The sequence below is a fragment of the Mariniluteicoccus flavus genome, from assembly GCF_054776655.1.
This window is the reverse complement of sequence record NZ_BAAHBN010000001.1, coordinates 55,247-167,299: the sequence shown is the minus strand read 5'-3', so window position 1 is coordinate 167,299 and position 112,053 is coordinate 55,247. Positions and strand designations below refer to the sequence as shown.

At 70.7% G+C, this 112,053-nt stretch carries 109 protein-coding genes, 1 tRNA gene, 2 pseudogenes and 1 riboswitch (2 of these 113 only partly in view); of the genes and pseudogenes, 72 read left to right on the top strand and 40 right to left on the bottom strand.

Annotated features, from left to right (window positions below; translation table 11 throughout):
- From murG to ACYVAG_RS00740, 19 genes are all read left to right on the top strand, one after another.
- Positions 1-134, top strand: partial view of an undecaprenyldiphospho-muramoylpentapeptide beta-N-acetylglucosaminyltransferase gene (murG, locus tag ACYVAG_RS00830; protein WP_460765288.1) — the 3' end only. 985 nt of this gene lie to the left of the window's left edge; the window shows 134 of its 1,119 coding nt (coding positions 986-1,119); its start codon lies off the left edge, out of view; its stop codon occupies positions 132-134.
- An 8-nt stretch (positions 135-142) separates the two neighbouring features.
- Entirely contained in the window at positions 143-1,567 is a 1,425-nt protein-coding gene (gene murC / locus ACYVAG_RS00825; RefSeq protein ID WP_460765286.1) for a UDP-N-acetylmuramate--L-alanine ligase, read from the top strand.
- A complete protein-coding gene (locus ACYVAG_RS00820) occupies positions 1,564-2,280 on the top strand; it encodes a cell division protein FtsQ/DivIB (protein WP_460765284.1) in 717 nt (238 codons plus the stop codon). The genes murC and ACYVAG_RS00820 overlap by 4 nt, the downstream gene beginning before the upstream one ends.
- A gap of 227 nt (positions 2,281-2,507) precedes the next feature.
- A complete protein-coding gene (gene ftsZ, locus ACYVAG_RS00815) occupies positions 2,508-3,839 on the top strand; it encodes a cell division protein FtsZ (protein WP_460765282.1) in 1,332 nt (443 codons plus the stop codon).
- 710 nt (positions 3,840-4,549) lie between these two features.
- Positions 4,550-5,320, top strand: coding sequence for a polyphenol oxidase family protein (locus ACYVAG_RS00810; protein WP_460765280.1), 771 nt, complete (start codon positions 4,550-4,552; stop codon positions 5,318-5,320).
- 156 nt (positions 5,321-5,476) lie between these two features.
- Complete coding sequence (locus ACYVAG_RS00805) at positions 5,477-6,013, top strand: cell division protein SepF (RefSeq protein ID WP_460765278.1); 537 nt, start codon at positions 5,477-5,479, stop codon at positions 6,011-6,013.
- Between the two features lie 28 nt (positions 6,014-6,041).
- Positions 6,042-6,338: a YggT family protein gene (locus ACYVAG_RS00800; RefSeq protein WP_460765276.1), complete on the top strand. Its 297-nt coding sequence runs from the start codon at positions 6,042-6,044 to the stop codon at positions 6,336-6,338.
- Positions 6,339-6,459: 121 nt separating this feature from the next.
- On the top strand, positions 6,460-7,386 hold the full coding sequence (locus ACYVAG_RS00795; RefSeq protein WP_460765274.1) for a DivIVA domain-containing protein: 927 nt from the start codon (positions 6,460-6,462) through the stop codon (positions 7,384-7,386).
- A gap of 110 nt (positions 7,387-7,496) precedes the next feature.
- Positions 7,497-7,997, top strand: coding sequence for a TraR/DksA family transcriptional regulator (locus ACYVAG_RS00790; protein ID WP_460765272.1), 501 nt, complete (start codon positions 7,497-7,499; stop codon positions 7,995-7,997).
- Entirely contained in the window at positions 7,994-8,605 is a 612-nt protein-coding gene (gene lspA, locus ACYVAG_RS00785; RefSeq protein WP_460765270.1) for a signal peptidase II, read from the top strand. Before ACYVAG_RS00790 ends, lspA begins: the two co-directional genes overlap by 4 nt.
- The gene (locus ACYVAG_RS00780; RefSeq protein WP_460765268.1) at positions 8,602-9,531 is read left to right on the top strand and encodes an RluA family pseudouridine synthase; all 930 of its coding nucleotides are present in this window, start codon (positions 8,602-8,604) and stop codon (positions 9,529-9,531) included. Before lspA ends, ACYVAG_RS00780 begins: the two co-directional genes overlap by 4 nt.
- A 59-nt stretch (positions 9,532-9,590) precedes the next feature.
- Positions 9,591-11,006 (top strand): pyruvate kinase, encoded by a 1,416-nt coding sequence (gene pyk / locus ACYVAG_RS00775; protein ID WP_460765266.1) that lies wholly within the window; start codon positions 9,591-9,593, stop codon positions 11,004-11,006.
- A 107-nt stretch (positions 11,007-11,113) separates the two neighbouring features.
- Positions 11,114-11,196: transfer RNA gene (locus ACYVAG_RS00770), tRNA-Leu, on the top strand.
- Positions 11,197-11,352: 156 nt separating this feature from the next.
- Positions 11,353-12,015, top strand: a complete 663-nt coding sequence (locus tag ACYVAG_RS00765; protein WP_460765264.1) for an ANTAR domain-containing response regulator — start codon at positions 11,353-11,355, stop codon at positions 12,013-12,015.
- A gap of 216 nt (positions 12,016-12,231) precedes the next feature.
- A complete protein-coding gene (locus ACYVAG_RS00760) occupies positions 12,232-13,452 on the top strand; it encodes a branched-chain amino acid ABC transporter substrate-binding protein (RefSeq protein WP_460765262.1) in 1,221 nt (406 codons plus the stop codon).
- A 95-nt stretch (positions 13,453-13,547) separates the two neighbouring features.
- Positions 13,548-14,504 (top strand): branched-chain amino acid ABC transporter permease, encoded by a 957-nt coding sequence (locus ACYVAG_RS00755; protein ID WP_460765260.1) that lies wholly within the window; start codon positions 13,548-13,550, stop codon positions 14,502-14,504.
- A complete protein-coding gene (locus ACYVAG_RS00750) occupies positions 14,501-16,237 on the top strand; it encodes a branched-chain amino acid ABC transporter permease (protein ID WP_460765258.1) in 1,737 nt (578 codons plus the stop codon). The genes ACYVAG_RS00755 and ACYVAG_RS00750 overlap by 4 nt, the downstream gene beginning before the upstream one ends.
- The gene (locus tag ACYVAG_RS00745) at positions 16,234-17,319 is read left to right on the top strand and encodes an ABC transporter ATP-binding protein (protein ID WP_460765256.1); all 1,086 of its coding nucleotides are present in this window, start codon (positions 16,234-16,236) and stop codon (positions 17,317-17,319) included. The genes ACYVAG_RS00750 and ACYVAG_RS00745 overlap by 4 nt, the downstream gene beginning before the upstream one ends.
- Positions 17,312-18,019, top strand: a complete 708-nt coding sequence (locus tag ACYVAG_RS00740; RefSeq protein ID WP_460765254.1) for an ABC transporter ATP-binding protein — start codon at positions 17,312-17,314, stop codon at positions 18,017-18,019. The genes ACYVAG_RS00745 and ACYVAG_RS00740 overlap by 8 nt, the downstream gene beginning before the upstream one ends.
- Before the next feature lie 156 nt (positions 18,020-18,175).
- On the opposite strand, the gene ACYVAG_RS00735 is transcribed toward ACYVAG_RS00740, so the two are convergent.
- Both ACYVAG_RS00735 and ACYVAG_RS00730 read right to left on the bottom strand, forming a co-directional pair.
- The gene (locus tag ACYVAG_RS00735; protein ID WP_460765252.1) at positions 18,176-19,930 is read right to left on the bottom strand and encodes an NAD-binding protein; all 1,755 of its coding nucleotides are present in this window, start codon (positions 19,928-19,930) and stop codon (positions 18,176-18,178) included.
- A gap of 20 nt (positions 19,931-19,950) precedes the next feature.
- Positions 19,951-20,334, bottom strand: coding sequence for a DUF6394 family protein (locus tag ACYVAG_RS00730; RefSeq protein WP_460765251.1), 384 nt, complete (start codon positions 20,332-20,334; stop codon positions 19,951-19,953).
- A 99-nt stretch (positions 20,335-20,433) separates the two neighbouring features.
- Here ACYVAG_RS00730 and ACYVAG_RS00725 point away from each other — a divergent pair, with 99 nt between their 5' ends.
- The gene (locus ACYVAG_RS00725; RefSeq protein WP_460765249.1) at positions 20,434-21,882 is read left to right on the top strand and encodes a S1C family serine protease; all 1,449 of its coding nucleotides are present in this window, start codon (positions 20,434-20,436) and stop codon (positions 21,880-21,882) included.
- A gap of 22 nt (positions 21,883-21,904) precedes the next feature.
- Here ACYVAG_RS00725 and ACYVAG_RS00720 read toward each other — a convergent pair whose 3' ends face one another.
- Positions 21,905-22,816 carry an NAD(P)-dependent oxidoreductase gene (locus ACYVAG_RS00720; protein ID WP_460765247.1) on the bottom strand — a complete coding sequence of 304 codons (912 nt, stop codon included), beginning with the start codon at positions 22,814-22,816 and terminating at the stop codon, positions 21,905-21,907.
- A 157-nt stretch (positions 22,817-22,973) separates the two neighbouring features.
- On the opposite strand from ACYVAG_RS00720, the gene ACYVAG_RS00715 reads away from it, so the two are divergent.
- The 3 genes and pseudogenes from ACYVAG_RS00715 to ACYVAG_RS00705 all read left to right on the top strand — a co-directional run.
- The gene (locus ACYVAG_RS00715) at positions 22,974-23,990 is read left to right on the top strand and encodes a zinc-binding dehydrogenase (RefSeq protein WP_460765245.1); all 1,017 of its coding nucleotides are present in this window, start codon (positions 22,974-22,976) and stop codon (positions 23,988-23,990) included.
- The gene (locus ACYVAG_RS00710) at positions 23,987-24,739 is read left to right on the top strand and encodes a fumarylacetoacetate hydrolase family protein (RefSeq protein WP_460765243.1); all 753 of its coding nucleotides are present in this window, start codon (positions 23,987-23,989) and stop codon (positions 24,737-24,739) included. The genes ACYVAG_RS00715 and ACYVAG_RS00710 overlap by 4 nt, the downstream gene beginning before the upstream one ends.
- A pseudogene (locus ACYVAG_RS00705) lies at positions 24,637-24,900 on the top strand (nuclear transport factor 2 family protein); the annotation flags it as partial. The gene ACYVAG_RS00710 and the pseudogene ACYVAG_RS00705, both read left to right, overlap by 103 nt.
- A 102-nt stretch (positions 24,901-25,002) precedes the next feature.
- On the opposite strand, the gene ACYVAG_RS00700 reads toward ACYVAG_RS00705, so the two are convergent.
- The gene (locus ACYVAG_RS00700) at positions 25,003-25,914 is read right to left on the bottom strand and encodes an NAD(P)-dependent oxidoreductase (RefSeq protein WP_460765241.1); all 912 of its coding nucleotides are present in this window, start codon (positions 25,912-25,914) and stop codon (positions 25,003-25,005) included.
- A 44-nt stretch (positions 25,915-25,958) separates the two neighbouring features.
- Between ACYVAG_RS00700 and ACYVAG_RS00695 the strand changes: the two genes are divergently transcribed.
- The 3 genes from ACYVAG_RS00695 (at position 25,959) to polA (ending at position 30,656) form a co-directional block, all read left to right on the top strand.
- A complete protein-coding gene (locus ACYVAG_RS00695) occupies positions 25,959-27,029 on the top strand; it encodes a D-2-hydroxyacid dehydrogenase (protein WP_460765239.1) in 1,071 nt (356 codons plus the stop codon).
- Complete coding sequence (locus ACYVAG_RS00690; protein ID WP_460765237.1) at positions 27,029-27,853, top strand: IclR family transcriptional regulator; 825 nt, start codon at positions 27,029-27,031, stop codon at positions 27,851-27,853. Before ACYVAG_RS00695 ends, ACYVAG_RS00690 begins: the two co-directional genes overlap by 1 nt.
- Before the next feature lie 73 nt (positions 27,854-27,926).
- Positions 27,927-30,656, top strand: a complete 2,730-nt coding sequence (polA, locus tag ACYVAG_RS00685) for a DNA polymerase I (RefSeq protein ID WP_460765235.1) — start codon at positions 27,927-27,929, stop codon at positions 30,654-30,656.
- A gap of 44 nt (positions 30,657-30,700) precedes the next feature.
- Here polA and ACYVAG_RS00680 read toward each other — a convergent pair whose 3' ends face one another.
- The 5 genes from ACYVAG_RS00680 to ACYVAG_RS00660 form a co-directional block, all read right to left on the bottom strand.
- Positions 30,701-31,249: a DinB family protein gene (locus ACYVAG_RS00680; RefSeq protein ID WP_460765233.1), complete on the bottom strand. Its 549-nt coding sequence runs from the start codon at positions 31,247-31,249 to the stop codon at positions 30,701-30,703.
- Positions 31,250-31,361: 112 nt separating this feature from the next.
- The gene (locus tag ACYVAG_RS00675; protein WP_460765231.1) at positions 31,362-31,574 is read right to left on the bottom strand and encodes a hypothetical protein; all 213 of its coding nucleotides are present in this window, start codon (positions 31,572-31,574) and stop codon (positions 31,362-31,364) included.
- A gap of 230 nt (positions 31,575-31,804) precedes the next feature.
- The gene (locus tag ACYVAG_RS00670) at positions 31,805-32,725 is read right to left on the bottom strand and encodes a MaoC family dehydratase (protein WP_460765229.1); all 921 of its coding nucleotides are present in this window, start codon (positions 32,723-32,725) and stop codon (positions 31,805-31,807) included.
- Positions 32,726-32,728: 3 nt separating this feature from the next.
- The gene (locus ACYVAG_RS00665; RefSeq protein WP_460765227.1) at positions 32,729-34,069 is read right to left on the bottom strand and encodes a 3-oxoacyl-ACP reductase; all 1,341 of its coding nucleotides are present in this window, start codon (positions 34,067-34,069) and stop codon (positions 32,729-32,731) included.
- A 2-nt stretch (positions 34,070-34,071) separates the two neighbouring features.
- Positions 34,072-35,343 (bottom strand): acetyl-CoA C-acetyltransferase, encoded by a 1,272-nt coding sequence (locus ACYVAG_RS00660; RefSeq protein WP_460765225.1) that lies wholly within the window; start codon positions 35,341-35,343, stop codon positions 34,072-34,074.
- A 113-nt stretch (positions 35,344-35,456) separates the two neighbouring features.
- On the opposite strand from ACYVAG_RS00660, the gene ACYVAG_RS00655 reads away from it, so the two are divergent.
- The gene (locus ACYVAG_RS00655) at positions 35,457-36,182 is read left to right on the top strand and encodes a TetR/AcrR family transcriptional regulator (protein WP_460765223.1); all 726 of its coding nucleotides are present in this window, start codon (positions 35,457-35,459) and stop codon (positions 36,180-36,182) included.
- Positions 36,179-38,170 (top strand): acyl-CoA dehydrogenase family protein, encoded by a 1,992-nt coding sequence (locus tag ACYVAG_RS00650; RefSeq protein WP_460765221.1) that lies wholly within the window; start codon positions 36,179-36,181, stop codon positions 38,168-38,170. Before ACYVAG_RS00655 ends, ACYVAG_RS00650 begins: the two co-directional genes overlap by 4 nt.
- A 45-nt stretch (positions 38,171-38,215) precedes the next feature.
- Here ACYVAG_RS00650 and ACYVAG_RS00645 read toward each other — a convergent pair whose 3' ends face one another.
- From ACYVAG_RS00645 to ACYVAG_RS00630, 4 genes are all read right to left on the bottom strand, one after another.
- The gene (locus ACYVAG_RS00645) at positions 38,216-40,237 is read right to left on the bottom strand and encodes a lamin tail domain-containing protein (RefSeq protein ID WP_460765219.1); all 2,022 of its coding nucleotides are present in this window, start codon (positions 40,235-40,237) and stop codon (positions 38,216-38,218) included.
- 113 nt (positions 40,238-40,350) lie between these two features.
- Entirely contained in the window at positions 40,351-41,169 is an 819-nt protein-coding gene (locus ACYVAG_RS00640) for a WXG100-like domain-containing protein (RefSeq protein ID WP_460765217.1), read from the bottom strand.
- The gene (locus ACYVAG_RS00635; protein ID WP_460765215.1) at positions 41,166-42,209 is read right to left on the bottom strand and encodes a hypothetical protein; all 1,044 of its coding nucleotides are present in this window, start codon (positions 42,207-42,209) and stop codon (positions 41,166-41,168) included. The genes ACYVAG_RS00640 and ACYVAG_RS00635 overlap by 4 nt, the downstream gene beginning before the upstream one ends.
- Positions 42,206-42,619 carry a hypothetical protein gene (locus tag ACYVAG_RS00630; RefSeq protein ID WP_460765213.1) on the bottom strand — a complete coding sequence of 138 codons (414 nt, stop codon included), beginning with the start codon at positions 42,617-42,619 and terminating at the stop codon, positions 42,206-42,208. Before ACYVAG_RS00630 ends, ACYVAG_RS00635 begins: the two co-directional genes overlap by 4 nt.
- Before the next feature lie 297 nt (positions 42,620-42,916).
- On the opposite strand from ACYVAG_RS00630, the gene rpsA reads away from it, so the two are divergent.
- From rpsA to ACYVAG_RS00590, 8 genes are all read left to right on the top strand, one after another.
- Entirely contained in the window at positions 42,917-44,383 is a 1,467-nt protein-coding gene (gene rpsA / locus ACYVAG_RS00625) for a 30S ribosomal protein S1 (protein ID WP_460766775.1), read from the top strand.
- 112 nt (positions 44,384-44,495) lie between these two features.
- Positions 44,496-45,104 carry a dephospho-CoA kinase gene (gene coaE, locus ACYVAG_RS00620; RefSeq protein ID WP_460765211.1) on the top strand — a complete coding sequence of 203 codons (609 nt, stop codon included), beginning with the start codon at positions 44,496-44,498 and terminating at the stop codon, positions 45,102-45,104.
- Between the two features lie 133 nt (positions 45,105-45,237).
- On the top strand, positions 45,238-46,407 hold the full coding sequence (locus tag ACYVAG_RS00615; RefSeq protein WP_460765209.1) for a PrsW family intramembrane metalloprotease: 1,170 nt from the start codon (positions 45,238-45,240) through the stop codon (positions 46,405-46,407).
- Entirely contained in the window at positions 46,404-47,435 is a 1,032-nt protein-coding gene (locus ACYVAG_RS00610) for a hypothetical protein (protein ID WP_460765207.1), read from the top strand. Before ACYVAG_RS00615 ends, ACYVAG_RS00610 begins: the two co-directional genes overlap by 4 nt.
- A gap of 570 nt (positions 47,436-48,005) precedes the next feature.
- Positions 48,006-50,099 carry an excinuclease ABC subunit UvrB gene (gene uvrB / locus ACYVAG_RS00605; RefSeq protein WP_460765205.1) on the top strand — a complete coding sequence of 698 codons (2,094 nt, stop codon included), beginning with the start codon at positions 48,006-48,008 and terminating at the stop codon, positions 50,097-50,099.
- 266 nt (positions 50,100-50,365) lie between these two features.
- Positions 50,366-51,448, top strand: a complete 1,083-nt coding sequence (locus ACYVAG_RS00600; RefSeq protein WP_460765203.1) for a TerC family protein — start codon at positions 50,366-50,368, stop codon at positions 51,446-51,448.
- A gap of 115 nt (positions 51,449-51,563) precedes the next feature.
- Positions 51,564-52,331 (top strand): MerR family transcriptional regulator, encoded by a 768-nt coding sequence (locus tag ACYVAG_RS00595; protein WP_460765201.1) that lies wholly within the window; start codon positions 51,564-51,566, stop codon positions 52,329-52,331.
- 116 nt (positions 52,332-52,447) lie between these two features.
- Positions 52,448-52,813, top strand: a complete 366-nt coding sequence (locus ACYVAG_RS00590; protein ID WP_460765199.1) for a VOC family protein — start codon at positions 52,448-52,450, stop codon at positions 52,811-52,813.
- A gap of 21 nt (positions 52,814-52,834) precedes the next feature.
- On the opposite strand, the gene ACYVAG_RS00585 is transcribed toward ACYVAG_RS00590, so the two are convergent.
- Positions 52,835-53,365, bottom strand: a complete 531-nt coding sequence (locus tag ACYVAG_RS00585) for a TetR-like C-terminal domain-containing protein (protein ID WP_460765197.1) — start codon at positions 53,363-53,365, stop codon at positions 52,835-52,837.
- A gap of 181 nt (positions 53,366-53,546) precedes the next feature.
- Here ACYVAG_RS00585 and ACYVAG_RS00580 point away from each other — a divergent pair, with 181 nt between their 5' ends.
- Positions 53,547-53,870 (top strand): DUF2306 domain-containing protein, encoded by a 324-nt coding sequence (locus ACYVAG_RS00580; RefSeq protein WP_460765195.1) that lies wholly within the window; start codon positions 53,547-53,549, stop codon positions 53,868-53,870.
- Positions 53,871-54,047, top strand: a complete 177-nt coding sequence (locus ACYVAG_RS00575) for a hypothetical protein (protein ID WP_460765193.1) — start codon at positions 53,871-53,873, stop codon at positions 54,045-54,047.
- A 36-nt stretch (positions 54,048-54,083) separates the two neighbouring features.
- Here the strand turns inward: ACYVAG_RS00575 and ACYVAG_RS00570 are convergent, their stop codons facing one another.
- Together ACYVAG_RS00570 and ACYVAG_RS00565 are read right to left on the bottom strand one after the other, a co-directional pair.
- Positions 54,084-54,740 carry an MBL fold metallo-hydrolase gene (locus tag ACYVAG_RS00570; protein ID WP_460765191.1) on the bottom strand — a complete coding sequence of 219 codons (657 nt, stop codon included), beginning with the start codon at positions 54,738-54,740 and terminating at the stop codon, positions 54,084-54,086.
- Between the two features lie 31 nt (positions 54,741-54,771).
- Positions 54,772-55,740, bottom strand: a complete 969-nt coding sequence (locus ACYVAG_RS00565; RefSeq protein WP_460765189.1) for a hypothetical protein — start codon at positions 55,738-55,740, stop codon at positions 54,772-54,774.
- Positions 55,741-55,914: 174 nt separating this feature from the next.
- Between ACYVAG_RS00565 and uvrA the strand changes: the two genes are divergently transcribed.
- Positions 55,915-58,980 carry an excinuclease ABC subunit UvrA gene (gene uvrA / locus ACYVAG_RS00560; RefSeq protein ID WP_460766773.1) on the top strand — a complete coding sequence of 1,022 codons (3,066 nt, stop codon included), beginning with the start codon at positions 55,915-55,917 and terminating at the stop codon, positions 58,978-58,980.
- Here the strand turns inward: uvrA and ACYVAG_RS00555 are convergent.
- Complete coding sequence (locus tag ACYVAG_RS00555) at positions 58,977-59,591, bottom strand: isocitrate lyase/phosphoenolpyruvate mutase family protein (RefSeq protein ID WP_460766770.1); 615 nt, start codon at positions 59,589-59,591, stop codon at positions 58,977-58,979. The genes uvrA and ACYVAG_RS00555 overlap by 4 nt on opposite strands.
- Here ACYVAG_RS00555 and ACYVAG_RS00550 point away from each other — a divergent pair.
- Positions 59,592-60,095: pseudogene (locus ACYVAG_RS00550) on the top strand (DUF5937 family protein); the annotation flags it as partial. It lies immediately after the preceding gene.
- A gap of 116 nt (positions 60,096-60,211) precedes the next feature.
- Here ACYVAG_RS00550 and ACYVAG_RS00545 read toward each other — a convergent pair.
- Entirely contained in the window at positions 60,212-61,099 is an 888-nt protein-coding gene (locus ACYVAG_RS00545; RefSeq protein ID WP_460765187.1) for a diacylglycerol/lipid kinase family protein, read from the bottom strand.
- A gap of 16 nt (positions 61,100-61,115) precedes the next feature.
- Entirely contained in the window at positions 61,116-61,529 is a 414-nt protein-coding gene (locus tag ACYVAG_RS00540; protein WP_460765185.1) for a QcrA and Rieske domain-containing protein, read from the bottom strand.
- Positions 61,530-61,605: 76 nt separating this feature from the next.
- On the opposite strand from ACYVAG_RS00540, the gene ACYVAG_RS00535 reads away from it, so the two are divergent.
- The 11 genes from ACYVAG_RS00535 (at position 61,606) to ACYVAG_RS00485 (ending at position 72,116) form a co-directional block, all read left to right on the top strand.
- Positions 61,606-62,031: a pyrimidine dimer DNA glycosylase/endonuclease V gene (locus ACYVAG_RS00535; protein ID WP_460765183.1), complete on the top strand. Its 426-nt coding sequence runs from the start codon at positions 61,606-61,608 to the stop codon at positions 62,029-62,031.
- A 57-nt stretch (positions 62,032-62,088) separates the two neighbouring features.
- The gene (gene uvrC, locus ACYVAG_RS00530; RefSeq protein ID WP_460765181.1) at positions 62,089-64,086 is read left to right on the top strand and encodes an excinuclease ABC subunit UvrC; all 1,998 of its coding nucleotides are present in this window, start codon (positions 62,089-62,091) and stop codon (positions 64,084-64,086) included.
- Positions 64,087-64,198: 112 nt separating this feature from the next.
- On the top strand, positions 64,199-65,074 hold the full coding sequence (rapZ, locus tag ACYVAG_RS00525; RefSeq protein ID WP_460766768.1) for an RNase adapter RapZ: 876 nt from the start codon (positions 64,199-64,201) through the stop codon (positions 65,072-65,074).
- Entirely contained in the window at positions 65,074-66,039 is a 966-nt protein-coding gene (locus ACYVAG_RS00520) for a gluconeogenesis factor YvcK family protein (RefSeq protein WP_460765179.1), read from the top strand. The genes rapZ and ACYVAG_RS00520 overlap by 1 nt, the downstream gene beginning before the upstream one ends.
- 78 nt (positions 66,040-66,117) lie before the next feature.
- Positions 66,118-67,101 carry a DNA-binding protein WhiA gene (whiA, locus tag ACYVAG_RS00515; protein ID WP_460765177.1) on the top strand — a complete coding sequence of 328 codons (984 nt, stop codon included), beginning with the start codon at positions 66,118-66,120 and terminating at the stop codon, positions 67,099-67,101.
- Between the two features lie 368 nt (positions 67,102-67,469).
- A complete protein-coding gene (gap, locus tag ACYVAG_RS00510; RefSeq protein ID WP_460765175.1) occupies positions 67,470-68,474 on the top strand; it encodes a type I glyceraldehyde-3-phosphate dehydrogenase in 1,005 nt (334 codons plus the stop codon).
- An 84-nt stretch (positions 68,475-68,558) separates the two neighbouring features.
- Positions 68,559-69,761 carry a phosphoglycerate kinase gene (locus tag ACYVAG_RS00505; protein WP_460765173.1) on the top strand — a complete coding sequence of 401 codons (1,203 nt, stop codon included), beginning with the start codon at positions 68,559-68,561 and terminating at the stop codon, positions 69,759-69,761.
- A 4-nt stretch (positions 69,762-69,765) separates the two neighbouring features.
- Positions 69,766-70,578: a triose-phosphate isomerase gene (gene tpiA / locus ACYVAG_RS00500; protein WP_460765171.1), complete on the top strand. Its 813-nt coding sequence runs from the start codon at positions 69,766-69,768 to the stop codon at positions 70,576-70,578.
- 68 nt (positions 70,579-70,646) lie between these two features.
- The gene (locus ACYVAG_RS00495) at positions 70,647-71,375 is read left to right on the top strand and encodes a maleylpyruvate isomerase family mycothiol-dependent enzyme (RefSeq protein ID WP_460765169.1); all 729 of its coding nucleotides are present in this window, start codon (positions 70,647-70,649) and stop codon (positions 71,373-71,375) included.
- 64 nt (positions 71,376-71,439) lie between these two features.
- Entirely contained in the window at positions 71,440-71,685 is a 246-nt protein-coding gene (gene secG, locus ACYVAG_RS00490) for a preprotein translocase subunit SecG (protein WP_460766766.1), read from the top strand.
- Between the two features lie 74 nt (positions 71,686-71,759).
- A complete protein-coding gene (locus ACYVAG_RS00485; RefSeq protein ID WP_460765167.1) occupies positions 71,760-72,116 on the top strand; it encodes an RNA polymerase-binding protein RbpA in 357 nt (118 codons plus the stop codon).
- 38 nt (positions 72,117-72,154) lie between these two features.
- Here the strand turns inward: ACYVAG_RS00485 and pgl are convergent, their stop codons facing one another.
- The 5 genes from pgl to tkt all read right to left on the bottom strand — a co-directional run bounded on the left by pgl (position 72,155) and on the right by tkt (position 78,983).
- A complete protein-coding gene (pgl, locus tag ACYVAG_RS00480; RefSeq protein ID WP_460765165.1) occupies positions 72,155-72,865 on the bottom strand; it encodes a 6-phosphogluconolactonase in 711 nt (236 codons plus the stop codon).
- Positions 72,862-73,983 (bottom strand): glucose-6-phosphate dehydrogenase assembly protein OpcA, encoded by a 1,122-nt coding sequence (locus tag ACYVAG_RS00475; protein ID WP_460765163.1) that lies wholly within the window; start codon positions 73,981-73,983, stop codon positions 72,862-72,864. Before ACYVAG_RS00475 ends, pgl begins: the two co-directional genes overlap by 4 nt.
- A 22-nt stretch (positions 73,984-74,005) precedes the next feature.
- Positions 74,006-75,547 (bottom strand): glucose-6-phosphate dehydrogenase, encoded by a 1,542-nt coding sequence (gene zwf, locus ACYVAG_RS00470; protein ID WP_460765161.1) that lies wholly within the window; start codon positions 75,545-75,547, stop codon positions 74,006-74,008.
- Between the two features lie 79 nt (positions 75,548-75,626).
- Positions 75,627-76,730, bottom strand: a complete 1,104-nt coding sequence (gene tal / locus ACYVAG_RS00465; RefSeq protein ID WP_460765159.1) for a transaldolase — start codon at positions 76,728-76,730, stop codon at positions 75,627-75,629.
- Between the two features lie 36 nt (positions 76,731-76,766).
- Positions 76,767-78,983, bottom strand: coding sequence for a transketolase (gene tkt, locus ACYVAG_RS00460; protein ID WP_460765157.1), 2,217 nt, complete (start codon positions 78,981-78,983; stop codon positions 76,767-76,769).
- Between the two features lie 158 nt (positions 78,984-79,141).
- On the opposite strand from tkt, the gene ACYVAG_RS00455 reads away from it, so the two are divergent.
- Entirely contained in the window at positions 79,142-80,557 is a 1,416-nt protein-coding gene (locus ACYVAG_RS00455) for a hypothetical protein (RefSeq protein ID WP_460765155.1), read from the top strand.
- 10 nt (positions 80,558-80,567) lie between these two features.
- Positions 80,568-80,945 (top strand): hypothetical protein, encoded by a 378-nt coding sequence (locus ACYVAG_RS00450; protein ID WP_460765153.1) that lies wholly within the window; start codon positions 80,568-80,570, stop codon positions 80,943-80,945.
- 111 nt (positions 80,946-81,056) lie between these two features.
- On the opposite strand, the gene ACYVAG_RS00445 is transcribed toward ACYVAG_RS00450, so the two are convergent.
- Entirely contained in the window at positions 81,057-81,365 is a 309-nt protein-coding gene (locus ACYVAG_RS00445; protein WP_460765151.1) for a hypothetical protein, read from the bottom strand.
- Complete coding sequence (locus tag ACYVAG_RS00440) at positions 81,362-82,195, bottom strand: hypothetical protein (protein WP_460765149.1); 834 nt, start codon at positions 82,193-82,195, stop codon at positions 81,362-81,364. The genes ACYVAG_RS00445 and ACYVAG_RS00440 overlap by 4 nt, the downstream gene beginning before the upstream one ends.
- A 186-nt stretch (positions 82,196-82,381) precedes the next feature.
- On the opposite strand from ACYVAG_RS00440, the gene ACYVAG_RS00435 reads away from it, so the two are divergent.
- The gene (locus tag ACYVAG_RS00435; protein WP_460766763.1) at positions 82,382-83,281 is read left to right on the top strand and encodes a heme o synthase; all 900 of its coding nucleotides are present in this window, start codon (positions 82,382-82,384) and stop codon (positions 83,279-83,281) included.
- A 6-nt stretch (positions 83,282-83,287) separates the two neighbouring features.
- Here the strand turns inward: ACYVAG_RS00435 and ACYVAG_RS00430 are convergent, their stop codons facing one another.
- The 9 genes from ACYVAG_RS00430 to ACYVAG_RS00390 form a co-directional block, all read right to left on the bottom strand.
- Positions 83,288-84,202 carry a COX15/CtaA family protein gene (locus ACYVAG_RS00430; RefSeq protein WP_460765147.1) on the bottom strand — a complete coding sequence of 305 codons (915 nt, stop codon included), beginning with the start codon at positions 84,200-84,202 and terminating at the stop codon, positions 83,288-83,290.
- Positions 84,190-84,951, bottom strand: a complete 762-nt coding sequence (locus ACYVAG_RS00425; protein WP_460765145.1) for an ABC transporter permease — start codon at positions 84,949-84,951, stop codon at positions 84,190-84,192. The genes ACYVAG_RS00430 and ACYVAG_RS00425 overlap by 13 nt, the downstream gene beginning before the upstream one ends.
- Positions 84,948-85,685 (bottom strand): ABC transporter ATP-binding protein, encoded by a 738-nt coding sequence (locus ACYVAG_RS00420; protein ID WP_460765143.1) that lies wholly within the window; start codon positions 85,683-85,685, stop codon positions 84,948-84,950. The genes ACYVAG_RS00425 and ACYVAG_RS00420 overlap by 4 nt, the downstream gene beginning before the upstream one ends.
- A gap of 81 nt (positions 85,686-85,766) precedes the next feature.
- Positions 85,767-86,417 carry a bifunctional 4-hydroxy-2-oxoglutarate aldolase/2-dehydro-3-deoxy-phosphogluconate aldolase gene (locus ACYVAG_RS00415; protein ID WP_460765141.1) on the bottom strand — a complete coding sequence of 217 codons (651 nt, stop codon included), beginning with the start codon at positions 86,415-86,417 and terminating at the stop codon, positions 85,767-85,769.
- A 59-nt stretch (positions 86,418-86,476) separates the two neighbouring features.
- A complete protein-coding gene (locus tag ACYVAG_RS00410; protein WP_460765139.1) occupies positions 86,477-87,394 on the bottom strand; it encodes a sugar kinase in 918 nt (305 codons plus the stop codon).
- A gap of 18 nt (positions 87,395-87,412) precedes the next feature.
- Positions 87,413-88,558 (bottom strand): galactonate dehydratase, encoded by a 1,146-nt coding sequence (gene dgoD, locus ACYVAG_RS00405; RefSeq protein ID WP_460765137.1) that lies wholly within the window; start codon positions 88,556-88,558, stop codon positions 87,413-87,415.
- A 6-nt stretch (positions 88,559-88,564) separates the two neighbouring features.
- Positions 88,565-89,404: a carbohydrate ABC transporter permease gene (locus ACYVAG_RS00400; RefSeq protein WP_460765135.1), complete on the bottom strand. Its 840-nt coding sequence runs from the start codon at positions 89,402-89,404 to the stop codon at positions 88,565-88,567.
- Entirely contained in the window at positions 89,401-90,333 is a 933-nt protein-coding gene (locus tag ACYVAG_RS00395; RefSeq protein WP_460765133.1) for a carbohydrate ABC transporter permease, read from the bottom strand. Before ACYVAG_RS00395 ends, ACYVAG_RS00400 begins: the two co-directional genes overlap by 4 nt.
- 146 nt (positions 90,334-90,479) lie before the next feature.
- A complete protein-coding gene (locus ACYVAG_RS00390; RefSeq protein ID WP_460765131.1) occupies positions 90,480-91,772 on the bottom strand; it encodes an ABC transporter substrate-binding protein in 1,293 nt (430 codons plus the stop codon).
- 117 nt (positions 91,773-91,889) lie between these two features.
- Between ACYVAG_RS00390 and ACYVAG_RS00385 the strand changes: the two genes are divergently transcribed.
- The 9 genes from ACYVAG_RS00385 (at position 91,890) to ACYVAG_RS00345 (ending at position 100,045) form a co-directional block, all read left to right on the top strand.
- Positions 91,890-92,618, top strand: coding sequence for a FadR/GntR family transcriptional regulator (locus ACYVAG_RS00385; protein WP_460765129.1), 729 nt, complete (start codon positions 91,890-91,892; stop codon positions 92,616-92,618).
- Between the two features lie 86 nt (positions 92,619-92,704).
- Positions 92,705-93,448, top strand: a complete 744-nt coding sequence (locus ACYVAG_RS00380; RefSeq protein WP_460766761.1) for a helix-turn-helix transcriptional regulator — start codon at positions 92,705-92,707, stop codon at positions 93,446-93,448.
- A 1-nt stretch (position 93,449) separates the two neighbouring features.
- The gene (sufB, locus tag ACYVAG_RS00375; protein WP_460765127.1) at positions 93,450-94,886 is read left to right on the top strand and encodes a Fe-S cluster assembly protein SufB; all 1,437 of its coding nucleotides are present in this window, start codon (positions 93,450-93,452) and stop codon (positions 94,884-94,886) included.
- 85 nt (positions 94,887-94,971) lie between these two features.
- Positions 94,972-96,198, top strand: a complete 1,227-nt coding sequence (sufD, locus tag ACYVAG_RS00370) for a Fe-S cluster assembly protein SufD (RefSeq protein WP_460766759.1) — start codon at positions 94,972-94,974, stop codon at positions 96,196-96,198.
- A gap of 5 nt (positions 96,199-96,203) precedes the next feature.
- Positions 96,204-96,971 carry a Fe-S cluster assembly ATPase SufC gene (gene sufC / locus ACYVAG_RS00365; protein ID WP_460765125.1) on the top strand — a complete coding sequence of 256 codons (768 nt, stop codon included), beginning with the start codon at positions 96,204-96,206 and terminating at the stop codon, positions 96,969-96,971.
- Positions 96,964-98,298, top strand: coding sequence for a cysteine desulfurase (locus tag ACYVAG_RS00360; protein ID WP_460765123.1), 1,335 nt, complete (start codon positions 96,964-96,966; stop codon positions 98,296-98,298). The genes sufC and ACYVAG_RS00360 overlap by 8 nt, the downstream gene beginning before the upstream one ends.
- Before the next feature lie 7 nt (positions 98,299-98,305).
- On the top strand, positions 98,306-98,770 hold the full coding sequence (gene sufU / locus ACYVAG_RS00355) for a Fe-S cluster assembly sulfur transfer protein SufU (RefSeq protein WP_460765121.1): 465 nt from the start codon (positions 98,306-98,308) through the stop codon (positions 98,768-98,770).
- Position 98,771: 1 nt separating this feature from the next.
- A complete protein-coding gene (locus tag ACYVAG_RS00350) occupies positions 98,772-99,254 on the top strand; it encodes a metal-sulfur cluster assembly factor (RefSeq protein WP_460765119.1) in 483 nt (160 codons plus the stop codon).
- 191 nt (positions 99,255-99,445) lie between these two features.
- Entirely contained in the window at positions 99,446-100,045 is a 600-nt protein-coding gene (locus ACYVAG_RS00345) for an SRPBCC family protein (RefSeq protein WP_460765117.1), read from the top strand.
- A 15-nt stretch (positions 100,046-100,060) separates the two neighbouring features.
- Here the strand turns inward: ACYVAG_RS00345 and ACYVAG_RS00340 are convergent, their stop codons facing one another.
- Entirely contained in the window at positions 100,061-100,930 is an 870-nt protein-coding gene (locus ACYVAG_RS00340) for a LysR family transcriptional regulator ArgP (protein WP_460765115.1), read from the bottom strand.
- A 70-nt stretch (positions 100,931-101,000) separates the two neighbouring features.
- Here ACYVAG_RS00340 and ACYVAG_RS00335 point away from each other — a divergent pair, with 70 nt between their 5' ends.
- The 3 genes from ACYVAG_RS00335 (at position 101,001) to ACYVAG_RS00325 (ending at position 103,777) form a co-directional block, all read left to right on the top strand.
- Positions 101,001-101,615 (top strand): LysE/ArgO family amino acid transporter, encoded by a 615-nt coding sequence (locus ACYVAG_RS00335; protein ID WP_460765113.1) that lies wholly within the window; start codon positions 101,001-101,003, stop codon positions 101,613-101,615.
- Between the two features lie 122 nt (positions 101,616-101,737).
- Positions 101,738-103,144 carry an MFS transporter gene (locus ACYVAG_RS00330; RefSeq protein ID WP_460765111.1) on the top strand — a complete coding sequence of 469 codons (1,407 nt, stop codon included), beginning with the start codon at positions 101,738-101,740 and terminating at the stop codon, positions 103,142-103,144.
- Positions 103,145-103,189: 45 nt separating this feature from the next.
- Positions 103,190-103,777, top strand: coding sequence for a flavin reductase family protein (locus tag ACYVAG_RS00325; protein WP_460765109.1), 588 nt, complete (start codon positions 103,190-103,192; stop codon positions 103,775-103,777).
- Here the strand turns inward: ACYVAG_RS00325 and ACYVAG_RS00320 are convergent.
- A complete protein-coding gene (locus ACYVAG_RS00320; RefSeq protein ID WP_460765107.1) occupies positions 103,761-104,339 on the bottom strand; it encodes a mycothiol transferase in 579 nt (192 codons plus the stop codon). The genes ACYVAG_RS00325 and ACYVAG_RS00320 overlap by 17 nt on opposite strands.
- A gap of 48 nt (positions 104,340-104,387) precedes the next feature.
- Entirely contained in the window at positions 104,388-104,951 is a 564-nt protein-coding gene (locus ACYVAG_RS00315) for a DinB family protein (protein ID WP_460765105.1), read from the bottom strand.
- A 61-nt stretch (positions 104,952-105,012) separates the two neighbouring features.
- Here ACYVAG_RS00315 and ACYVAG_RS00310 point away from each other — a divergent pair, with 61 nt between their 5' ends.
- Complete coding sequence (locus ACYVAG_RS00310) at positions 105,013-105,984, top strand: helix-turn-helix transcriptional regulator (protein ID WP_460765103.1); 972 nt, start codon at positions 105,013-105,015, stop codon at positions 105,982-105,984.
- A 28-nt stretch (positions 105,985-106,012) separates the two neighbouring features.
- Here ACYVAG_RS00310 and ACYVAG_RS00305 read toward each other — a convergent pair whose 3' ends face one another.
- On the bottom strand, positions 106,013-106,408 hold the full coding sequence (locus ACYVAG_RS00305; protein WP_460765101.1) for a RidA family protein: 396 nt from the start codon (positions 106,406-106,408) through the stop codon (positions 106,013-106,015).
- A 90-nt stretch (positions 106,409-106,498) separates the two neighbouring features.
- Between ACYVAG_RS00305 and ACYVAG_RS00300 the strand changes: the two genes are divergently transcribed.
- Positions 106,499-107,479 (top strand): helix-turn-helix transcriptional regulator, encoded by a 981-nt coding sequence (locus tag ACYVAG_RS00300; RefSeq protein ID WP_460765099.1) that lies wholly within the window; start codon positions 106,499-106,501, stop codon positions 107,477-107,479.
- Here ACYVAG_RS00300 and ACYVAG_RS00295 read toward each other — a convergent pair.
- Positions 107,463-107,777, bottom strand: a complete 315-nt coding sequence (locus tag ACYVAG_RS00295; protein ID WP_460765097.1) for a DMT family transporter — start codon at positions 107,775-107,777, stop codon at positions 107,463-107,465. The two genes, ACYVAG_RS00300 and ACYVAG_RS00295, sit on opposite strands and share 17 nt — an antisense overlap.
- 11 nt (positions 107,778-107,788) lie before the next feature.
- Positions 107,789-107,854: riboswitch (guanidine-III (ykkC-III) riboswitch) on the bottom strand.
- A 493-nt stretch (positions 107,855-108,347) separates the two neighbouring features.
- Here ACYVAG_RS00295 and ACYVAG_RS00290 point away from each other — a divergent pair.
- The 4 genes from ACYVAG_RS00290 to ACYVAG_RS00275 all read left to right on the top strand — a co-directional run.
- Complete coding sequence (locus ACYVAG_RS00290) at positions 108,348-109,946, top strand: ABC-F family ATP-binding cassette domain-containing protein (RefSeq protein WP_460765095.1); 1,599 nt, start codon at positions 108,348-108,350, stop codon at positions 109,944-109,946.
- A 16-nt stretch (positions 109,947-109,962) separates the two neighbouring features.
- Positions 109,963-111,228: a GNAT family N-acetyltransferase gene (locus ACYVAG_RS00285; RefSeq protein ID WP_460765093.1), complete on the top strand. Its 1,266-nt coding sequence runs from the start codon at positions 109,963-109,965 to the stop codon at positions 111,226-111,228.
- An 86-nt stretch (positions 111,229-111,314) separates the two neighbouring features.
- A complete protein-coding gene (locus tag ACYVAG_RS00280) occupies positions 111,315-111,887 on the top strand; it encodes a helix-turn-helix domain-containing protein (RefSeq protein WP_460765091.1) in 573 nt (190 codons plus the stop codon).
- 14 nt (positions 111,888-111,901) lie between these two features.
- Positions 111,902-112,053: the start of an ABC transporter ATP-binding protein gene (locus ACYVAG_RS00275; RefSeq protein WP_460765089.1), read on the top strand. The gene runs 1,720 nt beyond the window's last position; only the first 152 of its 1,872 coding nucleotides appear in the window; its start codon is at positions 111,902-111,904; its stop codon lies off the right edge, out of view.

The following is a 112,053-nucleotide window of genomic DNA, read 5'->3' as shown; positions in this document are numbered from 1 at the left end:
TCGGTGACCGCGACGAGCTCGACCGCATGTCGCGCGCCGCGCGCGACCTCGTGCCCGCCAACGCCGCCGAGGTGCTCGCCGAGCGCGTGCTGGCCGTGGCCGGCCGCGCCGCCGGTTCCGCGCGCCGCGCCTGAGGGGTCACGTGAGCAGCGTCTTCGGTTCCCTCGTCCCGCCGGTCGACCTCGTCGCGCCCGGTGACCTCGGGGCGGTCCACTTCATCGCCATCGGCGGGGCCGGCATGTCGGGCATCGCCCGCGCGTACGCCGGCCTCGGCATCGAGGTCTCCGGGTCCGACCAGGCGCCGTCCGAGGCCCTCGACGCGCTGGCGGCCCGGGGCGTACGCACCCACGTGGGCCACGCGGCCGACCAGCTGGGGCGCGCCGAGACCGTGGTCGTGTCGTCGGCGATCCGCGAGGACAACCCCGAGCTGGTCGAGGCGCGCCGCCGCGGACTGCGCGTGTGGCACCGCTCGGCGGCGCTCGGCGCCCTGATGCTCGGACGCAGCGGCATCGCCGTCGGCGGGACCCACGGCAAGACCACGACCACCGGCATGATCGCCCACATCCTGCTCGACCTGGGTCGCGACCCCGGGTTCGTCGTGGGCGCGCCGCTCGCGACGACGGGGGAGTCGGCGGCGCTCGGCGCGCCCGACGCGCCGTTCGTCGTCGAGGCCGACGAGTCGGACGGGTCGTTCCTGCAATACCCGGCGGCGGTCGCCGTCGTCACCAACATCGAGGCCGACCACCTCGACAACTGGGAGACGCCGCAGGCGTACGCGGAGGGCTTCCGCGCGTTCGTCGACGGCGCCGACACGGCGTGGGTGAACCTCGACGACTCCGGGATCGCGGCGCTGCTCGCGGGCCGCGAGGGCGTGCAGGGGTTCGGGTCCGACCCGGCCGCCGCACTCCCCATCGCGGACGTGGTCGCCGAGGGGTTCGGCACGCGCGCCCGGGTCGGTGGGGCAGAACTCGCGCTCCGCGTGCCCGGACGGCACAACGTGTTCAACGCCGCCGCCGCGATCGGGGCCGTGGTCGCGGCCGACCCGACGGTGACGGTGGCCGACGCCTGTGGCGCGCTCGCGACGTTCCGCGGCACGCACCGCCGGTTCACGCCGGTCGGCGCGGTCGACGCGGTCGAGGTGTTCGACGACTACGCCCACCACCCGACGGAGCTGTCCGCCACGCTGGGGGCGGCGCGGGCCGGGGTCGCGGGGCGCGGCGGGCGCGTCATCGCGGTGTTCCAGCCCCACCTGTTCTCGCGTACGCGCGACTTCGCCGCCGAGTTCGGCGAGGCGCTGGCGCTGGCCGACGAGGTCGTGCTGATGGACATCTACGGCGCGCGCGAGGAGCCGATGGCCGGGGTGACCAGCGCGCTGATCGCCGAGCCGTGCCGGGCGGCCGGGGGAGCGGTCCACGAGGTGCACGACCGCGGCGCGGTGGCCCCGCTCGCGGCGTCGCTGGCGGGCCCGGGCGACGTGGTGCTGACCCTCGGTGCGGGCGACGTGACCCGACTGGCGCCCGACATCGTGGCGGCGCTGCGCCGCGTACGCCCAGCAGATCCCGCATGAGCTCGGTCCACGACGCGACCGCCGTCATCGCCGACCGCCGGAAGCGGGGCCGGCGGCGACGCTGGATCGTGATCGGCGTCGCTGCGGCGCTGGTCGCCCTGGTCGCCGGGGGAATCTGGGCGGTGTTCTTCTCGAGCCTGCTGGCGCTGCGCACCGTCGCCGTCACCGGCACCACCATCGTCTCGGACGAGGAGGTCCAACGCGTCGCCGCCGCCCCGGTGGGCCGGCCGCTGGCCCGCGTGGCCGAACGGCCGGTGGCCGAACGGGTCGCGACCCTGCCGCAGGTGCAGTCGGTGACCGTGCGGCGCCACTGGCCCCACACCCTCGACGTCGCGGTGAAGGAGCGGACGCCCGCGTTCGCCCTGGCCCGCGGTGACCGCTGGCTGCTGGTGGACGCGACGGGAGTGGCGTTCCTCGAGGTGGCGCAGCGGCCCGAGGGGTTCCTCCCGGCGACGGCGCCCGACAACGACCCCTCGCTGCTGCGGGGGCTCGCGGCGGTCACGGCCGGACTGCCGCCTGAGCTGCGTACGCAGGTGGAGACCGTGGAGGCGAAGTCGGCCGACACGATCACGCTGAAGCTGAAGGGGCGGGAGGTCGTGTTCGGTTCCGCCGACCAGGTCGAGGTGAAGGCGAAGGTCGCGCTGGCCCTGCTGGCGAGCACGAAGGCCGCGTGGATCGACGTCTCCGCGCCGGGCCATCCGGCGACGCGCTGAGGCCGGCGTACGGGGGTGGGGTCGAGAGCGCCGGCGCACCCTCGATCGACACCCTCAAGTAGGGGTCTAGACCAATCGACCCCCTCCGGTCACATTTGTTGCCACGCGTCTCAGCGGTCTCATAGCCTTGCGAATGCCCTGGTCGACGCCGTTCCCTTCCCCGGTACGCAGCGGACATAGGCTGGGCGATTCAGTGTCCGTACGCAGGAGAAAGAGGCGGAACCCTCGTGGTCAATCCTTCCCAGAACTACCTCGCTGTCATCAAGGTCGTCGGTGTCGGCGGTGGTGGCGTCAACGCCGTCAACCGCATGATCGAGTCGGGCCTCCGCGGGGTGGAGTTCATCGCGGTCAACACGGACGCCCAGGCCCTGTTGATGTCGGATGCCGACGTGAAGCTCGACATCGGGCGTGACCTGACCCGCGGTCTCGGCGCAGGCGCCGATCCCGACAAGGGTCGCCAGGCCGCCGAGGACCACTCGGAGGAGATCGAAGAGGTCATCAAGGGCGCCGACATGGTGTTCGTGACCGCCGGTGAGGGCGGCGGCACCGGCACGGGCGGCGCCCCGGTCGTGGCGCGCATCGCCCGATCGCTCGGCGCACTGACCATCGGCGTCGTGACCCGGCCGTTCGGGTTCGAGGGCCGTCGCCGCTCGACCCAGGCGGAGGCCGGCATCGCCCAGCTCCGCGACGAGGTCGACACGCTCATCGTCATCCCCAACGACAAGCTGCTCGAGATGACTGACCACCAGGTCGCCATCCTCGACGCGTTCAAGCAGGCCGACCAGGTGCTGATGCAGGGCGTGTCCGGCATCACCGACCTGATCACCACGCCCGGCCTCATCAACCTCGACTTCGCCGACGTGAAGTCGGTCATGTCGAACGCCGGCTCCGCGCTCATGGGCATCGGCATGGCCCGCGGCGAGGACCGCGCCCGCGCCGCCGCCGAAATGGCCGTCAGCTCGCCGCTGCTGGAGGCGTCGATCGACGGCGCCCAGGGCGTGCTGCTGTCGATCGCGGGCGGCTCCGACCTGGGCCTGTTCGAGGTGTCCGCCGCGGCGAACCTCATCGAGGCCGCGGCGCACGACGACGCCAACATCATCTTCGGCACGATCATCGACGACTCGCTCGGCGACGAGGTGCGCGTGACCGTCATCGCGGCGGGGTTCTCGGGCGGCGAGCCGCCGAAGCGCCAGCCGGGGGTGTCGCGCCAGGCGTCGGCGCCGTCGGTGGTGGCCAGGCAGGCGCAGCAGGTGGCGCGGTCGCAGGGGGAGTCGGGTCAGCAGGGTCAGCAGGGTCAGCAGCAGCATGTGGGCGGGGGCCAGTGGGCGCCCGCACAGTCGTCGAACGAGCCGACCAACCCGGTGCAGCGCGAAGGCGAGCGGGGTCAGGAGCAGGGTCGTCACCAGGAGCAGGGTCGCCAGCAGGAGCAGGGTCGACCCGAGCAGCAGGGTCGACCCGAGCAGCAGCGCTACGAGCAGCGACCGCAGGCCCCGCGCCCCCAGTCGCAGCGCCCGCCAATCGACGACGACGAGCTGGACATCCCTGATTTCCTGAAGTGAGCGCGGTCGATACACATGGCGTCCCTCCGGGGCGCGTACGGCCTCGCGCGCCTCATCCGGTGTCTTCGGACGCTCTTCGCAACGCGGCCCCTGGCTGGTTGGATCGATTCCGGTCTGATCGTCGGGGGTCGCGTTGCTCATCGGTCCTCCAGACACCGGGCGAGAACGTTCTCCGAGCGAGCGCCAGCGAGACGAGGAGCAGCCCTTTCCCGCGTTCGAGTCCCGAAAAGTCGTTCGAGTCGGTTCGAACAGCCTCAAACCACCTTTCGGGACTCAAACGGCCTGAGCGGGGTGCGTTGGCGAACGCTCCTGCAGTTCGCGGGTCGGAATTGCGCTGGAGAACGGTGCACCACTCGCGAGGACGATTTCGGCACGCCAACGTGAGCAGTCTCGCGGGGGGCGTACCCGAGGGTGCGGCCCCCAGGCGTACGGCTGAGCAGCCGACCCTGCGTACGGCCGAGCGGCCGACCCTGCGTACGGCTGAGCAGCCGACCCTGCGTACGGCTGACCCTGCGTACGGCCGAGCCTGCGTACCTCGAACGGGGCCCCGAGCCGCGTACGTCTGGTGTGCACGAGTTGGGTTGGGGCCTCGGCGTGTCGACCCAACTCGTGCAGCGGTGTGCACAAGTTGGGTCATGAGGGCCGAGGTCAGGAGGGCCGGGGCCGCGTCGTCAGGGAGGGGCGCCGAGCCTGGTGACACACTGGGGTCCGTGTTCAGCTTCATCCAGCGGCCCCAGCCCGGCGAGCGCGGGTTCGGCGTCGCCTTCTCCGACCGCGAGGGCGGGGTGTCCCAGGGGTCACTCGGCTCGCTCAACCTCGGCCGCACCGACGTCGACGACCTTGACCACGTCCGCGAGAACCACGAGCGCGTACGCCGGGCCCTCGACGTCGACCGCACCATCACCGTCGCCCAGGTCCACGGGGCCGACGTCCTCGTCGCCGACGCCGACCTCGTCGCCGGCTGGGGGCCGGACCAGCACCTCGGCTCCCGGGCCACCGGGGTCACCCTGACCGAGGCCGATGCCGTCGTCACCGACCAGCGCCGCACCGCCATCAGCGTCCGCGTCGCCGACTGCCTCCCCGCGGTCCTCGTCGACGAGCACGCCGGCGTCGTCGGCGTCGCCCACGCCGGCCGCGTCGGGCTCGCCGCCGGCGTCCTCCCCGCCACCCTCGACGCCATGCGCTCCCTCGGCGCCCGCACCGTCCGGGCGTGGATCGGCCCGCACATCTGTGGCGCCTGCTACGAGGTGCCCGAAGACATGCGCGCCGAGATCGCCGCGGGCCTCCCCGGCGCCCACGCCACCACGAGCTGGGGGACACCGGCGCTCGACCTGGGCGAGGCCGCCCACCGCCAGCTGACCGCCCTGGGCTGCGACGTCCGGCGGGTCGACCCGTGCACCCGCGAGGACCTCGCGCTCCATTCCCACCGCCGCGACGGCGCCGGCTCGGGGCGCGCCGCCGCGTACGCCTGGTTGGCCTGAGGATCGGGCCACCGGCTCGCCTGACCCGGACCGGCCCCCGCGCCGCGTGTCGCCCCCGGTGGGCGCGCGTCCCGCAGGTACGCTCAACGCTGTAGATCCGCGTTCGGCCACGTCCAGGCCGGACACCTGGGCGGGTGGACACTCTGGGAGGAAGACATGTCGAAGTTGCGCAGCGCCGCCGAATGGCTGGGGCTCACCACGAGCGACCGTTACGACTCCCGCTATGACTACGAGTCGGACAACGAGCTGACCGAGGGCGTGGCCGTGAAGGGCGCCAGGGGTGGCCACGAGGACACGGCCTCGGTCCACGAGCTCGAGCCCCGCCGCCAGCCGCGTACGCCGGAGCGTCCCCGCGTGGTCGAGGTCGACCCCGAGCCCAGCGAGCCCATCCAGACCTCCAACCCCAGGACGGCCGACATGTCCCGCATCATCACCGTCCACCCCCGCACGTACAACGAGGCCCGCACCATCGGGGAGCACTTCCGCGACGGCGTGCCCGTGATCATGAACCTGTCGGAGATGGAGGACGCCGACGCCAAGCGCCTCGTCGACTTCGCCGCGGGCCTGATCTTTGGCCTGCATGGCACCATTGAGCGCATCACCAGCAAGGTCTTCCTGCTCTCGCCCCAGAACGTCAACGTGACGGCCGAGGACAAGGAGCGCATCGCGGGCGGCTTCTTCAACCAGAGCTGACGCCCGCACCGACGAAGGAGCACACGGCGTGCAGCTGATCGGGGCCATCATCGACTTCGCCCTCCTGTTCTACATGTTCGTGCTCATCGCGCGGATGGTGTTGAGCTGGGTCCCCATGTTCAGTCCCGGCTGGGAGCCGCGGGGGCCGATGCTCATCGTCGCCGAGGCCGTCTATTCGCTCACCGACCCGCCGCTGCGGGCCCTGCGGAAGGTCATCCCGCCCGTACGCATCGGTCAGGCCATGCTCGATGTCGGCTTCATGGTGCTCTGGGTCGCGATCCTGGTGCTGCGTACGATCAACCGGCGCATCTTCTTCTCCTCCTGAGGAACGGACTGAGCCCAACCACGTGGTTCCTGATACGCTCGGGAGTCGAGGTGCGGGTGTGACCTGCAGCCGTGTCGCGATACGTTGGAGTGCAACCGCTCCCGAGCAACCGAGGTGAACGATGACCCTGACCCTGGACGAAGTCCGCAAGACCAAGTTCCACATGGCACGGCGGACCGGCTACGAGGTCTCCGAGGTGGACCTGTTCGTCGATCGCGTTGAGGCGTCGTTCGCCCAGCTGACCGAAGAGAACTCCATGCTCAAGCAGCAGGTGGAGACGCTCAAGCAGGCCCAGCAGAACGCGTCGCAGCGCGAGGAGCGCCGCGAGCCGTCGAACGAGGAACTCGCGAAGCAGCGCCAGGCCCAGCCCGTCGTCCAGCAGCAGGCGCCCCAGCCGGTCGCCCAGGCGTCCGGTGGTTCGTCCGACAAGGTGGTCGTCACGACCAGCGCCGAGGCCTCCCCGGCCGTCGTCCGCCTGGTCCAGATGGCCACCGAGCAGGCCGAGCAGCTCGGGGTCGAGGCCCATGCCGACGCCAAGCGCAAGGTCGAAGAGGCCAACCAGCGCGCCCACCAGATCACCACCGACGCCCGCACCAAGGCCGACCGCGTCGAGTCCGAGGCCCGGGTCAACGCCGAGAAGATGACCTCGGACGCCCGCACCACGGCCGAGAAGCTCACCTCCGAGGCCAAGAGCAAGTCCGAGAACCTCGACCGCGAGACCGCGTCCCGGCGTACGCAGCTGTTCGCCGACCTCGAGGGCGAGCGCGACCGCCTGCGTGAGGCCGTGAACCAGCTGCGCGGGTTCGAGTCGAGCTATCGCCAGAACCTCACGTCCCACCTCAAGCAGCAGGTGCAGGCGATCGAGTCGGGCCGCTTCGAGCCCGACAACAAGCCGGCCCTGCTGAACCGCGGCGCCGACAAGAACGAGCGCTCCGACAACAAGACCGATGAGCCGAGCGGCCGTCGCAGCTTCGGTCACGACAACAAGGACGCGTCGTCCAGCACCCCGCGCCTCGACGCACTGCTGGGTGACAACAACACCCACTGATCGACCCGCACGACCACCACGCAGAGGGCCCCGCGATCGCGGGGCCCTTTCGTGTACGCTTCCCGTCACCCACGCACCGCACGGCGCAGATCCGCTCGAAGGAGCCCGCAATGCCCACCGCCAAGAAGTCGGCTCCGGCCACCACCAAGGCTGCCCCGCTGACCCAGTCGGCCTCCAAGGTCTCGGCCACCCCGGCGAAGGGTACGCGCGCGGCCTCGGCCGACCTGGCCGTGCGCGTCGGCGAGGACGCCTGGACCGAGGAGGAGCTCGCCGAGGTCCGCACCGACCTCGAGGCCGAGCTCGCCCGTCACCAGCGCACCATCGCGCAGGCCGAGGCCGACCTGCAGGCCATGCTCCTCGACGGCTCCGACGGCGCCGGGCGCGATCCTGCCGACGTGGGCTCGGCCAACTTCGAGCGCGACCAGGAGATGTCGCTGGCCGCCAACGCGCGCGGCATGCTCGCGCAGACCCAGCAGGCACTGAAGTCCATCGACCAGGGCACCTACGGCCGTTGCGAGAGCTGCGGCGAGCCCATCGGCAAGGGACGCCTGCAGGTCTATCCGCGCGCCTCCATGTGCGTGGAGTGCAAGCAGCGGCACGAAAGGCGATGACCGCCGCCCAGCCCGAGACCCCGACCCCGCCCGCCCGCGGGGTCGTGCCCCGGCGTACCGCGGTGGTCACCTTCGCCGCAGTCGCCGCCGTCGGCCTGGCTCTGGACGTCATCACCAAGGTGTGGGCCGTCGCGGCCCTCGAGCCTGCGACCCCCGTGCCGCTCGTCGGGGACCTGTTACGGCTCTATCTGATTCGCAACCCCGGGGCCGCGTTCTCGATCGGTGACGGCTACACGTGGGTCTTCACCCTGCTCGCGGCCGCCGTGCTGACCGGGCTGCTGGCGTACGTCGTGCCTCGCCTGCGCCATCGCGGCTGGGCAGTGGGCCTCGGACTCGTGGGCGCCGGCATCGCGGGCAACCTGATCGACCGGCTGACGCGACCCCCGGGGTTCGCGGTCGGCCACGTCGTCGACTTCCTCCAGCTGCCCCACTGGCCGATCTTCAACGTGGCCGACATGTGCGTCACCGGCGGTGCGGTGCTGACGATGATCGTGTGGTTCCGGTCGGGCGTCGGCTACGACGGGGTGCCCGACCCGGAGCGGAAGCCGAAGGCGACAGCGCGGGTCACGGAGACGCCGGAGGAGCCGGGGGAGGGCCGGGCCCGATGAGCTCGCAGTCGCGCGTACTCCCTGTGCCCGACGGCCTCGACGGCGAGCGCGTCGACGCCGCGGCCGCCCGCATGCTCGGCCTGTCACGCTCGCGGGTCGCCGAGCTGGCCGAGGCCGGCCACGTCACCGTCGACTTCGCGCCCGCCCGCAAGTCCGACCGCGTACGCGCGGGCGCGATGCTCGAGGTGCAGCTGCCCGAGAACGACGGCGGCGTGCAGGTCACGCCGCAACTGGCCGACGGCGTACGCATCGTCCACGACGACGACCACATCGTGGTCGTCGACAAGCCCGTCGGCGTCGCTGCCCACCCGAGCGTGGGCTGGGAGGGCCCGTCGGTCGTGGAGCACCTCGCGGGGGCCGGCTACCGCATCTCCACCTCGGGCGCGCCGGAGCGCCAGGGCGTCGTGCAGCGGCTCGACGTCGGCACGTCGGGGCTCATGGTCGTGGCCAAGAGCGAGGTGGCCTACACGATCCTGAAGCAGGCGTTCCGCGACCGCACGGTGTCGAAGACCTACCACGCGGTGGTCCAGGGCCACCCCGACCCGTTCTCCGGCACCATCGAGGCGCCGATCGCGCGCCACCCCGGCCACGACTGGAAGATGGCGATCGTCGACGGCGGGCGCCACTCGGTGACCCACTACGAGACGCTCGACGCCATGGTCGGCGCGACGCTGCTGGAGATCCACCTCGAGACCGGGCGCACGCACCAGATCCGCGTCCACATGGCCGCCATCAAGCACCCCTGCGTCGGCGACCCCCTCTACGGCGGCGACCCCCGCCTGGCCGAGCGCCTCGGGCTGGTGCGCCAGTGGCTGCACGCCGTACGCCTGGGCTTCACCCATCCGGGAACGGGGGAGTGGGTCGAGTTCACCAGCGACTATCCCGACGACCTCGCCCACGCCCTCGCGGTGTTGCGCGAAACCTGACGTCCACGCCGAGGGGGTGGCCGACCGGGAGGTCAGCCGTCCGGGGTAGGGTCGGGTCTGTGCGTAGAGCCAAAATTGTGTGCACGCTCGGCCCCGCGGTCGCAAGCGTGGAGAAACTGACCGAACTCATCGAAGCCGGAATGGATGTCGCGCGCTTCAACATGTCGCACGGCGACTATTCCGAGCACCAGAAGCGCCTCGACAACCTGCGCGAGGCGGCCGAGCGGGCCGGGCGTACGGTCGGGACGCTGGCCGATCTCCAGGGCCCGAAGATCCGGCTCGGCCGGTTCGCGAACGGCAAGGAGACCCTGGCGTACGGAGCCAAGTTCATCATCACCACCGACGACATCGAGGGTGACGCCCAGCGTTGCTCGACGACCTACAAGGGCCTCCCCGGCGACGTGAACCCGGGCGACCTCATCCTCATCGACGACGGCCGCATCATGCTGGAGGCCGAGCAGGTCGACGGCAACGACGTGATCACCCGCGTCAAGGTCGGCGGCCCGGTGTCGAACAACAAGGGCATCAACCTGCCCGGCGTCGCCGTCTCGGTGCCGGCGATGAGCGAGAAGGACATCGCCGACCTCCGCTGGGCGCTCGGCAAGGGCTTCGACATGGTCGCCCTGTCGTTCGTCCGCGACGCGAAGGACGCCCAGCAGGTGCGCGACATCATGGCCGAGGAGGGTCGCCGCGTGCCGGTGATCGCCAAGGTCGAGAAGCCGCAGGCCGTCGACAAGATCGACGAGGTCGTCGACGCGTTCGACGCAATCATGGTCGCCCGCGGCGACCTCGGCGTCGAGCTCCCGCTCGAAGAGGTCCCGCTGGTCCAGAAGCGCATCGTCGCCTCGGCCCGCCGCTGGGCCAAGCCCGTCATCGTGGCCACCCAGATGCTCGAGTCGATGATCTCGGCGCCGCGCCCGACGCGCGCCGAGGCGGGCGACGTCGCCAACGCCGTCCTCGACGGCGCCGACGCGGTCATGCTGTCGGGCGAGACCTCAGTGGGCTCCTATCCCGTCGAGACGGTCCGCACCATGGCCCGCATCGTCGACAACACCGAGTCCCACGGCCTCGAGGGCATCGCGGCCATCGACTGGGACCCCCACACCACCGGCGGCGTCATCGCCAAGGCGGCGGCCGAGGTGGCCGAGCGGCTCGAGGCCAAGTTCCTCGTGGCGTTCACCAAGTCGGGCGACACGGCCCGGCGCCTGGCGCGCCTCCGCTCGGAGATCCCCGTCCTAGTGTTCACCCCCGAGGAGTCGACCCGCAAGACCCTGACGCTCGTCTGGGGCGTCGAGTCGTTCACCATCCCCGAGGTTGCCACGACCGACGAGATGGTCGCGCTCGTCGACAAGGCCCTCGTCGAATCGGGCCGCGTGGAGGTCGGCGACAAGGTCGTCATCGTCGCGGGATCGCCCGTGGGCGTCCCCGGCAAGACCAACGCGCTGCGGGTCCACAAGATCCAGCCGCCGGCCTGACAGGCAATCGGCCGGGCAGACATTCGGCCGCACAGCAACACCCACAGTCCACGCGGCCCGCGCACACACGTGCACGGGCCGCGTTCGGCTATGCTTGATCGGCACCTGCCGGGGTGGCGGAATGGTATACGCGGACGGCTCAAACCCGTCTGGCTTCACGGCCTTAGGGGTTCGAATCCCCTCCTCGGTACTCGTTCTTTGTGGCGTGCGTGGCGGGGCTTCGTTGGTGGGTCGGCGTGGGGTGGTTCGGGAACGTGCCTCGCGACTGGGACGCCGAGCCGTACGCGGTGGGTCACCCCTGTTCGCGGCGTCTTTACGTCGCTTCGGGGCGCGGTAGGATGCCCGCGTGAGTGAACCCCGCGCCGACGATGTCGTCGAGAACACGTCCGAGTTCGTCCCCGAGGCGAAGGAGGACGCGAACCCGCGTACGCGTCCGCGCGTGCTCGTCGCCGAGGACGAGGCCCTGATCCGGCTGGATCTCGTGGAGCTGCTGGGTGAAGAGGGCTATGACGTGATCGGGGAGGCCGCCGACGGCGAGCAGGCCATCGAGCTGGCCCGCGAGCACCGGCCCGACCTGGTCGTCATGGACGTGAAGATGCCGAAGCGTGACGGCATCTCCGCCGCGCAGGTCATCGCCGAGGAGCGCATCGCCCCCGTTGTCATGTTGACCGCGTTCAGCCAGCGCGAGCTCGTCGAGCAGGCGCGCGAGGCCGGGGCCATGGCCTACGTCGTCAAGCCGTTCGACGCCTCCGACGTGGTGCCGGCGATCGAGATCGCGATGGCGCGGTACGCGGAGATCCGTGCGGTGGAGGAGGAGGTCTCCGACCTCACCGAGCGGCTCGAGTCGCGCAAGGCCGTCGACCAGGCCAAGGGCATCCTGCAGAAGCAGTTCAAGATGACCGAGCCCGAGGCCTTCCGGTGGATCCAGAAGAGCGCGATGGACATGCGCAAGTCGATGCGTGAGGTCGCCGACGGCGTGATCGACCACGCCAGGAAGGGCAAGAAGTAGGCGATCGCGCTCGTCACCCCGGCGGATTTCTCCGCCTGGGGAGCCATTCTGTGGGTCAAGTGATACAGCACTGTAACGAACCGGTCACAGGTGTGTGTCAGGCCTCACACCCCACCCGGTCGCAGGGCCTACTGTTCAGCATGCTCACTCGTCGGGGAGAGCAGACCCGCACTGCAGCGGGCCGATGACCAGGAGGACTCAGTGAACCGTCGATTCATGATCGCAGGGGCGTCCCTGCTCGCCACGTCCATGGCGTTCACCGCGTGCGGCTCGCGCGCCGAGGGCGGCGGCAACACCACCGGTGGCGGCAACACCGGGGGCGGTGCCGCAGCCACGAAGACGGTGAAGATCGGCGTCGTGGCCCCCCTCTCGGGCGACCTGTCGGCGCTCGGTGTCGGCATCCGCAACGGCGTCGACCTCGCCGTCAAGCAGGCCAACGAGGCCAACACCGTGCCCGGCTGGAAGTTCGAGGTCGTGGCCGCGGACGACGAGGCCAAGCCCGACTCCGGCAAGAACGCCGCGACCAAGCTGACCGGTGACGAGGACGTCATCGGCGTCGTCGGCCCGCTCAACTCGTCGGTGGGCCAGGCCGTCCAGCCCATCTTCCAGCAGGCGAACGTCGCCCTGATCTCGCCGGCCAACACGAACCCCACGCTGACCAAGGGCGCCGACCTCAAGGCCCCGAAGCGCACCTACGACAACTACTTCCGCACGTGCACCACGGACGCCGTCCAGGGTCCGTTCGCCGCGAAGTACCTCCTCGACAAGGGCATCAAGGAGGTCGCGACCGTCCACGACAAGAAGTCGTACGGCCAGGGCCTCGTCTCGGCCTTCACCGAGGCGTTCAAGGCCGGCGGCGGCACGATCACCGCGGCCGAGACGATCAACCCCGAGGACAAGGACTTCGCGGCCGTCATCTCGAAGGTCAAGGGCACCAACCCCAAGGCCCTCTACTACGGTGGCGAGTTCCCGCAGGCCGGCCCCATGTCGCAGCAGATGAAGAACGCGGGCCTGAACGTCCCGCTCATGGGCGGTGACGGCCTCTACGACCCGGGCTACATCCAGCTCGCCGGCAAGCAGTCCGACAACGACTTGTCGACCTCGGTCGGCGCCCCGCCGGACAAGCTGCCCGCCGGTGCGAAGTTCGTCGAGGCCTACCAGAAGGCCGGCTACAAGGATGCGTACGGCGCGTACGGTGCCTACGCGTACGACGCCGCCCAGGCCATCATCGAGGGCACCAAGACCTCGCTGAAGTCGGCCAAGGACGTCAAGTCGGCCCGCAAGGACACGATCAAGGCGATCGGTTCGGTCAACCTCGACGGCGCGACCGGCAAGGTCGCCTTCGACGAGTGGGGCGACTCCAAGTCGCGCGTCCTCACCGTCTACAAGGTCACCGGCGGCAAGTGGGTCGCCGACAAGACCGAGGACTTCAAGTGACCGTTGGGAGCTTCCGCTCCTGACCTACCGTCCGTGACGCGATGCGGGGCGGGGGATCACCCCTCGCCCCGCATTGCCATGGCAGGAGGCAACCTGTGGACCTTTTCTTCCAGCAGCTGATCAACGGCCTGTCGCTGGGGGCGCTCTATGCGCTCATCGCCGTCGGCTACACGGTGGTGTACGGCATCGTTCAGCTGATCAACTTCGCCCACGGCGAGATCTTCATGATCGGCGCGTTCGGTGCCTTCACGACGTGGTTCGTGATGGGCAAGCCCCAGCGGATGTCGATCCCCGTGGCCATCCTCGTGCTCCTGGCGATGATCATCGGTGGCATGCTCGCGGCGATCGCGACCGCGCTGATCACCGAACGCTTCGCCTATCGCCCGCTGCGCAACGCCCCGCGGCTGGCCCCCCTCATCTCGGCCATCGGCATCTCGATCTTCCTCCAGGAGATCGTCCGCCTCGGCTATGGCATGATCCCCGGCTTCCCCGACGCCAAGCGGGCCATCCCGTTCCCGGCGATCGACGGCATCTCGGGCCGCGCGGTCACTATGGGCAACGTGCACATCGAGCACTCGGCGATCTTCACGCTCGCCGCCCTGGCGGTCTGCACCGCGTTCCTGTGGTGGTTCGTCAACCGCACCAAGATGGGCCGTGCGATGCAGGCGACCTCGCAGGACCCCGACACGGCGCGCCTGATGGGCATCAACGTCGACAAGGTCATCATGGTCGCGTTCGCCGTCGGCGCCGCGCTGGCCGCGGTCGCGGGCGTCGCCCACGGCCTGCGCTACAGCAACATCGACTTCAAGATGGGCTTCATCTCGGGTCTGAAGGCGTTCTCGGCGGCCGTCCTCGGCGGCATCGGCAACATCAACGGCGCCGTCGTCGGCGGCCTGGTCCTGGGCGTGGTCGAGGTCTTCGCCACGACCTTCATCCCCGGCCAGTTCGGCTCGTCCGCCTGGAAGGACGTCTGGGCCTTCATCATCCTGATCCTCGTGCTGGTGTTCCGCCCGCAGGGTCTTCTCGGCGCAAGGGTGGTCGATCGCGCATGAACCTCCACATCTTCAACGACGCGCAGCAGACCAAGCTGCAGGGTCCCGGCCGCATCGTCGCCATGCTCGGCGCGATCGGCATGATCGTCGCCCCCTACCTGCCGTGGGCCTATTCGTCGAAGGCACTCGACGACATGACCTACCTGTTCGGTCCGTCGCCGCTGCAGTTCCTGCTCCTCGCCCTCGGCGTGGCGCTCCTGCTGCTGCTCCTCGCCACGATCGTGCTTCGCAAGCAGCTCGCCACCAAGCGCGGCAAGCGGTTCAACGCGAACCGCGGCGCCAAGGCCGCGGCCTCGTTCGGCCTCGCGTACGCGGTGATCTGCGCGGTCTCGATCGCGTTCGAACTCGGCGGTCTCATCAACGTGGAACCGGGCGGCTGGGTGGCCGTCGCGTCCGCGCTCGTCGCGTGGCTCGGCACCCGCATGCTCCCGCGCGGCACCGACCCCGCGCTCGGGGTGGTGCGTACGCGGTCCTGGATCCAGATCCTCGTGATCGTGGCCGTGATGGCGGCGGTGCTGTTCGCCGCGGCCTTCGGCCTCGCCCAGGACGAGGGCGGCGCGTTCCTCGCCTTCTGCGTCTTCGTCGCGGGCGTCGTCGCCCTCGCCGTACGCACGGGCGCGGCCAACTGGCTGCGCGTCGCCGCGAACGAGAACAAGAAGGTGCTGATCCTGGCCGCGTTCGTGGCCGCGTACGCCTTCCCGCTCACCCAGGACGGCTCCGACGCCAACATGTCGATCGCGTCGCAGGTGCTGATCTTCGCCGCGACCGCCATGGGCCTGAACATCGTGGTCGGCCTCGCGGGCCTGCTGGACCTCGGCTACATCGCCTTCCTCGGGGCGGGCGCGTTCACCGCGGCCGTGCTGTCGAAGTCGGCGTTCGCGACGTTCCTGCCGGGCTTCAAGCCGCCGTTCCTCGTGATCGTGCTGATCGCCGGCATCGTCTCGGCGCTGCTCGGTCTCCTCATCGGCTCGCCGACGCTGCGCGTGTCGGGTGACTACCTCGCCATCGTGACCCTGGCGTTCGGCGAGATCTTCCGCATCGCGATGAACAACCTGGACGGCTCCGACGGCCCCGACATCACCCACGGCTCGAACGGCATCCCGAACATCCCCGACCTGAAGGTGGGCTCGTTCGACTTCGGCGAGGCCCACACGATCCTCGGGGTGGAGGTCGGCAAGTTCGGCAACTACTACTGGCTGATGCTGCTGGTCATGGGCCTGATCATCCTGGTGTTCGCGAACCTCAACAACTCCCGCATCGGGCGTGGCTGGGTCGCGATCCGCGAGGACGAGAAGGCCGCCGAGGCCATGGGCGTCAACGTGTTCGGCCTGAAGCTGCTGGCGTTCGCCGGCGGCGCCTTCCTCGCCGGCATCGCCGGCACGGTGAAGGCCCACCAGGACGTCTCGGTGACCCCTGACCAATACCTGTTCCTCGAGTCGGCGTTCCTGCTCGCGGCCATCGTGCTGGGCGGCATGGGCACGATCCTCGGCGTCCTCGCGGGCGCGACGATCCTGAAGCTCCTGCCGGAGAAGCTGCGCTTCTTCCAGGACTACCGCCTCCTGCTGTTCGGCCTGCTGCTCGTCGTGATGATGCGCTTCCGGCCCGAGGGCATTGTCGCCGACGAGCGCCGCCAGCTGGAGTTCCACGACGACGACGAGCTGGCCGACAAGGTCGACGACGACCTGTCGACCTATCACAACCACCTCAACGAGGACGCGAGGAGGCACGCATGAGCACGGCTGCGCACAGCGACGAGCACGGGGTCGACCACGTGGGGGCCGGGCACCCCGGGGGAGAATCGTCGGGCGGCGGCGTCGCCGTCGTCCCCGAGTTCGACACCGTCCCCAAGGGCGAGCGCCTGCTCGAGGCCCGCGACGTGACGATGCAGTTCGGCGGCCTCACGGCCGTCAACAAGGTCAACCTGCACGTCAACGGCGGCGAGATCATGGGGCTCATCGGCCCCAACGGCGCCGGCAAGACGACGTTCTTCAACTGCCTGACCGGGCTCTATCAGCCCACGTCGGGCGAGGTCGTCTTCAACGGATCGACGCTGCCGCCCAAGCCGCGGCGCGTCGTGCTGGCCGGAATGGCCCGCACGTTCCAGAACATCCGCCTGTTCCAGAACATGACGGCCCTCGAGAACGTGATGGTCGGCACCTACTCGCGGACGAAGACCAACGCGTTCGACGCGGTCTTCCGCCTGCCGCGCCACCGGCGCGAGGAGCGCGAGTCGCGGGCGCGCGCCCAGGAGCTGCTCGAGTTCGTGGGCCTCGGCCACACGACCGACCACCTGGCCCGCAACCTGCCGTACGGCGACCAGCGCCGACTCGAGATCGCTCGCGCCCTCGCGACCGACCCGAAGCTGCTGCTGCTCGACGAGCCCACCGCCGGCATGAACCCCCAGGAGACGAAGCAGGCCGAGGAGCTGATCTTCCGCATCCGCGACCTCGGCCTCGCCGTGCTCGTCATCGAGCACGACATGCGCTTCATCTTCAACCTCTGCGACCGGGTGTGCTGCCTGGTGCGCGGCGAGGTGCTGGTCGAGGGCACGGCCCATGAGGTCCAGTCCGACCCGCGCGTCATCGAGGCCTACATCGGCGCGCCTCCGGAGCATCTCGAGGGGGCGACGGGGACGGGCGGCCGCGTGGCGGGCGCGGCGACGGGAGCCACGGGCGTACGCGAGGAGGCCGAGCCGACCGGCTCGGGCGACGACCTCGCGCCCGTCGACCCGACGAACAAGCGCATCGAGCCCGACGCCCAGCGCCAGGACGACCACGTCGACAGCCTCGACCCCCGGAAGGACAACCATGCTTGAGGTCAAGGACCTGGTCGTCGCGTACGGCCGGGTGAAGGCGGTCAAGGGCATCTCGTTCACCGTCAAGGAGGGGCAGGTCGTCTCATTGCTCGGCACCAACGGCGCCGGCAAGACGACGACCCTGCGGACGATCTCGGGGTTGATCACCCCGGTCGAGGGCGAGATCTGGTTCGACGGCGAGCGGATCGACGGGCGACCGGCCCACGAGGTCGTCACCCGCGGGCTGGCCCACTCGCCCGAGGGGCGACGCATCTTCCCCCGCATGTCGGTGGAGGACAACCTGAGGCTCGGCGCGTTCGCGCGGAAGGACCAGGGCGGCATCAAGAAGGACCTCGAGCGGGTGTTCGGCCTGTTCGACATCCTGCGGGAACGGCGTACGCAGCCCGCGGGCCTGTTCTCCGGTGGTGAGCAGCAGATGCTGGCCATCGGGCGGGCGATGATGAGCCGCCCGAAGCTGTTGATGCTCGACGAGCCGTCGATGGGTCTGTCGCCGCTGATGACGACGAAGATCATGGACACGATCACCGAGCTGCAGAAGGAGGGCGTGACGATCCTGCTCGTGGAGCAGAACGCCCAGGCCGCGCTGTCGCTCGCCGACGAGGGCCACGTGCTCGAGGTCGGGTCGATCATGTTCTCCGACACCGGGAGGGCTCTGCTGGGCGACGACCGCGTGAAGCGGGCGTACCTCGGCGCGGACTAGGTGTGGGCTGAGCTGTGAAAAAAGTGCGCACGTGTGCGCAGAGTGAGGCGTTTCGGGCGATCCGCTCGGCGTGTCGCGCGCAGTTGTGCACTTTGCGTGGCCTGGGCAGCGATCGGCCCGGCGTGTTGAGCGCAGTTGTGCACTTTTCACGCGCGATCAGCGACGAAGGGCCCCCACTCGCCGGCGACGCAGCGTACGCCACAGCCACGTCGCGGGGACGTCCTCGCCGGTGACCAGGTGTTCGGTGGTCGTGTCGTTGTCGAGCACGCCCACGAGGTCCTGCAGTGCCTCCGGGGTGCCAGCCACGATCAGGGCGTCGCCCTGGGCGAGCTCGGTGTCCTCGTCGGGCGCATACTCGGCCTGGCCGTCCCGCAGCAGGGACAGGCAGAACGCCGGCAACATCGAGTCGCGGTCGGAGGGGTCCCGCAGCAGGTCGCCGATCGTGATCGTTCCGCCCCGCGTGATCCACCGCACCACGGCCGGAGCCCCGGAGGCGTCGATCGTCACCCGCGCGCCGGACGGAGACAGGTCGCCCACACGTGAGCGCAGCGCGGCCAGCGTCGCCTCGGCCCACGTCTCGTCGTCGGTCGTGAGGACGTGGTCGATGAAGTCCCAGTACGCGGGAGCCATCACCCGCGCCACCACCTCGCGCGCCACGAGGTCGCTCGGCACCAGCAGCGAGTCGGCGTCGAACGCCTTCAGCGCCGCCGCCCGCAGGTCGGAGCGCTGGCGCACCGACAGGAACAGGTCGGGGTCGGCGATCCGCGCGTGAGCGGCCAGCGAGAGGTTCACCACGTCGTTGGCGGACCCCGCGACCAGGCCCGCGGCGCCCGTCACGTCGGGGTCGCCATCGGCCGGATCGACCTCGCGCACCTCCAGGCCGGCGGCACGCAGGTCGGCCGCCACCTCGTGGCCGAACGCGTCGTCGGCCGCGACGATCCAGTGGCCGGCGTCGAGGCCCTCGGCGCGCTCGCGCAGCTCGTCGCCGTCGGTGCTCATCAGCCACTGGGCCAGCTGGAACGCTCCCGGCCGCTGCAGCCGGAGCGCCAGATAGGCGCCATAGCGGTCATACGGGTTGATGATCGCGTCGGGGGCGAAGTCCTCCATGCGCCGCGCCGTGGCCCGGTCGTCGCAGCTCGCGATCACCGCGACGTCGGGGCGCAGCAGGTTGACCGTCATCACCACCGCGAGGTTGGCCTCGTCGCTGGCCAGCGCCAGCACGCCCTCGCAGTGGGGCTGGTCGAGCCCCGCCAGGCCGAGGAGGGCGGGGTTGCTGACGTCACCGTCGATGCCCGGCACGTCGACGTTGTGCTGGTCGATCTCCAGCCGCTCGACGCGGGCCGGGTCGTCGTCGACCACCACGAAGCGGCGGCCCAGCTCGTCGAGCCGGTTGGCTACGGCGCGGCCCGTCTGCCCATAGCCCGCGACGATCCAGAACGGCTCCTTGATCGTCGCCACGCGCCGCCTGAACCGCTGCGTCGCGATCGCCTCGCGGAAGCCGGTCTCCTGCAGCAGGCCGAACAGCGCCGACACCGCGTACGCCCAGCCGGTCACCGTCAGGTAGATCGACAGGGTCACCCACAGGCGCTGGGGGTAGGAGAACGCGTACGGGATCTCGCCGAAGCCGATCGTCGTCGCCGTGTAGCTCATCACATAGAAGGCGTCGAACAGCGTCAGCCGGTGGGGGTTCCCGTTCCCGTCCGTCCCCGGCATCAGGCTCAGCCCCACGACGCAGAACGCGAAGATCGCGACGATGGCGATCAGCGGCGTCCGCATGCGGCGCAGCACCAGGAAGATCGCGTCGGTCCCCGGCACCTGGGTGGGCACGGCCACGTCGACGCGGCGCAGGCTGTGGGGCGGCCGTCGGCGTACGCGGACCCGGTGGGCCAGCAGCTGCAGGGGGTTGACCATGGTCGGGTCGGGAGCCGGGATCAGCGGCGCCGGTAGGACACGGTCTCGATGACCATCAGCACCACCGAGACGATGTTGGCGAGGCACGCGCCGGCGGCGAGCGAGACCACGCTCGACATGTGGCCCGGGGTGATGCCGGCGGCGGCCTGGTCGGCCCACACCCACACCACCGCCGCGAGGATCAGCTGGATCGACGCGACGAGGCTCGTGGCCAGGTGGACGGCGCCGATCTGGGTCCGGTCACCGAACTTGAGGATCGTGGCGATGATGTTGACCACGACGGCCGCGTACAGCTCGTAGACGTTGTGGTGGTGCACGTCGGCGATGTCGCCGATGACGTAGCCGAAGTTCAACGTCGCGGCGAGCAGCACGAAGAAGCCGAAGACCACCTTCTCGAGGTTCACAAGGCGACCTTAGCGGTCGCACAGCCGCGACACAGGGAGGCGGCGTGGACTGGTCCCCTCAGCGACGGAATCGCCCCACTGGAACTCACGGAGGATGCCATGACCCACCCCGACCCCCACGACATGCACGGCTCCGGCTTCGGCCAGGCCGGTACGCAGCAGCCGGGCTTCCAGCCGCCGGAGCCGGTGTGGCGTCCGGTCGCCCAGCAGCCGTTGGCCGAGCCAGCGCCAGCCCCCACGTTGGCGGAGCGAGCGCCCGCCCCCACGTTGGCTGAGCGAGCGCCGGCCCCCACGTTGGCGGAGCGAGCGCCGGCCCCCACGTTGGCTGAGCGAGCGCCGGCCCCCACGTTGGCTGAGCGAGCGCCAGCGAGTCGAAGCCAGATCTCCGGCCCCGCGTACGGCCAGGCGTACCCGACCGCCCCGCACGTCGCACCGAAGCCTGGCAGGCGCGGGGCCGGCGTACGCCTGGCCGCGGTCGCGCTGGTGGGCGCCCTCGCGGGCGGCGGGGTCTCCGCCGCGGCGGTGACCGCCATGCACCCGGCCACCGCCGGCGTGACGACCACGACGACCCGGGTCGTGCAGGGTGCGACCTCGGCGCCCGACTGGACGGTGACGGCCGAGGCGGCCGGGCCGTCGGTGGTGTCGATCCAGGTCGCCTCGCGCTCCGGCCAGGCCGAGGGCTCGGGCGTGGTGCTCGACGCGCAGGGGCGCGTCGTGACGAACAACCACGTGGTGGCGGGCGTGGGTGCGGGCGCGCAGATCAGGGTCACGCTGGCGGATCGCCGCGTCTATGCGGCCACCGTGGTCGGCACCGATCCCGCCACCGACCTCGCGGTCATCCAGCTGGAGGACGCGCCGAAGGACCTGCAGCCGATCGTCATGGGCGACGTCGCCGCGCTCAGGGTGGGGCAGCCCGTGATGGCGCTCGGCAACCCGCTCGGGCTCTCGCAGACCGTGACGACCGGCATCATCTCGGCCCTCGATCGCCCGGTGATCACCCAGCAGGCGAGCTCGGGGGCGCGCTCGACGAGCACGCAGGCCCAGCAGGCGGTCTCGAATGCGATCCAGACCAACGCGGCCATCAACCCGGGCAACTCCGGCGGCGCGCTGCTCGACGCGGACGGCCGCCTGGTCGGCATCACGTCGTCGATCGCGACGCTCGGCTCGGGCGACGCGTCGGGCAACATCGGCATCGGCTTCGCGATCCCGGTCAACGAGGTCACCCGGGTGGCGCAGGAGCTGATCGCGACCGGGCGGGCGACGCACGCGTACCTCGGGGTGGCGACCGGTGACGGCACCGGCACCGCCGGCGGGTCCACGGTGCTCGGCGCGGTGGTGAAGACGGTCTCACCCGGCACTCCCGCGGCCCAGGCCGGGCTGCGGGCGGGCGACGTCATCACCGCTGTCGACGGCGAGGCCGTGTCCAGCTCGGAGGCTCTGATGGCGCAGGTCCGCGACCACGCGGTGGGCCAGGCGGTCGCGGTGGCGTACGTCCGGGACGGCCAGCGCGCCGAGGCGCGGGTAACGCTGGCGAACCAGCCGGAGTGAGCCGGGCCCCGGGTTCCCTGGCTCAGGCGCCGCGCTCGGCGATCCACTGCTGGATCACCGCGGTGTCCTGGCCGCCGAGCCCCTGGTCGGTCAGGCCGGCGAACGCCTCGAGGAGGCGGTCGGCCTGCAGGCTGGGGGTCCCGGTGCGCTCGGCCTCGTCGAGGTAGGCGCGCAGGTCCTTGATCCACAGGTACGCGGCCCCGGACGTCGCATAGTCCTTCGCGGCGAAGCGGGGCGCCTTGTCGGCCATGATCGTGGAGCCGGCGTACCCGCCCTGGAGCAGGCCGAACAGCTGGGCGACGTCGAGCCCGGCGCGCTCGGCCACGACCGAGGCCTCGGCGACCGCGGCGATGTTGGCGGCGCAGATGAGCTGGTTGCAGGCCTTGGCGACCTGACCGGCCCCCAGCGGGCCGAGGTGGAGCGGTCGGCCGGTGAGGGCGAGCACGGGGATCGCGCGGGCCACCAGCGCGTCGTCACCGCCGACCATGATCGACAGCGACCCGGCGCGCGCGCCGACCTCGCCGCCGGACACCGGGGCGTCCACGACGCGGAGCAGGCCGCCGGTCTCGCGGTCGAGGTCGGCGTCGAGCTCCCGGACGCCCTCCGGGGACACGGTCGAGCTGACCACGAGCACCGTGGGGGAGGTGGTGCCGGCCGCGAGGCCGTCCGGGCCGGCGACCAGTTCGCGCACCTGGGGGATGTCGGGGACCATCACGACGATCACGCCGGCGGCCTCGGCGACCGCGCGGGGCGTGTCCGCCCAGGCTGCGCCCGCCTCGAGCAGCGCGGCGTGCCGCTCGCGCGAGCGGTCGTGGACGGTGAGCGGGGCTCGGCCGGCCAGCCCCCGGAGGATGTGCCCGGCCATGGGTGACCCCATCACGCCGAGACCGATGAAGCCGACGGCGGGCAGGGTGTCGGGTGCAGTGGAGGGCATGCTCACTCCTTCGTGAGTGTTCGACTCGTTGAACTCGGTTCAGCAGAGTGTTACGGTCAGCCTATCGCGCATCGGCGCGCGATCGGAACCCACGAAGGCCCTCCAGGAGCAAGGACCCTTGTCCTGCCGCGGACCCGGGTGTCAGGAGGTTGGGAGAATGAAGGCCCTGGTCATCCACGGCAGGCTCGACGCCCGCGTCGAGGAACGCCCCGAACCGGTGCCCGGTGACGGGCAGGTGCGGCTGCGCCTCGCGTACGCCGGCATCTGCGGCTCCGACCTGCACTATTTCCACGACGGGGCGGTCGGCGCCTTCACCGTGACCGAGCCGCTCGTGCCCGGCCACGAGGTGTCGGGCGTCATCGACCTGGACCCGTCCGGTCGCCTCGCGGCCGGCACGCCCGTCACGCTCCACCCCGCCACCTTCGGGGAATGCCTGCCCGGGTTGGAGGAACACCGTCACCTGTGGCCGCGGGGCGCCTATCTGGGGAGCGCCTCGACGACTCCCCACACGCAGGGCGGCATGGTGGAGAAGCTCGTGGTGGCGGCGTCGATGGTGCGGGAACTGCCGACGGGTCTGCCGCTGCGTCGGGCCGCCCTGGCGGAGCCGCTGGGCGTGGCGCTGCACGGGATCGCGGTCGCCGGCGGCGTACGCGGGCGCTCGGTGCTGGTGTCGGGGTCGGGGCCGATCGGGCTCCTGGCCGCCGCCGCCGCCCTGGCGCACGGGGCGGCCGAGGTCGTGTGCAGTGACGTGCTCGAGGGCCCGCTGGGGCGCGCGCGGGCTCTCGGGGTGCACGGGGTGATCCGGGCGGGCCAGGACCCCATGCCGGTCGAGCACTTCGACGTCGCACTCGAGTGCGCCGGCGTGCCGGCGGCGGTGAACGCGGCGCTCGGGGCGCTCAAGCGCCGGGGAATCCTTGCCCAGGTGGGAATGCTGCCCGCCGGGGGCGTCCCGATCGAGATGTCGACGGTGGTCTCGCGCGAGCTGTCGGTGCGCGGGTGCTTCCGGTTCAACGACGAGGTCGACGCCGCGATCACCATGCTGGCGGCGAATCCCCGCATCGAACAGGTCATCACCCACGAGGTGGGGCTCGACGACGCGCTGGCCGGGTTCGCGACCGCCGCGGACGCGCAGGTCTCCGGCAAGGTGCTGGTCAGGCTGGGGGAGGAGGGATGAGGATCGCGCGCATCGCCACCCCGGCGGGACCCAGGTCGGTGATCGCCGACGGTGACGTCTGGCTGGAGGTCGACGACCCGTACGCGGACGCCCCCACCCCGACGGGCGAGCGCCACGCGGTCGAGGGGGCGTCCCTGCTGGCGCCCTGCGTGCCGGGCGTCGTGCTCGGCATGGCCCACAACTCCGGCGAGGGCGATCGCCGGATCCCCCCGCAGGCCTTCATGAAATCGGCGCGGACCGTGGTCGGTCCCGGCGCCGCCATCAAGGTCGATCCGGGTCACGGGCGCGTCGTGGGGGAGGGCGAGCTGGCACTCGTCATCGGCCGCACGGCGCGGGACGTGCGGGCGGTGGACGCGCCGGCGTACGTGCGGGGGTGGACGATCGGCAACGACATCACGTGTGTCGGGCAGGCCGACGCCGACGACCTCAAGACGCAGGTGAAGAACGGCGACGGGTTCACCCCGCTGGGCCCGTGGATCGAGACCGACCTCGACCCGCTGCGCGAGCCGCTCGTGATGCGGCGCAACGGCGAGGTCGTCGCGCGCTCGTCGACCGACCGGCTCGCCCGGAACCCCTTCGAGTGCGTGGAATACCTGACCCGGTTCATGACGCTGGGGCCGGGTGACGTGGTGCTGACCGGTGCGCCGTGGACGACGTTCGACCTGGCGCCCGGCGACACGGTCGAGTGCGAGCTGCCCGGCATCGGCATGCTGCGCAACCCCGTGGTGGAGCGGGCGGTGCCCCGGTGAGCGTCGAGCAGCTCGCCGCGCTGAACACCGCGATCGGTGAGGCCGAGTCGGCGGGGGACCGTGACTTCTTCGCATCCCTGTTGGACAAGGACTTCCGGATGGTGCGCCCCTCCGGCGTGATCGACGGGCGGGAGGCCTTCCTGGACGGACTCGCGGCCGACGCGAGCCGGCGTACGGTGGTGGGCGAGGTGCGGCTGCTGGGCCGTACGCGGGGCGAACGAGCCGGCGTGAGCGGGGCGTTCCCCGGGCCCGGGATGATCGGGTCAGGGCCGAGACCGCCGGCCCGGCGATTCCCTGCTGGACAGGAATTCCTGCACGACGGTGACGTCCTGGTCGCCGAGGCCGCGCGCGACCAGATCGGCGAAGACCTGCTGGAGCAGGGGAAGCTGGGCGAGGTGGAGGCCGTCGGCCGCCTCCGCGGCGACCGCGAGGTCTTTGATCATGAAGCGGGCCGGACCGCGCGGCGCGTGGTCGTGCGCCGCGAGCTGGGGGCTCTTGACCTCCATCAGGCGCGATCCCGCGTACCCGCCCTGGAGGAGCGCGAACATGGCGCCCACGTCGAGCCCGTTGTTCTCCGCAAGCAGGGAGGCCTCGGCGAGGGCGACCGTCGTGGCGGCGACGATGAGCTGGTTGCAGGCCTTCGCGACCTGTCCCGCGCCGAGCGGGCCCAGGTGGACCGGCGTGCCCATCCTGCGCAGGAGGGGCAGGGCGACCGCCACGTCGGCCTCGGCGCCGCCGACCATGATCGACAGCGTTCCGGCGCGCGCGCCCTCGACCCCGCCGGAGACCGGGGCGTCCACGACCGTGATGTTGCCGTCCGACAGCGCGGCGGCCTCGTCGCGCAGCGCGGCGACGTCGGTGGGGGAGATCGAGCTGGCGACCACGAGCACGATCGGGTGGTCCGCGCCGGCGGCGAGCCCGTCGGGCCCGCCCAGCACCGCCCTGATCTGGGCCGTGTCCTGCACCATCACCACGGCGACGTCGCAGTGGCGGGCCAGCTCGCGCGGCGTGTCCGCCCAGCGGGCACCGGCGTCGACCAGCCCGGTCGCCGACTCGCGGCGTCGGCTGGTGACCCACACCGACCCGCTCACGGCTCCGTCGAGGAGCCTCGCCGCCATGGGCGCCCCCATGGCGCCCAGGCCGACGAGCCCCACGCGTGCATCTTTGGTGTCCACGTGCTCAGCCAACCACATGCCCCACAACCCGTTCAGGAGTCCTGATGTCTGACCACCTCGACCGTCCCGTCGACCGGCTCCGTGTCTTCGTGTGCACGCCGCTGACCGACGAGAACTGCCGCCTGCTCGTCGAGCGCGAGCCGCGCATCGACCTGGTCGTCGACCAGGAGCTGCTTCCGCCGATGCGCTGGAACGGCGACCACAACGGCGACCCGGCGTTCCGGCGCCCGCCCGAGCAACAGGCGCGGTTCGAGCAGTTCTGCCTCGAGGCCGACGCGCTCTATGGCATCCCCGACACCGACCCCGCCGCGCTCGCGCGCACGGTGCGGGCCAACCCCGGCCTGCGCTGGGTCCACACCATGGCGGCCGGCGGCGGCTCACAGGTCCGCGCGGCCGGGCTCTCCGACGACGAGCTCGCCCGCATCGCGTTCACGAAGTCGAGTGGGCCCCACGCGCGGACCCTCGCCGAGTTCGCCCTGTTCGGCGTGCTCGCGGGCGCGAAGGACCTGCCGCGACTCCAGCGCCAGAAGGCCGAACGGCGGTGGACCGACCGCTGGGCCATGAAGGCCGTGTTCGACATGACCGTGCTGGTGGCGGGCACCGGAGCGATCGGCTCCGAGACCGCACGCCTCTTCCAGGCCCTCGGCGCCCGGGTGATCGGGGTCAACCGCTCGGGGACCCCTGCCGACGGGTTCGACGAGGTGGTCGCGTCCGACCGGATCGCCGAGGCGGCCTCGCGGGCCGACGCCATCGTGAACACCCTGCCCGAGGCCACCGACACCACGGGCCTGATCTCCGCCGACGTGTTCGCCCGCGTCCGCCCGGGCGTGATCGTGGCGTCCACCGGCCGTGGCACGTGCATCGAGGAGCCCGCGCTGGTGGAGGCGCTCGAGGACGGCCGCGTGGGGTTCGCGGCGCTCGACGTGTTCGCGGTCGAGCCGTTGCCGGCCGATTCCCCGCTCTGGGCGATGGAGCAGGTCGTCATCGCGCCCCACACCGCGGCGCTCCACGACGACGAGGACCGGCTGATCGCCGAGATGTTCGCCGACAACGCGGGCCGCCTCCTCGACGGAGAACCCCTCGTCAACGGGATCGACACGCTAACGTTCTTCTGATGTCCGAACCCCGCACCGGCCCCGCGAGCCCAGCCAGCCCCGGCGCCCCGGAGCGCAGTCCCGCCCCCGCGGTCACGCGCGCCGCGGCGATCCTGGGCCTGCTCGCCGACGACGGGGCGCAGCCCCTGACGGACATCGCCCGGCGCCTCGGACTGGCGAAGTCGTCGACGCTCAACCTGTGCGTCGCGCTGGAGGAGGCCGGCCTGGCCCGGCGTACACCGGTGGGGACGTGGGCGCTGGGGAGGCGCACCGTCGAGCTGGGCGGGGCGTACGTGCGAGGGTTCGACGTGGTGCGCGAGTTCTACGGGTTCGCGGGTGACCACCCGGTGTTGAGGCACGAGCTGCTCCAACTGGTGCTGCGCCACGAGCGTGACGTGGTCTATCTGGCGCGCCACGAGGGCCGGGCTCCGCTGCGGCTGTCGGCCGCCATCGGCGACCGGTTCCCGGCGTCGTTGACCGCGGTCGGGAGCGTGCTGCTCGCGCAGCTTGCGGAGGACCGCGTACGCGCCCTCTATCCCGACGACGACACCCTCCCGCTGTGGACCGAGCGCTCGGTCGCGCGCGTCGACGACCTGGTGGACAAGTTGGCGGCCTGCCGGCAGCGGGGCTATGCGATCGACGATCGGGAGACCAACCCGGCGGTCTACGGCATGGCGATGCTCGTGCCCGCGCGCCGACCCGGGGACGAGCCGTTCGCCGTGGGGGTGTCGCTGATGCACGCGCGGGCCGACGACGCGGTGCGCGCGGAGGCGCTGGCGGGGCTGACCGCGCTGCGCGACCACCTGACGGCGCCACAGGAGCTGCGGCTGGCGACGGAGGGCTGAGCGCGCGAGGTCCTGGGCGCGCGGCAGCATCGGCAGGACTGTCCCTGTCGGCCCATCTCGGTAGGCTGTCGCCGTGGCGAACCCGACGAACACCCCGACCGCACCCGACGCCGAGGCGCGGCCCCCGCGGCTGCTGCTGATCGACGGCCACTCGGTGGCCTACCGCGCGTTCTTCGCGCTGCCGGTCGAGAACTTCGCGACGCGCACGGGCCAGCACACCAACGCGGTCTTCGGGTTCACCTCGATGCTGATCAACGTGCTGCGCGACGAGCAGCCGACCCACATCGCGGTCGCGTTCGACGTGTCGCGCCAGACGTTCCGGTCGGAGGTCTTCTCCGACTACAAGGCGAACCGGTCGGCGTCCCCCGACGAGTTCAAGGGCCAGGTCCAGCTGATCAAGGAGGTCCTGGACGCGCTGAACATCCCCCACGTCGAGCTCGAGGGCTGGGAGGCCGACGACGTCATCGCGACGCTGGCGACCAACGCGCCGAAGCAGGGCGTCGACGTGCTGATCTGCACCGGTGACCGCGACGCCATGCAGCTCGTGACCGACCACGTGACGGTGCTCTATCCCCGCAAGGGCGTGTCCGACCTCGCCCGCATGACCCCCACGGCCGTGGAGGAGAAATACCTGGTGGCCCCGGCGCGCTATCCCGAGCTCGCCGCCCTCGTGGGCGAGACCTCCGACAACCTCCCGGGTGTGCCGAAGGTCGGGCCGAAGACGGCGGCGAAGTGGCTGGGGGAATACGACGGGCTCGACAACCTGCTCGCCCACGCCGAGTCGGTCAAGGGCGTCGCGGGCCAGAACCTGCGCGACCACCTCGCGCAGGTGAAGATCAACCGCCAGGTCAACGCGCTCGTCCGCGACCTCGAGCTGCCGCTCGGCATCGACGACTTCGCCCGCGTCGCGTGGGACCGCGAGAAGACCCATGAGCTGTTCGACGCCCTGGAGTTCCGCGTGCTGCGCGACCGGCTGCTCGAGACCCTGCCGCCGGAGGACACCGAGCCCGAGGGCGGGTTCGACGTCACCGGCGCGGCGCTCGGCCCGGGCGAGCTGGCGACCTGGCTCGCCGACCACACGAAGGGCGACAAGCGCACCGGCCTCGACGTCGTGGGCCACTGGGCCTCGGGCGCCGGCGACGTGACCGGGCTGGCGCTGGCGTCGTCCGACGGGTCGGCCGCGTGGCTCGACGTGGCCACGCTCGACCCGGCCGACGAGTTGGTGCTGGCGGCGTGGCTGGCCGACGCCGACGCGCTGAAGGCGCTCCACGACGCCAAGGGGCCGATGCTCGCCATCTGGTCGCGCGGCTGGCAGCTGGCGGGGCTCGACTGCGACACGCAGCTGGCCGCGTACATCCTGCGGCCCGACCAGCGCACGTTCGACCTCGGCGACCTCGCGATCCGCCACCTCAAGCGCGAGCTGCGGGTCGACGACTCGGGCGCCGCCGACGGGCCCCAGGACGCCCTGTTCGAGGAGCCCGGCGCCGAGGAGGCTGCGAACCAGGCGGCGATGGTGCGGGCGCGCGCCGTCATCGACCTCGCCGAGGCGCTCGACACCGAGCTTGCCGAGCGCTCCCAGGTCCACCTGCTCACCGACGTCGAGCTGCCGCTGCAGCGCACGCTGGCGCAGATGGAGGCGACCGGCATCGCCGTCGACACCGATCGGCTCGACGAGCTGCGGAGCGACTTCGACACGAAGGTGCAGGCGGCCGCGGAGGCGGCGTACGCGGTGCTGGGCAAGCAGATCAACCTGGGCTCGCCCAAGCAGCTCCAGGTCGTGTTGTTCGACGAGCTCGAGATGCCGAAGACCCGCAGGACGAAGTCGGGCTACACGACCGACGCCGACGCGCTGCAGGGGCTGTACGCGAAGACCGGACACCCGTTCCTCGAACACCTGCTGGCCCACCGCGACGCCATTCGACTGCGCCAGACGGTCGACGGGCTGCTGGCGGCGGTGCAGGACGACGGCCGGCTCCACACGACCTATCTGCAGACGATCGCGGCGACGGGACGGCTGAGCTCGACCGAGCCGAACCTCCAGAACATCCCGATCCGCACCGAGGAGGGGCGCCGCATTCGCGAGGCGTTCGTGGCGGGGCGCGGGTTCGAGTCGATCATGACGGCCGACTATTCCCAGATCGAGATGCGCATCATGGCCCACGCGTCGGCCGACGAGGCGCTCATCGAGTCGTTCCGCTCCGGCATCGACTTCCACACCGTGACCGCGGCCAAGGTGTTCGAGGTCGATCCCGCCGAGGTCAACGGCGCGCTCCGGGCGAAGATCAAGGCGATGAACTACGGGCTGGCGTACGGCCTGTCGGCGTTCGGGCTGTCGAACCAGCTCGCCATCGAGGTGTCCGACGCCAAGGCGCTCATGGACGACTACTTCGAGACGTTCGGGGGCGTCCGCGACTACCTGCAGGGGCTGGTGAAGGAGGCGCGCCGCACCGAATACACCGAGACGATCCTCGGGCGCCGCCGCTATCTGCCCGACCTGATGTCGTCGAACCGCCAGCGCCGCGAGATGGCCGAGCGCATGGCGCTGAACGCGCCCATCCAGGGGTCGGCGGCCGACATCATCAAGGTGGCCATGCTGGACGTGGAGTCGGCCCTGGCGACCGAGGGGATGGCGTCCCGCATGTTGCTGCAGGTCCACGACGAGCTCGTGTTCGAGGTCGCCGAGGGGGAGCGTGACCGCCTCGAGTCGCTGGTGCGCGACAAGATGGGCCACGCGGTCGACCTCATGGTGCCGCTGGACGTCTCGGTGGGCGTGGGCGCGAGCTGGCATGAAGCGGCCCACTAGCCCAGCGGGCCGCCTCATGCCCCATCCCGGGTTGAGGGAGTTCCTCAGCCCATCGTCTGCTGCCCGTCGATCGCCTCGCGAATGATGTCGGCGTGGCCGGAGTGCTGGGCGATCTCGGCGATCATCTGGAGCGCGACCCGGCGTACGGACCAGGAGCCCGGTTCGAACCACGGTGCGTCGGGCAGGGCGTGCTCCGCTCCGAGGTCAGCGGTCAGCAGGAACTGCTTCGTCTCACCGGCGACCGTGGCGACGTGGGCGCGCAGGGCTTCGAGCGTGTCTTCGTCGGTCAGGACGAATCGCGGGTCCTCCGCGCTGGCCCACGCCTCGGGGTCAGACGTCGCCTCGGCGTCCGCTGCCTCCCAGTCGGTGTCGTCGTTGTAGACCTGGGTGAACGCCTCGGCACCCACTGCCGCGAACTGCATCCACTGCCGCTCGGTGTCGGCGACGTGCTTGAGGATCGAGGCGATGGTCAGGCGGCTGACGGTGCTGCGGGCGCGGGCCTGGTCGTCGGTGAGGGCGTCGGCGGTCTGCAGCAGGAAGCCGCGGTGGCGGTCGAGGGTGTCGATGAGGGCGAGGTTCTCGGTGGTGGTCATGACTCCATCCTGAGGCGCGAATAGGTCCGATCCTGTCCGCTGTGGAGCGTCGAGCGAGGCTTCCAGAGCCTGGGCAGAAGTCTGCACGGTCCGCCCGCGAGCGAACCGTGGGTCAGGTGCCGGGTTCGGTTGCCCCGGGCGCCGAGGCCCGGCCCTTGAACCGCTGCTGGGCGCCCTGCTTCGTCAGTCCGTAGAGCTCGCCGATGCGCCCCCAGGCCACGCCCGCCTCGCGGGCAGCGGCCACCGCGCGGAGTTCCGCGGCCTCGGCCTCCTCGCGCGCCAGCCGCGCCCGGTCCAGCGCCTGCAGCGACTCCTCCTTGCTCATGGCGAAATCCTAGACCGGAATCGGCGTCAAGAATTGCTTGACCACAACGTCAATCGATGGTTGACTCGGGTCAACGAGATATTGACCAAGGAGGTGACGACCATGGCGAAGAAGAAGGACAAGAAGAAGGACAAGTCCAAGAAGAAGTCCAAGAAGAAGTGACTTCGCTGAACCGCGCGGGCCGGCATCCCTGAGGATGCCGGCCCGCGGTGCGTTCGGTTGCTCCCTGCTCAGGCGTCCGCCAACTCGAGCACCAGGTGGACCTTGGAGGCGTCCTTCGGTGACACGAGCGCCGCGACGTCGCGCCCCGGCGTGCGATCGACCACCAGCCCCACCGACGACGGCAGCAGCACCGGCTTGCGGAACCAGACGCGGGACGTGGACGGACCGTTGACCGCGGGGCCGAGCGCGGCGAGCGACCGCGCGTACGTCCACATGCCGTGGGCGATCGCCCGCGGGAACCCCATGGCCTTCGCCGTCCACGGGTGGAGGTGGATCGGGTTCACGTCGCCGGAGACCGCGGCGTACGCCCGCCCCAGGTCGTCGGGCAGGCGCCAGATCGCCGACGGCGCGGCTGCAGGAACCGCCGGCGCCTCCGGCTCCGCCGCCGCCTCGCCGGCCGGCCTCCCGCGATGGAGGTAGGTCGAACGCGACTCCCACACGACCTCCCCGTCGAGCCGGAAGGCCGCGCACAGGTCGACCGTCGTCCCCTTGGCGTGGGGCACGAGGTTCTCGGCCCACACCTCCGCATCGGGACGGTCGTCGAGCGACAGGGGCGCGCGTACGGTCGTCTCGTTGCGGACATGGACCAGACCCGCCAGCGGCAGCGGGAAGCTGCGGTCGGCCATCAGCCGGGCCTGGAGCGGGAACCCGAGCACGTGGGGGTAGGTGTGCGGCAGCACGCCGCTCACCGGCCACCCGCACAGCCGCTGGTAGCGGGCCAGGTGGTCGGCGTCCACGCGTACGCGGGTCTGCGCCAGCCGCGTGGCGGGCAGGGGACCGCGCGCGCCGGCCCGGCCGCGCGACGTCAGGACCGCGCGGCCGAACTCGGTCGCCAGGCGCGGGGTCTCGAACACCGGCGTGGTCGTCGACAGCGACGTGTCGGCCGGGCCGGGCGCCTGCTCACCGGCGCTGCGTCGAGGCATCGCCATGGGTCAGGCCCCCACCATGTTCTGGCCGCAGACCCGGATGGTCTGGCCCGTGATGGCCGCCGACGCCGGCTGGGCGAGGAAGGCGATCAGCTCGGCGACGTCGACGGGCTGGCCGCCCTGCTGCAGCGAGTTGATGCGCCGCGCGACCTCGCGCGTCGCGAACGGGATCTTCGCCGTCATCTCGGTCTCGATCAAGCCCGGGGCGACGGCGTTGACCGTGATCTCGCGGTCGGTGACCTGGTCGGCGAGCGCGTCGACCAGGCCGATGACGCCGGCCTTCGTCGCCGAATAGTTCGCCTGGCCCCGGTTGCCGGCCAGACCGGACTGGGAGGACAGGCAGACGACGCGACCGCCGGCCCCGAGGCCGTCCTCGCCGAGGAACGACTCGTTCATCTGGAGGATCGAGCGCAGGTTGACGTCGATCACCGAACTCCAGCGCTGCTCGTCGGTGTTGACGAACAGCTTGTCGCGCGTGATGCCGGCGTTGTGGACCACGATGTCGAGGCCGCCGTGGCGCTGGCGGCAGTGAGCGAGGATCTTCGCGCCGGCGTCGGGGGCCGTGACGTCGACCATGAGGGCCGACCCGTTGACGCCGTTGACGACCTTGGACAGCGCGTCGCCGGCGGCGGGGATGTCGACGCCGACGACCGTTGCGCCGTCGCGGGCGAGGACCTTGACGATGGCCGCGCCGATGCCGCGCGCGGCGCCGGTGACGACCGCGACCTTGCCGGCCAGCGGGCGGGACTCGTCGGGGTTCGCGACGAACGGGTTCTCGTCGACCCGCACGGTCTGGCCGTCGACGAACGCCGACTTGCCGGACAGGAACCACTCGACGGCATGGGTCACCGACTCCTGGCCGCCCTCCAGTGGGGCATAGACCAGGTTCGCGGTGGCGCCGGCACGCAGTTCCTTGCCGATCGTGCGGACGATGCCGTCGAGGGCGCGCTGGGTGGCGACCTCGGCCGGCTCGACGAGGACGTCGTAGTCGGTGCCGATGACGACGACGCGGCCGTTCCGGGTGAGCTTCTTGACGGCCGGGGCGCCGGCCGCGCGGAGCTGCTCGAGCTCGGCCGGGTCGCGCAGCGCCGACATGTCGAGCACGACGGCGCCGACCCTGCGGTCGCCGGCGGCCTCGGCCGAGTCGACGACCTCGACGCCGCGCCCACGGACGCGATCGGCGACCGCGGAGGCGTACGCTCCCGAGCCCGCCACCACGACGGGGCCGTCGCACAGCGGCGCGCCCTCCTCGAAGCGGCGCAGTGTGACGGGGGAGGGGAGGCCCAACTGGGCGGCCAGCTTCTTGCCGAAGCCGGCGGACACGAACTCGCTGTAGGCGTCGGCCATGATCACGCCTCCACGATCGCGACGACGCCCTGGCCACCGGCGGCGCAGATCGAGATCAGGCCGCGGCCCGAGCCCTTCTCCTTGAGCGCCTTGGCGAGGGTCGCCACGATGCGCCCGCCGGTCGCGGCGAACGGGTGGCCCGCGGCGAGCGAGGAGCCGTTCACGTTCAGCTTCGCGCGGTCGATCGAGCCCAGCGGGGCGTCGAGGCCCAGCTTGCCACGGCAGAACTCGTCGGACTCCCAGGCCTTCAGGGTGCAGGCCACGGTCGCGGCGAAGGCCTCGTGGATCTCATAGAAGTCGAAGTCCTGCAGTGTGAGGCCGTTTCGCTCCAGCAGGCGCGCGGTCGCGTACGCCGGGGCCATCAGCAGGCCCTCGGCACCGTGGACGAAGTCGACGGCGGCGGTCTCGGCGTCGACGAACCAGGCGAGCGGGTCGAGGTGGTGCTCGGCCGCCCACTGCTCCGACGAGAGCAGCACGGCGGAGGCGCCGTCAGTCAGCGGCGTGGAGTTGCCGGCGGTCATGGTGGCGTCGTCGCCCTTGCCGAACACGGGCTTGAGCTGGCCGAGCTTCTCCATCGACGAACCCGGGCGCATGTTGGCGTCGACGGTCACGCCGAGGAACGGCGTGACGAGGTCGTCGAAGAACCCGCGCTCCCATGCGGCGGCGAGGTTGTTGTGGGAGTTCATCGCGATCTCGTCCTGCTCCTCGCGCGTGACGCCCCAGGCCTTCGTGGTCAGGGCCATGTGTTCGCCCATCGACAGGCCCGTGCGGGGCTCGCCGGTCTTGGGGATCATCGGGGCGATGTCCTTCGGGCGCAGCTTGAGCAGCGCCATGGCGCGGTCGCGCGGCGTCTTGGCGCGATTGAGCTCGAGCAGCACGGCACGCAGGCCCTCGCTCACGGCGATGGGCGCGTCGGAGGCCGTGTCGGTGCCGCCCGCGATGCCGGAGTCGATCTGGCCGACCTTGATCTTGTTCGCGATGTAGTTGGCGGCCTGGAGGCCGGTCGCGCACGCCTGCTGGAGGTCGCACGCAGGGGTGTGGGGGTCGAGCGCGGTGCCGAGCACCGACTCGCGGATCAGGTTGAAGTCGCGGCTGTGCTTCATCACCGCGCCGCCGGCGACCTCGCCGAGGCGCTCGCCGCCCAGCCCGAAGCGGGCCACCAGGCCGTCGAGCGCGGCGGTCATCATGTCCTGGTTCGATGCCTTCGCGTATTTGCCGTTCGAGCGGGCGAAGGGAATGCGGTTGCCACCGAGGATGGCCACGCGGTTGGTCATGAGCTCTCCTGTGAGTTCGAGGTCCCCCGACGCGACTCCGCGCCGGACACGGCCACCAATCTATCCGATACGGGGGGTAGCCGGAACCCCCGGTACCTGATATTTTCTGAACCATGGTCGATGCCGACGATGCCACCGCTACGGCGACCCCGAACCCCCTCGACGAGGGCGACGGGGCCCGCGCCGACGGGCGTGCCCTGCGCTGGGCGCAACACAACGAGGCCCGCCGCAAGGAGCTCGTCGACGCCACGCTGCGCGCCATCCGCCTCCACGGCGCCGGGGTCGGCATGGACGAGGTGGCGGCCGAGGCACAGACCTCCAAGACCGTGATCTATCGCCACTTCGGCGACCGCTCGGGGCTCTATCGGGCGGTGGCCGGCAAGGTCGAGCGCCGCATCACGCGCCAGCTGCAGGCGGCGCTGGCGGCCGACACCGAGCCCCGCGCGCTGATCGGCCAGGTGACCGACGCCTACCTGTCGCTGGTCGAGGCCGACCCCGAGGTCTATCGCTTCGTGGTGCGGCCGCCGCTCATCGAGGGCCCGGTCGCCGATGCCCAGGTGCTCGACATCACCGGCCGGGTGGCCGACCTGCTCGGTGAGGCGCTCGAACCTGTCACGGGTCCCGAGCGCGCCCACACCTGGGCGACGGCCATCGTCGGCTCGGTGCACGCCTGCGCCAATCGGTGGATGTCCGACCCCGCCTCCACGACCCGCACCCGCCTGATCGCCCAGCTGACCGACCTCGCGTGGGGCGGGCTGGCGGGCGCGCGCCCGCTCACGACCGACTACGCGTCCACCCCGCACATCCCGAACCCGCACAGCGAGAGGAACGCCGGATGACCAGCATCGACCGCCCCGCGACCGCCCCCAGCACCCCGCTCGCCGACGCCCTGGTCGCCGCGACCGGCGGCCGGTGGGCCGCCACGCGCGCCGAGCTGCGCGACATCGGCGACGACGCGCCCGCGACCCCGCGTACGCAGCTGTCGATGGCCGACCATCGCGCCTGGGTCGACGAGGCGATCCAGTGGATCGCGTCCACCGGCATGCCGGCCGACGGTTTCCCGGTCCGTCTCGGGGGCCGGGGCGACATCGGCGCGTCGGTGACGGGGTTCGAGATGCTCGGCCACGGCGACCTGTCGCTCATGGTCAAGGCCGGTGTCCACTGGGGCCTGTTCGGCGGCGCGGTCGCCAACCTCGGGCTCGAGCGCCACGCCCACCTCGTGCCGTCGATCGTCGACGCGAGCCTGCCCGGCTGCTTCGCGATGACCGAGACCGGTCACGGCTCCGACGTCCAGTCGCTCGAGACCACGGCGACGTTCGACCGGGCGACCGATGAGCTGGTGATCCACTCGCCGACGCCGTCGGCCCGCAAGGACTACATCGGCGGGGCGGCCGACTCGGCCCGCATGGCGGCGGTGTTCGCCCAGCTGGTCGTGCCGGGCGTCGACGGGGGAGCCGACGAGCACCACGGGGTCCATTGCGTGCTGGTCCCGCTGCGCGACGAGTCGGGGAAGGCCCTGCCCGGCGTCACCCTCAGCGACTGCGGGTCGAAGGGCGGCCTGCTCGGCGTCGACAACGGGCGCATCATGTTCGACCAGGTCCGCGTCCCGCGCGAGAACCTGCTGGGCCGCTACGGCGACCTCGACGCCGAGGGCGCCTACACGTCGCCCATCGAGTCGCGTACGCGCCGCTTCTTCACCATGCTCGGCACGCTCGTGCGCGGGCGCATCTCGGTGGCCGCCGGTGCGGGCGCTGCCACGCGCTCGGCGCTCGAGATCACGACCAAGTACGCGCTGACGCGCACGCAGTTCGACGCGCCCGGCACCGACACCGAGGTCACGTTGCTCGACTATCGCACCCACCAGCGCAGGCTGATGCCGGCGATCGCGACGGCGTACGCGCTGATGTTCGCCAAGAACGACCTGATCTCCGACATGCACGACGTGCAGACCCGCCAGAGCGAGGTCGACGACCCCGGCAATCCCGAGTCCGGCCCCGACGGGCCGACCGCCGACGAGGACGCCCAGCGCCAGCTCGAGACGCTGGCGGCCGGTCTCAAGGCCTACACGACGCGGTTCGCGACCGACACGATCCAGATGTGCCGGGAATCGTGCGGTGGCGCGGGCTACATGTCGGCGAACCGCCTCACGGCCCTGAAGGGCGACACCGACGTCTTCACGACGTTCGAGGGCGACAACACGGTCCTGCTCCAGCTCGTCGCCAAGTCGCTGCTGACCAACTTCCAGCGTGCCTTCGGCTCCATGGACACCCTCGACCTCGTGCGGTTCGGCTCTCGCGCCGTGGCCGAGGCCGTGGTCGAGCGCACCTCGGGTCGCGGCCTCGTGCAACGTCTCCGCGACACGTGGACCAGCGAGCACGCGCTCACCGAGCGGGCCGAGCAGGTGCGCCTCATCACCGAGCGCGAGACCCACCTCCTGGAGACGCTCGCGCGCCGCCTTCGCCGGGCGGGAGACAAGAAGGCCGACGCGTTCGCCGTGTTCAACAACGCGCAGGACCACCTGGTCGACATGGCCACGGCCCACGTCGAGCGCATCATCCTCGAGGCGTTCGTCGCCGGCATCGAGAAGTGCGACGACCCCGACGCCCGTCGGCTGCTGGAACGGCTCTGCGACCTCTACGCCCTGACCACCATCGAGAAGCACCGGGCGTGGTACATGGAGCATGACCGGCTGAGCCCCGACCGCTCGAAGACCCTGATCACGCTGGTCAACGAGCTCTGCGCCGAGCTCCGCCCCCATGCGCTCGACCTCGTGGAGGGCTTCGGCATTCCGGACGGCTGGCTCCACACCGAGATGCCGCAGGCCTGACGCCCCGGTCGGGTCGTCAGGCCTGCGGTCAGGGTCGTCGGGCGGTCAGCGGCGGCGCAGCACCACCAGGCCGCAGACGAGCGCGACCAGTCCGGCCAGGGCGCCCTCCGGGGCGCCGGTGTCGGCCAGGCCGCCCGAGCTGTCCTTGTCGACGACCGGACCGGGCGTACGCGTGGGCACCGGCGTGCCGGTGGCGGTCGGCGTTGCGGAGGGTCCGGTCGAGGGCGCCGGAGTCGCCGTTGCGGACGGAGTGGGCGACGCGGCCGGCGCCGGGGCGCAGGTCACCGAACCCACGCGCAGCGAGTGGGTGTCGGTGTCGCCGTCGTCGGTCCAGACGGCCATGCGGCGGCCGTCGACGCAGACCGGGCCCAGCGCGAACCCCTCGTTGTTGAGGTTCGGCATGCCGGTCGGGCGCGCCACCAGGGTGGGCGAGCCCGCCCTGGTCAGGTCGAACACCGCGCTCGTGCCCTGGCAGCCGTCGTCACACATCGCCCACAGACGCTGGGTGTCGGCGTTCCAGTCGAGCGCCATCACGCCGCCCAGGCCCGGATCGAGCGTGGCGACCAGCGTCGAGGACCCGTCGGCGTGGAGGGCGAACGCGTAGACCTTCCCGGTCTCTTCGATGCCGACGAAGAACAGGCCGCCACCGTGGGCGGGGATCGCCGTGGGGTCGTACGCGCGGCCCGTGGCCGGGTCGACGAAGCCGCGCAGGGCGGCGTCCGGGACGAACTCGATGGCCTCGATGCCGGTGTTGGCGCCGACGGCCGGGATCTTCGAGGTCAGGTCCCACGACTGGGTGGCGGTGCCGCTGACGGCCGGATCGATGCGCAGGACGCGGAGCGCGCTCGTGCCCTTGGCCGCGTTGTTGCGCTCAGTGCCGACGTAGACCGCGCCGTCGTCGGCGACGGTGACGCCCTCGGAGTCCGGCGTACCGGTTCTGTCGGGGTAGTGCAGCGTGAGGGGAGCTCCTGCGGGGATCCACTGCGTGCCGTTCCAGGTGACTTTGGTGAGTGTTCCGGTGCCGTTGGTGACGGCCCAGAGCGTGGTTGCGTCGGCGAAGTCGAGGCCCGACAGGTCGCCGGTGAACGTGCCGGCGGCGTCCGCGGTGGACACGGTCGGGGCGCCCGGCCACGGCGCGGCCGCCGGGCCGGTCGGGGTCGGCGTGGGGGTCGGGGTCGCCGTGGCGCAGGCGTTGGCCGCGCCCCGGGTGACGGCCGCGCTGTGGACGAAGGCCCCGGTCCCGTCGGGGCAGCGGGCCCAGCTGGTGGGGGCGTGGGCGGTCCAGGTCCACGAGTCGACGAGTGCGCCGGTGTTCGTGAAGAGCCGGGCGGAGTCGGCGCCGCCGAGTCCGTAGTTCAGCGCGGCCTCGTCGACCAGGAGGTAACCGCGCGGCGCGATGGTGGTTCCGGCGGGCAGGGCGTACGCGTGCGTGTCGTCGTTGTCCTTGAGGACCCACCCCGACACGTCGACCGGGGTGGTGCCCGTGTTGACGAGTTCGACCCAGTCGCCGGGGACACCCGCGGTGGAGACGGTCTCGTTGATGCGGACCGTGGTGACCGCCGGGGCGGTCGGTGACGCGGTCGGCGTGGGCGATGCGGTGGGCGCGGCGCAGTCGTTGGTCGCGCCCTTGGTCGCGGTGGCGTTGGGGGTGAAAGCGCCCGTGGCGCCGGGGCAGCGGCCGTAGGTCACCGTGGCGTGGGCGGTCCACGCGTACTGGTCGACCAGCGTGCCGGACGCGTTGTAGAGCCGCGCCGACTCCTTGCCGCCGAGGCCGAACCCGAACTGCGCCTCCTCGAGCACGAGGTGCGCGCCGGGGGCGACGGTGGTCCCGGCGGGCAGGGCGTACGCGTGGGTGTCGTCGTTGTCCTTGAACACCCAGCCGGACACGTCGACCGCAGTGGTGCCGGGGTTCACGAGCTCGACCCAGTCTCCCGGCGTGCCGCCGTTGGACTCGACCTCGTTGATCACCACCCCGGTCGGATCGGCCGCGTGGGCGGGGGAGGTGAGGATCAGGGGGGTTGCGGTGAGGGCCAGGATGGCCGCACCCGCGAGGACCGAACGGTGCATGGTGACCTTTCTCCGGCGAAGCCGGCCTTCTCGGCCTCGACATCGAGGCCGAGAAGGAGCCAACCAAGGTCACACCTCACCGCGGTGTCCCCACGGTGAACATTCGGTGTCGTTCAGGCGCCCGTCGGGATCGGCTCGGTCTCGCCTGGCGCGGGTTCGGCCGCGGGGGCATCCGCGGTGGGAGTCGCGCTCTCGGCGTCGCCCTGGGTCGCGGGCGGTGTGCCGGACTCGGCGTCGCCCTGGGTCGCGGGCGGTGTGCCGGACTCGGCGTCGCCCTGGACGGGGGGAGTCCCCTCAGCCGCGGGCGGCGTCGTGCCCTCCTGGCCGGCGGGAGCGCCCTCACCCGGCAGCCTGCGCGCCGGCTGGACGAAGCCGTCGAGCATCTCGCCGACGATGCCGTACGTGGGGTTGGTGCCGGATGTCGGCTGGGTGCCGCCCTGACCCTGCACGGTCTCCATCGTCTTGTTCATCGCCATCTCGATGGCGATCTTCGCGAGCCTGCGCCACGTGGGGATCATCGCGAGCGACGCACCCATCGTGGGCCCGGCGGCCGCGTACGCCTGGAGTTCCTTGATCAGCAGCTGCACGAGTTGGATGATCGCCTGGATCTTCAGGATGAGGATCGCCGCCGCGCCGACCGTCAGCGCGCCGCCGCCGAGCTGCATGCCGGTCGTCAGGCCGGACGCCGACTTGGAAGGCCCGTCCTCCGCCGTCATGCTCTCGCGGAAGGCGTCAGCGTTGGGGCCCTCGTTGCTCTCGAGCACCTTCTTCGCGCCGGCGTCGCCCTCGTCACGTGCGTCCGACACCTTCCCGCCCATGTCGAACCACTTCTGGGCATAGTCGAAGGTCTTGGTCTCGTCGCCCTCCGGCCACTGGATGCCGAGCTCGTTGAGCAGGGTGACCAGGGGGGCGGGCAGTTGGAGGCTGATCATCGCTTCTCCTGCTGGGGGCTCAGGGGACGCAGGGTGTCCCAGATGTTGTCGTCCTTCTCGTCGGCGATCTCCTCGTCGTCGAGGTGGTCGTTGCCCTTCAGGCGCGAGGGCTCCTCGCGCCGGCGGGCTGCACTCGTCAGTGGCATGGGGGTCGCCATGGGGCCGCCGCCGGCACCTGCCACCGGAGCAGCGCCCGGGCCGGCGAGCCGACCTGAGCGCGGGTCGGCGAGGCCGCCGTTCGCCACCAGCGGCGAGGCGCCCTGCGTGGGATTGGCGCCGGCACCCGGCATGCCCTTCGAGCCGATGCCTCCGGGGCCACCCGCGCCGGAGCCGGTGGCACCGGGGCCACCCGCGCCGTAGCCGGCTCCGCCGGGGCCGCTGCCGTAGCCGGCTCCGCCGGGGCCGCTGCCGTAGCCCGCTCCGCCGGGGCCGCTGCCGTAGCCCGCTCCGCCGGGGCCGCTGCCGTGACCGGCGCCTCCGTAGCCACCGCCGCCGTGGCCCGCGCCCGTGCTCGGGTCGACGCCCGCGGCAGACGTGCCGCCGCCCTTGAACTCGTCGCCGAGGTCAGCCCCCCGACCGAACGTCGGGTCGGTGAAGTCAGGACCGTCAGAGCGGTTCCGCGCGCCGAAGTCGTGGCCGCCGGTCGGCGTCCCGCTCGACCCGGTGTTCCAGTCGTGCTGTGCGCCAGCGGTGCTGTAGGGGTTCTGCAGGTCGACGCCGCGGGCCTTCGCGGCGTTGCCGGCCTCGGTGGAGTCGTACTGCGTCCCGCTGTTGCGCAGGGCGCCCGCGTGGTCGTCGTAGGATCCGCCGAGCTCGCCGAGGCACTTCCCGACATAGCCGATGGCCACCGCGTACATCGGGTTGGCGAACTTCCCGATGGTGTCGGTCCTGCCGAGCACGCCAGGGTCGGACACCTCGCCGAGGAAGGTCTCGACCTCGCTGTTGAGGCCGCCGCCGGCCGCTTCGGTGGTGTTCGCCCCGGCGCGGTAAGCGTCGGTGTCGGCGGTGATGCGCTTGCTGGTCAGGTTGTCAGTCGTCATCGGCGGGCGTCCTTCGCGGTCTTGCGCATCATGGTCTCCATGGTCGACAGGTAGGTCTCCAGGCTGCGCTGTGCCTCCCTGCCGATGGCCTCGAGCTCGGTGGAGAGCTTGTGGAGGTCGGTGTCCTCCTGGGCCTGGATGCCGGTCACGACGGCGCGGTCGTGCTCGTCCAGCGCCGCATTCATGGCCTTGACGATCAGTTCGCCGATCTCGTCGGGATCCATGCCGAGCACGTGCTCTCGGAACTCCACGCGTGTCGCGCGACCGCGGGTGATGTGGACCCCGACCTCGTGGCCGGGGGATCGGCCCACGACGGTGGTGTCGGGGCGGACGGGCATTTTCTGGGGTGGGTGGGCAGACGTCTCGACGGCGTCAGCCAGGGCGTCGAACGCCTCGGTGATCGAGCTCATACATGTAAGACTAAGCACACGGCGGGTCGCGGTCAGGCCACCCGTGGGCGATCTTTCGGGGAACACCGGGTGACAATCGTCGGCGTACGCTCCGGCCGTCGCGCGGACCCCACCGGGCAGGTCCGCGTGCTCCGGGCCCGGATTGACCCCCCACCGCCGCGCGGATAGGCTGGACGGGCGCTGTGGCCTGCGTGCTCCTCGGACAGAGCAGGGGAACGCTGTCGGCTCGTTTCCATCGAATCCCGGCAGGGTCGCGGCGTGCCGCAATCCCACATCCATCCATCGGAGCCCTACTACATGACGTCCTCCCTTGAGGCCCCCCCGCAGGTTGCAGTCGACGACCTCGGTTCGCCCGAAGCCTTCCTCGAGGCCATCGACAAGACCATCAAATACTTCAACGACGGTGACCTGGTCAGCGGCACCGTGGTGAAGGTCGACCGTGACGAGGTCCTCCTCGACATCGGTTACAAGACCGAAGGTGTCATCCCTTCCAAGGAACTCTCGATCAAGCACGACGTGGACCCCTTCGAGGTCGTGTCCGTCGGTGACGAGATCGAGGCCCTGGTCCAGCAGAAGGAGGACAAGGAAGGTCGCCTTATCCTGTCCAAGAAGCGGGCTCAGTACGAGCGCGCCTGGGGCACGATCGAGAAGGTCAAGGAAGAGGACGGCGTCGTCACCGGCCACGTCATCGAGGTCGTCAAGGGTGGTCTCATCATCGACATCGGCCTGCGCGGCTTCCTGCCTGCGTCGCTGGTCGAGATGCGTCGTGTGCGTGACCTCCAGCCCTATGTCGGCATGGAGCTCGAGGCGAAGATCATCGAGCTCGACAAGAACCGCAACAACGTGGTCCTGTCGCGTCGTGCGTGGCTCGAGCAGACCCAGTCCGAGGTCCGCCAGAACTTCCTGACCCAGCTCCAGAAGGGCCAGATCCGCAAGGGCGTCGTCTCGTCGATCGTCAACTTCGGCGCGTTCGTCGATCTGGGCGGTGTGGATGGCCTCGTGCACGTCTCCGAGCTGTCCTGGAAGCACATCGACCACCCGTCCGAGGTCGTCGCCGTCGGCGACGAGGTCACGGTCGAGGTGCTCGACGTCGACATGGACCGCGAGCGCGTCTCGTTGTCGCTGAAGGCGACGCAGGAAGATCCGTGGCAGGCGTTCGCGCGTCTCCACGCGATCGGCCAGATCGTCCCGGGCAAGGTCACCAAGCTCGTCCCCTTCGGCGCGTTCGTGCGTGTCGAGGAGGGCATCGAGGGCCTGGTCCACGTGTCCGAGCTCGCCGAGCGTCACGTCGAGATCCCCGAGCAGGTCGTCACGGTCAACGACGACGTCATGGTCAAGATCATCGACATCGACCTCGAGCGTCGCCGCATCTCGCTGTCGCTCAAGCAGGCCAACGAGGGTGTCGACGTCGCCGCTGACGACTTCGATCCCACGCTCTACGGCATGGCCGCGTCGTACGACGACCAGGGCAACTACCTCTACCCCGAGGGCTTCGATCCGGAGACCCAGGAGTGGAAGGAAGGCTACGACGACCAGCGTCTGGCCTGGGAGCAGCAGTACGCCGAGGCGCACGCCCGCTGGGAAGCCCACAAGAAGCAGGTCGAGGAGGCCGAGCAGGCCGACGCCAACGCCGAGACCTCAAGCGGCGCCTCCTACTCGGCCGGTGGCGACACCGACGAGGCCGTCACGACGGGCGAGGGCTCGCTCGCGTCCGACGAGGCCCTGCAGGCCCTGCGCGACAAGCTGACCGGTGGCGCCAACTGACGCCATACCGACGCCGACGTTCGCTGAGCGAACCGACTGAGTCGAAGTCAACCGAAGGCCCCGCTCCGGCGGGGCCTTCGGCGTTCCCCGGGCGATGGGCTTGAATGACCCCATGTCACGAGTGGGCCTCACGGGCGGCATCGCGTCCGGAAAAACGACGGTCGCCGAGCGCTGGCGTACGCACGGGGCGGTCGTCATCGACGCCGACGTGCTGGCCCGCGAGGTGGTCGAACCGGGTACGCCGGCCCTCGCCGCCATCCGCGCGCGGTTCGGGGCCGGCGTACTCACCCCCGACGGCACGCTGGACCGGCCGGCGCTCGGCCGCCTGGTGTTCGGCGACGACGAGGCGCGGGTGGCCCTGAACGCGATCGTCCATCCGGCGGTGCGCACGCGGTCGGCCGAGCTCGAGGCGCGCGCGCCGAGGGGGTCGGTCGTGGTGCACGTCATCCCGCTCCTGGTCGAGACGGGGCAGGCCGGTTCCTTCGACGAGGTGGTGGTCGTCGACGTGGCCCCGGAGGTCCAGCTGGCGCGGCTGCGAGAGCGCGACGGGCTCGACGACGAGGGCGCGCGGGCCCGCGTACGCGCGCAAGCGAGCCGCGCAGATCGCCTGGCTGCGGCGACCATCGTCATCCCGAACGACGGCGACCGGGCGACGCTCCTGCGGCGCGCGGACGAGGTCTGGGCGCGGGTGGTTACCGAATCGAGATCACGACCGGTCTGAGGGCGAGGTCCGCGTGATCCGCGCATAGGTCACGCTTGGTCTCATCATCGACCGAGGAGGACCCATGGACTGCCCGCGTTGCGGGGCCATCACGCCCGAGGTTGCGCACTTCTGCCAGCGATGCGGGCATGACATGCGCTCTGCGGACCTGGCCCGGCGCAAGTCGTTCGCCGTGAAGCCCGACGAGCCGGTGGCGTCCTTCGCCCTGGTCTCGACCATCATGCCGAGGGGGGCGTCCGAACGGCCCCAGACCTATCGGCTCGCCCTGATGATCTCCCTGACGGCCGCCCTGCTCGCGGCCATCTTCGGCGCACTGCCGATCGCCGTGCTGCTGGCGGCCTTCGCGATCCCCGTGGTCTACATCGTCTATCTGTATGACGTGAACCTGTGGGAGGACGAGCCCGTCATCGTGACCGCGCTGGCGTTCGTGCTCACCGGCCTGCTCGGCGCGGCGTTCCTCTGGGCCGTCGGCCGCTTCATCAGCCCGGTCACCGCGCCGGGCTTCGGCGGACTCGCCGGAGGAGGTGGGTTCGCGCCCCAACTCGTGCCGATGCTGGTGTGGGCGCTGCTGGTGCCCGTCATCGGTGAGCTGATCCGCCAGATCGGCCCGCTGGTGCTGGCGGCGCGGCCCGAGTTCGACGACCTCATGGACGGTCTCACCTTCGGCATCATCTCGGGCGTGGCCTTCGCCACGGCCGACACCCTCGTGCGCCACTGGGGCCTGCTGACCGGCGGCTTCGTCAACCAGCTCGACCCCGGTCTCTGGGCCTCGCTGATCTTCCTCGAGGGCTTCGTGAAGCCGCTCATCATGGGCACGGCGACCGGCATCGCCTGCGCCGAGTTCTCCGGCCTCGGCGAGGGATACGACGGGTTCAGCGCGCGCTGGGTCCGCGGCGTCGGTGAGGCCATCCTGGCCAACGTCGCGTACGCGCTGGGCATCCAGCTGCTCAGCCAACTCGCCAACCCGACCCTGCGGGTCATGCTCCAGGTGATCTGGGCGCTCGCCATCCTCGCCGTGCTGATCATCCGCGTCCGCACCGTCCTCCACCACGGGCTCATGGAGGCCGCGCTCGAGGCCCACGCCCGCCAGGGCGTCGGCGACCACGAGGGCGTCGGTGAGGGGCGCCTCGAGTTCTGCCCCAGCTGCGAGATGCCGCTGGTGGCCGGAGCCGCGTTCTGCAACGCGTGCGGCGCGAACTCGCGTACGCGGACCAAGGCACACCGAGACCGCACGCCCGTGGCGGCGACCACGGCGGCCGCGACGCCCGAGGGCGCCCACCAGAACGAGGAGGAGGGCCGATGAGCTGGGACCAGAACCAGGGCGGATGGGGCCAGCAGCCCCAGAACCCGCAGCAGCCCCAGAACCCGCAGCAGCCGCAGAACCCGCAGCAGCCCCAGAACCCGCAGCAGCCGCAGAACCCGCAGCAGGGGTGGGGTCAGCAGGCGCCGCCCCCCGGCCAGCAGCCCGGGTACGGCCAACAGCCGGCGTACGGCCAGCAGCCCGCGTACGGCCAGCAGCCTTTCGCGCCCGGAGCGCCCGGTCAGCCGCCCCAGGGTCCGGCGCCCACCTACGGGCAGCAGCCCCCTGGTCAGCAGCCCCCCGCGAAGAGGTCGAACGGCAAGATCATCGGTCTCGTCATCGGCGCGCTCGTTGTTCTCGGCCTGATCGGAGGTGCCGTGATGGCCTTCGGCCGTGGAGGATCGCAGCCGCCGGTGCCTCCGCCCCCGCCGCCACCGGTCACGGCGGAGCCGACGACGTCAGCGACCCCGACCACGGCGCCCACGACGTCGACCCAGCCCACGAGCCCACCGACGACCAAGCCCACGACCCAGCCGACGTCCCAGCCCACCGGCGGCGGGTCGGGTGCGCCGGTGGGAGGGCCCCAGTCCCTCGGTGCCGGCATCAGCTTCACGCCGAGGCCGGGCTGGTCGGTCGAACGCCAGTCCTCCGACGTCGTGATCCTCAAACACCCCAGTGGCACGGTGATCGCCCTCAGCGTGGGTCGCGTGGACGACGTGCGATCAACGACCGAGCAGATGCTGGAGGCCATCACCTCGAAGGGCGCCAACGTCCGCAAGAATCCCAGCGAGAAGATCACTGTCGGGAGCTCCAAGGTCGAGGTGATGCGCCAGTTCGCGACCATGCAGCTGTCATCGGGCGGCGGCAGCCAGGCATTCGGAGCGCTCGCCGTGGTCTCGAACCGCATCAGTGACAACGTGGGCGTGGGGATGCAGACCGTCGCCCCGAGGGCGGTGTGGGAGAGCCAGAAGCAGGTGCTCGAGGAGGCCGACTGGATGCTGAACTCGGCCTTGAAGTCACAGGTGAGCTGAGTCCATTGCGCCCCTCCGGGGCGCGATCGGCCTCGCGCGCACAAGCACATGGCGTCGCTCCGCGACGCGTACGGCCTCGCGCGCCGCATCCGGTGTCTTCGGACGCTGTTCGCAACGCGCCCCCCGGCTGGTCGGATCGGTTCCGGTCTGATCGTCGGGGGCCGCGTTGCTCCTCGGTCCTCCAGACACCGGGCGCGCGAGGCCCAAGTCCGAGCTCAGTGGGTGGACGTTCTCCGAGCGGGCGCCAGCGAGACGAGGAGCACCAGGCGGCTGAGCGAGGCCCCCGCCGGCCGAGTCGAAGCCCCACGCTGGCTGAGCGAGGCCGCCGCCGGCCGAGTCGAAGCCCCGACGACCTCGGAGCGAGCCGGGCGAATCGAGGGCGCCGGGTTCGTCACGTTGGCGAACCGTCCTGCAGTTGGCGAACGGTAGTTGTCCTCGCGAACGTTGCAGCACACTCCAACGCACTTCCGGTTCGCCAACTGCAGGAGCGTTCTCGAACACGGCCGAGTCGCAGCCATCCCGCCGTCGCACCGACAACTCTTGTCAGACCCCCCGCGTACGCTCTCTCCCATGCGACCTGTGGATGACGTGCGACGGAAGCTGGCCGACTTCAAGGTCGTCAGCGACTTCGATCCCGGTGGTGACCAGCCGGCGGCGATCGAGGAGCTCGAGAAGCGGCTGAACGCCGGCGAGCAGGACGTCGTGCTGCTCGGCGCGACCGGCACCGGCAAGACCGCGACCGTGGCCTGGCTGGCCGAGCGCCTGCAGCGGCCGATGCTCGTGATGCAGCCGAACAAGACGCTCGCGGCCCAGTTCGCGAACGAGCTGCGGGGGTTCTTCCCCGAGAACGCGGTCGAATACTTCGTGAGCTACTACGACTACTACCAGCCGGAGGCGTACGTCCCGCAGACCGACACCTACATCGAGAAGGACTCGTCGCTCAACGAGGAGGTCGAGCGGCTGCGCCACCGCGCGACCTATTCGCTGCTGACACGCCGCGACGTGATCGTGGTGGCGACGGTGTCGGCGATCTACGGCCTCGGCACACCGACCGAATGGGTCGACCAGATGATCAAGCTCCGGGTCGGCGACGAGATGGATCGCGACGGGCTGCTGCGGCGCCTGGTCGACATCCAGTACGCCCGCAACGACATCGCCGGCACGCGCGGCACGTTCCGCGTACGCGGGGACACGCTCGAGGTTTTCCCGATGTATGAGGAGCTGGCGTGGCGCGTCGAGTTCTTCGGCGACGAGATCGAGGCGCTGTCCACGCTGCAGCCGCTGACGGGCGAGGTGGTCAGCAACGACGAGGAGATGTACATCTTCCCGGCCACCCACTACGCCGCCGGCAACGACCGGCTCGAGCGCGCCATCAAGGGCATCGAACTCGAGCTCGAGGAACGACTGCAGCAGCTCGAGCAGCAGAACAAGCTGCTCGAGGCCCAGCGGCTGCGCATGCGCACGACCTATGACCTCGAGATGATGCGCCAGATCGGGTCGTGCTCCGGCATCGAGAACTATTCGCGCCACATCGATGGCCGCAGCGCGGGCTCGCCGCCCAACTGTCTGCTCGACTACTTCCCGGAGGACTTCGTCATCGTCCTCGACGAGTCCCACGTCACCGTGCCCCAGATCGGAGGCATGTTCGAGGGCGACATGTCGCGGAAGCGCACGCTGGTCGACCACGGTTTCCGCCTGCCGTCCGCGATGGACAACCGGCCGCTGCGGTTCGAGGAGTTCGTGGAGCGCATCGGCCAGACGGTCTATCTGTCAGCGACGCCCGGCAACTATGAGATGGCGCGGTCGAACGGCACGGTGCAGCAGATCATCCGTCCGACGGGCCTCGTCGACCCCGAAGTCATCGTCAAGCCCACCCAGGGCCAGATCGACGACCTGATGGGCGAGATCGTCAAGCGCACGGCCAAGAACGAGCGCATCCTCGTGACCACGCTGACGAAGAAGATGTCGGAGGACCTGACGGACTACCTCGTCGAGAACGGCATCCGCACGCGCTACCTCCACTCCGAGGTCGACACACTGAAGCGCGTCGAGCTCCTGCGGGAGCTGCGCATGGGGGAATACGACGTCCTGGTCGGCATCAACCTGCTCCGCGAGGGTCTCGACCTGCCCGAGGTGTCGCTCGTCGCCATCCTCGACGCCGACAAGGAGGGCTTCCTGCGGTCGGATCGCTCGCTGATCCAGACCATCGGGCGCGCGGCCCGCAACATCGCGGGCCAGGTCCACATGTACGCCGACAAGATCACGCCGTCCATGGAGCGGGCGATCGACGAGACGAACCGGCGCCGTGAGATCCAGGTGGCGTACAACAAGGAGCACGGCATCGACCCGAAGCCGCTGCGCAAGCGCATCTCCGACATCAACGAGATGCTCCAGCGCGAGGACGCCGACACCGCCGCCCTGATGGCCGACTCCCGCATCAACGGCAAGAAGGGTACGCCGGTGCCCGGCGCGGCCGAGAAGTCGCTGTCCGACCGCAACCTCAGCGCCATGCCGGCTGCCGATCTCGCCAAGCTCGTCCAGGAACTCACCGACCAGATGCACTCGGCGGCGGCCGAGCTCCAGTTCGAGTTGGCGGCGCGTCTGCGCGACGAGGTCCAGGAGTTGAAGAAGGAGCTGCGGCAGATGGTGGAGGCGACCAAATAGGCCACGTTCCCTGAGCGAGGCCGGCCGCACCACCCACGTTCCCTGAGCGAGGCCGGCCGCGGCCGAGTCGAAGGGGTGTCCCGTTTCACAATCTGGGGCATCCCCTGCCACAATCGACTGCGGAGGGGAGTATTCCCCAGCATGCGCGTCGTCATCACGGCCGTCCCCGAGGGCGCCCGGTGCGCGTGGTCGTGGCCGGGGGGCGCGGCGGAAGAGACCTCCGAGATCCCGTGGCGCGTGCGCCCTCTCGGAGAGGTTCCTCCCCTATGCATGTGACCGGCTATGCCTGGGCCATCACCGTCGCGGTCATGATCACCGTCCTGGCGATCGACGTGTTCGTGATCGGCCGTCGCCCCCACGAGCCCTCGATGAAGGAATGCTCGATCTTCATCAGCATCTTCATCGCCTTGGCGGTGCTGTTCGGCATCGGGGTGTGGCAGATCAGCGGCCCGCGCTACGCGGGGGAGTTCTTCGCGGGCTGGCTGACCGAATACAGCCTCTCGATCGACAACCTGTTCATCTTCGTCATCATCATGAGCAAGATGCGGGTGCCCCGTCACCTCCAGCAGTACGCGCTGATGGTCGGCATCGTCCTGGCCCTGATCTTCCGCGGCATCTTCATCGCCGTCGGCGCCGCCGCGATCGAGCGGTTCAGCTGGGTGTTCTTCCTGTTCGGCGCGTTCCTGATCTACACCGCCATCAAGCTCGCGATCGACTACTACCAGGATGACCACGAGGAGGACGCGGGCGACAACGCGCTCATGCGCTTCGTGAAGAAGCGCTTCCCCTCCAGCGACCACTTCCACGGCACCCGACTGACGTGGGTGAAGGACGGCAAGCGCCTCATCACGCCGATGCTCTTCGTGATCATCGCGCTCGGCTCCACCGACCTGTTGTTCGCGCTCGACTCGATCCCCGCGATCTATGGCCTGACACAGGAGCCCTACCTCGTCTTCGCCGCCAACGTGTTCGCGCTGATGGGCCTGCGCCAGCTCTACTTCCTCATCGGTGGCCTGCTCCAGAGGCTCGTCTACCTCTCGCTCGGCCTGTCGGTCATCCTCGGTTTCATCGGCGTGAAGTTGCTCCTGCACGCGATGCACGAATACCACCTAGACGAGAAGCTGGGCTTCTCGATCGAGATCGGAACGGGCACCTCGCTCCTCGTCATCATCGGCACCTTGGTCATCACCACGGTCGCGAGCCTGATCAAGTCGCGCCGCGAAGGCGTACAGCAGGACGATGTCGCGACCGGCACCTTCGCCCGGGAACCGCTGCCTGACGACGGCAAGCGTCCGGAGGAGCCCACCAATGACGAGCTGGAGCAACAGGCACGCGAGGGCCGAGGCTGACGCGTACGTTCTCCGAGCAAGCGCGAGTCCACGTTCTCCGAGCGAGCGCAGCGAGACGGGGAGCCGGTTCCCCGCCTCTTGACCCTCCCGTCGTGGGAGGTGCCACGCTGATCCCATGCAGCGGATGAGTATCGGCGAACTGGCCCGGTCCAGCGGCCAGACCGTGAAGCGGTTGCGCCACTATCACGACACCGGCGTGCTGACGGCGGAGTGGACCGACCCGGTGTCCGGCTATCGCTGGTATCACCCCGACCAGGTCAACGACGCCGTCCTCGTGGGCCGGCTTCGGCGGTCCGGGATCCCGCTCGACGAGGTGGGCGAGATCCTCCGGTCGGGCGAGCGGCGGTCCGCGCTCGTCGCCGACGCCCTGGCCCGGGTGCGCGCGGAACTCGAAGCGACACGAGGCCGCGTCGACGAGGTCGCGATGCTGCTGAGCGTGCCGCCACCCGTGGCGGTGTCCGTGCGCTCGATCCCTGACCAACCGGTCGTCCAGGCGTACGCGGAGCTCTCCCTGGAGGAGTGCTCGGCGTGGTTCGGCGAGACCTACCCGCGCCTGTACGCCGGGATCGGCCTGGGTGCTGGGCCGGCCGGCGCCTGCTACGGCCCGGCGTTCTTCGAGGAGGGCCGCGGGCCGGTGCGCGCCTTCGTGCCCACGAGCGCCGACCGCGCGACCGGCGTCCTGCCCGGCGGCACGTTCGCCGTCGCGATCCACGACGGCGACTTCGCGACCTTCGATGTGACGTACGCGGCCCTCGGCGCCCAGGTGCACCGCGACCACGCGCCGCTGGTGGGGGCCGACGTCCGTGAGCACTACCTGATCGGGCCGAGTGAGACCCCGGACGCCCATCGCTGGCGCTCGGAGGTCTGCTGGCCGCTGGCGTGACGTTCTCCGAGGGCGTGCTTTCTCACGTTCTCCGAGCGAGCTCACTTCTGACGTTCTCCGAGCGAGCGCCAGCGAGACGAGGAGCACCCGAACACCCACCAACCGAGGAGCAAACCATGCCCACCCTGTCCGCTGTCACCTTCGACTGCCGCGACGTGACCGTCCAGTCCCAGTTCTGGTCGGCTCTGCTCGACCTCCGGATCGACGAGGGTGCGTCGCCCTACTTCGCGTCCATCGGCGTCGTCCACGACCGGTCCACAACCACACCAGGGCTGCTCTTCCTCGGCGTGCCGGGGGAGCGCGATCAGGCCAAGAACCCCGTGCACGTCGACCTGTTCGACCCCGATATCGAGGGTGCTGCCGCCCGCGCCGTGGAGTTGGGCGCCGAACGGGTGGCACAGTTCGACGAGTTCGGCGTCGAGTGGATCACGCTGCGTGACCCGGAGGGCAACCTGTTCGACATCGGGCGTCCGAGCACCTGAACCGTCGTACAAGGTCCGTCCTCAGAGAGCGCCCAGCGCCCTCACTTCATCCTCGAACAGGGCGTCGGCGTCCATCCCCATCGCCGCGTACGCGCCTCCGATCTCCAGGCTGACGAATCCGTGGACCCGGGACCAGACGGCCACGGCGAGTCGGAAGCCGTGCGTACGCGCGCCACGCGCGGCAAGCACCTGTTCGGCCCTGACGGGGTCCCGTGGCAGCTGGCCCGAACCCGGGGTCGCCGGTGCGTCCACCACCGCGAGCAGGACCGCCATCAGCGATCGGGCCGCCGCAGCCAGGGGCTCGGCGTGGGGGTCATAGGCGGGAAGGGGTGCGTTGAACAGGAGCCGATATCGGTGGGGTTCCGTGATCGCCCACGAGCGGTAGGCGTGGGCGAGGGCGCCGAGGCGCCCCTCGGCGGTCCCGGGTGACTCTGCGTCCGCGGCGCCCGCGAGGGCATCGCGGAGGTCTGCGTACGCGTCGATGACGAGGGCGGTGAGCAACTCGTCGCGATTGGCGAAATACCGATAGAGTCTCGTCAGGAGCAGACCCATGTCCTCGTCCCTACCGGTTGTCGATGTGCCTTCGCCTCTCCCACAAGCGCCGGAGCCGCGCGCTCGGCCCGAAGGCCGGCGTACGCCGTGGGTCTGGTGGTCCCTCATGTGTGTTGCGGCCATCGGGATCGCACTCTTCGCGGTGCCGCCGACCCTCAGCAGCGACCCTGAGGCCAGCCGGGTGCCGCTCGATCCCGACGTGGCCCTGCACGGCCTGTGGCTGGCGGCCCACGCGGTGCCCGGGGGGCTCGCTCTCGTCCTGGGCCCGTTCCAGTTCGTCTCGCGGGTCCGTCGCCGGTGGCCGCAGCTGCACCGGATCATGGGTCGCGTCTACATGGGTGCGGTTGTGGTGGCCGCCCTCGTCTCCCTCGTGGCGGCGGCCTACTCGCTCAGCGGAGTCTCCGCCCAGATCGCCTTCGCGCTGCTGGCGGTCATCTGGCTGGCGACGCTGATTGCGGCCTTCCAGGGCATTCGCCGTGGCGAGGTGGCGCTCCACCGCATCTGAATGATCCGGAACTACGCGCTGACGTTCACCGCGGTCTCGCTTCGGGTGTTCCTGCTGTCGGGAGTGCTGATCAAACAGGTCGTGCCGACGATCCCGTTCATCGTCGTGGCCGAATATCTCATCGTGCAGCGCACTGTGGCGCCACTGCTGCGAGGTGGAGGACGCCGCAGGGCCTAGCCGGGGCTGCCGACCCGTTTGTGGTCCTGCTCTCCATCACCACCCCCGCGTACGCCACTCCGCCAACCCGCCGCGTTCCGCGCCCAGCGTCGTCCCGTCGCCGTGGCCCGGGTGGACGACCGTGTCGTCGTCGAATGCGCCGAACACCTTCGACTCGAGGTCGTCCATCAGCGACGCGAAGTCCTCCGGCGATCCGGTCTTGCCGGGACCGCCCGGGAACAGCGAGTCGCCCGTGAACAGGTGCACCGGCCCCGACTCCGGCCGCAGCGCCACTGCTATCGACCCTGGCGTGTGACCCACCAGCCCGATCACCTCCAGGGTCCCGCCGGCCGGCAGCGACACGGCGTCGCCGGTCCAGACCGTGCCCGGGCGTACGCCGGCCTGCTCGGCGATCGCGTCGGCATCGGGTTCGCCCGAGACGAGCCGCGCGCCGGTCGCCGTCGCCATCTCGCCCAGCGCCGCGACGTGGTCGTGGTGGCGGTGGGTCGTGACGATCGTGGCGACCTCGCGGCCGTCGAGCACCTCGAGGATGCGCGGGGCGTCGTTGGCCGCGTCGATCAGCAGCGTCCCGGCCGCATCGGTCAACAGGTAGACGTTGTTGTCCATGGGCGCGACGGAGAACTTGGTCAGGCTGATGCCGCCGGGGAGCTCCTCGACGTGGGGCTCGCCGCCGGGTTCGACGTGGTTCTTCATGCCAGCACCGTACGCGGGCGCGGGCCCACGCTCAGAAGTGGGTCTCGGTGCCGTCGAGGTCGGTCCAGAACACGGTCGAGCCCTGCTTGAACTCGAGCGCGGGCTGCTGGCCCGGGCGCTGGTAGAGCGTCACGGTCAGGCTGCGCCACCAGTCGACGCCCTTGCGGGTCTGCGTGAGGTGCTCGATGGTCGCGTGGAGGCGTACGGGGTCGACGGTGTCGAGGTCGATCATCGCGGCATAGTTGAGCCGCGCCGGTGCCTGGCGCACCTGCAGGGCCGGCTCGCGCGACTCGACGTGAAGGCGGCGCGACGCGACCACGGCGTCACAGCCGGCCAGGTCGCCGCAGGCGCCCGGCACCTCGAGGTCGAGCCCCGCGTCGGTGCCGCCGTAGCGCACCGCGAGGTAGGACACATGCCGCGCCCCCGTGAGCCGCCGCAGGTCGGCGACCCCCGCGACCATGCCGTCGGACTTCCGCGGGTCCACGTCGGCGATGGGGGCACCGCCCGCGCCCAGCCACGAGTGCCGGGCGCCGTCGAGGCACCAGACGTGGGTCAGCGTGGTGGGGAAGGCCGTCACGCCGATCTCGGCCTTCAGGACCTCCGGATTGCAGGCGGCGCCGACCTCGTCGGCCCGGATCCGCTCGACGAGCTGCGGGAGTTGGAGCTGCTGGGGCTTCATGGGCGCCAGGGCCTGCGTCAGCGCCGCGGAACCGATTTCGACGGCCTCGCGGCCGGGGCGGATCGCCCAGGAGTGCACGCGTCCGGACCGAAGCACCCGCACGATCGCCTCGTTGCGCGCCAGCACCACGCCGACCACCTGGTCCGACCCGGCCATCAGGGTCGCCCGCGTCACCGCGCGCTTCGCGTCGCCGGCGGTGAGGTAGTCGGCCTTGGCCGGCTCCGTACGCAGCGTCAGGAAGGCCGCGGACGCCGCGACGAGCGTCAGGGCGCCCCCAGCGGCGATGAAGCGGCGTCGGCGACGGGGCGGAGGTGTTGCCACGGGACGATCCTTCGGCCCGCGTTGCGTGGGAAGTGGTCCGGACGCGGGCTCACCCGGACGCGGGAAGCCTAACCCGCGGGCGTGGACGGGCCGGCGTACGCCACGCCCAACCAGCGGTCGGATCGGACGTGTTTTCGTTTTTGTCGGACCCCCGCCGTAGGCTCGTTGATCGTGATGGAACGCCTCGTCGTCCGCGGAGCCCGCGAGCACAATCTCCGCAATGTCTCGATCGACCTGCCCCGCGACGCGCTGATCGTCTTCACCGGCCTGTCGGGGTCCGGGAAGTCGTCCCTCGCCTTCGACACGATCTTCGCCGAGGGCCAGCGCCGCTACGTGGAGTCGCTGTCGGCGTACGCGCGGCAGTTCCTTGGCCAGATGGACAAGCCCGACGTCGACTTCATCGAGGGACTGTCGCCCGCGGTCTCGATCGACCAGAAGTCGACGTCCCGCAACCCGCGGTCGACGGTCGGCACCATCACCGAGGTCCACGACTACCTGCGCCTGCTGTATGCGCGGGCGGGCCGCCCCCACTGCCCGGTGTGCGGCGAGCCGATCTCGAGCCAGTCGCCCCAGCAGATCGTCGACCGCCTGATGGGCCTGCCCGAGGGCACGCGGTTCCAGGTGTTGGCGCCGGTGATCCGGGGCCGCAAGGGCGAATACGTCGACCTGTTCCGCCAGCTCGCGACCGACGGCTACGCCCGCGTCCGCGTCGACGGCGACACCCATCCGCTGACCGAGCCGCCCACGCTGAACAAACAGCAGAAGCACTCCATCGACGTGGTGGTCGACCGCATCGCGGTGAAGGACTCGGCGAAGCGCCGGCTGACCGACTCGGTCGAAACCGCCCTGCGCCTGGCCAACGGCATCGTGACCATCGACTTCGTCGACCTCGACGCGAAGGACCCGGATCGCGAGCGTCGCTATTCGGAGAAGATGGCCTGCCCCAACGAGCACGACATCTCCATCGACGAGCTCGAGCCGCGCCAGTTCTCGTTCAACGCGCCGTGGGGCGCCTGCCCCGAGTGCACCGGCCTCGGCACCCGCATGGAGGTCGACCCCGAGCTCGTCATCCCCGACGACGGGCTGTCGATCGACGAGGGTGCGATCGCGCCGTGGTCCCACGCCCACGTGGCGGACTATTTCGGCAAGGTCCTCACCGCCCTCGGCAAGCAGGAGGGCTTCTCGGTCAAGACGCCGTGGAACGAGCTGTCGAAGTCCCACCAGGACCTCGTGCTGCAGGGCCAGAGCGACAACGTGATGGTGCGCTACCGTAACCGCTACGGCCGGACGCGTGCCTACTCGGCCAAATACGAGGGCGTCATCCCCTACGTGGTGCGGCGCCACGACGAGGCCGAGACCGACACGTCGCGCGAGCGGTTCGCGGGCTACATGCGCGAGGTCCCGTGCCGCGCCTGCCAGGGTGCGCGCCTCAAGCCGTCGAGCCTCGCGGTGACCGTGGGCGGACGCAACATCAGCGAGGTCTCCAACCTGTCGATCGCGGCGGCGGCCGAGTTCCTGAAGGGCCTCGAGCTGACCGGGCGCGAGAAGGCCATCGCCGCGAGCGTGCTGAAGGAGATCAACGAGCGGCTGCGGTTCCTGCTCGACGTCGGGCTCGACTACCTGACGCTGTCGCGCCCCGCCGGCACGCTGTCGGGCGGCGAGGCCCAGCGCATCCGGCTGGCGACCCAGATCGGCTCGGGCCTCGTGGGCGTGCTCTATGTCCTCGACGAGCCGTCGATCGGCCTCCACCAGCGCGACAACCGGCGCCTCATCGACACGCTCGTGCGCCTGCGCGACCTCGGCAACACCCTGATCGTCGTCGAGCACGACGAGGACACCATCAGGGCGGCCGACTGGGTCGTCGACATCGGCCCGGGCGCGGGCGAGCACGGCGGCCAGGTCGTCGTCTCCGGCACGGTCAAGGAACTGCTCGCCTGCAAGGAGTCGCCGACCGGCGCCTACTTGTCGGGGCGGCGCGAGATCGCGCTGCCGTCGCAGCGCCGGCCCGCGACGGGCCGCTCGGTCACCGTCAACCACGCGACCGAGAACAACCTGCGTGACGTGTCGGTGACGTTCCCCCTGGGCCAGCTCGTGGCCGTGACGGGGGTGTCCGGGTCCGGCAAGTCGACGCTGGTCAACCAGATCCTCTACACGGCACTCGCGAAACGCATCTACAACGCCCGCGCCGTGCCCGGTCGCCACAAGTCGATCACGGGTGCCGACGAGATCGACAAGATCATCCACGTCGACCAGTCGCCGATCGGCCGCACGCCGCGGTCCAACCCGGCGACCTACACCGGGGTGTTCGACAACATCCGCAAGCTGTTCGCCGAGACGCCCGAGGCGAAAGTACGCGGCTACCTGCCCGGCCGGTTCTCGTTCAACGTCAAGGGCGGCCGCTGCGAGAACTGCATGGGCGACGGCACGATCAAGATCGAGATGAACTTCCTGCCCGATGTCTACGTGCCGTGCGAGGTCTGCCACGGGGCGCGCTACAACCGCGAGACGCTGGAGGTCCACTACAAGGGCCGCACGATCGCGGAGGTGCTGGACATGCCGATCGAGGAGGCCGCCGAGTTCTTCGCGGCCCACCAGTCGATCGCGCGCCACCTCAAGACGCTCAACGAGGTCGGCCTCGGCTATGTCCGGCTGGGCCAGCCCGCGACGACCCTGTCGGGCGGCGAGGCCCAGCGCGTGAAGCTGGCCTCCGAGCTCCAACGGCGCTCGACCGGCAAGACGATGTATGTCCTGGACGAGCCCACCACCGGCCTCCACTTCGAAGACATCCGCAAGCTGCTGGGCGTGCTCGGCCGGCTCGTAGACCAGGGCAACTCGGTCATCGTCATCGAGCACAACCTCGACGTCATCAAGACCGCCGACTGGCTGATCGACATGGGTCCCGAGGGGGGCTCGGGCGGCGGCCTGGTCGTGGTGGAGGGCACCCCCGAGGACGTGGCCGCCCACGACGGTTCCCACACGGGCTCGTTCCTGAAGCCGCTGCTCGAGGGCCGAGGGGTCCCGGTCGGCGAGGCGGCGGAGCCGCTGTTCGAGGCGCCGGCGCCGGCGAAGAAGGGGGCGGCGAAGCGGACGGCGGCGAAGAAGGCCCCGGCCACGAAGTCCACGACGACCAAGGCGGCGGCGAAGAAGACCACGACGAAGAAGGCCACGACGACGAAGGCCACGACGACGAAGGCGGCCGCCACGAAGGCGCCTGCGCGGAAGACCGCCGCGCGCTCCTAGGCCGAGAGCGCCGCGGTCGCGACGTCGCGCAGGGCCGCCATGGCCGCGAGATAGGGACCCGGTCCCATCGAGATGCGCACCACACCGAGTCCCAGAAAGCCCCGCAGGGCCGAGACCTCGGTGGCCATCAGGTTCACGGGCAACGGCTGCTCCGCCACGATCTGGCGGACCAGCTCGGGATCCACCAGACCCGGCACGAACAGGCTGTTCGCGCCGGCCTCGGCGTACGCGTGACCGCGTTCCAGCGCTTCCGCCATCGCGGCGGCGTGGTCCGTCGCGGGTGACTGCAGGAACACGTCGGTGCGCGCGTTGATCCAGAAGGCGGGGCCGACTGCCGACCGCGCGGCCGCGAGCCTCGCCGCCGCGTCGGCCAGCGGCCGCCGGTCCCGGTCGTCGGTGGTCGCGTCCTCCAGATTGGCCCCGATCGCCCCGGCGTCGCGGGCCGCGACCACGGTCGCCGCCACCTCGTCGGGCCCCGCCCCGTACCCCCGCTCCAGGTCCACCGACACGGGCACGTCGACGGCGGTCGCGATCCGGGCGAGGCTCGCCAGCAGCGCGTCGAGCCCCAGCGCTCCCCGTCGGCGACCCCGTGGGCCGCCGCCACCGACCAACTGCCGGTCGCGACGGCCGACCCGGCCGGCCTCCGGGCCCGCGCCGTCGACGAGCTCCGGGCCTACTGGGTCGGCGTCCTGGCGCCCGACTGGCCCCGCCTGCGCGCCCTCGCGGAGGCCGACGTTGCCTTCCGGCTCGACCAGATGGCCACGGGTGGCGCCCACGGAGTCCTCGCGTCGTTGCACCCGCGCGTACGCATGGACGGCACCGAGCTCATCATCGACAAGGCGTGCCGCCCCGGCCCGGTCACCCCGGGACGCGGCCTCGTCCTCGTGCCGTGCGCGTTCGCCTGGCCCGAGCTGCTGTTCTTCGACGTCCCCGGCCATGCGCCCACCGTCAGCTATGCACCGCGCGGCGTCGGCACCCTGTGGCAGCCGGCCGACGAGGGCGACGTGTCGGCCCTCGGCGAGCTCGTCGGGCGCACCCGCGCGGCCACGCTGCGGCTGCTCGACCTGCCGATGACGACCACCCAGCTCGCGGGTCACCTCGAGGTGACCGCCCCGACCATGAGCCAGCACCTGCGCGTCCTGACGGGTGCAGGGCTGGTCGAGTCACGGCGGCGCGCCGCGAAGTCCTGTACGCCCGCACCCGGCTGGGCTCCGAGCTCGTCGCGCGCTGATCAGCCCGCCCGCACCAGCACCGCCCCGGGGCGCACGGCGAACGCGACCGCGGTCGCGCGCCCGACGACATCGCCGTCCAGCTGGACCAGGTGGGGCGTACGCACCCGCACACCGACGCCCATTGCCTTCGTGCGGCGCAGTCCCGACCCCGAGATCGCCCGCCCGGTCACGCCCTCCGCGGCCACCAGCGGCCAGCGCGCCACGTCGCCCGCCACCTCCATCACGTGCAGCTGGCCGTCGTCGACGCGCGCCCCCGGGAACACGGTGATCCCGGCGGGGATCGTCCCGGCGTTGCCCACCAACACGCACCACAACGGGTGCTCGTTCCCGACAACACCGTGGCCCCCTGCGTACGCCACCTCCATCGGTGTCGCCCCGCCGAACAGGTGCCGCGCCCCGGCCGCGACGTACGCCAGCCATCCGAGCCGCCCCAGCCGTGTCTTCCACCTACCGCGGGTGGCGGCCACGGTGGCCGCGTCCTGGCCGATCCCGGCGTACGCGAGGAACGGCAGCTCGGGGCCGCCGTCGAGCCGCGCCACCCCGAGGTCGACGGGCCGGACCGCACCCTCCACGGCCACACGTACGCGATCGGCCAGCCGCACCGGGAGCCCCACGTTCCGCCCGAACAGGTTCGCCGTGCCGGTCGGGACGATGCCCAGCGGAACACCCGTGCCCGCCACCGCGTACGCCACCTCGCGCGCCGTGCCGTCGCCGCCGACCGCGACCACCGCGGTGCAGCCCTCGTCCACGAGCCGGCGCGCCTGAGCGCCGCCCGGCTCGGCCACCGTCGTGTGGAGCAGGCGGGGGAGCGGCCTGCCGGCGGTCAGGGCGTACGCGGTCACCGCGTCGGCCGCCCGCATCCCGCGCACGTGCACGGGGTTGACCACCAGCCCGAGCCGCCCCTCAGCCGATGACGAGGTTGTCCCCATCGACCTTCACGGGCACCTCGGTCAGGCCCGTCTTCGCCGGGCCCGCGGTGCGGGCGCCGTCGGCGATCGAGAACTCCGAGCCGTGGCAGGCGCAGACGATCTGCTTGTTCTTGATCAGCGACACCGAGCAGCCCTGGTGGGGGCAGGCCTTCGTGAACGCCTTGTAGCTCCCGGCCTCGGGCTGCGTCACCACGTACGCCTTCTCCAGCACCACGCCGTTCCCCACCGCCACATTGGCCTTCGGCACGGTGATCGGCCCGGACGTCGACCGCTTCGCCGTCGACGCCCTCTGCCCCGACGGCTGACCGCCGCAGCCCACGCAGGCGGCCGTGCCGACGGCCACCGCGGCGGCCCCGGCTCCCTTGATCACGGTTCGGCGGTCGGTCATGGCGCTCCTTCGCTCTTCCGCCGGGCGCGCGCCCGGCTCGATCCTCACTCTATGCGCGATGCGCCACCATGGTCGGGTGCGCATCTGGAGCCTCCACCCCCGTCACCTCGACCGCGCCGGCCTGATCGCCGGTTGGCGCGAGACCCTGCTCGCCCAGAAGGTGTTGCGGGGGCTCACGAAGGGCTACACGCGCCACCCGCAGCTCCACCGCTTCCAGGCCACCTCGGATCCCGTGGCGTACGCGGCCGCGTACCTCCACGGGCTGGCCGACGAGGCCGATGTCCGCGGCTATCGCTTCGACCGGACGCGGGTCTGCCTGCCGCCGGCAGACCCGCTGCCGCCGATCCCCGTGACCGACGGCCAGCTGGCGTACGAGTGGGAGCACCTGGGCGCGAAGGTCGCCGTCCGCGCGCCGGACTGGACCGGCGTACGCGGGCTCCCGTCTCCCCACCCCCTGTTCACGGTGGTGCCGGGCGGCATCGAGGCGTGGGAGCGCCCCTGAGTCGGCCCAGTTCCGACGAGGCCGGTCGTGTCGGTCGTCCCCTCTAGAGTGGAACGCATGGCCGATCCGTCCACCTACCGCCCCGCGCCCGGCTCGATCCCCACCCAGCCCGGGGTCTACCGGTTCCGCGACGCGCACGGCACGGTCATCTACGTCGGCAAGGCCAAAAGCCTGCGCAGCCGGCTGAACTCCTACTTCGCCGACCTGGCCTCGCTCCACGAGCGCACGCGACGCATGGTCACGACCGCCGCCCGGGTCGAGTGGACCGTGGTGCAGACGGAGGTCGAGGCGCTCCAGCTCGAATATTCCTGGATCAAGGAGTTCGACCCGCGCTTCAACGTGAAATACCGCGACGACAAGTCCTACCCGTGGCTGGCGGTCACGTGGGGCGAGGAGTTCCCGCGGGTCTTCGTGGGCCGCGGCCCGAAGCGGAAGGGCACGCGCTATTTCGGCCCCTACGGCCACGCCTGGGCGATCCGCGAGACCGTCGACCTGCTGCTGCGGGTCTTCCCGATGCGGTCGTGCTCGTCCGGCACGTTCAAGAACGCGGCCGCCGCGGGTCGACCGTGCCTGCTGGGCTACATCGACAAGTGCGCGGCCCCCTGCGTGGGGCGCGTGTCGGCCGAGGAACACCGCGAGATCGTCGCCGAGTTCTGCCAGTTCATGGGCGGCCAGTCGACGGCGATGATGCGCCGCCTCGAGGGCCGCATGACCGAGGCCGCGAGCGCGATGGAATACGAGCTGGCCGCCAAGATCCGCGACGACATCGGCGCCCTGAAGCGGGCCACGGAGCAGAACGCGATCGTGCTCGGCGACGGCACCGACGCCGACGTGGTGGCGCTGGCGGAGGACCCGCTCGAGGTCGCCATCCAGATCTTCCACGTCCGGGGCGGGCGCGTACGCGGCAACCGCGGCTGGGTCGCCGACCGTGTCGACGACGGCGACACCGGCGCGCTGATCGAGACGTTCCTCCAGCAGCTCTACAACGACGAGGTGCGCGACGAGACGGCGAGCGCGATCCCGCGCGAGGTCCTCGTCCCGGCCCTGCCGCCGAGCGCCAGCGCGATCGAGAAGGTCCTGTCGGAGCGCCGCGGCAGCCAGGTCAGCCTCCGCGTACCCCGGCGCGGTGACAAGGCCACGCTGATGCAGACGGTGAGCCGCAACGCGGCGGAGGCACTGGTGCGCCACAAGACCAAGCGCGCTTCCGACCTCACGACCCGCAACCGCGCGCTGGCCGAGATCGCCGATGCGCTCGGGCTCGACGAGCCGCCGCTGCGCATCGAGTGCTACGACATCTCGAACCTCCAGGGCACCGAGGTGGTCGCCTCGATGGTGGTGTTCGAGGACGGACTGCCCCGCAAGAGCGAATACCGGCGCTTCGTGATCCGGGGCGTCGAGGGCCAGAACGACGTGGCGTCGATGCACGAGGTCATCACGCGCCGCTTCCGCCGCCTGCTGGAGGACCGGGAGGCCATGCGGACGGCGGCCGACGCCGATGTGGCGTCCAACGAGGGGCCGCTGCTGGTCGACCCCACGACCGGTGCGCCGCGGAAGTTCGCGTACGCCCCCGCGCTCGTCGTGGTCGACGGCGGCCCGCCCCAGGTCGCCGCAGCGGCCGACGCGCTGGCCGAGCTCGGCATCACCGACGTCGCGCTGTGCGGGCTCGCCAAGCGCCTCGAGGAGGTCTGGGTGCCCGACGACGAGTGGCCGGTCATCCTGCCCCGCACGTCGGAGGGGCTCTATCTGCTCCAGCGCCTGCGCGACGAGGCCCACCGCTTCGCGATCACCCACCACCGGGGGCGCCGCTCGAAGACGATGGTCGAGTCGGTTCTCGACGACGTCCCGGGGCTCGGCGAGGTGCGTCGCAAGGCCCTGATCAAACATTTCGGGTCGCTCAAGAAGCTTCGCGCCGCCAGCGAGGACGAGATCGCGGCGGTCCCGGGCTTCGGCGCACGCACCGCGGCGTCCGTACGCGAGGCCCTCGACGCGGCCGCCGCACCGGCCCCGGCGGTGAACATGACGACGGGCGAGGTGCTCGGTGACGACCCCTCCTGAGCCGCGGCACAGCGGGGCCGTTCCCGCGGGAGCCGCGGTTGGACATAATGGCCCCGTGCCCAATCCGTCCGAGTCCCCGGCCACCCCGGTGCCCAGCCGGTCCGTCGGACCCGTGCGCGCCCGCACGGAGCGCGCCGACATCCGCGTCGTGATCGTCACCGGCATGTCCGGCGCCGGTCGCCGCACCGCGGCCCACGCCCTCGAAGACCTGGGGTGGTATGTCGTCGACAACCTCCCACCCGCACTCCTTCCCCAGTTGTTCGGCCTGGCCCGGGAGGCGAACCTGACCCGCATCGCCACGGTCCTGGACGTCCGGGGCCGGGGCCTGTTCGACGAGCTGCCCCAGGTGTTCGCCGAGCTCGAGGAGCACGGCACGACCCCCGAGATCGTGTTCATCGAGGCGACCGACCAGATCATCGTCCAGCGCCAGGAATCCTCACGCCGTCCCCACCCGCTCCAGGGCGACGGTCGCCTGCTCGACGGCGTCCACCGGGAGCGCGAGCTGCTCGCGACCCTGAGGGCGGCGGCCGACCTCGTCATCGACACCAGTTCGATGAACGTCCACCAGCTCACGTCGCGCATCGTCCACGCCTACGCCGGGGACACCTCCGACCGGCTCCGCGTGACCCTGATGTCCTTCGGGTTCAAGAACGGCCTGCCGATCGACGCCGACATGGTGATCGACGTGCGGTTCCTGCCCAACCCCCACTGGGTGCCCGAGCTCCGGCCCCACACCGGGCTCACCGGCCCAGTGTCGGAATACGTGCTCACCCAGCCCGCGGCGGGCCCGTTCCTGCAACAGCTGCAGGCGCTGCTGATGACGGTCGCCGAGGGCTATCTGGCAGAGGGCAAGCGGTTCGCGACCATCGCCATCGGCTGCACCGGCGGCAAGCACCGCTCGACCGCCATGGCCGAGGAGCTCGGGCGCCGCCTCCGCGAACTCGGCATGCCGACGAAGGTCCTCCACCGCGACGTGGGGCGGGAGTGATGAGGAACCGCTTCGAGATCGCCTTCGGCGGGCTGCCGTCCGTCACGGCGTTCGGCGGCGGCCATGGGTTGTACGCCTCGTTGTCCGCCCTGCGCCGGGTCACCGACCGGCTCACCGCCGTGGTGACGGTCGCCGACGACGGCGGGTCGTCGGGCCGCCTGCGCAACGAGCTCGACTGCCTTCCTCCGGGTGATCTCCGCATGGCGCTGGCCGCGCTCTGCGGCGACGACCACTGGGGCCGCACCTGGGCCGACGTCCTGCAGTCGCGGTTCGGCGGCGACGGCCCGCTGGCGGGCCACGCCATCGGCAACCTGCTCATCGCGGGGCTGTGGGAGAAGCTGGGCGACCCCGTGGCCGGGCTCGACATGGTGGGGGAGCTGCTCGGCGCCAAGGGGCGGGTCCTGCCGATGTCGTCGGTCCCGCTCGAGATCGAGGCCGAGGTGCTCGGGCTCGACCCCAACCAGCCCGACGAGTTGTCCATCGTCCGGGGTCAGTCGCGCGTGGCGAAGACGGTGGGGGAGGTGCGCTCGGTCGAGCTGGTCCCGGCCGACCCGCCCGCCCACCCGCAGGTGATCGACGTCGTCCGCGATTCCGACTACCTGGTGTTCGGGCCGGGGTCGTGGTTCACGTCGATCATTCCCCACCTGCTCGTGCCCGAGTTGGCGGACGCCATCGTCGAGTCCCGGGCCCGGCGCGTCCTCACGCTCAACCTCGCGCCCGCCGACGAGACCGATGGCTACACCGCCAGCCAGCACATCGAGATCCTCGCCGACCACGCCCCGCGCCTGCGCCTCGACACCGTCGTCGCCGACACCAGTTTCGCCCGCGAGGACCGGCACCTGCAGGCGTACGCCGCCTCCCTGGGTGCCGAGGTCGTCATCGCCGACATGGCGATGCGCGACGGTTCCCCCCGCCACGACCCCTTGCGGCTGGCGTCGATCTATGCCGAAGTCATGGGCGTCTGAGGGCGCTCGCCGAGGCACCCCCGGCTCGCTCCCGTCTGATACACATGACGGGTCCGCACGACTGGAGGAACAATCCGCATGGCTCTGACACAGCAGGTGAAGGCCGAGCTGGCGACCGTCTCGGTCCAGCGCCCCAGCGCGCGCCGGGCCGAGGTGGCGGCCATGCTGCGCTTCGCCGGCGGGCTCCACCTCGCGGGCGGACGCATCGTCATCGAGGCCGAGCTCGACACCGGCGCCGCCGCGCGCCGGCTCCGCACCACGATCACCGAGATCTTCGGGCTCGAGTCCGACCTGGTCGTCGTCAACGGCTCCGGCCTGCGGCGCGGGACACGTTATGTGGTCCGTCTCATCCGCGACGGTGATGCGTTGGCGCGCCAGACCGGGCTGGTCGACGGCCACGGCCGGCCTGCCCGCGGCCTGCCGCGCTGGATCGTGGGCGGGTCGATCGAGGACTGTACGGCCGCCTGGCGCGGCGCCTTCCTCGCCCACGGCTCGCTCACCGAACCGGGTCGCTCCATGTCGCTCGAGGTGACCTGCCCAGGCCCCGAGTCGGCGCTGGCGCTGGCCGGCACGGCCCGGCGGCTCGAGATCTCCGCGAAGACTCGGGAAGTGCGCAACGTCGACCGTGTGGTCATCCGCGACGGCGACGCCATCGCCGCCATGTTGACCCGCATGGGCGCCCACCAGTGCCTGCTCCAGTGGGAGGAGCGTCGCATGCGCCGCGAGGTGCGGGCGTCGGCGAACCGGCTGGCGAACTTCGACGATGCCAACCTCCGCCGCTCGGCCCGTGCCGCCGTCGCGGCGGGTGCGCGCGTCGAGCGCGCGCTGGAGATCCTCGGCGACGACGTCCCCGAACACCTGCGGGCCGCCGGGGTGCTGCGCGTGGAGAACAAGCAGGCCTCGCTCGAGGAGCTGGGCCAGCTCCACCAGCCGCCGCTGACCAAGGACGCGGTCGCGGGCCGCATCCGCCGCCTGCTGGCGACCGCCGACAAGAAGGCCGCCGACCTCGGCATCCCCAGCACGGAGGCCAGCCTGACCGCGGAGATGCTGGACGAGGACTGAGCCCCGCGTACGCCGGGTTGGGTGTGTTGGGCGCAGGTGTGCGCATTTCACAGCCCGGCGTACGTCGGGTTCGGCGTGTTGCGCGCAGGTGTGCGCATTACACAGCCCCGCGTACGCCCGGTTCGGCGTGTTGCGCGCAGGTGTGCGCATTTCACAGCCCGGCGTACGCCCGATTCGGCGTGTTGCGCGCAGGTGTGCACTTTTCACCCCCCACCCCACAACACCCTCGGCCAGACCACCCCTGATACCAGTGCCCCTTCCGGTCCGCTGTTCGGGCCGATTTCCGGTCTCGGTAGAGTGACGAACGTCCGAACATCGCTCGGGCTGACCGGGCGAACTCGCAGTCTCCCGAAGGAGCAGGAACACCTATGACCGTCAAGGTTGGCATCAATGGCTTCGGCCGCATCGGCCGCAACTTCTACCGCGCTGTCGTCGAGTCCGGCGCGGACGTCGAGATCGTCGGCGTCAATGACCTGACCGACAACAAGACGCTGGCCCACCTGCTCAAGTACGACTCGATCCTCGGCCGCTTCGAGGGCGACGTGACCTTCGACGACGAGTCGATCACCGCCAACGGCAAGAAGTTCGCCGCGTTCGCCGAGAAGGATCCGACCCAGCTGCCGTGGGGCAAGCTCGGCGCCGACATCGTCATCGAGTCGACCGGCATCTTCACCGATGCCACGAAGGCCAAGGCCCACATCGACGCAGGCGCCAAGAAGGTCATCATCTCCGCCCCGGCGAAGAACGAGGACATCACGGTCGTCATGGGCGTGAACGACGACAAGTACGACCCGTCGGCCCACAACATCATCTCCAACGCGTCGTGCACCACGAACTGCCTGGCGCCGATGGCCAAGGCCCTCAACGACGAGATCGGCATCGTCAAGGGCCTGATGACCACGATCCACGCCTACACGCAGGACCAGAACCTGCAGGACGGCCCCCACAAGGACCTGCGCCGCTCGCGCGCCGCGGCCCTGAACATGGTGCCGACCACGACGGGCGCCGCCAAGGCCGTCGCCCTCGTGCTCCCCGAGCTGAAGGGCAAGCTCGACGGCTATGCCATGCGCGTCCCGGTCCCCACGGGCTCGGCGACCGACCTTACCTTCGAGGCCTCGCGCGAGGTCACGGTCGAGGAGGTCAACGCCGCGGTGAAGAAGGCCGCCGAGGGTCCCATGAAGGGCTACCTCGTCTACACCGAGGACCCGATCGTCTCCAAGGACATCGAGACCGATCCCGCCTCCTGCATCTTCGACGCCGGCCTGACCAAGGTCATCGGCAACCAGGTGAAGGTGCTGGGCTGGTACGACAACGAGTGGGGCTACTCCAACCGTCTGGTCGACCTCGTCAAGCTCGTCGGCGAGAAGCTCTGATCCCTCGACACGCCACGACGGGGCCGTACGCGACAGCGGCGGCCCCGTCGTCGTCTCTCGATCCCTTTCTGGAAAGGAAACCCCATGAAGTCCGTTGACACGCTCGGCGACCTGTCGGGCAAGAAGGTCCTCATCCGCTGCGACCTCAACGTGCCGCTCGACGGCGACACCATCACCGATGACGGCCGCATCAAGGCGTCGGTCCCGACGCTGAAGAAGCTGCTGGCCGCCGGTGCCCGCGTCATCGTCACCGCCCACCTCGGCCGCCCCAAGGGCGAGGTCAAGCCCGAGTTCTCGCTGGCCCCGGCCGCGAAGCGCCTGGGCGAGCTGCTCGGCACCACCGTCACCCTGGCTGACGACGTCGTGGGGGAGTCGGCCCAGAAGCTGGCCGCCGAGCTCGGCGACGGCGAGATCATGATGTGCGAGAACGTGCGCTACGAGAAGGCCGAGGAGTCGAAGGACGAGGCCGAGCGCGCCGAGCTGGCCAAGAAGTACGCGGCCCTTGCCGGCGACGGTGGTCTCTTCGTCTCCGACGGCTTCGGTGTGGTCCACCGCAAGCAGGCCTCGGTCTATGACGTCGCGAAGCTCCTGCCGAACGCCGCGGGCGACCTCGTCGACAACGAGGTCACGGTCCTCAAGCAGCTGACCGACGAGCTGAAGCACCCCTACGTCGTCGTGCTCGGCGGCGCGAAGGTCTCCGACAAGCTCAAGGTCATCGACAACCTGCTCAAGAAGGCCGACACCCTGGTGATCGGCGGCGGCATGGTCTTCACGTTCCTCAAGGCCCAGGGCCTCGAGGTCGGCAAGTCGCTGCTCGAGGACGACCAGGTCGAGGTCTGCAGGACCTACCTCGAGGAGGCGAAGAAGGCCGGCAAGAAGATCGTGCTGCCGACCGACATCGTCGTCTCACCCGCCTTCGACAACGAGGCCGACGCGACCGTCGTGGCCGCCGACGCCATCCCGGCCGACCAGCTGGGCCTCGACATCGGTCCCGAATCGGCGAAGGCGTTCGCCGCCGAGATCGAGGGCGCGAAGACGGTGTTCTGGAACGGTCCGATGGGCGTGTTCGAGAAGGCCGCGTTCGCCAAGGGCACCAAGGCCATCGCCGAGGCGCTGACGAAGGTCGACGGCCTCTCGGTCGTCGGCGGCGGCGACTCCGCGTCGGCCGTGCGCCACCTGGGCTTCTCCGACGACCAGTTCGGCCACATCTCGACCGGCGGCGGCGCGTCGCTGGAATACCTGGAGGGCAAGGAGCTCCCGGGTCTCGCCGTCCTCGAAGGGAAGTGACCGCATGACCACGAACACGAACGCCGCCGCGACCGCGCGTACGCCGATCATGGCCGGCAACTGGAAGATGAACCTCAACCACGTCGAGGCCAACGGTCTGGTCCAGAAGCTCGCGTGGACGCTGAAGGACCACAAGCACGACCCGGCGATGTCCGAGGTCGTCGTGGTTCCGCCGTTCACCGACCTCCGCACGGTCCAGACCCTCGTCGAGGGCGACCGGCTGGCGCTGGCGTACGGCGCCCAGGACGTCTCGGAGCACGACTCCGGCGCCTACACCGGCGAGGTCTCGGCCGACATGCTGGCGAAACTGGGCTGCAGTTACGTCGTGATCGGCCACAGCGAGCGTCGCCAATACCACGGCGAGGACGACGCGCTGGTCTCGCGCAAGGCACGCAGGGTGATCGACCGCGGCATGACCCCGATCATCTGCGTGGGCGAGGGCCTCGACGTCCGCAAGGAGGGCAACCAGGTCTCCTACACCCTGGCGCAGGTCGCGGGCTCGACCGCCGGCCTGAGCGCCGAGGAGGTCGCCACGTCGGTGATCGCCTACGAGCCCGTCTGGGCCATCGGCACCGGCGAGGTCGCGACCCCGGCCGACGCCCAGGAGGTCTGCGGCGCGATCCGCGGCGCCATCGCGGAGCAGCACGGCCAGGAGGCCGCCGACCGCGTACGCATCCAGTACGGCGGCTCGGTCAAGGCCGACAACGTCGCCGACATCATGGCCCAGCCCGATGTCGACGGCTGCCTGGTCGGCGGGGCGTCGCTGAAGGTCGACGACTTCGCCGGCATCGCGCGGTTCTACGACCACGTGGGCTGACTCCTCCAACACGAGACGGCGCGCCCGGGGACCTTCCCGGGCGCGCCGTTCCGCGATTGAATGGACCCATGACCGCCTGGCTGAACCCGTCCAAGCCCTCCGCCGACCTGATGGCCGACATCGACGCCGCCTACGAGCGGCTCGTCGACACCCTCGACTCCTTCGACGCCGACGGCTGGCGGGCCCCGAGCCTGCTGCCGGGCTGGACCCGGGCCCACGTCGTCGCCCACCTCAACGACAACGCGGTCTGCTTCGCCGAGGCCCTGGAGGGCCTTTCCCGGGGCGCCACGGTGCCGGTGTACGCCTCCGACGAGGCCCGCAACGCCGCCATCGAGGAGGGGGCCACCCTGAGTGGCGAGGACCTGCTGGCGCAGGGGAGCGAGGGCCACAGGAGGTGGCGCCAGGCCATCGCCGGCATGGACGCGAAGGCGTTCGAGGGGGAGGTCGAGCGCGTCCCCGGCGGCGTGCGATTCCCGGCCGCGGTCGCCCCGATCCTGCGCGAGCGCGAGATCGAGATGCACCATGCCGACCTCGACGCGGGCTACGGTCCCGACGACTGGTCGACCGACTTCGTCGAGCGACTCATGGAGACCCTGCTGTGGGACATGGGCGAGAAGGGCGATCTCACCCTGGAGACGACCGACACCGGCGCGCGCCACGAGCTCGGTGCCGGCGGCCAGGTCATCCGCGGGACCGCGGCACGACTGGCGTGGTGGCTCGCGCGGCAGGATCCGTCCGGCCTCGAGTCCGACGCCGACATCCCCGACCTCGGCCCCTGGCAGCGCCGTCCCCGCTGAAGGCCGAACGTTTGGTATTCCCCCTTGCCGGGGTTACAGTTGCGCCGTGATTCTCGTGCCCCTGATGACATGGCCCATCATGACCGTGTCGATCCTCCTGCTCATCACGAGCCTGATCCTCGCGCTGATGGTCCTGCTCCACAAGAGTCGTGGCGGTGGCATGTCAGACCTCTTCGGCGGCGGCATGTCGACCTCGCTGGGGGGCACCTCGATCGCCGAGCGCAACCTCGACCGCCTGACGATCATCGTCGGGCTGATCTGGCTGGCCTGCATCATCGGGCTGTTGGCGCTCTACCGGTTCGCTTCCTGACCGAGACACATCCAGGAACGCACAACACCTGACCCGGCCAGTTCGGCCGGTCATTTCCCCTGAGGAGAACAAACGTGGTTGGTGGCAGTGCCATCCGGGGCAGCCGAGTCGGCGCCGGACCCATGGGCGAGGCGGAGCGCGGAGACGCCGCGCCGCGCCTGTATGTGTCGTACTTCTGCGCGAACTCCCACGAGACGCGTCCCGCGTTCGCGGCCGAGGCGCAGGTGCCCGAGACCTGGGACTGCCCCCGCTGCGGCCTTCCGGCGAACCTCGATTCCGAGAACCCGCCGCCCCCGCCGAAGACCACGCCCTACAAGACCCACCTCGCGTACGTGAAGGAGCGCCGCTCCGACAAGGAGGCCGCGGCGATCCTCACGGAGGCCCTGGAGGCGCTGCAGGCGCGCCGCAAGGCGGGCGAGGTCATCTACTGACCGTCGCCTGACGTCGTCCCGCGCGCGAGCCGGTTGCCTCAGGGCAGCCGGCTCGCGGCGTCCTCGTCGATGCACCAGACCGTACGCGTGGCCCCCTTCGCCAGGGTCGCCGGCAGGGTCTCGTCGCCAGCGAGGGCGCGGGCGACCACCGAGGCCTTCTCCTCGCCCGACACGATGAACCACACCTCGTCGGAGGCGTTGATCACCGGAAGGGTGATCGAGATGCGTTCCGACGGCGGCTTCGGGGAGTCCTGGACGCCGACCACCCGCCCCGTCTGACGCTCGAAGGACGCGTGGCCGGGAAAGATCGACGCCACGTGGCCGTCCGGACCCACGCCCAACAGGCAGATGTCGAAGATGGTGTCGCCGAGCTCCGCCGCGTACTGCACGGCCGCCTGGGTCAGGTCGGCCGACCCGCCCTCGGCCGGCATCGGATGCACCTTCGCCGGGTCGAGCGGGATGGTCGCGGCCAAGAGTGCCAGGGTCTGGCCGGCGTTGCGTTCGGGGTCCCCCGTGGCCACGAAGCGCTCGTCGCCCCACCAGAACTCGACCCGCTTCCAGTCGACGGTGTTGTCGTGCTGGTCGTCGGCGAGCTGGCGATAGACCCGGTTGGCGATGCGGCCGCCGGTGAGGCACAACTGCACGACGCGCTCGGGGTCGGCCTGCAGGTGCTCGAGGCGCATGCGCAGCTTGCGCGCAACCATCTGGGCCACGGCGTCGCCATCGGCGCACACCACGACCTCGCTCATGACGGGGTGTCCTTCGGCGCCGATTTCTTCGCGACCCGCTTGCGGGCCCGCGAGCGGCTGGCAGCGGCCTTCGCCTCGACGCCCTGCGTGCGCGTGCTCTTCTTGGTCACGCTCTCCGAGCGAGCGCCAGCGAGACGAGGAGCCCGCTTCCCCGCAGCCTTCTTCGCGGTCGTCGCCTTTTTCGTCGCCGACTTGCGCGCGGCGGCCCGGCTCGCCCGCCGGGTCCGCTGGATCAGGACCTGGGCCGACGCCTCAAAGATGTCGTCCGCGTCCATGCGGCGCAGTTCCTCGGTGATCAGCGCGGGGATGTCGCGTCGCTTCAGCGCCACGAGCCGGTGCGGCTGACCGGGCACGCTGTAGGACGCCAGCAGTCCGTCCTGGCGCTCGATCGCGATGTCGCCCGCCGGGGTGGTGAGGCGGACCGCGGTGATGCCGGGGCCGCCGGTGCTCGTGCGGGCGACGTCGAGGTCAAGCCTCGATTCGAGCCAGGCGGCGAGCAGGTTGGCCGGCGCATTGTCGCGCGCCGCCTCGACGGTGGCCCCCACGATCGTGGCCGGGTATTGGTCCAGCGCCGCCGCGAGGAGCGCCCGCCAGGGCGTCAGGCGCGTCCACGTCAGGTCGGAGTCGCCGGGCGAGTGGTTGACGGCGCGGTCCTCCAGCGCCTTCAGGGGCGACCGGGTGCCCATCGCGTCGGTGATGCGGCGGCTCGCGAGGCGCCCGAGGGGGTCCTCGCCGGGGTGGAGCGGCGCGTTGCCGGGCCACCACACCACGACGGGGGAGTCGGGCAGCAGCAGCGGCAGCACGACCGAGTCGGGGTGTTCGGCCAGCTCGCCGCTCATGCGCAGCACGACGAGCTCGCCGGGGATGCCCTCACCGATGCGCACCTCGGCGTTGAGCGCGGCGCGGCGTGACGTCCCGGTCACCACCAGCAGGATGCGCGACGGGTGTTCGCGTCCGGCCTCCAGGGCGGCGTCCAGGACCTTCGGGTAGGACCGCTGGTCGGTCACCACGACCATGGTCAGCACCATGCCCATCGCGGGACTGCCGTTGCGCCGGCGGGCCTTCACCATGGCCGACGAGATCTTCGCCGCGGTCGTGTCGTTGAGTTCGATGATCATCGTGTCTCCTCGAGCTCTCGGGTCAGGGCCTGCGCCAGGCGCGGCCGTCGCGGGCGAGCATGGCGTCGGCGCCCGGAGGGCCCCACGTGCCGCTCGCGTAATCCTCCGGCTGGCGACCGGTGTCAGCCCAATGGTTCAGCACGGGGTCGAGGATCTGCCACGACAGCTCGACCTCCTCGCGCTGCGGGAACAGGGGCGGGTCGCCGAGCAGCACGTCGAGGATGAGCCGCTCGTACGCCTCGGGGCTCGACTCGGTGAACGAGCCGCCGTACGCGAAGTCCATGTTGACCTGGCGGATCTCCATCTGGGTGCCGGGCACCTTCGCGCCGAACTGCAGCGTGATGCCCTCGTCGGGCTGGATGCGCATGACCAGGGCGTTGCGGCCGAGGTCTTCGGTGTCGGTGTCGGTGAACGGCAGGTGGGGCGCCTGCTTGAACCCGAGCGCCACCTCGGTGACCCGGCGGGCGAGGCGCTTGCCCGTGCGCAGATAGAACGGCACACCGGCCCAGCGGCGGTTGTCGATGTCGAGGCGGACGGCGGCGTACGTCTCGGTGATCGACTTCGGGTCGATGCCGTCCTCCTGGAGGTAGCCGTTGACCTTCACGCCGCCGGCCCAGCCGGCCGCGTACTTGCCGCGGGCGGTGTGGGCATCCATCTGATCGGGCTTCGGGGGACGCACCGCGGCGAGCACCTTCTGCTTCTCGGCCCGCAGGTTGGCGGCCTCGAAGCTGGTCGGCTCCTCCATGGCGGTCAGCGCCAGGAGCTGCAGGAGATGGTTCTGGATCACGTCGCGGGCCGCGCCGATGCCGTCGTAGTAGCCGGCGCGCCCGCCGATGCCGACGTCCTCGGCCATGGTGATCTGCACGTGGTCGATGTAGTTGTTGTTCCAGATCGGCTCGAACATCTGGTTGGCGAAGCGCAGCGCCATCATGTTCTGCACCGTCTCCTTGCCCAGGTAGTGGTCGATGCGGAACACCGACTGGGGCGGGAAGACCGACGAGACGATGCGGTCGAGTTCCTTGGCCGACTCGAGGTCGTGGCCGAACGGCTTCTCGACGACCACGCGGTTCCAGCGGCCCGAGCTCTCGTCGGCGAGGCCGTGGCGCCGCAACTGGCCCACCACGGTGTCGAACAGGCCGGGCGGCAGGGAGAGATAGAACGCGTGGTTGCCGCCGGTGCCGCGCACCTCGTCGAGCTCGGTGATCGTCTCCTTCAGCGTGACGAACGCCTGGTCTTCGGTGAGGTCGCCCGGCACGAACCGGATGCCTTCGACGAGCTGCTTCCAGACCTCTTCGCGGAACGGCGTACGCGCGTGTTCGCGCACCGAGTCGTGGACGATCTTCTCGAAGTCCTGGTTCGCCCAGTCGCGGCGCGCGAAGCCGACGAGACCGAAGCCCGGCGGCAGCAGCCCGCGGTTGGCCAGGTCATAGACCGCCGGCATCAGCTTCTTGCGCGACAGGTCGCCCGTGACGCCGAAGATCACGAGTACGCAGGGACCCGCGATGCGGGGGAGGCGGCGGTCCTGCGGGTCGCGCAGGGGGTTCGGCCGGGTTTCGTCGATCACGGGTCTCCTCGATCGTGCCGGGTCGGGGGAGTGCTGAGGGCGGGGCGCGTACGCCGATGCGTCCGCGCCCCTCGGGTGATCAGGCCTCGTCGAGGGCCTTCTGGACGGTCTCGACGAGCTCGGTCCACGACGCGGCGAACTTGTCGATGCCCTCGTCCTCGAGCACCTTGACGACGTCGTCCATGTCCACGCCGACCTTCTCCAGGGCGGCCATGGTCTCGCGGGCGGCGTCGATGTTCGGGGTGACCTGGTCGCCGGCGACCTCGCCGTGGTCGGCCATGGCCTTCATCGTCTTCTCCGGCATGGTGTTGACGGTGCCGGGGGCGACGAGGTCGACGACATACATGGTGTCGGCGAAATCGGGGTTCTTCACGCCGGTCGAGGCCCACAGGGGCCGCTGCTTGTTGGCACCCTTCGCCTCCAGGGCGGAGAAGCGCTCGCCCGAGAAGACCTTGCCGGCCAGCTCATAGGCCAGGCGCGCGTTGGCGATCGCCGCCTTCCCCTTGAGCGCCTTGGCCTCGCCGGTGTCCATCGCGTCGAGGCGCTTGTCGACCTCGGAGTCGACGCGGCTGACGAAGAACGACGCGACCGAGTGGATCTGCGACAGGTCGTTCCCGCTCTCGGACGCCTTCTCCAGCCCCGCGAGATAGGCATCCATCACGCCCTGGTAGCGCTCGAGGGAGAAGATCAGGGTGACGTTGACCGAGATGCCGGCCCCGATCACCTCGGTGATCGACTCGAGGCCCTCGAGCGTGGCGGGGATCTTGATGAGCACGTTGTCACGGCCCACCATCTCGGCGAGCTCCTTGGCCTGGGCCACGGTGCCGGCGGCGTCGCGCGCCAGCCCCGGCTCGACCTCGATCGACACGCGCCCGTCGACACCACCGGTCTGGCGGTTGACGTTGGAGAACACGTCGCACGCGGTCCGCACGTCGTCGGTGGTCAGCGCCTTGATGGCATCGTCGACGGACACGCCCTTCTTCTTCAGGACACGGACCTGCGACTCGTACGCCTCGCCGTCGGCGAGGGCCGTGGCGAAGATGGTGGGGTTGGTCGTCACGCCGGTGACCGACGACTCGGCCACGAGGGTGGCGAGCCCGCCCGAGGTGAGTCGCTGGCGCGACAGGTCGTCGAGCCAGATGGACACGCCGGCGTCGGCGAGCTTGTTCAGACGATCAGACACGAGGTCTCCTTCGGTTGTCGCTGGGGTCGGTGTGGGTCACTTCTCGCCGGCGGCGGCGGCGTCGTCGGTGTTCTCGTCGGCGGTGCCGACCGGGCCGGCCGCACCACGCTTGGGGGCGGTGGAGCCGCCCTTGGCCGCGCAGATCGACTCCTTGGCGGCCGCCACGACGGCGTCGGCGGTGAAGCCGAACCGCTCGAAGAGCTCGCCGCCGGCGGCCGAGGCGCCGTAGTGCTCGATCGAGACCGGACGCCCGGCGTCGCCGATGACGTCGCGCCACGACATGGCGATGCCGGCCTCGACGGAGACGCGGGCGCGGATCGCCGCGGGGATGACCGATTCGCGGTAGTCGTCCGACTGCTCGTCGAACCACTCGCGGCACGGCATGGAGACGACGCGGGCGGCGACGCCCTCCTCGGCGAGCTGCTTCTGGGCCTCGACCGCGTACTGCACCTCCGAGCCGGTCCCGATGAGGACGACGTCGGGCGTGCCCTCGCAGTCCTTCAGGACGTATGCGCCCTTCGCGACCCCGTCGACGGCGGCGAAGCCGTCGGTGCCGCGGGGGAACGTCGGCACGTTCTGGCGGGTCAGCGCCAGCGCGGCCGGGCGGTCGGTGTGGCCGAGCAGCGTACGCCAAGCCGCGACGACCTCGTTGCCGTCGGCCGGGCGGATCACGTCGAGGCCGGGGATCGCGCGCAGCGCGGTCAGGTGCTCGATCGGCTGGTGGGTCGGGCCGTCCTCGCCCACGCCGATGGAGTCATGGGTCCACACGTAGGTCACGGGCAGCTTCATGAGCGCGGCCAGGCGTACGGCCGGGCGCATGTAGTCGGAGAACACCATGAAGGTGCCGCCGTAGACGCGGGTGCCGCCGTGGGAGGCGATCCCGTTCATGGTCGAGCCCATGGCGTGCTCGCGGATGCCGAAGTGGAGCACGCGGCCGAACGGGCCGCCCTTGAACATGTCGGTCTGGCGGTCCTCGGGCAGGAAGCTGGGCTCGCCCTTGGGCGTGGTGTTGTTGGATCCCGCCAGGTCGGCCGAGCCGCCCCAGAGCTCGGGCAGCTTCGGTGCGGCGGCGGCCAGGAAGTCACCCGACGCGGCGCGCGTCGCGACGCCCTTGGCGTCGGCCTCGAAGACCGGCAGGTCGGCGTCCCAGCCCTCGGGCAGCGTGCGCGTACGCATGCGCTCGAACAGCTCGGCGCGCTCGGGGTTCGCCTTCTTCCACTCGGCGAACTTCGCGTCCCACTCCTCCTGGAACCCCGTTCCGCGATCGCGCAGCGCGCGCGTGTGGGCGAGGACGTCGTCGGCGACCTCGAAGGACTTCTCCGGGTCGAAGCCCAGGATCTTCTTGGTCTCGGCGACCTCCTCGTCACCGAGCGCGGAGCCGTGGGCCTTGCCGGTGCCCTGCAGCTTCGGCGCGGGCCAGCCGATGATGGTGCGCAGCTGGATGAACGAGGGCTTGTCGGTGACCCCGCGGGCCGCCTCGAGGGCGTCGTTCAGCGCCGCCAGGTTCTCCACGTAGTGGGCCGCGTCGGCCGGGTCGTCGGAGTTCTCGCGCCCCTGCACCCACTCGACGGTCTGCACGTGCCAGCCGTACGCGGCGTAGCGCGCCGCCACGTCCTCGGTGAAGGCGATGTTGGTGTCGTCCTCGATCGAGATGCGGTTGTCGTCCCAGATCAGCGTCAGGTTGCCGAGGCGCTGGGTCGCGGCGAGCGACGATGCCTCTGACGCCACGCCCTCCTGCAGGTCGCCGTCGGAGGCGAGGCAGTAGATGTGGTGGTCGAACAGCGACTCGCCCTGGGGCGCCTCGGGGTCGAACAGACCGCGCTCGCGGCGGGCGGCCATCGCCATGCCGACCGCATTGCCGACGCCGTTGCCCAGGGGGCCGGTCGTGGTCTCGACGCCGTCGGTGTGGCCGTACTCGGGGTGGCCCGGCGTCTGCGAACCCCACGTACGCAGCTCCTCCAGGTCCTTGAGCTCGAGGCCGAAGCCCCCGAGGAACAGCTGGCAATAGAGCGTCAGCGACGAGTGGCCGCACGACAGCACGAAGCGGTCGCGACCGGGCCAGTGCACGTCGGCCGGGTTGTGGCGCATGACCTTCTGGAACAGCAGGTATGCGGCCGGCGCGAGGCTCATGGCCGTTCCGGGGTGACCGTTGCCCACCTTCTGCACGGCATCGGCCGCGAGGACACGGGCGGTGTCGACGGCGCGCGAGTCCAGGTCGGTCCAGCCTGCGGGGTAGTTGGTGGCGTCGTTCATGTGACGGACGGTCCTTTCGATGGCATGCGATGTGGGTCACCTCCGAGCCTATCGCCATGGGCGTACGCGGGGGCCTCCGCCCCGGGGGATCGACCCCATGCCGCACTAGCCTGTCGGGACCCCGGTCGGTGGACGGGGAGGACGAAAGGTGAGTGCCCGTGCTGCAGGAGTCCATGGAGGCCGCGCAGGCCCTCGGCGACGGCGAGCTCGGGCTCGACGACGCCACGAGCGTCGCGGGTCTCGGCATGGCGGCACTCGGCGCGTTCCTCGACCCTGCCGGCGCGCTCGTGGGTGCGGCGCTCGGGCCGCTGCTCGACTGGGTCGCCAACAACGTCTCGTTCGTCAAGGAGCCGCTCGACCTGCTGCTCGGCGACCCGCCCGAGATCATGACGTACGCGGCCGGCTGGGAGGCCGCCTCGCAGCAGCTCGCGGCCCAGGCCACGCGCCACGCGCAGCTGGTGGCCAGTGAGATCCCGGTGTGGCGTGGGCCGGGCCGCGACGCGTACGTGAAGGTGCAGCAGAACGTCGGGCAGACGCTGCAGTCCAGCGCGAGGCTGGCGCAGACCATGGGCACGGCGGTGAAGGTCGCCGGGGGGATCGTCGCGGTGCTGCGCGAGCTGGTGTGGGGACTGATCAAGGAACTGGTGATCAGCCTGGTGACGAATGCGGTGATCGCGGCCGCGTCGGCGATTCCCACGGTGGGCGCGTCACTGGCGGCCTACACCGCCTGGGCCTCGGCCAAGGTCGCCATGGTCCTGGGGAAGGTCGCCAAGGGCATCTCCAAGGTCTTCGCGAAGCTCTCGAAGCTCACCTCGAAGATCGGTCCGCTGAGCCGCATGTTCGCGAAGGCGGCGGACGCGTTCGCCCGCATGGGGGCGAAGGCCGCCGGCGCGGCCGCGCGCGCGGGCCGCGCCGCTCCTGACTCACCCGACGGTCCTTCCGGTCCGCCGCCGTCCTCGCCGAACGGTCCCCGGTCGTCCGACACCCCGGAGGGCCCGCGTCCGGCGGGGCCGCCGTTCGGCGACCCGGAGCCTGTCGCGAACCCCTCCACCCCGGCGTCGTCCGCCGACCATCCCTACCTCCGACCCGGTGACACCACACCGGAGACGCAGGCTGCCCCGGGCCTGCCGGAACGCATCGGCGCCGATGCCCCCGACCAGGTCCCCGAGGGGTGGCCCGAACTCGACGAACGGGCCCTCCAGACGTTCGGGGAGACGCCGCGGCCCGAGACCTGGCCGGCCGGCGAGACGCGGTATCGCGTGGTGGGCGACGGGCAGCGCCCCGACGGCGAGTTCTGGACGCGTACGCCGCCGGCCAACGACGACTACCTGCGCAGCGACATGGCGGTCCTCAACGAGTGGAACGGCAACCACGGCGTGGTGGCTTATTCACCCACTCAGGACATTCCCGTGTGGGTGGGGCCCGCCGGCCCCCAGATCGGCACCGGGTCGACCCCGGACAACCCGTTTCACCTGCCGGGCGGCGGAGAACAGATCTTCGTGCCCCGCGGGACCATCCCCGACGCAGGAGCCGGCGGCGCCGATCGTTGGCTGATCCAACAGACCCCATGGTGAGAGGAACGACATGACCGAGTCATCGATCCCGCTGGCCGTCGCAGCCCTGGACGAGCTGTACGCCCATCTGGACTCCCTCGGGGCTCCCGGGCAACGGCTCATCGAGCAGACCCGACCCTGGCGGGACGCGATGGTGCATGCGTCCGACAGCGAGTGGGCCCGCTACTACGGCGAGGCGGTCGGGGCGAACCTCGCCACCGGGCTCGACTGGCAGGCGGGCCCCGACGAGCAGCGGGGGGTGGACCTCCTGAACGACTTCTTGAAGAAGCTCAAGGGGGCCGAGGCCTCCCCGTGGGCCGACGTCGAACTGCGCCAGTGGCAGGAACAGCAGGGCATCGGGGCCGACCAGCTCCGGTCGGACGAGGGACGACCGCCGCTGCGGAAGTGACACGGTGAACGCAACTTTTCGCTCGCCAGTGCCGTTTTCGGACACTCAGATCGCCTCGAGATCGTCACTGATGAGCGAAAAGTCACGCCCACCCCACGATGATGGTCGGCCTCAGTCGTTCGCCCGGCTCGCCAGCTCGGTGTTGGTCTGCTCGACCTTCGCGTACGCGTCCCGTGTCTTCTCCAGGCCGTCGCGGGTGGCGTTGACGGCGTTCGACGCCTCCTGCAGATAGCGCCCGCCGGCGGACGTGATCGCCGTCATGACGCCGGTCAGGAGCGGGCTCATCAGGGCGCCATACATCAGCGGGTTCGGCTGCTTGCTCGCCTGCGCGACGGTCGCGCCGACCTGGCTCGCCACCTCGCCCATCGATCGCGCATGGTTGGTGAGTTCGCTCACCGAGAAGGTCTCGCGTTCGCTCATGGGCGCTCTCCTTCGGCAGGTCCCTCGGGCTCTTCGATGTCCAGGGCGGCGGCCGCCTCAGACAGCTGGCGTTCCGCGTCGGCGCGGGCCTCCGCGTACGCCTCGGTGACCGCGGTCGCGACCTCGTCGGGGGCGGACCCGCGGACGGCCTCCTTGAACACGAGCCGCTCGACGCGGCCGCCCGTGCCGACCTCCAGGCGGAGGACGGCGCTGTCGTGCTCGCCGCGGATCGTGCGCGCCGCCTCGGCGAGGTCGTCGGCGTGGGCCGTGATCGCGCTGACCTGTCGCTCGAGGTCGTGCTGCCACGTCTCCGGGTCGCCGCCCGGTTGCAGGCGCTGGAACGTCGGGTGGTTCACGAACGACTGGAGGTCGTCGGGCGCGTCGTCCAGGGTCGCCAGCAGCGCGTCGAACGCATCGTCGGTGGGCAGCGGCTCGGGACGCGTCTCCGGCACGGGTGAGTACGCCACCATCGGCGCATGGGGCGCGTCGGCCTCCGGACCGGGGGCCGGGTCGGCAAGTCCCGCCACCGTCGCGTCGAGTCCGCCCGAGTGGGCGGCGACGCGTCCGGTGAGCGCCGTCATCGCCGCGGCGTACGCGTCGGCGAAGTCCCGGGTCAGTGCGGTCGCGCTGGCGGTCGCGCCCTCGGCGACGGTGAAGCCCTCCAATGTGCCGCCGGGGACCACGCGTACGGTCACGTCGCCCTGCGTCGCGGTCACCGCCATCGCGTCCAGCGCCCGGGCCTGGGCGCGCGCGTCGGCGTACATGGTTTCGGCGCGCGTCAGCAGGTCGGCCGCATAGCGCTGCGGGTCCATCGGCTCCGGCGAAGTCATGCGCGGCATCGTAGCGAGCGGGGGAGTCAGCCCTCCGGTGCGGCACCGCGCCGAAGTTGCCCGACGATGTGCGGGTCACGGGGGTTGCAGCGTAGACTCCGGTGCGATTACGTCCGATCGATGTGAGTGAGTTCTGTGTCCCGAATCGAAACCACCCCCGCGCCCTCCGTCACGACGCCCGAGGTCATCGTCGGGGCCGCGACGTGGTTCGACGTGATCAAGGCCTACGTGGGCCTGACCAAGCCGCGGGTCATCGAGTTGCTGCTCGTCACGACCGCCCCCGCGATGTTCCTCGCCCAGGGCGGCGTCCCCTCGCTGAGCCTCATGCTGTGGACCTTGATCGCGGGCGGGCTGTCGGCCGCCTCGGCGAACACGTTCAACTGTGTCCTCGACCGCGACATCGACGAGAAGATGCGGCGTACGCGGCGTCGCCCCATGCCGCGCCACCAGGTCTCACCGACCGCCGGCACCGTGTTCGGCGTCGTGCTGGCCGTCGTCTCGACAGCCCTGTTCGTGCTGCTCGTCAACCCGCTCTCGGCGGTGCTGGCGCTCGGGGCCAACGCCTTCTATGTCTTCGTCTACACCATGTGGCTCAAGCGGTCGATGTCGCAGAACATCGTCTGGGGTGGCATCGCGGGCTGCTTCCCGCCCCTGATCGGCTGGACCGCCGTGACGAACTCGGTGTCGTTGGCCCCGTTCATCCTGTTCGCCATCGTCTTCTTCTGGACGCCGCCCCACACCTGGGCGCTGGCGTTCCGCTATCGGCAGGACTATGCGACGGTCGGCGTGCCGATGCTGCCGGTGGTCATGGAGGCCCCGCGCGTCGCTCGCCGCATCATGGTCTATTCGGTCCTCACCGTCGTGACGTCGCTCGCGCTGTGGCCGGTCGCCGGCACGGGCTGGCTCTATCCGGCCGTCGCCGCGATCGGCGGCGCGGTGTTCCTCTGGGAGTCGTGGCAGTTGCTGCGCCGCGCCGAGGCAGGCCTGCTGGACGCCGACCTGAAGCCGATGCGGCTGTTCCACTGGTCGAACAGCTATCTGGCGCTGGTCTTCTTGGCCGCGGCCATCGACCCGCTGCTGTTCTGAGGCCCGTCAGGCGCGCGGAGCCGCGCGTACGCCGAACCACAGGTTCGCCGCCAGCGCGCTGACCAGCGCGACGCCCACCATATGCAGCGCGACGATCCAGATCGGCAGGCCGTTGAAATACTGGAGATAGCCGACCAGCGCCTGGAACAGCACCGCGACGATGACCCACAGGGCCGCCCGGGAGCGCGTGAACCACCAGCTCAGGGCCATCGCGATCACCACGAGCCACACGGTCCACGCGTGGGCCTTCGCGATGTATTCGAGCGTGAAGCCCGTCCGCGCCGCCGCGTCGTCGCCCGCGTGCCTCGCCGAGCCCGTCACCAGCGTGCCGAGCACGACCGACGCCATGATCCACCAGAACGTGAGCGATGACCAGAGCGCCCCCGCGCGGGACACCGTCTCCGGGGTGAGGCGGCGCGAGCGCCGCACCAGCAGGACGAGCAGCACGATCAGGGCGACCGACACCAGCAGGTGGCCGGCGACGACATAGGGGTTGAGCTTCGTCAGCACGGTGATGCCGCCGATGACGGCCTGCGCGGGGATCCCGAGCGCCGCCCAGAACGCGATCCGGCGGAGGTCGCGGCGCGGGCGACCGCGGTCGCGCAGCCGCCACGCGGCCACGAACGTGCCGATCGCGAGGGCGACGAGGGCGAACGTCAGCAGGCGGTTGCCGAACTCGATGGCGCCGTGCAGGCCCATGCCCTGGGGGATCAGCGACTCGTTGGTGCATTTCGGCCACGTCGGGCAGCCCAGCCCCGACTTCGTCAGTCGCACCAGCGCGCCGGTCAGGATGAGCGCCATGTTGCCGATCAGGCTGCCGAGGGCCCATCCGCGAAGCATCCGCCAGCCGCGGTCGCCCTCGTGGTCGACGGCGATGCCGACCGACGCGGCAGAACTGCGGGACGAGGTCACGACATCCATCGGAACACCTTTCGAGCGAGGAGGGCGCCCACGGCGCCCCACAGGAGGAGAACGAGCAGCGACCACCAGGCCGCTTCGCCGTGCGAGGCCGCGCGCAGCGCCTCGCCGAGGGCCGCGGTCGGCAGCGCGGCGACGAGCGGCTGCACCACGGCGGGGTACGCAGCCACCGGCCACACGACCGCTCCGGCCGCGAGCCCCACGAGATAGACGAGGTTGGCCAGCGCCAGGGTGAGCTCGGCGCGCAGCCGGCCCGCCATCACCAGCGCCCACGCGGCGTACGCGGCCGCCGCCAGCAGACACGACGCCACGGCGACGACCAGCGCGCCGACGGTCACGACCGGGCGCCAGCCGAGCGCCAGCGCGACCGCGGCCAACACCGCGAGCTGGGCGAGGGCGACCAGCCCCAGGCCCGCCGCCTTGCCGGCCACCAGCCCGGTCCGCGTCAGCGGCGTGGCCGCGAGGCGCTCGAGCACGCCGTACGACCGCTCGAAGCCCGTCGCGATCGCCACCGAGGTGAACGCCGACGACCACAGAGCCAGCCCGAGCACCGACGGCGCGAGCTGGTCGAAGCCCAGCCCGACGCGCGGGCCGAGGAAGCGTCCGCCGACGAGGATCGCCACGGGGATCACCAGCGCCAGGAGCAGCTGTTCGCCGTTGCGCGCCAGCAGCTTCGCCTCGGTCAGCGCGTGCGCGCGTACGCGGGTGGCAGCCGGTGCCGCGCCGGGCGCGGGGGACAGGTCGAGGCTCACGACACCCGCCCGGGGGTGGTCAGCTCGAGGAAGACGTCCTCGAGGGGGCGCCCGTCCGCGATCTCACCCAGCGGACCGTGGGCCAGCGCGCGGCCGCGGTCGACGATGACGACCTCGTCGGCCAGTCGCTCGACCTCCTCCATGTGGTGGGTGGTCAGCAGCACGGCGAGCCCGGCGGCCCGCAGCCGCTCGATCAGCGCCCACACGCGGCGGCGGACGTGGGGGTCGAGCCCCGCGGTGGGCTCGTCGAGCAGGACCAGCGCCGGCCGCCCCACGAGGGCGCCGGCCAGGTTGACGAGCTGCTTCTGGCCGCCGGACAGGCGGCGATAGTTCGTGCCCGCGAAGTCCGTCAGCCCCAGCTCCTCGGCCAGCGTGTCCACCGGCAGCGGGTGGGCGTGCAACGACGCCAGGTAGCGCACCAGCTCGAGCGGGCGTACGCCCGACCACGCGCCGGTCGCCTGCGGCATCACGCCCACCAGGCCGGCGGCGGTCGCCTCGGCCGGGGTGTGCCCGAACAGGCGTACGTGGCCGGAGTCGGGCGCCAGCAGGCCGGTGCAACACCGGATAGCGGTGGTCTTGCCCGCACCGTTGGGCCCCAGCAGGGCGGTCACGCGGCCGGCGTCGGCGCGCAGCGACAGCCCGTCGAGGACCGGCCGTCCGCCGAGCGCGAGCCTCAGGTCGGCGACGTCGAGCGCGGGGGAGCCCACCGGCGGGGAAGGGTCAGGGCTGGGCACCGGGCAAGTCTAAGCCCGCGTCACGCGGGGGCCGCGGTCCGAACGGGCCGCCCGGCTGTGAGCGTCCTCACGCCCTGGGGCTCACTCCGCCGGGCCGAGGAGCTCCGCGAGCAGAGGCAGCTGCGCCGGGTCGTTGAGCGCCGACCCGACGGCGATGACGCGCGCGCCGGCCGCGAGGAAGGCGGGGCCGGTGTGGGCGTCCATGCCGCCGGTGGCGACGAACCCCATGGTCGGGAACGGGCCGCGCATCGCCGTGAACCACGACGCGCCGAGTTCAGCCGCCGGGAAGGCCTTGACCCACGTGAGCCCCAGCTTCTGGGCCGCCTGGACCTCCGAGCCGGTCGCGACGCCGGGGAGGACGGCGAGCCCGGCGTCCAGGGCCGTACGCAGGACCTCGTCGTCGAAGCCCGGCGCCACGGTGAAGGCCGCACCGGCGGCGACGGCCTGGCGGACGTGGTCATCGGACACGACGGTGCCGGCCCCGACGAGTTCCCCGCGCTCGCGGCCGGCCTCGACGGTGGCGGCGAGCGCCTCGACGTCGGTGGGCGACTGGATCGGCACCTCCACCAGGCGGATGCCGAGGTCCCACGCGCGACGGGCGGTCTCGACGGTCTTCTCGACGCCGAAGCCGCGCAGGATCGCCATCACCGGCGTCGTGGCGAGCAGGTCCTCGACGGCGGACCGGTGATGCGTGGGCTGAGCGCCGAAGGAGTCGAAGCCGGGGTTCGTCATCGCGGGATCTCCTCGGTGGTGCGTTGGCTGAGCGACGAAGGAGTCGAAGCCGGGGTTCGTCATCGCAGGATCTCCTCGCGGAAGTCGGGGGACAGGGCGGTCTCGGGGACGTCGAGGGGGGACCGGAGCGCGAGCCCGGCGAGGCGGTGGCCGAGCGCGAGGCGCCGTTCCGGTGCCCAGCCCCGCAGCCAGCCCGCCAGGAATCCGGCGGCGAACGCGTCGCCGGCGCCCACGGGCTCGACGACGTCGACGGTGGGCGACTCCACGAACACCGCGTCGTCGCCGTGGAACTCCCACGCGCCGACGTCGGCGTCCTTCACCACGAGATGGCATGCGTCGGCGAACAGCGTGCGGACGTCGGCGGCCGACTCGGTGCCCCACAGGGTCGCGGCCTCGTCGCGCCCCACGAACAGCAGGTCGGCGCGCTCGGCCTCGGCGCGCAGGACCGGCGCCGCGTCGGAGGCCGACCACAGCCGCGGCCGGAAGTTCACGTCGAACGAGACGACGGCGCCGGGGACCGCGTCCGGCAGGGAGGCGACCATGGCGCGGCAGTCCTCCGACAGGGCCGAGGTCACGCCGGTGGTGTGCACGAGTCGGCTGGTCAGGCCGAGGCCCGCCAGCCAGCCCGGCGACATGCGCGAGGCCGCCGACCCCGCGCGGTAGTAGCGCACCGACGTGCCCGACGGGGCCGGGTCCTTGACCATCAGCCCCGTCGGCGCTGTCGGGTCATCGGCGGCGAGGACGCGTACGCCCCACCGCGCGATGGCCTCCCGCATGCGGGCGCCCAGGGGATCGGCGCCCACCCGCGAGGCCCAGACGGTGTCGTGGCCCAGCGCGGCCAGCCACTGCGCGACGTTCGACTCGCCGCCGGCGGTGCCGAGGGCGAAGGTCGCGGCGGTGGCGAGCGGCCCCACGGGGTCGGGCACCACGAGGGTCATGGTCTCGCCGAGGGCGACGACCTCGGCGGTCACAGCCATGGGCTCACCACCGGGTGCTCACCACTCCGCGAACGAGCCGTCGTTGTGACGCCACCACGGCGTACGCCAGCGGTGGCCGACCTCGTCGGCGCGGCGCACCGACGCCTCGTCGATCTCGACGCCCAGGCCGGGGGCGGTGGGCCGCTCGACGTGACCGTCGACGAACCTGTACATCTCCTTGTTCACCACGTGGTCCAGCACTTCGGCGCCCGCGTTGTAGTGGATGCCGATCGACTGCTCCTGGATGATGTGGTTCGGCGATGCGAAGCCGACCTGCAGGGACGCGGCCAGCGTCAGCGGGCCGAGCGGGCAGTGCGGCGCGAGCTGCACGTCGAACGTCTCGGCGAGGCTGGCGATGCGGCGCACCTCGGAGATGCCGCCCGCGTGGGAGAGGTCGGGCTGGGCGATCGCGATGCCGGCCTGCAGCGCCGGCAGGAACTCCTGGCGGTTGAACAGGCGCTCGCCCGTGGCGACCGGGATGGTCGTCGCCGAGGTGATCTCGCGCAGGAGGTGGGTGTTCTCCGGGAGCGTGGGTTCCTCGATGAACAGGGGATTCAGCGGCTCGAGCAGGGGAGCGATGCGTCGCACGTTGGCGACGCTCGCGCGCCCGTGGAAGTCGACGGCCACGTCGCGGTCGTCGCCGAGGACCTCGCGCGCCGCCGCCACGCGCTCGACGACGCCGTTGATCTCCGAGACGGTCGCGATGCGCGTCATCCTCCCGCTGGCGTTCATCTTCACGGCGGTGAAGCCCGCGTCGACCTGCTGCTGGATCTGGTCCTTCACCTCTCGGGGGTCGTCGCCGCCGACCCAGCAATAGACGCGGATGCGGTCGCGCACGGGCCCGCCGAGCAGGACGTGCACGGGCACGCCGAGGGCCTTGCCCTGGATGTCCCACAGCGCCTGGTCGATGCCGGCGACGGCGCTGGAGAACACCGCCCCGAAGCGATAGAACGAGCTCTTCGTCATGACCTGCCAGTGATCCTCGATGCGCATGGCCTCCTGGCCCACGATGAGCTCGGCCAGCTCGTCGACGGCCGCGCGCACGGTGTGGGCGCGGCCCTCGACGACGGCCTCGCCCCAGCCGGAGATGCCCTCGTCGGTGGACACCTTGACGAACAGCCAGCGCGGGGGGACGAGGAAGGTCTCGACCTTGGTGATCTTCACGTGGAATCAGCCCTTCGTGGCACCGGCGGTCATGCCGGCGACGATGTATTTCTGCATGAACAGCGCGAGCACCATGATCGGCACCGTGATGACGGTCGAGGCGGCCATCAGGCCGCCCCAGTCGATGTTGGCGTAGGCGATGAAGTTGAAGATGGCGACGGGGAGCGTACGCGTGTTCTCACCCGACAGCACGAGCGCGAACATGAAGTTGTTCCAGGAGAAGATGAACGCGAGGATGCTCGCCGTCGCGATGCCGGGGGCCGACAGCGGCAGCGAGATCTTCTGGAACGCCTGGATGGGCGTCAATCCGTCGACCTGCGCCGACTCCTCGAGCTCGGTCGGCATGCCGTCGAAATAGGAGAGCATGATCCACACGATCAGCGGCAGTGCGACGAACATGTGCGACAGGATCAGCGCCGAATAGTTGCCGACCAGCCGCAGGTTCGAGAACACGTAGTACCACGGCACCAGCAGCGAGACGCCCGGGATGATGCGCGCCATCAGCACCAGCGCCGACGAGCGGCGCATGTCGAAGCGCGACATCGCGTACGCGGCCGGGACGCCGAGGATCAGCGAGAACAGCGTCGACAGCGTGCCGATCACGAGGCTGTTCCAGATGAACGGCAGGAAGTTCTGCTGGCCGAACACCGTGCGGTAGTTCTCCAGCGTGGGCGTGAAGAACAGCGTCTTCGCGGGGTCGGTGATGTCGAGGTTGGTCTTCAGCGAGGCGAGGACCATCCAGACCAGCGGCACCAGGAACAGGAAGATGATCGACACGAGGCCGACGACGCGCCCGATGCGGCCGGCGGTCTGCGAGGCGGGGGGACGGCGCGTTGCGGTGCTCACAGCGTGCTCCTGTTCCGGCGGATCACGAGGATCGACACCACGATCATGATCATGACGAAGAAGAGGACGAGCACGGCCGAGCTGAGGCCGTAGTCGTTGTAGTCGAAGGAAAGCCCGTACGCGTACACGTTCAGCGTCTCGGCCTCGTTGGACGAACCGCCGCCCTTGCCCTTGGTGGCATAGAGGATGTCGAACGTCTTGAGGGCGTCGATCGAGCGCAGCAGGATCGCCGCGACGATCGTCGGCATCAGGATCGGCACGGTCACGAACCAGAACCGCTGCCAGGCGTTGGCGCCGTCGACGCGGGCGGCCTCGTCGGGCTCCTCCGGCAGCGACGTGAGGCCCGCCAGGAGGATCAGCACGACCATCGGCGTCCACTGCCAGATGTCGACGAAGGCCAGCGTTCCCAACGCCTGCTTGGGATCCGAGATCCACCCCTGCGCCGGCAGCCCCAGCGCCTTCATCAACTGGTTGGCCGCGCCGTTGGTCGGCTCGAAGATGAGCAGCCACATCATGCCGACGGCGACGGGGGTCGCGACGAGCGGCAGGAGGATGATCACGCGGACGATTCCCTGGCCCATGAAGGGTTTGCGGAGCAGCAGCGCGATGATCATGCCGAGGATGATCTCGACGATGATCGCGACGCCGGTGAACCAGACGGTGCGCCACACCGCGGGCCAGAAGCGTTTGGTGTCGGAGAGGACCGAGACGTAGTTGTCGACGCCATTGAACTCGAAGCCCGCGCGGACGGAGCCGGAGGCGTCGGTCAGCGACAGCATGATCGTGTAGCCGATGGGGAACGCGACCATGCCGACGACGAAGAACATGGCGGGCCCGGCGAAGAGCCACTTGCGGTGCTTGTTGGCCCACACGCCGAACTTGGACGTGGGCCGCATGCCGCGGCGGGCGGGTGCGGTGGTGGTGGACATGACGCTCCAGGGGTCGAGATCCGGCGTACGACGGCGGGGATCGTTGTGGGGCGGGAAACGGTTGTGGTGCGGGGAATGCGCCGGTCAGCGCGTGAGAGCGGCGGCTCCCCGCGTCGATGAAGACGTGGGGGAGCCGCCGCCGCGGCTCACTTCTTCTCGCCGTCCAGGAAGGTCTGGAAGTCCTTGTGGGCGGTGGAAAGGGCGCCATTGACGTCCTGGCCGCCGATCGCGGCGATGATCGGTCCGCCGACGATGTCGCGGGCCTTGCCGACCTGCACGACTTCGGGCCGGTCATGGCCGACGCCGTTCTTCGCCTGCTCCTGGATGACGTCTGCGAGCTCCTTCGGGAAGCTCGTCGTGCCCTGCGGGTCCGACCACACCGAGGCGCGGGCGCCCGGGGTGCCGGCCTGCTGCATCTTGAGGGTCATCTGCTTGTCGGTGGCCCACTTGATGAACTTCCAGGACGCGTCCTTGGCCTTGGAGTCGTTGTTGATGCCCAGGGCCCACGACGTGATGTTGTAGGGCTTCGAGCCGGCCGAGCCCGCGGGGAACGCCGCGTACCCGGTCGTGGTGGCGGCCTTCGACTTCTGGGGGTCGATCGCGTTCTTGTACAGCGAATCGGCGTCGATCAGGAACGCCGCCTTGCCCTGCTGGTAGATCGCGAACGCGTCGGGCCAGTTCATGTTGGAGGCGCCGGGGGGGCCGTAGTTCTTCAGCAGGCCGCCGTAGCGGGCGTACGCCTTCTTCGCGGCCTCGGAGTCGAGCGTGGACCTGCCGTCCTTGGCGAAGTCGCCGCCCTCCGAGAACAGGAAGCTGGAGAACTGGGTGACGGCGGCGGCCTTCTGGCCGCGCATCGCGATGCCGAACGTGTCGGGCACCTTCTCCTTGACGGTCTTGGCGGCCGCCTCGAGCTCGTCGAGGGTCTTGGGCGGCTGGACGCCGGCCTTCGCCAGGATGTCCTTGTTGTAGTAGAGGACCTCGCGCTCGGTGATCAGCGGCACGCCGGTGACCTTTCCGTCGATGGTGGTGGAGGCCTTCGCGGGCTCCTGGAAGTCGGCCCAGTTGTAGTCGGCCTCACCGGTGTATTTCGTCAGGTCGGCCACCCACTTGTTCTTGGCGAACTGGCGGCCCTCCTGCAGCGGGCGATACATCATCACGTCGATCTCGTTGGTGCCGGCGTTGAGCTTGACGTTGTACTGGTCCGACAGCTGGCTCTCGCCGAGCGTCGTGACGTTGACCTTGATGCCGGTGGCCTTCTCGAACTCAGGGATGGCCTTCTGGATCTCCGTGGTCCACACATGGTTGGCCATGGTGACCTTGATCTCCTTGGTCTCCGAGGCGGGCTGGTCGCCGCCGCCACCACAGGCGGTCAGGACCAGGCTGCCGGCGACGAGGGAGGCGAGCACGGCGCCCCCTCGTGCGAAACGATGAGTCGTCATCACGTTCTCCGTTCTGTCGCGGCGCACCGTTGCTACCGCTGTTGCTGAAGAACTCTAGGGTTTAATGTATGACTTATCAAGATCGATCCGCCTGATACATATTACGAAAGGCTTACGATGGGCGTCACCCTCAGCCCCGCCTCCGAGCTCCCCACCCCGGCGCGCCACGACGCGATCGTCGATCGTCTCGGTCTGGCCATCGTACGCTCGGGCCTCGCCGAGGGGAGCGTCCATCGGGCCGAGGACCTCGAGGCCGAGTTCGGGGCCTCCCGCTCGTCGATGCGGGAGTGCCTGCGCGTGCTGGAGACCCTCGGCATGGTCGCGAGCCGCCGTCGTGTCGGGGTGACCGTCCAGCAGTCTGGCTCCTGGAACGCGTTCGACCCCCGCGTGATCGGCTGGCGACTCGCCTCGGAGGGGCGCAACCAGCAGATCCTCGAGCTCACCCAGCTCCGCGAGGCGATCGAACCCGTGGCGGCCTCGCTGGCCGCCCTTCGGCGCACGCCGGAGGAGGGGCGTCGGCTGACGGTCCTGGCCGGCGAGATGGAGGCCTGCGCCCACGCCGACGACCTCCCGGCCTACCTCGACGCCGACATCGAGTTCCACGCACTGATCCTGCGCGCCTCGCGCAACGACATGTTCGCCCGGCTCGACCACGTGGTCGCCGAGCAGCTGACGGGCCGTCACGGGCTGGGGCTCATCCTGCGCGTCGCCGACGAGGCCCGCAAGCTCCACCTCGACACCGCGGTCGCGATCCAGCGCGGCGAGTCACGACTGGCGGAGGACCGCATGCGGGCCATCGTGCGCCAGGCGGAGGAGGAGATCGAGGCGCTGCTCGGGGACGACTGACCGCGCGCGCCCGCGCCCCGGCGGTCACTTAGGCACACCTTCGTTGACTCTGGATTAATTAACGCAAGAATGGCGTTGTGAAAAGCATGCAGGAACCCGACGCCGTTGGCGTGCCCGGGGCCGATGCGAGCCACGACGACGCATCCACCCGGCAGCGCGTGACCCAGTCGATCATGCAGCACGGCCCGTCCACGGCGGCCGCGCTGGCCGATCGACTGGGCCTGACGTCTGCCGCGATCCGGCGCCACACCACCACCCTCATCGAGCAGGGTCACCTCGAGGCGCGCGAGCAGCGGGTCTATGGCGCGCGTGGGCGCGGCCGTCCGGCGAAGATCTTCGCCCTGACCGACCTCGGCCGGGCCTCGTTCCACCAGGCGTACGACGACCTCGCCATCGCCGCGCTGGCCCAGCTGGCGCGCGCCGGCGGCGACGCCGCGGTCAACGAGTTGGCGAGTGCCCGCGTACGCGAGGTCGAGCAGCGCTATCAGACGCTGCGCGCCGCCGATCCCGAGCGCAACCCGGTCGAGATCCTGGCGGAGGCGCTGAGCGACGACGGCTATGTCGCGTCGACGAAGCCCGCCCACCTCGGCGACCAGCTGTGCCAGCACCACTGCCCGGTGGCCCACGTCGCCCAGCAGTTCCCCCAGCTGTGCGAGGCCGAGACGCGCCTGTTCTCCGAGCTGTTGGGCGTCCACGTCCAGCGGCTCGCCACCATCGCCCACGGCGACGGTGTCTGCACGACCCACATCCCGAAGATCGCCCCCGGCCCCGGGGGCACCTATGGAACGACCATCCCGGTGCGTGCCCGCACCGACAACCGGAAGGGCTGACATGACCCAGATCGACCGTCCCGAGACCGAGGTCACCCAGGACGAGCACCTGGAGGCCCTGGGCAAATATGCGTGGGGCTGGCACGACACCGACACCGCCGGCGCCACGGCGCAGCGCGGCCTGAACGAAGGCGTCGTACGCAACATCTCCGCGCTCAAGAGCGAGCCCCAGTGGATGCTCGACCTGCGGATGAAGGGCCTGAAGCTCTTCGACCGCAAGCCGATGCCGACGTGGGGCGCCGAGCTCGACGAGATCGACTTCGACAACATCAAATACTTCGTCCGCTCCACGGAGAAGCAGGCCCAGACCTGGGACGACCTGCCCGAGGACATCAAGAACACCTACGACAAGCTCGGCATCCCCGAGGCCGAGAAGGCGCGCCTGGTGGCCGGCGTCGCGGCGCAGTACGAGTCGGAGGTCGTCTACCACCAGATCAACGAGGAGCTCGAGCGCCAGGGCGTCATCTTCCTCGACACCGACACCGCGCTGAAGGAGCACCCGGAGCTCTTCGCCGAGTATTTCGCGACCGTCATCCCGACGGGCGACAACAAGTTCTCGGCGCTGAACACCGCGGTGTGGTCGGGCGGCTCGTTCATCTATGTGCCGAAGGGCGTCCACGTGGAGATCCCGCTGCAGGCGTACTTCCGCATCAACACCGAGAACATGGGCCAGTTCGAGCGCACGCTGATCATCGTCGACGAGGGCGCCTACGTGCACTACGTCGAGGGCTGCACCGCGCCGATCTATTCGTCCGACTCGCTCCACTCGGCCGTGGTCGAGATCATCGTGAAGAAGAACGCGCGCTGCCGCTACACGACCATCCAGAACTGGTCGAACAACGTCTACAACCTCGTCACCAAGCGCGCCACCTGCGAGGAGGGCGCGACGATGGAGTGGATCGACGGCAACATCGGCTCCAAGGTCACGATGAAATATCCGGCCGTCTACATGATGGGCGCCCACGCCCGTGGTGAGACCCTCTCGATCGCCTTCGCGGGCGAGGGGCAGCACCAGGACGCGGGCTCGAAGATGGTCCACTGCGCGCCCTACACGTCGAGCTCGATCATCTCGAAGTCGGTCGCGCGCGGCGGCGGCCGCTCGTCCTACCGCGGCCTCGTGCAGGTCCAGGAGGGCGCCCACCACTCGGCGTCGACCGTGAAGTGCGACGCGCTGCTGGTCGACCAGATCTCGCGTTCCGACACCTACCCCTACGTCGACGTCCGCGAGGACGACGTGTCGATGGCCCACGAGGCCACCGTCTCGAAGGTGTCCGACGACCAGTTGTTCTATCTGATGTCGCGCGGCATGGAGGAGGACGAGGCCATGGCGATGATCGTGCGCGGCTTCGTCGAGCCCATCGCGAAGGAGCTCCCGATGGAGTACGCGCTGGAGCTCAACCGCCTGATCGAACTGCAGATGGAAGGCGCCGTCGGCTGACGCCGGTTCGGTCACACGTTGGCTGAGCGAGCACAGCGAGTCGAAGCCCCGAACCTCAACCCAGAAAGAGAATCCCACCTTGTCCGTGGACACCAAGCCCAACGTGGCGCAGGCGGTCGAGACCTCGATCCCGTCCCACCTGCACCCCACGCCGTCGTACGACCTGGCCGACCATGCGGTCCCGAAGGGCCGCGAGGAGATCTGGCGGTTCACGCCGCTGAAGCGCCTCCGCGGCCTGCTCGAGGCCGACGGCACCGGCGCTCGTCTGCAGTGGAACGCCCAGGTCCCGCAGGGCGTCACGGTCACCGAGATCGACGCCGACACGGCGCGTACGCTCGGTGGCCGCGCGCCCGGTGACCGGCTGGCGGCCATGGCTGCCGCCCACGCGGGCGGCGCCGTACGCGTCGACGTGCCGGCCAACGCCGAGCTGGCCGAGCCGGTCGTCATCGACCTGGCGGGCGCCTCGGTCGACGACGTCGTGCACAGCCACGTCGTGTTCACGGTCGGCAGCCACGCCCGCGCCACGATCGCCCTGCGCCACACGGGCTCGGCGACGTACGCGAACCTCACCCAGGTCGTCGTCGGCGACGGCGCCCAGGTGACGTTCGTGTCGATCGCCGACTGGGCCGACGACGCCGTCCACACCGGCCAGACGTCGTTCACCGTCGGGCGCGATGCCGAGGTCAAGAGCGTGTCGGTCTCGCTGGGCGGCGACCTCGTCCGCGTCGTCGAGTCCGCCGACTATGCCGGCCCCGGCGGCTCGATCGAGCAGTACGGGCTCTATTTCGTCGACGCCGGCCAGCACATCGAGCACCGCCTGTTCGTCGACCACAACCAGCCCCACACGAAGTCGAACGTCGACTACCGCGGCGCGCTGCAGGGCCAGAAGGCCCATTCGGTGTGGGTCGGCGACGTGTTGATCCGCAAGGTGGCCGAGGGCATCGAGACCTACGAGTCCAACAAGAACCTCGTGCTGACCGACGGCTGCCAGGCCGACTCCGTGCCGAACCTCGAGATCGAGACCGGCGAGATCGCGGGTGCCGGCCACGCGTCCACCACGGGCCGCTTCGACGACGAGCAGCTGTTCTATCTGCGCAGCCGCGGCATCGACGAGACCGAGGCGCGCCGCCTCGTCGTCCACGGCTTCTTCGCCGACATCATCCGCCGCATCGGCGTGCCCGCCGTCGAGGAGAAGCTCCTCGAGGCCATCGAGACCGAGCTCGCCCAGACGGTCGGCACGCCATCCCACCGCGAGGGGACCGACCCCCTCGACCCCGCGCAGTCCACCACCACGAACTCCCAGGAAGCCTGATAGCCATGACCAAGCTCGAGATCATCGACCTCCACGTGTCCGTCAACACCGAGCAGGGTGCGAAGGAGATCCTCAAGGGCGTCGACCTCACGATCAACTCCGGCGAGGTCCACGCGATCATGGGGCCGAACGGCTCCGGCAAGTCGACGCTGGCGTACTCGATCGCCGGCCACCCGAAATATGACGTGACGGGCGGCCGCGTGCTGCTCGACGGCGAGGACATCCTCGAGATGTCGGTCGACGAGCGCGCCCGCGCGGGCCTGTTCCTCGCGATGCAATACCCCGTCGAGGTTCCCGGCGTCTCGGTGTCGAACTTCCTGCGCACCGCGAAGACCGCCCTCGACGGCGAGGCGCCGAAGCTGCGCACGTTCGTCAAGGAGGTCAACGAGGCCATGGAGCGCGTGAACCTCGACAAGTCGTTCGCCCAGCGCTCGGTCAACGAGGGCTTCTCCGGCGGCGAGAAGAAGCGCCACGAGATCGCCCAGCTCGAGATGTTGAACCCGCGCTTCGCCGTGCTCGACGAGACCGACTCCGGCCTCGACATCGACGCGCTGCGCATCGTCTCCGACGGCGTGAACCGCTATTCGGCGCAGGGCGATCGCGGCGTGCTGCTGATCACCCACTACACGCGCATCCTGAACTACATCAAGCCCGACTACGTCCACGTCTTCGTCGACGGCCGCATCGCCGAACAGGGCGGCGCCGAGCTCGCGACCCAGCTCGAGGCGGAGGGCTACGACAAGTACGTGAAGGCGGCCCGCGCGAATGCCTGATCCGTCCGCACCCCAGGCCGCCAACCCCGAGATCCCCCTCACGGAGGAGCTCGGCGACGTGAGCCTGCCCGCGGGCGATCGGGTCGGCGGCCCGGGGTTCGACGTCGAGGCCGTACGCCGCGACTTCCCGATCCTCAGCCGGGAGTCGGGCGGCCGGCCGGTCGTCTATCTCGACTCCGCGAACACGTCGCAGAAGCCGTTCGCGGTGATCGACGCGATCGCCGAGCACTATCGCGACCACAACGCCAACGTGGCTCGCGCCATGCACCTGCTGGGCGCCGAGGCGACCGACGCGTTCGAGGGCGGCCGCGCGAAGGTGGCCGCGTTCATCGGCGCCGCGCAGTCCGAGGAGGTCGTGTTCACCAAGAACGCCTCCGAGGCGCTGAACCTCTGTGCCCACTCGCTGGGCGCGCGGCTCGGCCCCGGCGACGAGGTCGTCATCTCGGTGATGGAGCACCACTCCAACATCGTGCCGTGGCAGATGTTGTGCGAGCGCACGGGCGCGACCCTGCGATGGTTCGACATCACCGACGAGGGTCGGCTCGACCTCGACGCCGCCCGCCGTGACGGGATCATCAACGAGCGCACGAAGATCGTGTCGGTCACGTGGGTGTCCAACGTGCTCGGCACCGTGAACCCCGTGCGCGAGATCGCCGACCAGGCCCACTCCGTCGGCGCCACGATGGTGGTCGACGCGTCGCAGGCCGTGCCGCAGGTCCCCACCGACGTGGCCGAGCTGGGCGCCGACCTGGTGGCCTTCACCGGCCACAAGATGGTCGGCCCGACCGGCATCGGAGTGCTGTGGGGCCGCTATGACCTCCTCGCCGAGCTGCCGCCGTTCCTCGGCGGCGGCGAGATGATCGAGGTCGTGAAGATGACGGGCTCGACGTTCGCCCCGCCGCCCCACCGCTTCGAGGCCGGCACGCCGCCGATCGCCCAGGCCGCGGGCCTCGGCGCGGCGGTCGACTATCTGTCCGCGCTCGGCATGGAGTCGATCGCGGCCCACGAGGCCGACATCACCGCGTACGCGCTCGAGGGCCTGAAATCCCTTCCCGGGTTGAGGATCCTCGGCCCGGCCGAGGCGGTGGAGCGCGGGGGAGCGGTGTCGTTCACGCTCGACGACATCCACCCCCACGACGTGTCGCAGCTCCTCGACTCGAAGCTGGTCGCGGTGCGCGGCGGACACCACTGTGCCCGACCGCTCCACGAGCGGCTCGGCGTGCAGTCGTCGACGCGCGCCTCGTTCTACCTCTACACCACGCGCGCCGAGGTCGACGCCCTCGTCGACGGGCTCGCGTACACCATCAAGTTCTTCCGGGGAAGGTGATTGCGACGTGAATGTCGAGGAGCTCTATCAGGAGATCATCCTGGACCACTATCGCGAGAAGCATCACAGCGGGCTGCGTACGCCGTTCGAGGCCGAGGTGCACCACGTGAACCCCAGCTGCGGCGACGAGTTGACGCTGCGCGTCCACGTCGAGGACGGGCGGGTCGCCGACGTGTCCTATGACGGCGTGGGCTGCTCGATCTCGCAGGCGTCGACGTCGGTGATGACCGATCTGGTCATCGGCCACCCCGTGACCCACGGGCTGGAGCTGCATGACGAGTTCCGCGAGATGATGCAGTCGAAGGGCCGCATCGAGCCCGACGAGGACCGCTTCGAGGACGCGATCGCGTTCGCTGGAGTGGCGAAGTTCCCGGCGCGCGTGAAGTGCGCCCTGCTCGGGTGGTCGGCGTTCAAGGACGCCGTCGCCCAGGCATCCGTAGGTGCCGGATCGACCACCGAGAAGGAGTCCTGAGATGACCCAGAACCCTGAGATGACCCACGCTCCCGAGGCGACCACGAATCTCGAGGCCGCCGAGGGCGACCACCACACCCAGTCCGACCGGGCCGAGGAGGCGGCGAACCAGCGTCCGTCCGACCTGGTCAAGGACACCCTGCCCGACGAACCCGCCGTCACGCCCGCCGGTGACAAGCCCGACGTCGAGCAGATCACCGAGGCGCTGAAGGACGTCGTCGACCCCGAGCTCGGCATCAACGTCGTCGACCTCGGCCTCGTCTATGGCCTCCACGTCGACGACGACCACTCGGTGACGGTCGACATGACGCTGACGTCAGCGGCCTGCCCGCTGACCGACGTGATCGAGGACCAGGTCTCGTCGGCGCTCGCCGATCTCACGACGCGCTCGGCGATCAACTGGGTCTGGATGCCGCCGTGGACGCCGGAGAAGATCAGCGACGACGGCCGCGACCAGCTGCGGGTGCTGGGCTTCAACGTCTGACTCACCCCTGACGTCGGGCTCCGCCCTCAGAACGCAACTTGTGCACACCGCTGCGCAGGTTGCGTTCTGCGTTCGGCGTGTCGACACAACCCGCGCACACGAGACGACCTGCGCGTACGCGGCCCTGCGGCCCGCCGATGCCTTCACGAGATGCTGGGGCGTCAGGATCGTCGATCGGCATACTGAGCCCCATGGACTCCCGAATCCAGGACCTCATCGACGCCCGTCCGCCCCAGGCCTCGCTCGACCGCGTCGAGGGCCGGCTCCTCCTCACCATGGTGCGGGAGCTCCCGGTCGACGCCGCGTGGCTGTGGGCGAAGGTCACCGACCCGGCCGAGTTGGCGCGCTGGTCGCCGATCGTCCCCGAGCGCCCGCTCACCGAGACCGGACCCGTCCTGTCGACCGAGTCGCCGGGCCAGGATCCCGTCACGGCCGATGTCGAGGTGGTCGACGCGCCCAACGCCCTGGTCCACCGGTGGGGTGACCACCTCGTGCGCTGGGGCGTCGTCGACCTCGGACCGACAGCGCAGCTCGGCCTCCAGGAGGCGTTCGACGAGCCCTCCGAGGCGCCGCTGTACGCGGCCGGGTGGCACGTCTGCCTCGCCGTGCTCGAGGGCCTCGCCCAGGGGCTCGACGTGCCGCGCGTCGTCGGAGCCGACGCCCTCGCGTACGGCTGGGAGGCGCTGCGCGAGCGGTACGCGGAGATCCTCGGCGAGCCCGCGTCCACCCAGGGCAACGTCGCCGATCTCGGACCGACGCCCAGCGGGGGCGGCGGCGGCGAGTCGTGGTGAGCTGATCGCCCTCCGTCAGTCCAACCCGCTCCGCGCCGCCTCGGCGAACGCCCGCCCGACGGCGTCGAGGGTGGGGGATTCGAGCTTCCACTGCTGCCAGAACAGCGGCACGCGGATCGCCTCGCCCGCCACGAGTTCGACCAGACCTCCGGTCGCCTGGCGCGTCGGGATCATGCCCCAGCCGAGCCCGAGGCGGACGGCGGCCGCGTACGTCGTGGACTCCGGCACGTAGTGGACGGGCGGGTCGAGCCGTCGCCGGGTCCGGCGCCGCATCCACCGCGCCTGCAGGTCGTCGGACCGGTCGAAGTTCACGACCGGGGCGTCCGCGAGCGCCTCGGGCGTGATGCCGTCGCCGAACCAGCGGTCCACGAACTCGGGCGTCGCCATGGGACGGTAGGCCATCGCCCCCAGCCGCGTGACCCGGCATCCGGGCACGGGCTCGGACACCGAGGTGACCGCGGCCATGGCGGTGCCGTCCCGCAGGGGAGCGGTCGACTGGTCCTGGTCCTCGCGTCGCACGTCGAAGACCACGGGCAGCTCGCGTGCGACGCGCTGCAGCGGTTCGAGCGCCCACGTGGACAGGGAATCGGCGTTGATCACCAGGGTGATGACCGTGCGGACCGATCCCTGCCCCAGCTCGGTCAGGGCGTCGGCGCGGAGCAGCGCCTCCTGGCGCCCCAGCCGCAGGAGCACGCGCCCCGACTCGGTCGGCTCGACGGGGCGCGTACGCCGCACGACCGCGCGACCGACCGCCTCCTCGAGCGCGCGGATCCGTTGTGAGACAGCGGACGGGGAGATCCCCAACACGTACGCGGCCCCCTCGAACGACTCCTCGTCGACGACCGCGACGAGGGTGGCGAGGTGGGCGGAGTCGAAATCGCTCATGAAGCAATGCTAAAGGTGGTGAAGAATCTTCAGTTGGACGACACCATTCGGGGCGCCTAGCGTGGGTGCCATGACCACCGCATCCGTCCTCGCCGCCCTCGCCGGGCTGGGCTTCGGCCTGTCCCTCATCGTGGCCATCGGCGCCCAGAACGCCTTCGTGCTGCGCCAGGGCCTGCGCCGCGAGCACGTGCTGCCCGTGGTCGCCATCTGCGCCCTCTCGGACCTCGTGCTGATCGCGGCCGGCGTCGCGGGCGTCGGCGCCCTCATCGAGGGCGTGCCGTGGTTGGTGACGGTCATCCGGTTCGCCGGCGCGGCGTTCCTCATCGTCTATGCCCTGTTGGCCTTCCGGCGCGCGTTGTCGAGCGAGAAGCTGACGACCGACACCACGGGGGCCGGCATCTCGCTGCGCCGCGCGGTGCTCACGGCGATGGCCTTCACCTGGCTCAACCCCCACGTCTATCTCGACACCGTGATGCTGCTCGGCTCGGTGGCGAACGCGTACGCGGGCCACCGCTGGGCCTTCGCCGTCGGGGCCGGGACCGGCAGCATCGTCTGGTTCGCCGGCCTGGGGTTCGGGGCCCGGGCCCTCGGCGGCGTCTTCGCCAAGCCGCGCGCCTGGCAGGTGTTCGACATCGTCATCGGCGTGATCATGCTGGCGCTGGGCGTACGCCTGGCCCTCGGCTAGGCCGAACGCGCGGCCGCGTCTTGTCAGGCGTACCAGAATGTGGCCCACACCTCTCGAAGCGTGAGACCGCCCCTAGCCTGTGCCCGCCACATCTGGCACACCCCGCCGCACCAGGAGCACCCATGACCGACACCGCCGAGTTGCCGCCGAGGATCGAGACGGGACACAACCCGAACTCGCCGAAGCGTGTCCTCACTGCCAGCCTCGTGGGCACCACGATCGAGTTCTTCGACTTCTATGCCTACGGCACCGCCGCCTCGCTCGTCTTCCCGAGCCTGTTCTTCCCGTCCAAGAACCCCACCACCGAGCTTCTCGCGTCCTTCGCGGTGTTCGGCGTGGCCTTCCTCGCGCGCCCGTTGGGCTCGCTGATCTTCGGCCACTACGGCGACCGGATCGGGCGCAAGAAGACGCTCGTGGCGAGCCTGCTGGTCATGGGCATCGGCACGTTCCTCATCGGCTGCCTCCCGACCGCACACACGCCCGGCTGGTCGATCCTCGCGCCGCTCTTCCTTGTGGTGCTGCGTTTCGCGCAGGGCATCGGTCTTGGCGGTGAGTGGTCGGGCGCGGCGCTGCTGGCCACCGAGAACGCCCCGGAGGGCAAACGCGCCATCTACGGCACATTCCCGCAGCTGGGTGCGCCGATCGGCTTCCTGCTGTCGAACCTGCTGTTCCTCCTGCTGAACCAGAACATGAGCGCCGCCACGTTCAGCGCGTGGGGCTGGCGCATCCCGTTCCTGGTGTCGGCGATCCTCGTCGCGGTCGGCCTCTATGTCCGCTTCCAGCTCATCGAGACCCCGTCGTTCCAGAAGGTGCTCGACGAGAACCAGGTCGTGAAGCTGCCGCTCGCGCGCGTGCTGAAGACCTCGTGGAAGCCGCTCATCCTCGGCACGATCATCATGGTCGCGACCTACGTGATCTTCTACATGATGACGGCGTTCACGCTGACCTACGGCACCGCGCCGAACATCGTCGAGAAGGCAGCGGCCGCCGCCGCCAAGGCCGGCAAGCCGTTCAACCCGGCCGGTTTCACCCCCGGCCTGGGCTTCGCGCGCACCGAGTTCCTGACGTTCCTCATCCTGGCCGTGGTGTTCTTCGGCATCTTCACCGTGGTCTCCGGACCGCTCGCGGAGAAGCTCGGACGCCGCCGCATGCTGCTGGGGGTGACCGTGCTGATCGCCGCGTACGGACTGGCCCTCCACCCGATCTTCAACGCCGGCCGCCACGGTGCCCTCGCCGGTCTGGTCATCGGCTTTTCCCTGATGGGGTTGACCTACGGGCCGATGGCTGCGTACCTGCCGGAGCTGTTCCCGTCGAACGTGCGCTACACCGGATCGGCCATCGCCTACAACATGGCGTCGGTCGTCGGCGCCGGTCCCGCGCCGTTCGCGCTCGTCGCCCTGTGGCAGCTCAACGGCGGCAAGATCTGGTATGTCGGTCTCTATGTGGTCGCCGCTGCCATCACCACGATCATCGGCCTGGCGCCGGCCCAGGAGACGCGCGACGCGGCGTACCACGACAACGTGTCCTGATGCCGTTGTCGGACGTACGCGTGGGGCGTGGGTTAGCGTGAACCCATGACGATGCGTGAAATCGCGGTCGCCGAGCTGGCGGCACCGGAGCCCTATCGATTGCTGACAGGGTTGGTGATCCCGCGCCCCATCGCGTGGGTCAGCACCGTCGACGCCGACGGGCGTCCGAACCTCGCGCCCCACTCGTTCTTCACCGTCGCCTCGGGCGAGCCCCCGATCGTCCAGTTCACCTCGGTCGGACGCAAGGGCTCGCTGACCAACATCGAGGCGACCGGCGAGTTCGTGGTCAACCTCGCCTCGCGCTCGCAGCTCGAGGCGATGAACGCCACGTCGGCGTCCCTGCCGCACGGGGAGTCGGAGTTCGCGCACGCAGGGCTGACCGAGGAGCCCAGCGTACGCGTCCGTCCGCCACGGGTGGGCGGATCGCCGGCCGTTCTGGAATGTGTGCTGGAGCAGGTGATCCCGGTCGGTGACTCCTTCATCGTGCTGGGCCGCGTCGTGCACGCCGCCGTCGCGGAGGAGGCCATGAACGGCGACCGGCCCGTCGAGTCGGTGCTCGACCCGATGGCCCGGCTGTCCGGATCGCGCTACACGACGTTCGGCGAGCAGGTCTCGCTCAAGCGCCCGAAGTAGCCCCAACCGGTCGCCACGGGGTGATGTACGCGTTGCCATCGCGCCCCTCGACCGCGAACCGCAGGCCCATGGCGTCAGCGCCGTCGACCTGCTCGCGGATGATGTCGGCGTGGCCCGCGTGGCGGCCGAACTCGTCGATGTGGTGGGCGAGCAGCAGCCGGGTGGAAGCCTGCGTGGGCTCGAGGATGTCCTCCCACGGCTTCGGCGCGACGGTCATCTCGGCGTCCGGGTCGAGGCCCGCGATCGCCTGCAGATAGGCGATCCGGGTCTCGTCGAACCGGGCGAGCAGGGCGTCGATCGTCTCGTCGGGAGCCGCCATGAAGCTCGACATGAACTCCTTCGCGCCCTCCGCGGTGCCGGACTCGCTCCGCCGTCGACCGATCTGGGTCGCCATCACCCACGTGCAGTGCTTGATGATGCCGCCGATCGACAGCGTCGACCGGCAGGGGGTCTCGCGCGCCTGGTCGTCGGTGAGGCCGTGCGCGGAGTTTCGGATGCCGTCGAGCATCTCGGAGATGTAGCCGACGTAGGTTTCGGACTCGGTGTGGATGGCGGGAAACATGGGATCTCCTGGTGGGGTTGGGTTCTGCGGGGGTGGGGTGAGGTGGGGTCAGCGGTGCGCGTACAGGTCGCGGAGCAGCGCGATCTCCGCGCCGTGGTGGATGACCTCGCGATTGATGTGGAGCACGAGGTCGAGCATGGGCAGTTCAAAGTAGGGGCCGCCCGGTTCGCCCTCGTGACACGGCCGGGCCAACGCCTCGACGTCGAGCCCGTGTACGCCGGCGACCCACCGCGCGTACTGCTCGTCGAGCTGGTCGAGGGCGCCGTCGGCCGTGCCGGCGTAGTCCCACGCCTGGTAGGACGTCTCTGGGTGTCCGAAGTGGTCGGCGTTGCGCATCGCCAACACTCCGACGATCACGTGGCCGAGCCGCCACGCGATCGTGGTGACCGGGGGCGGGGTGGGCTCGGGGAACGCGAAGTCGATCTCGATGTCGCCGGCCCCGGCGGCCATCGGCGTGGCGCCGGTGCCCATCGGGTGGACGTTCCAGGCGCCGGCAACGGGCTCCCAGCGGTATTCGTCGTCGGTGAGCCCGTCGAGCCGTGGACGCAGCTGGGTCGTCCAGTGGTGGTCGAGTTGGTCGAGGGCGGCCTGGGTGATCTCGTGTGTGCTCATGTCTTCACTGTCGACCCCGGCTAGGACAGATCCTGTCCGCAGTGTCTGGCAGCCTTGGTCCATGACCGATCCGACCTATCGCGTGCTCTCCCTGCTGAGCCTGCTGGAGTCGCGCGCCGTGTGGAGCGGGACCGAGCTCGCCGATCGGCTCGGCGTCACGACGCGCACGGTCCGACGCGACGTCGACCGCCTGCGGACGCTGGGCTATCCCGTCACCGGCGAGCAGGGTGCCGAGGGCGGCTATCGCCTCGGCCGCGGCACGCGCCTGCCGCCGCTGGTGCTGGACGACGACGAGGCCGTCGCGGTCGCGGTGGGCCTCCGGCAGGCCGCGGCCGGAGCTGTCAGCGGCATCGAGGAGCAGGCGCTGCGGGCGCTGACCAAACTCGAGCAGGTGTTGCCCGGCCGGCTCGTGCCGGTGGTGCGCGCCATCGACGCGTCGACGGCCACGCTCGACCTGACCGGCGTGCCCCGCGCCGACGCCGACGTGCTCGCGCGGCTGGCCCGCGCGACGAGCGACGGCGTACGCGTGCGGTTCACCTACGCCACGCCGGGCCGTGCGCCGGCCGAGCGCGATGTCGAGCCCGTCCGGCTCCTCACCACGGGCCGCCTCTGGTATCTCTTCTGCTTCGACCGCGACCGCGACGACTGGCGCACCTTCAGGCTGGACCGCATGGCCGACCTCCACGTCACCACGTTCCGCTTCCCGGCGCGGCCCTCGCCCGACCCCGCCGAGCACGTACGCCGGGCCATGGCCACGCCCGTCTGGCCGGTCAACGCCGTCGTGCGCCTCCACGCGCCGCTCGCCGAGGTCGAGAAGCGGGTGACACGATGGCACGCCACGCTCACCGAGGTGGCCGAGGGCGTCACCGAGGTGCGGGCGGGCGCCGACGACATGGCGGCGATCGCGCGGCACCTTGCCCTGGCCGCCCTCGACCTCGGCGCCGAGCTCGAGGTGGTCGAGCCGGTCGAGCTGCGCGCCGCGCTGCGGGAGGTGGGGGCGCGGATCGCGGCTTTCGGAATGGTCGACGAGTGAGTCCGTGGGTCTTCGCCCGGGTGAGGACCTAGTCGACCGCCGTGCCCTCGAGCTCGACGAATTGGCCGGGGATCGCGAGCCTCGTCACACCGAGCATGGTCGTCGCCGGCGCGGCGCGGCGCGCTCCGAGTCGGCCCGCCAGCACCCCGTAGTGGGGGAAGAGGGCATCGATGTCGGTCGTGTAGACGTTCAGCCGCACGAGGTTCGCGAGCGACATGCCGGCGTCGGAGAGGACGGCCTCGAGGTTGTCCAGCGCGAGGGCGAGCTGCGCCCCCATGTCGCCCTCGTGGGCGGGCTGGCCGTCGCCGGTCATCGCGGTCTGCCCGGAGATGTACAGGGTGCGGGACTCGCCTGACACGAGCTCGCCCTGGTTGAAGCCCATCTCCTTGGACCAGGTCACCGGGTTGATTGCTGTGCGCTCCATTGCTGCTCCGTTCGCTGTGGTGGTGTGCGTCCGCCCAGCCTCGTGTCGAAACCTGACACCCTGTGTCAGATTTTCTCCTAGAGTTTCGTCGTGCGCGCCGATCGGTTGGTCTCCCTCGTGCTGCTGCTGCGCCAGCGCGGCCGCATGACGGCCGACGCGCTCGCCGCCGAGCTCGAGGTCTCGCCCCGGACCGTGCTTCGCGACATCGAGGCCCTCTCCACGGCGGGAGTGCCGGTGTACGCGGAGCGCGGTCGGCACGGAGGATTCGCCCTGCTCCCCGGCTTCCGCACCGAGCTCACCGGTCTGAACCACGACGAGGCCCTCGCCCTGTTGACCGCAGGATCGGGCAGCGGCGAACGCGCCTTCGGGCTCGGGTCGGCCCTCGCCTCCGCGATGCGGAAGGTGGTCGACGCGCTGCCGGAAGGCCACCGCGTGGGCGTCGGCGACGCCTCCCAGCGGCTGTTGGTCGAGCCGGAGACCGACCTGCTCTCCCGGCGCCAGACGGTCGACGAGGTCAGCAAACCGCTGGTGGCCGAGGTGCGCAGGGCCGTGCTCGCGGGGCGGAGACTGCACTTCGCCTATGCGGCGCCCGGAAGGGCCACGAAGTCACACACGGTGGACCCGATCGGTCTCGTGACCGTGCGGGGTCACACCTACCTGCTGGCCCTTCGTGACGGCGAGGACCGCACGTTCCGGCTCTCCCGGATCATCGAGGTCGAGGTGCTGGCCGACGCCGCCCGGCGTCCGGCCCGGGTCGATCTCGACCGCCTCTGGCGCGACCGGGCCGCGCAATTCCTGTCCGAGGACCACCTCAGGGCCGTCATCAGGATCGTGCCCGCGTGCCGCGAAGCGCTGCTGGAGGCATCGCGGGCTGTGCTCGACGAGCGGCAGGAGCCCGACGGCCGGCTCAGGCTCGAGGTCATGTTCGAGGATCTCCGGCACGCCACGTGGGCGGTCTGGCAGCTCGGCGCGGACGCCGAAGCACTGGCGCCGCAGGCGCTGCGTACCGGACTTCGCGACCGCGCCGCCGCGCTCGTCGATCGCTACGGCGACCTCAGTGGAGGGCCTTGAGCCCCGCCACGCAGCCGAGGATCCCGAGGATCAGCACGATCTTGGCCACGCTCACGGACTCGGACCCCGTGAGCATCGCGTACGCCACGGTCGTCACGCCGCCGATGCCGACCCACACCACGTACGCCGTCCCGACCGGCAGGGTCTTCAACGCCCAGCCGAGGCCGCCGACGCTGATCACCGACCCGATGAGGAAGACCACGACGGGCCAGAACCGGGTGAAGCCGTTCGAACGGTCGAGGGCTGTTGCCCAGACGGCCTCGAACAGGCCGGAGATGATGAGGACGATCCACGCCATGGTCCACTCCTGGTGGCCGTCTTGTCGCGTGTCCGGGTACGGCTCCCTCGTCCGGGGCCCGGGTTGTCGGGCCTGAATCAAATGACAGCACGGGCCGACGAGCCGGGCAACTTCGCCAGACCCGACGGATTCGCCAGACCCGACGGATACGACGGGCTGCCGCACCGAACTGTGGACGATGTGCGTAGATCAATCGTCCAACCCGTGAAATTGCGGTCGAGATGGTCTATCGGCGCACATCGTCCATGAACCCAATCAGGGCGGGGACGGCGACGGCCGTTCTTACGCTCGCCGCCGACCACAGGACCACAGGCCGCCATTCCAGGCCGTCATTCGCGAGGCGGCCCCTGGTCCCCGTGGCGGCCTGCATGCGGGCCGTCATGCGCACCTTCGGCCGCCATACGGATGGCGGCCCCGGATGGCGGCCTCGCAGGACGGGCCCCGGATCGTGGCCCCGCTGAGGGAACGCCGGGTGTTGCGGCTTCGACTCGCTGCGCTCGCTCAGCCAACGGATCGCTCGACGGCACGCGGGGATTTGGGGCAGCGCGCCGCGTACGGAATCATGGCCGGGTGCTGAGTGTCCGAGACCTTGAAGTGCGCGCGGGAGCGCGCCTGTTGCTGTCCCCGGTCTCGTTCCAGGTGTCACCGGGCGAGAAGGTCGGCCTCGTCGGCCGCAACGGCGCCGGCAAGACGACCATGACCCGCATCCTCGCCGGCGACGGCCAGCCCGCGAGCGGGCAGGTCACGCGCACCGGCAAGATCGGCTACCTGCCGCAGGATCCCCGCACCGGCGACCTCGAGCAACTGGCCCGCGACCGCATCCTGTCCGCGCGCGGGCTCGACCAGATCGTCACGCGGCTGCGTACGGCCGAGGACGGCATGTCGGACGACGACCCCGCCACGCGCGAGAAGGCGATGGACCGCTATTCGCGCGCGTTGGCCGAGTTCGAGGCCGCGGGCGGGTATGCCGCCGAGTCGGAGGCTGCGCGCATCTCGTCGAACCTCAACCTGCCCGAGCGCATCCTCACCCAGCCCCTGCGTACGCTGTCGGGCGGCCAGCGTCGTCGCGTCGAGCTGGCCCGCATCCTCTTCTCCGACGCCGATTCCCTGCTCCTCGACGAGCCCACCAACCACCTCGACGCCGACTCGATCCACTGGCTGCGCGGGTTCCTGCAGACCTATCCGGGCGCCGTGGTGATGATCTCCCACGACACCGGTCTGCTGGATTCCGTGGTGAACAAGGTGTTCCACCTCGACGCCAACCGCGCCGAGCTGGACGTCTATTCGATGAACTGGAAGCGCTACCTGCAACAGCGCGAGACCGACGAGAAGCGGCGCAAGCGCGAGCGCATGAACGCCGAGCGCAAGGCCGACCAGCTGTTCACCCAGGCCGCCAAGATGGGCGCCAAGGCCACGAAAGCCGTTGCTGCACAGCAGATGGCGAAGCGCGCCGAGAAGCTGCTCGCCGGCATCGAGGGCGAGCGCGTGCAGGACAAGGTGGCCGCGATCCGGTTCCCCGAGCCGGCCCCGTGCGGCAAGACCCCCTTGCAGGCCAGCGATCTGAGCAAGACCTACGGCTCGCTGGAGGTCTTCATGGCCGTCGACCTCGCGATCGACAAGGGCTCGAAGGTCATCATCATCGGCCTCAACGGTGCCGGCAAGACGACGCTGCTGCGCATCCTCGCGGGCGTCGAGCAGCCCGACACCGGCGAGGTCGTCCCCGGCCACGGCCTGCGGATCGGCTATTTCGCGCAGGAGCACGACACCATCGACACCGAGCGCACCGTGCTGCAGAACATGGTGTCGGCGTCGCCCGACCTCAATGACACCGACGTACGCAAGGTCCTCGGCTCGTTCCTGTTCACCGGTGACGACGTCGAGAAGCCCGCGAAGGTGCTGTCGGGTGGCGAGAAGACCCGACTGTCGCTGGCGATGCTCGTGGTGTCGGGCGCCAACGTCCTGCTCCTCGACGAGCCCACCAACAACCTCGACCCCGCGTCGCGCGCCGAGGTGCTCGAGGCGATCCGCACCTATGCGGGCTCCGTCGTCCTCGTCACCCACGACGACGGCGCGGCCGAGGCGCTCGACCCCGACCGTGTGCTGATCCTGCCCGACGGCGTCGAGGACCACTGGGGTCCTGAATATGCGGAGCTCATCTCGCTCGCCTGACGGCTACGGTGGCGGGGTGACCCTCGAACACCGCACCTTCACCGCCACGACGACCGACCGCGACGCCAACGCCGAGGCGGTGGACTGGCTCCGCGTCGTCCACCAGGGCTTCGTCGGCCCCGACCTCAGCGACAAGGTCATCCAGCACGCCCTCGACGAGGCCGTCGCCGACGCCTGGCGCATGCGCGGCGTCTATGACACCGAGAGCCCCGCGTACGCGGCCCCGGGCCCGGTCGCGACCTTCGTCACCTTCGACAAGACCCTGAACGTGGGCGGGTACGCGCCGATCGACGTCACCTGCATCACCGACGTGACGGTCCAGGCGACCCACCGCCGCCGCGGGCTGCTGAGGGCGATGATGACGGACGAGCTCGATGCGGCCCGCGAGCGCGGCCACGCCGTCGCGGCGCTGACGGTCACCGAGGGCACGATCTATGGCCGGTTCGGGTTCGGCCCGACCACCTTCGCCCAGGCGGTCGAGGTCCACACGTCCCACGGCTTCGGCCTGCGCACGCGACCCGGCGGCCGCGTGGTCGCCGTCGAGCGCGACACCGCGAGCCGACTGGGGGCCGAGCTGTTCGAGCGCGTCCACGCCGCACAGTTCGGGTCGATCGGCCGCTCGGCGGGCTATGCCGACCGCGTGTCCGGCGTGTTCGACCACGAGTCCGGGGAGGCCGACCGCACCCTGCGGAACGCCTTCCACAGCAGCGATTCCGGCGACATCGACGGGTGGGTCGCGTACGCTCCGGCGAAGGAGGGCCGCGAGACCCTGCGCGTCCGCGAGCTCCTCGCCCTCACCGACGAGGCCCACCTGGCGCTGTGGGCGCACGTCGCCTCGATCGACCTGTCGGAGAAGGTCGTGTGGCGCGACGCGCCGCTCGACGACGTCCTGCCGTGGGCTCTCGCCGACCCGCGGGGATATCGCGTCACCGCCCGCAAGGACGCGCTCTGGCTCCGCGTGCTCGATCCGGTGGCCGTGCTCCAGTCCCGTGGGTACGCGGGGGAATCCGGTCGCCTCGTCCTCGCCGTCGACGACCCGCTGGGCCACGCCGGAGGAACCTGGGAGGTGGAGGTCGACGCCGGACGCGCGCAGGCCCGCGCGACGGATCGCGAGCCCGATCTGGCCTGCGGTGCGGAGGAACTCGCCCCCCTGATCCTCGGCGGTGTCGAACCCCGCGTACTGGCCGCCGCGGGCCGCCTGCGCGGAACCTCCGACGCGCTCGACCGCGCCCACGCCGTCTTCGGGGCGCTGGGTCGCCCCTGGACGACCACGCACTTCTGAGTCCGTTCCCACAAGATCACCCGCGATCCTGCACCACGGGTCAGTTCCAAGGCGCTAGGCTGGCCCGACCGACGAAGGGAGCACCGATGGTCGCCGCACGTCCCCCGCGGGGTGCCCGCATCACGGGAGCCGACCGCGACGCGCTCGTCGCCCAGCTCGCCCGCCGCTATGCGGCGGGGGAGTCCATCAGGTCCATGGCCACCGACACCGGCCGGTCCTACGGGTTCGTCCAGGGCCTGCTGAAGGAATCCGGCGTGGAACTGCGTACGCGGGGTGGCGCCACCCGCGGTGCAGAGGCTGTCGCCGCCCGCCAGACCACCCAGGAGAGCGTCGCGGCCGTGCGCGCCGAGCTTGCTGCCAGACCGGCAGCGCGCCGTGCCCGGGCGAAGTCTGCTCCCGCACCGGCGAAGTCTGCCCCCGCCAGGCGCACGCGCTCCGCCGCCGCGAAGAAGGTCGATGCGATCGTCCCGAAGGTCGACGGGCCCCCAACCGCTGACGCGGCGGTCGTGCCCGTGGTCGACCCCAAGAAGACCGTGGCGAAGGCCGACGCGAAGGCGAAGGCGGACAAGTCCCGGGGCAAGAAGGACGACAAGCCCAAGAAGAAGGACAAGAAGGCCGACAAGCCGAAGAAGAAGGACAAGAAGGGCAAGAAGAAATAAGTGCCCCCTCGATGATGTCCCAGGGCTCCGGCGGCGGCCGGATGCTGGGAGGCCTCCGCAAGGATCGCTCGGTCATCCACCACCGCCTCGCGCCGGGCGTCGTCCGGCGGGTGGCGGCGTACGGTCGTCCCTACACCGGGCTGATCTCCGGCTTCCTCGTGCTGAT

Coding starts and splice junctions, on each gene's coding strand:
- ACYVAG_RS00820 (WP_460765284.1), top strand. CDS start 1,564: ATGAGCTCGGTCCACGACGCGACCGCCGTCATCGCCGACCGCCGGAAG.
- ACYVAG_RS00805 (WP_460765278.1), top strand. CDS start 5,477: ATGTCGAAGTTGCGCAGCGCCGCCGAATGGCTGGGGCTCACCACGAGC.
- ACYVAG_RS00795 (WP_460765274.1), top strand. CDS start 6,460: ATGACCCTGACCCTGGACGAAGTCCGCAAGACCAAGTTCCACATGGCA.
- ACYVAG_RS00790 (WP_460765272.1), top strand. CDS start 7,497: ATGCCCACCGCCAAGAAGTCGGCTCCGGCCACCACCAAGGCTGCCCCG.
- lspA (WP_460765270.1), top strand. CDS start 7,994: ATGACCGCCGCCCAGCCCGAGACCCCGACCCCGCCCGCCCGCGGGGTC.
- ACYVAG_RS00780 (WP_460765268.1), top strand. CDS start 8,602: ATGAGCTCGCAGTCGCGCGTACTCCCTGTGCCCGACGGCCTCGACGGC.
- ACYVAG_RS00760 (WP_460765262.1), top strand. CDS start 12,232: ATGATCGCAGGGGCGTCCCTGCTCGCCACGTCCATGGCGTTCACCGCG.
- ACYVAG_RS00750 (WP_460765258.1), top strand. CDS start 14,501: ATGAACCTCCACATCTTCAACGACGCGCAGCAGACCAAGCTGCAGGGT.
- ACYVAG_RS00745 (WP_460765256.1), top strand. CDS start 16,234: ATGAGCACGGCTGCGCACAGCGACGAGCACGGGGTCGACCACGTGGGG.
- ACYVAG_RS00740 (WP_460765254.1), top strand. CDS start 17,312: ATGCTTGAGGTCAAGGACCTGGTCGTCGCGTACGGCCGGGTGAAGGCG.
- ACYVAG_RS00735 (WP_460765252.1), bottom strand. CDS start 19,930: ATGGTCAACCCCCTGCAGCTGCTGGCCCACCGGGTCCGCGTACGCCGA.
- ACYVAG_RS00725 (WP_460765249.1), top strand. CDS start 20,434: ATGACCCACCCCGACCCCCACGACATGCACGGCTCCGGCTTCGGCCAG.
- ACYVAG_RS00720 (WP_460765247.1), bottom strand. CDS start 22,816: ATGCCCTCCACTGCACCCGACACCCTGCCCGCCGTCGGCTTCATCGGT.
- ACYVAG_RS00715 (WP_460765245.1), top strand. CDS start 22,974: ATGAAGGCCCTGGTCATCCACGGCAGGCTCGACGCCCGCGTCGAGGAA.
- ACYVAG_RS00710 (WP_460765243.1), top strand. CDS start 23,987: ATGAGGATCGCGCGCATCGCCACCCCGGCGGGACCCAGGTCGGTGATC.
- ACYVAG_RS00695 (WP_460765239.1), top strand. CDS start 25,959: ATGTCTGACCACCTCGACCGTCCCGTCGACCGGCTCCGTGTCTTCGTG.
- ACYVAG_RS00690 (WP_460765237.1), top strand. CDS start 27,029: ATGTCCGAACCCCGCACCGGCCCCGCGAGCCCAGCCAGCCCCGGCGCC.
- ACYVAG_RS00680 (WP_460765233.1), bottom strand. CDS start 31,249: ATGACCACCACCGAGAACCTCGCCCTCATCGACACCCTCGACCGCCAC.
- ACYVAG_RS00675 (WP_460765231.1), bottom strand. CDS start 31,574: ATGAGCAAGGAGGAGTCGCTGCAGGCGCTGGACCGGGCGCGGCTGGCG.
- ACYVAG_RS00670 (WP_460765229.1), bottom strand. CDS start 32,725: ATGGCGATGCCTCGACGCAGCGCCGGTGAGCAGGCGCCCGGCCCGGCC.
- ACYVAG_RS00665 (WP_460765227.1), bottom strand. CDS start 34,069: ATGGCCGACGCCTACAGCGAGTTCGTGTCCGCCGGCTTCGGCAAGAAG.
- ACYVAG_RS00660 (WP_460765225.1), bottom strand. CDS start 35,343: ATGACCAACCGCGTGGCCATCCTCGGTGGCAACCGCATTCCCTTCGCC.
- ACYVAG_RS00655 (WP_460765223.1), top strand. CDS start 35,457: ATGGTCGATGCCGACGATGCCACCGCTACGGCGACCCCGAACCCCCTC.
- ACYVAG_RS00650 (WP_460765221.1), top strand. CDS start 36,179: ATGACCAGCATCGACCGCCCCGCGACCGCCCCCAGCACCCCGCTCGCC.
- ACYVAG_RS00645 (WP_460765219.1), bottom strand. CDS start 40,237: ATGCACCGTTCGGTCCTCGCGGGTGCGGCCATCCTGGCCCTCACCGCA.
- ACYVAG_RS00640 (WP_460765217.1), bottom strand. CDS start 41,169: ATGATCAGCCTCCAACTGCCCGCCCCCCTGGTCACCCTGCTCAACGAG.
- ACYVAG_RS00635 (WP_460765215.1), bottom strand. CDS start 42,209: ATGACGACTGACAACCTGACCAGCAAGCGCATCACCGCCGACACCGAC.
- ACYVAG_RS00630 (WP_460765213.1), bottom strand. CDS start 42,619: ATGAGCTCGATCACCGAGGCGTTCGACGCCCTGGCTGACGCCGTCGAG.
- rpsA (WP_460766775.1), top strand. CDS start 42,917: ATGACGTCCTCCCTTGAGGCCCCCCCGCAGGTTGCAGTCGACGACCTC.
- coaE (WP_460765211.1), top strand. CDS start 44,496: ATGTCACGAGTGGGCCTCACGGGCGGCATCGCGTCCGGAAAAACGACG.
- ACYVAG_RS00615 (WP_460765209.1), top strand. CDS start 45,238: ATGCGCTCTGCGGACCTGGCCCGGCGCAAGTCGTTCGCCGTGAAGCCC.
- ACYVAG_RS00610 (WP_460765207.1), top strand. CDS start 46,404: ATGAGCTGGGACCAGAACCAGGGCGGATGGGGCCAGCAGCCCCAGAAC.
- uvrB (WP_460765205.1), top strand. CDS start 48,006: ATGCGACCTGTGGATGACGTGCGACGGAAGCTGGCCGACTTCAAGGTC.
- ACYVAG_RS00600 (WP_460765203.1), top strand. CDS start 50,366: ATGCATGTGACCGGCTATGCCTGGGCCATCACCGTCGCGGTCATGATC.
- ACYVAG_RS00595 (WP_460765201.1), top strand. CDS start 51,564: ATGCAGCGGATGAGTATCGGCGAACTGGCCCGGTCCAGCGGCCAGACC.
- ACYVAG_RS00590 (WP_460765199.1), top strand. CDS start 52,448: ATGCCCACCCTGTCCGCTGTCACCTTCGACTGCCGCGACGTGACCGTC.
- ACYVAG_RS00585 (WP_460765197.1), bottom strand. CDS start 53,365: ATGGGTCTGCTCCTGACGAGACTCTATCGGTATTTCGCCAATCGCGAC.
- ACYVAG_RS00575 (WP_460765193.1), top strand. CDS start 53,871: ATGATCCGGAACTACGCGCTGACGTTCACCGCGGTCTCGCTTCGGGTG.
- ACYVAG_RS00570 (WP_460765191.1), bottom strand. CDS start 54,740: ATGAAGAACCACGTCGAACCCGGCGGCGAGCCCCACGTCGAGGAGCTC.
- uvrA (WP_460766773.1), top strand. CDS start 55,915: ATGGAACGCCTCGTCGTCCGCGGAGCCCGCGAGCACAATCTCCGCAAT.
- ACYVAG_RS00540 (WP_460765185.1), bottom strand. CDS start 61,529: ATGACCGACCGCCGAACCGTGATCAAGGGAGCCGGGGCCGCCGCGGTG.
- uvrC (WP_460765181.1), top strand. CDS start 62,089: ATGGCCGATCCGTCCACCTACCGCCCCGCGCCCGGCTCGATCCCCACC.
- ACYVAG_RS00520 (WP_460765179.1), top strand. CDS start 65,074: ATGAGGAACCGCTTCGAGATCGCCTTCGGCGGGCTGCCGTCCGTCACG.
- whiA (WP_460765177.1), top strand. CDS start 66,118: ATGGCTCTGACACAGCAGGTGAAGGCCGAGCTGGCGACCGTCTCGGTC.
- gap (WP_460765175.1), top strand. CDS start 67,470: ATGACCGTCAAGGTTGGCATCAATGGCTTCGGCCGCATCGGCCGCAAC.
- ACYVAG_RS00505 (WP_460765173.1), top strand. CDS start 68,559: ATGAAGTCCGTTGACACGCTCGGCGACCTGTCGGGCAAGAAGGTCCTC.
- tpiA (WP_460765171.1), top strand. CDS start 69,766: ATGACCACGAACACGAACGCCGCCGCGACCGCGCGTACGCCGATCATG.
- ACYVAG_RS00495 (WP_460765169.1), top strand. CDS start 70,647: ATGACCGCCTGGCTGAACCCGTCCAAGCCCTCCGCCGACCTGATGGCC.
- secG (WP_460766766.1), top strand. CDS start 71,440: ATGACATGGCCCATCATGACCGTGTCGATCCTCCTGCTCATCACGAGC.
- pgl (WP_460765165.1), bottom strand. CDS start 72,865: ATGAGCGAGGTCGTGGTGTGCGCCGATGGCGACGCCGTGGCCCAGATG.
- ACYVAG_RS00475 (WP_460765163.1), bottom strand. CDS start 73,983: ATGATCATCGAACTCAACGACACGACCGCGGCGAAGATCTCGTCGGCC.
- tkt (WP_460765157.1), bottom strand. CDS start 78,983: ATGAACGACGCCACCAACTACCCCGCAGGCTGGACCGACCTGGACTCG.
- ACYVAG_RS00450 (WP_460765153.1), top strand. CDS start 80,568: ATGACCGAGTCATCGATCCCGCTGGCCGTCGCAGCCCTGGACGAGCTG.
- ACYVAG_RS00445 (WP_460765151.1), bottom strand. CDS start 81,365: ATGAGCGAACGCGAGACCTTCTCGGTGAGCGAACTCACCAACCATGCG.
- ACYVAG_RS00440 (WP_460765149.1), bottom strand. CDS start 82,195: ATGACTTCGCCGGAGCCGATGGACCCGCAGCGCTATGCGGCCGACCTG.
- ACYVAG_RS00430 (WP_460765147.1), bottom strand. CDS start 84,202: ATGGATGTCGTGACCTCGTCCCGCAGTTCTGCCGCGTCGGTCGGCATC.
- ACYVAG_RS00415 (WP_460765141.1), bottom strand. CDS start 86,417: ATGACGAACCCCGGCTTCGACTCCTTCGGCGCTCAGCCCACGCATCAC.
- ACYVAG_RS00410 (WP_460765139.1), bottom strand. CDS start 87,394: ATGGCTGTGACCGCCGAGGTCGTCGCCCTCGGCGAGACCATGACCCTC.
- ACYVAG_RS00395 (WP_460765133.1), bottom strand. CDS start 90,333: ATGTCCACCACCACCGCACCCGCCCGCCGCGGCATGCGGCCCACGTCC.
- ACYVAG_RS00390 (WP_460765131.1), bottom strand. CDS start 91,772: ATGACGACTCATCGTTTCGCACGAGGGGGCGCCGTGCTCGCCTCCCTC.
- ACYVAG_RS00385 (WP_460765129.1), top strand. CDS start 91,890: ATGGGCGTCACCCTCAGCCCCGCCTCCGAGCTCCCCACCCCGGCGCGC.
- ACYVAG_RS00380 (WP_460766761.1), top strand. CDS start 92,705: ATGCAGGAACCCGACGCCGTTGGCGTGCCCGGGGCCGATGCGAGCCAC.
- sufB (WP_460765127.1), top strand. CDS start 93,450: ATGACCCAGATCGACCGTCCCGAGACCGAGGTCACCCAGGACGAGCAC.
- sufC (WP_460765125.1), top strand. CDS start 96,204: ATGACCAAGCTCGAGATCATCGACCTCCACGTGTCCGTCAACACCGAG.
- ACYVAG_RS00360 (WP_460765123.1), top strand. CDS start 96,964: ATGCCTGATCCGTCCGCACCCCAGGCCGCCAACCCCGAGATCCCCCTC.
- ACYVAG_RS00350 (WP_460765119.1), top strand. CDS start 98,772: ATGACCCAGAACCCTGAGATGACCCACGCTCCCGAGGCGACCACGAAT.
- ACYVAG_RS00345 (WP_460765117.1), top strand. CDS start 99,446: ATGGACTCCCGAATCCAGGACCTCATCGACGCCCGTCCGCCCCAGGCC.
- ACYVAG_RS00340 (WP_460765115.1), bottom strand. CDS start 100,930: ATGAGCGATTTCGACTCCGCCCACCTCGCCACCCTCGTCGCGGTCGTC.
- ACYVAG_RS00335 (WP_460765113.1), top strand. CDS start 101,001: ATGACCACCGCATCCGTCCTCGCCGCCCTCGCCGGGCTGGGCTTCGGC.
- ACYVAG_RS00330 (WP_460765111.1), top strand. CDS start 101,738: ATGACCGACACCGCCGAGTTGCCGCCGAGGATCGAGACGGGACACAAC.
- ACYVAG_RS00325 (WP_460765109.1), top strand. CDS start 103,190: ATGACGATGCGTGAAATCGCGGTCGCCGAGCTGGCGGCACCGGAGCCC.
- ACYVAG_RS00320 (WP_460765107.1), bottom strand. CDS start 104,339: ATGTTTCCCGCCATCCACACCGAGTCCGAAACCTACGTCGGCTACATC.
- ACYVAG_RS00315 (WP_460765105.1), bottom strand. CDS start 104,951: ATGAGCACACACGAGATCACCCAGGCCGCCCTCGACCAACTCGACCAC.
- ACYVAG_RS00310 (WP_460765103.1), top strand. CDS start 105,013: ATGACCGATCCGACCTATCGCGTGCTCTCCCTGCTGAGCCTGCTGGAG.
- ACYVAG_RS00305 (WP_460765101.1), bottom strand. CDS start 106,408: ATGGAGCGCACAGCAATCAACCCGGTGACCTGGTCCAAGGAGATGGGC.
- ACYVAG_RS00295 (WP_460765097.1), bottom strand. CDS start 107,777: ATGGCGTGGATCGTCCTCATCATCTCCGGCCTGTTCGAGGCCGTCTGG.
- ACYVAG_RS00280 (WP_460765091.1), top strand. CDS start 111,315: ATGGTCGCCGCACGTCCCCCGCGGGGTGCCCGCATCACGGGAGCCGAC.